A 115,343-nucleotide genomic window follows, 5' to 3' on the forward strand; every position below is an offset into this window, starting at 1 on the left:
CCACGAGATCGTCCTCGGTGGGTCCGATGTGATTGATCTGCGCGCGAGCCCGCTGCAGCAGGCTGTTTACCGCAGTGGTTGTGGTGTCCAGCGCCTCCGCAACTTCCGACGCCTTCCACTGGAGAACGTCACGTAGAACCAGAACCGCACGTTGGCGCGCGGACAAGTGCTGCAAAGCGGCAACAAGGGCGAGCCTGACCGAATCGCGATTGACGACCATGACGGCCGGATCATTGACGTCGCCCAACGCAGAATCGGCAATCGGTTCCAACCAGGCAATCTCGTTGCGCTCGATCAAATCGTCGGCCGGGTCCGAACTAGGTGCGCCGAGGCCGGTCGGGAGGGGACGCCTCGATCTCCCCTCCAGCGCGGTCAGGCAGGTATTCGTCGCGATGCGGTAGAGCCAGGTCCTGAGAGATGACTGGCCCTTGTAACCGTCGAACCCGCGCCAAGCCCGGATGAACGTCTCCTGGACCTGGTCTTCGGCGTCGTGAATCGACCCCATCATGCGATAGCAGTGCGCCAGCAACTCGCGGCGGTACGGATCGGCAAGAGTGAGGAAATCACTGTCCAACGCCTGATCGACTGTCATTTGTTCAGACTAGTGGCCGAGCGCCCGAAACACAGGCGTCGGCGAGAATTCGATCAGGCAGGCGCCTGCACCGCAGTCAACCTGGATCTCTTCCGGAGAACGAACCCCAGTGATTCGTAGAGTCTGATCGCATTCGTATTCGATTGCACTGCATGGAGAAATGGCAGCTCGCCGCGCTCGCGAATCCCGGTAGCGACGGCACGGATCAGCGTCGTACCCAGGCCTCGCCCCCGAAAGTCGCTGTCAGTGCACACCGCACTGATTTCCGTCCATCCCGGAGGGTGCAACCGCTCCCCCGCCATGGCAACAAGTCTTCCGTCGACGCGAATGCCGTAGTAACTGCCCATCTCGACGGTACGAGGAAGAAACGGTCCTGGCTTGGTGCGCTCGATCAATGCCAGAATTTCGGGAACGTCGCCCGTTCCGAGAAGTTCGACCGACGGATCAACGGAGACTTCGAGTGCGGATCCGTCCATCTGCACCGAGCCGAACTGATCCACAACGCGCCACCCTTCCGGCGGGCGATGATCAAATCCTCGTAAACCTACTGTGCCGCCAGGACCTACGAGTGTGAGTAGGTTCTCCCAGTCCTCGGCGTCCAACTCGGGCGGATGACCGACAAACGGCGCGACCGTCGGGTCGTATCGCGCAACTCTCCCTGCCCAGCGAGCGAATTGCGCATGATGTCCGCGAAGTCCTTGTCGCACAGGATCGTCCAGCGGATGGGTGTCGACATCCGTGTCAACTGTCTCGACAAACGACGCCAGGGTCGCCTCCGTGGTCATCGAACCTCTTCCTGCCCTATTTGCCTGTGTTGGAGGCGAACGAACCTCCCCGCCCACCTCGATGACAACGCTAGGAACACTTGCTGTCGTAGTCGCCGGATAGAATCAAGATGATTCTGACCTCGACCTGTATTTCCGGCGTCAATCAGGGCTCGATTGCAGATCTGCACCAGGACATTCGTCGCGACGCCTCACCAACCGGAAGGCTATTTGGCATGAGCAACTCCGACCCGATCAGGTCTGCATTCGACCAGTTGCCCCTGAAGGAGATGGACGCTGCAACGCTGGTCTTCGCCATCGAGAGCGCCGTCGATGAGCTGGCGATCTCGGGTGAAACCCTACGGCTCGCCATGGAGGTCGCTACCCTTGCGCACCTCGATCAGTTCAGAAAGAACGGGATCAAGTCCGACGAGGATCCCTACATCGTTCATCCCCTACGAAATGTATTGCGGCTGCTTCGGTACGGGTGCTCCGATGTCGAGATCCTGAGCGCAACCGCGCTTCACGACACGGTCGAAGACCGACCACACGCCGTCATCGCGCTCCTCGGTGGCCAGACTGCAGACGACATGTCCGCATCCGAAGCGCAGGAACGTGCGTCAACACTCATCGCCTCGCGCTTCGGCCACAGAATCTCCGAACTTGTTGAGGCAGTGACCAATCCAATCGACTACCCATGCGACAACACCACCGCCGGATATCAGGATCACGTCATCCGCGCGATAGCGGATCCCGCAGTGTTCCTCGTGAAGTTCAGTGACTTCGTCGACAACGCGGGAAGCGTGAAGTACCTGAGCGAGACCGACAGGCTGAGACTGGTCACGAAATACGAACCACTCGTGGAGCACTTCAAGCGGACTTCACTTGCTCTCGGCAACGGATTGCACCTCCCTCCCTCAGGACTCGACGCGATCGCAAAGCACATCGCAACCATCGAAGGCGATTTCTCGAATACGGTCCGACCGGACATAAAAAATACTCGCCAGTAGTACCGATCAGTAATAATCGAGCAACCCAGAGAATTCTCCCAATATGCGATTTTGTTACCAGTGAGTATTCACTTTCTTGCCGATTTCATTACCATCGTGATCCGTGTCACAAGTCCGAATTCGATTGCACCGCAATGATTTAACGCCATATGTGTAACCGTGGTTCACGTTGACTAATATTCTTCAATTCGCCCAGGTGACATGAGCGTCGACATACTGCATTCTTAGATAAACCAGGGATTCCCTGGAAGCAGACACAATATGTTGCTGATTCGTGATTGGAGCGGTTCTGAGTCCACGCCTGCAGGGTGGCGCACAAGGCACACAGTGCCTCAGCGCACACAGCGCTTCGGTGCACACAGTGCTTCAGCGCAGGGGACTCGACGAACCGGAAGGGCAATCACTTGCCGACGCGCAACCGGGGGAAACACAGCGCATCGCGGCGTAGTTCACGAACCGGGGAATCCGGGTACGTGGGACACGGTCGGCTCATATCGCAACGTACGTGACGAAGAATCTCATCAAGGACGGTGGCAGTGACAATGTTCAAACGAATCGCAGTGGTCAATCGAGGTGAGGCCGCGGTCCGGCTGATCAGGGCTGTACGCGAACTGAACGCCGAACACGACTACGGCATTCGCGTCATTGCGCTGCACACCGAGGCCGAGCGCCGCGCCATGTTCGTCCGCCAGGCCGATGAGGGCGTGACCCTGCGCAGCACCGGCACCGGTAGCCCGTACCTCGACTACGCCGAACTCGAGCGAGCACTCCTCGCAGCGAAGGCCGACGCAGTCTGGGTCGGCTGGGGCTTCGTGGCCGAGGATCCCGCCTTCGCGGAGATCGTCGCAAAACTGGGCATCACGTTCATCGGCCCGAGCGCCGACGCGATGCGCCTGCTCGGCGACAAGGTTGCCGCCAAGATCCTGGCCGAGAAGGTCGGCGTACCGGTCGCCCCGTGGAGCGGCGGACCGGTCGAAACGCGCGCCGACGCTCGTCGTCATGCTCAGTCCATCGGATATCCCCTGATCATCAAGGCCCGAAGCGGCGGCGGCGGACGCGGTATCCGCAAGGTCTGGGCCGAAGACGAACTCGAAGTTGCACTCGAGCGCACGCAGGGCGAAGCAGAGCGGTCCTTCGGCGACCCCGTCGTCTTCCTCGAACGCCTTGTCACCGATGCACGCCACGTCGAGGTACAGGTCATCGCCGACAACCACGGCAATGTCTGGGCTCCGGGCGTTCGCGACTGCTCGATTCAGCGTCGCAACCAGAAGGTCATCGAAGAATCCGCCTCCCCCGTCCTGACCGAAGAACAGTCGGACCACCTCAAGAAGGTGTCCGCCGAACTGGTCAAGGCAGCCGGATACCAGGGCGCAGGCACGGTCGAATACCTCTACCAGCCCGAGAACAAGCTCTTCACGTTCCTCGAGGTCAACACCCGCCTGCAGGTCGAGCACCCGATCACCGAGGTCACCACCGGAATCGACCTCGTCAAACTGCAGATCCTGGTCGCCAGTGGTGACGAATTGGTCGGTGACTGCCCGCCCGCATTCGGCCACGCCGTCGAAGCCCGCCTCAACGCCGAAGACGCCGACAACGATTTCGCGCCGGCACCCGGCACCGTTCAGCTCCTCAAGTTCCCGCTCGGCTCCGGCATCCGGGTCGACACCGGCATCGCTGCCGGGGACGTCATTCCGCCCGACTACGACTCGATGGTCGCGAAGGTCATCGCGTGGGGCCGCAACCGCTCCGAGGCACTTGCGCGTCTGCGCACTGCCCTTCGTGAAACCACTGTCGTACTCGACGGCGGCACTACCACCAAGTCGTTCCTCCTCGATCTACTCGATCGCGACGAGGTCATCTCGGCATCCGCGGATACCGGCTGGCTCGACCGCACGGGCGCCCTCACCGGCACCACTCGCCGCGCGGACGTCGCGCTGATCGCCACCGCCATCGATGCTTACGACGCCGAGGAGTCCCTCGAGCGTGCGGCCTTCCTCGCCTCGGCACGTGGCGGCCGCCCACGCGCCAATCACGCGATCGGCCGTACCGTCGAGCTCAACTACCAAGGTCAGGCATACAAACTGACTGTCGGGCGTATCGGCCCGCACCGCTACCGCGTCGACGGAGACGCCGGAGACATCGAGGTCGACGTCGATCGTCTCGGTGACTTCGAGTCACGGCTGGTGATCGGTGATCGCCGCTTCCACGTCGTTTCTGTCGTGAGCCCGGCTCGCTATCTCGTCGAGGTCGACGGCATCAGCCACCAGATCAGCCAGGACGACGCCGGCGTAGTCCGCGCGCCGGCTCCCGCCGTAGTGGTAGCAGTACCGGTCGCGGTCGGCGACGACGTCGAAGCCGGATCCACTCTGGTCGTGCTCGAATCCATGAAGATGGAGACCGCGGTTCGCGCTCCGTACGCGGGCAAAGTGCGTGAGGTTCTCGCTACCGTCAACTCCCAGGTCGATGCCGGCGCACCGCTCCTGCGCGTCGACCAGGTCAGTGAGGAAGCTGTCACGGAGAAGGCTCCGCGAGTCCAATTCGATCTTCCCGCAGCAACTTCCGGGTCCGATACCCGCGCAGATGCATTGGCACAGCTGGAAGCACTGACCGCGATGATCAGTGGCTACGACGTCAGCGGCAAGCACGCAAACGCTGTTCTGGCCGAATACGACGCACTTCGCAGCGCACTCGAATCCGAGGACCGCGAACTGGTCCAGGCAGAACTGGCTGTGCTGACCACCTTCGCCGACATCTGCGAACTCTCGCGCAACAAGCCCACCTCGGGCGAGTCCGCGAAGGACGAGTCCGTCCACAGCCCCCGCGAGCACTTCCACACCTTCCTGCACTCACTCGACTCCGAGCGCGAAGGTTTGCCGGCGTCGTTCCGCACGAGACTCGAACGGGCACTTCGCCACTACGACGTCACCGATCTGGAAGATCGCCAGGCCGTCGAGGAAGCGGTGTACCGACTCTTCCTGGCTCTGCAGCGCATGGAAGCCCAGATCCCGGTCATTGCAGCACTTCTCGAAGGCTGGCTCGTCGGCGACAAGGCTCCCGGTTGCTCGGCGCAGGAGCTCAACGAGGTTCTCGATCGACTCATCGTCGCGACGCAGGTCCGCTACCCCGTCATCGGCGACGTCGCCCGCAACCTTCGCTTCCGGTTCTTCGACGAGCCGCGCATCCGCAAGGTTCGCGAAGACGTCTACGACGGAGTACGCGGCAACCTCGCCTACCTCGAAGAGCAGCCGGACGCTGCAGATTTCGACGAGCGAATCGCCAATCTCGTCGCCACTCCCGAACCGCTCCTGGACCTGTTGGGTCGAAAGATCGGCCTTGGCAACCGCGATGGCGGCCCTCTGCTCGAGGTCATCACGCGTCGCTACTACAAGATTCACTCCTTCGAAGACGTCCGCGTTTTCGAGCACGTCGACCGCCGTTTCGTGACCGGTAACTTCGACCTCAAGGGCGACGGGCTACATCTGGTCTCGACTGTGGCCGAATTCGACGCTCTCGGAACGGCTCTCGACGATGTCGCAACAATCGCGCAGGATGCTCCATCCGGTCGCGGCCTGGTAGTCGACATCTACCTCGACTGGCCGAATCAGCCCGCCGACGGCGACACGCTCGTCGAGACGCTGCGCACCGAACTCTCGCGCAACGAGACGATCACCCGGTCCCGCCGCGCGACTGTGATCATCTGCAATCCGAATGGGGAGCCGGTCCGCTGGGTCACCTTCCGCCCGATCGACGGTGAACTGGTCGAGGACAACATCATCCGCGACATGCATCCGCTCACGGGTCAGCGTCTGGACATGTGGCGTCTGAAGAACTTCAACGGCAAGCGTCTGCCGGCTCCGGAGAACACCTACCTGTTCCACCTCTCCGCCAAGGAGAACCCGAAGGACGAGCGCCTGATCGCTCTCGCGGAAATCCGTGACGTGACACCGCAGCTCGACGACGAAGGCCAGATGGTTGCGCTTCCGGCCATCGAGCGCACACTTGCCGCGTGCCTCGACGGCATCCGCCGTGCGCAGTCCCAGCGCGGAGACAAGCGTCGACTGGCAGCCAACCGCGTCGTGCTGTACGTGTGGCCGGTCGCCGACGTTCCCAGCGAACGCTTCTCCGTGATCGCTCAGAACGCAGCCCGACTGACCGTCGGCGCCGGGCTAGAAGAGATCACACTCATCACCCGCCTGAAGGACCGAAAGGGCGGCGCGCCCAAGGAAGTTGCGCTGCGATTCTCCTACCGCGCAGGTGCCGGTGTGGTCATCAACAAGACCACGCCTCCCACTGAACCGCTGCTCCCCCTCGACGCGTACGCCCAGAAGGTCCAGAGTTCGCGGGCACGCGGCACGGTGTACCCGTACGAGCTGATTCCACTCCTGACCGGCACCAAGGGCACCTTCGTCGAGCACGACTTCGACGAAGCGGGCGTCCTCTCACCTGTCGAGCGTCCGTACGGGCTCAACAAGGCCGGCATCGTCGTCGGCCTCGTGAACACTCCGACGCCGCGCTATCCCGAGGGAATGACCCGTGTCGCGCTCTTCGGTGACCCCACCAAGGCGCTCGGTACCGTGGCCGAGGCCGAATGCTCACGCGTGGTCGCTGCCATCGACCTGGCCGAGAAGTTGAACGCCCCGGTCGAGTGGTTTGCACTGTCCTCGGGTGCCACCATCTCGATGGAGAGCGGCACCGAGAACATGGACTGGGTCTCCCGTGGCCTGCGCCGGATCATCACCTTCACCCAGAACGGCGGTGAAATCAATATCGTCGTCACGGGAATCAACGTCGGCGCTCAGCCCTACTGGAACGCCGAAGCCACCATGTTGATGCACACCAAGGGCATTCTGGTGATGACCCCGGACAGCGCGATGGTGCTGACCGGCAAGCAGTCTCTCGACTACTCCGGTGGTGTGTCGGCCGAGGACAACTTCGGTATCGGTGGTTACGACCGCGTCATGGGCCCCAACGGCCAGGCGCAGTACTGGGCCCCCGACCTCACTGCGGCGTGCGAGATCCTGTTCCGTCACTACGCACACTCGTACCTCGCTCCCGGCGAACGGTTCCCGCGCCGCGCAGCGACGACGGACCCCGTCGATCGCGACGTGCGTAGCTTCCCGCACACCCACCCGTCGAGCGACTTCGAGACGGTCGGCGACATCTTCTCCTCGGCGAAGAACCCGGATCGCAAGAAGCCCTTCGACATTCGCACCGTGATGCGTTCGGTGGTCGACCAGGACCACTCTGTTCTCGAGCGTTGGGCCGACATGGCCGGCGCCGACACGTCGGTCGTTCTGGACGCGCACCTCGCCGGACATCCGGTCACAGTGGTGGGCATCGAATCCCGCGCGATCCCACGTAAGGGGCACTTCCCCGCCGACGGTCCCGACACCTGGACGTCGGGAACGCTGTTCCCGAACTCGTCGAAGAAGACTGCTCGCGCGATCAATGCTGCGAGCGGCAACCGTCCGATCGTGGTGCTGGCCAACCTGTCCGGCTTCGACGGTTCCCCGGAGTCGCTGCGCAACATCCAGCTCGAGTACGGCGCCGAGATCGGCCGCGCCATCGTCAACTTCGACGGACCGATCGTGTTCTGCGTCGTCTCCCGCTACCACGGCGGCGCGTTCGTCGTGTTCTCCGGTGCGCTCAACGACAACATGGAAGTTCTTGCTGTCGAAGGCTCGTTCGCGTCGGTACTCGGCGGCGCCCCCGCCGCCGCAGTGGTCTTCACCCGTGAGGTGAACACCCGCACCAACAACGACCCGAAGGTGCAGCAACTGGAGGCAGACTTGGCAGCAGCCAAGGATGACACGGAGAAAGCACATCTGCGCGTAGAACTGAACGCTCAGCGCATCGCCGTCCGCTCCGACAAGCTCGGCGAAGTGGCATCCGAATTCGAAGCGATCCACAACATCCAGCGGGCCCGAGAGGTCGGCTCGGTGGATGAGATCGTCCCTGCCGCAGAACTGCGTCCGCAGATCATCGCAGCAGTCGAACGCGGCATGAAGCGCGCACTCGCGCAGTAAGTTTCTCCGCACGTCGAGCGGTCCCGCGAAATGCGGGGCCGCTCGATTTGTGTCCAGGCAGCGCCTGCGTCAGACGCCCTCGAGCGCCTCTCCGATCTCTTCGAGGACGTGATTGTGCTGCTCTGTTGCGAGCAGATGCCCCGCTGCAATGGTGACTGCCACGGGCCACTCGATGATCTCGAAGGCGACCATCAGTCCCATCACCGCAAAGTAGGCGATCTGCTCGGGTCTCGGAACAGGGATGGCACCGACGATCGGTAGCTCCAACTCGAAGCTCCGTGCCGAACGGACGGATTCGACTACCGCGCGGTGATCGACGGGGTTCGTGTGGTCGACGGTGTTCTGGGACATGTCACGATTCCTCAGGATTCATCTCGGGTCGCCCGGGAGTTCGGCGACGTGTCACTTCCAGCAGCGACGCTCACAAGCGTGTCCGATTCACCGGTTTCCGCTTCTTTGATTTCCACGTCGCTGATTTCCACGCTGTCGCGGGCGCTGACTCCCCCGGTTCGGGAGGTGTACGCAGTGCTCGTTCGCGTCGGGATCTTGCGAATCGTCGATTGACTGTTCGCGTTCTCCTCAGTTGCGGCAATCCGCTCCAACACCCGCGGAGCCAGCGCCGCGAGCAGCGTCGCCGCCGACGCGCAGCCCACCGCTTGGCCCCAGGCGATGGGACCAAGCGGCGTGCAACCGAGAAATTGGCTCACCACGGGTGTGCTGACGAGCGTCGCCAGCGCCGCAGCGGATCCGGCAACGGTTGCGACCACCAGCGGACTGCGTGATTCGAGCAGCGTCTGCCCCAGTTGGGTGCCCACCAGGGCAACCAACGCCACCGTCGACGCTCGCCGCCTCCTACCGCTCGCCCGGGCCAGAAGCCACGCTGCCAGCGCACCGATTGCCGTGGCACCGCCGCGGACAGCGATCGTCTGCCACAACGCATGAGCGTCCATCTGTTCGGACTTCTCGGATCCGTTCTCGGACGGGGTGCTCACCGCAAGCGCAGCAGCGGGCAAGGCGTCCGTCATCAGATTGACCAGTAGCAACTGCCTTGCGTTGAGCGGTGATTCGCCGGACAACGCAGAACCGATCAGCGCGAATGCGACTTCACCCGCGTTGCCTCCGAGCAAAACCCCTACCGCTGATCTGACCCGCCGCCACAATTGACTGCCCTCGTCCAATGCGTCGGTCAGTCCGCCGACACGGCCGTCGAGGAGCACGATGTCTGCGGCGCCGCGCGCCGGATCACTGTCGGTCGACGCCACCCCGATTCCCACGCTGGAAACTCGGATCGCCGCAGCATCGTTCGCGCCGTCACCGACCATGGCGCACACCCGCCCGTCGGTCTCCAACGCTTGCACGATTTCGACCTTCTGCTCGGGTGTCACGCGCGCAAAGACGCTGCTGCCGCGGACCGCATCCCGTCTTTCGGCGCGAGAGAAGTTCTCCCAGTCAGGACCGGTGACAACATCCTCGCGTGCGACGTCCAACCCCAGTTCGGTGGCGACCGCGGCCGCTGTTGTCGGATGATCCCCGGTCAGCACGCGCACTTGCCGTCCGTCGCCTCGAAGTTCTCGAACAAGTTGCGTTGCTTCGGGTCTGAGCGTGTCCGAGAGTCCGAGAAGGCCGACCGCTTCCAACCCCTCGGAGCAACACTGTTCGAGAAATTGCGAGTCTTCGCCTGCGCGTCGCGCGTCGTGTTCCGACAACTCGCGCTGGGCGACGGCAACCACCCGCAGTCCGCGTCCGGCCATGCTTTGAACGTGCTTCGCCGACACAGCATTCGGATCTCGTCCTGCTTCGGTCACGAATTCCGGCGAACCTTTGACTGCGATCCGCCTGCCGAGCAAAGCTGCCGAGTACGGCCGCCCCGACCTGAACGGAACGAGGTTGTTCGCCTCGACGTCACCGAAAACCGAAGCATCGTCCAGAGCTTGCTGGGCTGCATCGACGACGGCGGCATCCGTCGAATGAAACACGCGATCGTCGCGACTTCCCAGGGCACTGCGCGCCGCAACTTCCAGAATCTCGCTTTCGTCCCAGCCGTCGACGCGTTCGACCGCGGCCACCCGTAGCTTGTTCTCGCTGAGGGTTCCGGTCTTGTCGAAGCAGACCACGTCGACACGACCGAGCGCTTCTATCGATCGTGGCGCACGAACCAACACTCCTGCTGCAGTGAGCCTTCGCGCTGCGGCCTGCTGAGCTAGAGTGGCAACCAGAGGCAGCCCCTCCGGCACGGCAGCCACAGCTACGGCCACACCTCCGGTGACGGCGCGGCGCAGACCGGTACCACGAAGCAGACCCGCGACTGTCACCAACGCCCCACCGCCGATACTGGCCGGCAGGGTCGCCCTCGTGAGTTCGCGAAGTCTGTTGGTCAGGCCCACAGCAGGTCCGGATCGGGACACACCGACATCGGCACGCCTGGTCACCGTTCGGGCTCCGAGGGCCGTGACCACGCCACGACCGGATCCGGCAAGCACTGTTGTCCCTGCGTAGGCCATGCACCGTCGCTCGGCCAGTGGCATCCCAGGGGTCGGGTCGGTCTGCTTGTCGACGGGCAGGGACTCTCCCGTCAACGACGACTCGTCGACTTCCAGCGATTCGACGCTCAACAGGCGACAATCTGCGGGCACGATGTCCCCGGACTCGATTGCCACGACGTCACCGAGTTCGAGCGCGTCGGCCGCTGTCTCGACCGTGCCGTCGTTGGTTACTCGCCGAGCTACCGGTTCCTGAGTCCGCAAGAGCCGCTGCACCGCCCGCTCCGAATGAAGCCGTTGAACAGCGGACATCGCAGCATTGCCGACCAAGACCGAGCCGACCAGGACGGCGTCTACCGGTGAACCGAGGACTGCACTGGCAGCGGAGCCGGTCGCCAACACAGGCGTCAGTGGATCCGCCAATTCTGTTCGCAACGCCGACAATCCGTCACGGATCAACCTGAACCGTGCGGGCGCTCGCACACGAGCTTCCGCACGGTGCGGTGTATGTCGGATGGATTCGGATAGTTCGCGAACGACAGCATCACCGTCCATTTCATGCCAGGTATCGCTCGGAGTACCGACAGGGACGGGCGCTTGAATCACAGATCGGGACAAGGTGTATCCGGTCCACAGTCCCGCGGCCGAACCAGCTGTGATCGGCCCCGGCCCAGCCCCTCGAACTCCCGGAAGCATGATCAAGGCACCCAATGCCGAAGAACCTGAGGAGAGTTCGACACCGCGCCTCGTCGCTGTTCGAGCAGCCGGGAGCGCATGGACAACCCGCCACGCCCCGGCCAAGTCGGTGTGGATGTCGGCACTCACGTGCTCGCCACTCGGTGGTGAAATCCCGATGCGTAGCACTGCCTGTCCCGATATCGCCCTACTCGACACGATCGCAACTGTCCGACCCTCGGCCACCAACGCCGAGAGAGCCTCGCGCAGGCCGGCTTCGGCAGTCGATTGCGCCGGATAGAGCTCGTCGAATCCACTTCGCAGTGATCCGAGCCCGTCGTCGTCGATCGTGACGGCTGCGACCCCGCTCGCGCGTATTTCGCCTATCAGTGATTCCGCCAACCCTTTTCGCACCGGTCTTACGACAACTTCGGCGCCGTCGATGCGGTGTCTTCCGACCGGGAGCGAGCCGGCGTCAAGCGCTTCCCTGGCATGTGCCCACACCACGACGCGGTCCGACTCGGACACCTCTCGTATGTCGGAAACCCGGAGCGCGTCGTCGAAAAGGACACTCGGATCGACGAGGACGGTATCGACACGATCGAGCATGCGTAGAGCCGCGGGGTCCGAAACGGCGACGTGGTGCGTCCGCCACAGACCGTATGACAAACCAGCAGCGAATGATTCGCGCGACATCCGAAGCGGTCGCGGCGCCGAAACCTTGATACTCGTCGCGACGGTGTCACCGCCGGCAGAGACGGTAGCCAGTGCAGCTCCGGCCGCCAGCTGAACCCCAGCGATCCTGTCTGCGTAACGCTCACCTGAGCCACTCGGTTCAGGCCTCGTGGAAGCACCGCGACCGCCAGGTTCGAATGACCACACCCGCCGAGAGTGTCGCGCCGCCAGAGTTTCGCGTAGCAGCATCGTCCGCAGCCCGAAATCCACGCCCAATGACGCAGGCGCATAGGTCAGAACGTCCGCGAACGACGTCGCCGACTCCAATGCGAAGTCGGTGAGCGAACGGCCAAGGCGCTGTTCGATTCGCCGACGCACCCGGGGTTGATAATTGATCGCCGACGCGGCCGCCGAGACATAGGCGGAACCTGGGATTCGCGGGGCACCGAATATCGATCCCGCTGCTGCAGGAATCATCCCCACACCCGCCAACGCGAGGGTGCCGGTCCGCAACGCCACGTCACTGACAGCGGTTCGCGGAATCGTCGAACCGCCCACCAACGCGAGTCCCGACAACGCCAGGCGCGGCGGCAAAGTTGCCACCGACACCGCACGCCGGGCCATCGCTGAGAACATCAGTGAGTGGATCGAGTGTGCGAAGAACTGTGAGTTCGATCCTGTGACCGGCCGGCCGCCTTGTGGGAGTTTCCGCTCGATTCCTTCTTTACCTGTTCTGGCTTGCTCGTGCGGCCAACCGCCTTGACCTCGCGATCCGTCCGACCGCTCTTGCGATCCCATTCGTGGAGTACCAGGGCCGTGCCGCCGACTGCCAAGATCACCGGCCATTCCACCAATCCCGCCGCACCCACGGCCGCCATCGTGAGAACCGCCGTCGGCGTCGAGGAACTACCCGCACGAATTCCGTCTCGGACACCCTCCGCCGATCCGCGTATCCCGCCCGTCACTCCACCGATCACTCCACCACCGACGGCTCCGGCCACCGTCGTCGTTGCGTCTGCCACCCCACGAACGACGCGGGTGGCTTCGTCCACAATCATCATCGGACGCTCCTATCAGCAGTCCATCGAAGAATTCAGTATTTGAGGCCATACCCAACGCTGACGGCGGCAATCACGATCCGATACATTTTTCGGCGAACCTGGCGAGGGCGCGCCATCGCCAGCGCCGTGAGAGGGTACGGTGCGGGATGCAGCGACCACCTTCATCGACGGGAGTTCCACACAGTGGCGATCATCGGAAATTCGGACCTCGACATCTTCCGACTTAGCTTGGGCGGCAACCCTTTCGGATGGACAGCAGACGAGAAGACGTCCTTCGAGATCCTCGATTCGTTCGCCGAAGCCGGTGCAAACTTCATCGACACCTCCGACTCGTACACGGCGTCGGCTCCCGGCAATTCCGGCGGGGAATCCGAAACGATCATCGGGAAATGGATCACCGATCGGGGACTGCAGAACGACATCGTCGTCGCCACCAAGGTGGGTAGCCATCCCGATTTCAAGGGCCTGAAGGCCGACAACATCGCGGCCGCAGCTGAGGCGTCGCTGCAGCGCCTGCAGACGGACTGCATCGATCTGTACTACGCGCATTTCGACGACCCGCAGACTCCGCTCGAGGAAACTCTCGAAGCCTTCAATGCGTTGGTCGTCGCGGGCAAGGTTCGCTATCTCGGAATCTCCAACTACAGCCCCGACCGCGTCCGGGAGTGGCTGCGGATCACCGAGGAGAACGGTTACGCCGCGCCCATCGCGCTGCAACCGCACTACAACCTGGTTCACCGCAAGTCGTACGAACCCGAACTTGCCCAGATCGCCACCGACAACAACATCAGCGTCTTCCCGTACTTCGCTCTCGCTTCCGGCTTCCTGACCGGAAAATACAAGACCCGCGCGGACATCGAAGGCAGCTCCCGCGAACGACTGACCGCCGGATACTTCAGCGACGCCGGACTCGACGTCGTCGCGGAACTTGCGACAATCGCGCAGGCACACGACAGCGAGATCTCGACCGTCGCGCTGGCCTGGCTGCTGACTCGACCGGGCATCACCGCACCGATCGCGAGCGTCAGCCGGCCCGAGCAGCTCCCGGCGCTACTGGACGCCCCGAATCTGGTGCTCTCGTCGAACGAACTGGACACTCTCGAACGGGTGTCGGCGGCAGTCGGAGCCTGAGATCAGGCAGTTTTGAGATGAGCGCCGAGGGCCGTGTTGTTGATCGTCCAGAACGACCAACCGTCATGGCTCTCGGTGTCGCCTGAGATGTGACCGGTGACGGCATTTGCGGCCGCGGTCGGATCTGGGAATCGGCGGCCTTCCATCGGTCCGCGCATGATCTCGACGACCTCGGTGGTTTCGTCGAAGCGCCCGACCCAGCGATATCCGTGGCAATCGGCTGTCATCTCGAGGCGATTGTCGACGACTTCGATCTCCTCGACACCGCTGGCGCGACGCTTCTTCGCGGCGACCGGCGACGTCTTACGCTTGGTCGCAACCGGGGTCTCGACGTAAATGCTCGGATCCTTGACCGCGGCCAAGCCCAGCGCATCCCAACGATCGTGACCGTGCACGACGCGCCCACGCGGAATCGCGTGATGGCCGGTGCGATTACGTCCGGGGCTGTCCATGATCCACAGGTCGACCTCGGCGCGGATGTCGTCGGCGACCTCGTTGGAGGGCAACATGTAGAACTCGTGCGGATCTGCTGCCAGGTCGACGAACACCCAGAACTCGGAGCGGGTGTCGTCACTCTCGAGCGACTCGTCCTGACGCCTGGCCTGCCAGTCACCGTCGAGCTTGGACCGCACGCGGACGATTCGGCTGACACCGTCAGCGCCCGTCACCTCGACGGGGTTACGACGTGAGTGCGTGAGACGGACAGCCTTGCCCCCACGCTGCGTAGCTTCGGAAATGAACGCATTGATGCCGCGGCTTGCGGTGTCTTCCATGATCGACCTGTCTCGAGCGGGTACGCCCGCATCACCGGATCGGCATCGGGGTCGAGCATTGAGCGAAATCCCGGCCTTTACTTCGATCGTGTGGCCGGTCAGTACCCCCGACCTTACAGCTCCGGCGACGGCCTGACTACGGCGCCCGACGCTCGTTCCCAGAGGTCAACAGTGCAATGTCCCCGTAAAGCGCCGCCCGGTGAGCGAACATCAGCTCTTCCACACCGTCGAATTGATCCCCGACGTAGTGCGTGTTTGCAGCCGAAAGTTCACGTGAGCCCGAGCGCGCGAGTAGGTCGTCGATCCGGCTGTCGAGGCTCGCTGCATGCGCAACCGCGCGCTGCGAACTCAACTGATCCTCGGCCCGTGCGACCAGGTCACCGATCCGCGCGAGGGCCGCGACGCGCTCGACCAGCTGGTCCCAGACCGCGCCGAGCGCTTCCCTGCGCGAAGCGATTCCGGCTCGGGTTCCCTCGTCGCGTGCCAGTGCAGCCGCGTCGTCCAACTCCGCAAGAATCGAACGCAGCGCGACGGTGTCGACCGCGATCTGGGTGATCTCGTCGGCCAGGTCGAGTTGGTTGCGTTGAATGACGAAGTGGTCGGAATGCCACGCGCTGGAGCTTTCGATCCGGTCGAACAGATTCCCGGCGAGGTAAAGCAAGGCGTCGTACTCACCGGCGCGTCCCTCGGGTTCTGAATCGACCAGTCCGTCGAGGACTTCCGCGATGCGCCTTCCGGCATCGGCGATGACACCGGTTCCCTGGACCTTCCCGAACTGGGCGGCAAGTTTGTCGAGTGCTGCGTTTCCACTGCTGGCCACGACACCGAGCCCCACCGGCAGCTTGGCTGGAACCGGTGTACGGGTGAGCCCGGCAAAGAGAGCCTCGCGTTGCTCGACGTCGAGATGCAGGCCGTCGCGCCGGTCCTTGCGGATGGCACGGACACTGCTCGCGAAGTGACGATTGGAATGCACGATCGCCGATCGCATCGACTGAACGCGCTTCTCGAGCGCCTGCACCCGTCGTTCGAGGACAACCTGAACAGGGCCGATGCGAGTCGCGAGCAGTCGACGTCTGGTGCGGGCCAGCTCGTCGGTGAGATACCGCAACTCCGAGAAGCCGCCGATCTCCGGGAACGAACGTCCGACACTGCGCCGGTTCGCCAGGATCGATCGCGTCGACTCGTCCCCATACCCCCCGGCAATCAGCAGCGCGACATCATCGGACAACTCCGGCCGGTTCGACTCGACGGTTCCCGCCGCACACCACTCCCTCACTCGGGTGGAGATGAGCGTTCGCCGTTCGGTCACCGATGCCACGACAAAGACGTCGTCAGTTCCGTCTCTCATCTCACGGCCATCCGTCATCTCACGCCTCCTGCTGGGTGCCGGTTACCACTGTTCCAGAATCTGCCGACACGCGCCCGACCCCTGCGACCCAGCTCGACGCACCCCTGCCATACCGTAGGCGGGTGACCTCCCTGCGATCAGACGCGCACGCAGGTCACTCGCGCGCATCGAAGACTGATCCAGCAGTTCAACCGCTGCTTCCCGACCTCGCGATCGAACAACTTCAGTCCTTGTTGCAAGTACGTTCCTGGACTCTCGCGGAATGGTTCGCGATGGCCGACCAACGCGGATTCCTCGCGCCCGCGGCCAGTGTCCCGCTCTTCATGGAAGCCGCGCTGAAGTATCCCGAGCACCGCGAGGCGCTACTTCGCCTCGCCGGTCGACGCGGGCAGTACCTGGCGGAGCAGAACCCGGATTGGGCCCAGCTACGACGAATCGGATCACGCCGGGACGAGCTGTGGCTTTCGCCCGATCCGGACGACCGTACGGCCTGGTTCGATTACATACGTACGGTCGACCCGGAACTGGCGAGCGAAGAGCTCGAGATCGCTTGGGACGACGAGGCCACGGCAAGCCGGCTGCACTTCCTCGATCATCTCGACGTCGGGCTGGGTGAACACGACTACGCGCTCCTCGAGCGTGCACTCGACGATCCAGCCGTGCGGGTCCGTGAGCGTGCAATTCAACTACTACGGCAACTCCCCCGATCTCCGTTTGCCTCTCGCATGGTCACTCGGGCTTGGTCCTGGGTGCGGCTCGAGACGAAGCCCTTGCGGCCGCGCCTTGCCGTCCGATTGCCCGGCTCGCTCGACGACCTCGCATTTCGTGACGGCATCGAAGACGTCCACTACAAGAACAAGGGCATCCGGCGCTGGTGGTTACGGCAAGTCGTGACCGCCACTCCGCTGACGCTGTGGGAATCGATGGCCGGTTCGCCACGCGAGGCCCTCACCATCCCCATCGAGAAGCAATGGCGCGCGGTGATGATCGAATCATGGACTGCTGCAACCGTTCTCCAGAAGAACACCGCGTGGGCGTCGGCATTTCTGGAGCGGGACGGGCGCACGACGGACCGGAGAATCGTCGCCATCGCGGACCCACGCGAGCGTGTCGAGTACATCGTCGCCGGACACGCAGACGAATACCTTCTGGGCGTCGACGGCAGCGCACTGCTCGACGGCATCGACCGCCCATGGCCCCTGGCCGTCGCCGAAAAGTTGTTGAATGCCTTGGAGAACGAAGCTCTGGATCATGCTGCGACGGGTGAGGACTTGGGCATCCACTCGCGTCACAGTCACTTTTCCACCCTGCGAAGCGTGCAGGCGCGCTTCCCTTTCGACGCCGTACCGCTTCTGCAGGACGCGGCGGCACGAACGAGCGACCCCGGGTGGCAACAAGCGTTCACCGACAGCGCCGTCAACATCGAGCAGCGCCGACTCCGCTTGGACGTCCTGCGCAATCACCGCTGAACGACGAAGGGGCCGCATCCTTGGAACGGAATGCGGCCCCTTCGTCGTTCGTGAAAGATCAGACCACGCTGACCATCTCGTGATCAGCCACACCGGCGGCCAACACCCGAAGGTGATCTTCGGTGCTGCCGAGGGTGTGCTCGATGGCGACGAGACGGCTCACGTAGTGCCCCACCGGGTACTCGGCGGTCATACCGATACCACCATGCATCTGGATCGCCTCCTGGCCGATGAGCCGAGCCGAACGCCCGATTTGCAACTTCACCCGCGAAGCGATCACTGGATCGACGACGCCGTCGGCAAGGGACATCGTTGCGTACAGGCTCATGCTGCGTGCCAACTCGAGCGAGACGTACAGGTCGGCGGCGCGGTGTGTCAGTGTCTGGAACTTTGCGAGGGGAACCCCGAATTGCTTACGCGTCTTGAGGTATTCGGTGGTCAGGCGTAGCGCCTCTTCCATCGCTCCGACAGCCTCGGCGCACAGCGCGGCCTGCTCACGGATCTGCGCGGTCTGGATCAGAGCAGTAGCGTCACCGCCCTCACCGAGTGCTTCGGCCGGCGTATCGGTGAACTCGATCTGCGCCCCGCGCAACCCGTCGTGAGTGGCGTAGGACTTGCGTACCAAACCGGAGGCATCGCTCTTGACGAGGAACAGTCCGACGCCACCGCTGGGGAGCGCAGCGCTCACGACCAAGATGTCCGCCGTCGCGCCGTGGCCGACGGGATTCTTGATACCGGTGATGGTCCAGCCGCCGTCGACCTGGGCCGCCGCGGTGGCCCGTTCGGTTGCCGGCCAACGGATTCCGGGTTCCTGGTCGGCGAACGCGAGGAACGTGGTGCCCTCGGCCACTCCGGGAAGAATCGACGAGCGCTGCTCTGCGCTGCCCCCTTCGGAGATGAGCCCGCCCGGCGTCACGACCGCGTCGAGTAGCGGCTCGGGTGCCAAGCGTCGACCGATCTCGGTCATGACCGCGCCGATTTCCACTGGGCCGGCGTCCATGCCGCCGTCGTCCTCCGAGAATGTCAGGCCGAGCAAGCCGACCTCGGCCAACTGCTTCCAGACCTGCGGGCTCCACCCGGGATCGGAGTCGATGATCGCGTTGCGCTTCTCGGCGTCGTAGCTACGCGCGAGGAGATCCTTGGTGGTGTCGCGGAGAAGTTTTTGTTCGTCGTTGAGTTCGAAGTCCATGCCACGCCTCACAATCCGAGGATCGAGGAGGCGATGATGCTGCGCTGCACTTCGCTCGATCCGCTGTAGATGGATACCTTGCGGTAGTTCAGGTACGTCGGGGCAGTGTGCTGCGCCCAGCTCGCGGAGGCGATGTCGCTGCCCGCGTCGTACGGCAGTGAGTCAGGGCCGGCCACGTCCATCAGCAGTTCGACGCTCGCCTGCTGCAATTCGGAGCCACGAAGCTTGAGCAGCGACGACGCCGGGTTCGGCTGGCCGTCAGCGGAACTGGCTACCACCCGGAGCTGAGTGAGCTCGAGGGCAAGCAATTCGTTTTCGAGTTCGGCGAGGCGAGCAGCGAAGAGCGGATCTTCGAGCAGTGTTCCGTTGCCGACCTTGACCTCGGCAGCGCGGGCCTTGGCCTGGGCCAGACGAACCTTCGAGAAACCGACGCGGGTGACACCGGTTCGCTCGTTGCCGAGCAGGAACTTGGCGTAGCCCCAGCCCTGGTTCTCTTCACCGACCAGGTTCTCTCCCGGAACGCGGACGTCCTCGAAGAACACTTCGTTGACCTCGTAGCCGCCGTCGATCAGCTTGATCGGGCGGACCGTGACGCCGGGCGTCTTCAGATCGACAAGGATGAACGAGATGCCGGCCTGACGCTTGGGCGCATCGGGATTGGTGCGCACCAGGCAGAAGATCCAGTCGGCGTACTGTCCCAGCGTCGTCCAGGTCTTCTGACCATTGATGACCCAGTCGTCGCCGTCGCGGACCGCACGGGTCTTGAGCGAAGCGAGATCGGAACCGGCCTCGGGTTCGGAGAATCCCTGGCACCACCAGATGTCGAGGTTCGCAGTCGCCGGAAGGAACTTCTCCTTCTGCTCCTGCGAGCCGAAGGCCGCGATGACCGGACCGACCATGTTGGCGTTGAACGCCAAAGGTTCGGGAACCGACGCAAGCTGCAGTTCGTCGAGCCAGATGTTGTGCTGGACCGGGGTCCAGTCCTTGCCGCCCCACTCGACCGGCCAGTGCGGTACCGCCAGACCGTGAGCGTTGAGGATCTGCTGCGCCTCGACCATACGGTCGCGCCCCAACTCCTCGCCGTGGGCGTACGCCTCCCTGATGTCCGCGGGGATTTGCGTACGGAAGAACGTCCGCATCTCGTCGCGGAACGCTAGTTCCTCGTCGGTCAATGCCAGGTTCATCGGGATTCCTTCGCACTCGAAACCGGATTCATGTTCGGTTCGACCGTACCCCGACAGCTATGGAGGCGGAACAGGTACCGCAAAAGACGGCACTCAGGGCCGACCCCCTACACGGTTTTCAGGACCAACAGGTAACCCCCGCCCGCGGCGTCGATACTTGTTTCGACATTCAACGCGGGAGCCAGACGCGACAACCGATCGATCAACCAATCCGACGCTTCCTGGGCGTCGTCCTTGCCGGGGCAGCGAGCGACGGCGACGCGGCCACCCTTTCGCGCGAGCTGCTCCACGACCCCGATGATCGGGGCGGGATCCACGACGAACAGCCGATCCGGCCATTCCACAACAGGTTTGACCGCACCCTTCTTGGTGTTGCATGCGCGGTGCGCCAAGCGTTCGACGCCACCTTTGGTCTTGCCACCCTTTTTTGCGGTGTTGATGCTGTCGATACTCGGGCCGCGCGGATCATTGACGGACATATCGGGATCGACCGGTTCGTCACACAGCCAGCAGCGCCAGGATTCACGTTCGCCGACTTCTTGAAGGGTGCTCATGTGGCAACGGTACCGTGCGCACTTTCGGCTGTTACCGCTACCAAAAGTGCGCACGGGGGCCGAAGGCCCTACATGTCTGCAATCGCCTCCAGCGGCTTTGTCTTGGCCGCTCGGTTGGCCGGCCACAGCGCCGCCAAGACACCCACCACACCCGAGCCGATCAGCATTCCGACCACCTGACCCCACGGGATCGTGATCTTGTCGAGGCCCTGATCCGCGAGAGTGCTCACGAAGGCCCAACCGAACGCGATGCCGAGAACAACTCCGACCGCCGCGCCGTACACCGCGATGAGCACCGACTCGAGGTAGATCGTGCGTCGCATCTGTCCGCGCTGCATGCCGACAGCTCGCAGCATTCCGATTTCTCGTCGCCGCTCGACCACCGAGAGTGCCAGGGTGTTGATGATGCCCAGGATTGCGATCACGACCGCGAGTGCAAGCAGTCCGTAGAGGATCGCCAACAACGTGTTGATCTGCTGGCCCTGAGTTCCCTTGAACTCCTCACGATCCTGCACCTGGACGACGACGTACTTCTCCGTGGCCGTTTCGAGCTCGGATCGCAGCGTTGTCAGATCCGCGCCAGGCTTCGCCTTCACCAGAACCACGAAGTCCGGCAGACTCTCGGCCGGCATCAGCTTCCGATACGCCTCGTCCGAGACGATCCACGAGCCGATCAGCTGGTTGTCCTCGAACACTCCCGCGACAACCGTCTGGTACTCGACGCCGCCGGGACCGGTCAACGTCTGGGTCGAACCCACAGTCCAGCCCTTGTCGTCCGCAGTCGACTTCGAGACGAGCATGTTGTTGCCGGTCAGATCGACCGTGCCCTCGAGGATCTTGTATTCGAGCACGCCTTCGATCGGGCCGTCGAACGAAGCGCCCTGCTCGTCCTCACCGTCGACCTTCGCACGCACTCCGTGCAACGACGTCGCGCTCTGCACGTCGGGCACTTGTCGGACCGCGTCGGCCGCACCTCGCGGCACGCCGATCGCGTTGGGACCGGTCAGGATGTAGTCGGCCGAAACACCCACGTCGACAAGAGCATTGATGCTCGCCTTGGCCGAGGAACCGAACACTCCGATGACCGTCACCAGCATCAGACCGAGAGTCAACGCGAATGCCGTTGCGGCCGTGCGACGGGGATTGCGCACCGCATTGGTACGAGCCAATCGCCCGATGGCACCGAACGGCTTGGCGAACACGGCACCGAGCGCGCCGACGATCGGCCGCGACAGCGCGGGAGCCCCGAGAAGCACCGCGATGATCAACGAGAACGCACCGAGGCCTACGATCAGCGCCGCGCCGCCGCCAGTACCGCGAGAGCCGAACACGAGCAGTGCCACACCGATCACGCCGAGAATCGCACCGATCAACGTCCGCACTCGCAGTGAGTCGCCGGTGGAGGCGAACTCCTCACGCATGGCCGCCACCGGCGGGATCTTCGACGCACGACGAGCCGGGGCGTAAGCGCTGAGCGTCGTGACGACGACGCCGACCACCAACGCGACGATGATCGTGCGGGCACCCACCTGGAGCGGGCCTTCCGGCAGACCGACGTCGAATGTGTTGAGGAGACTGCGCAATCCGTAGGCGAGACCGATACCGCCGAGCAGACCGATGATGCTGCCGATGAGTCCGACCACGAGCGCCTCGGTGACCACCGAACGGCCGACCTGCGCTCGGCTCGCACCGATCGCACGCAGCAGCGCCAGCTCACGAAGACGCTGCGCCACGATCATCGAGAAGGTGTTGTAGATGATGAACGTTCCGACGAGCAGAGCAATCGCGCCGAACGCCAACAGGAAGTAGTTGATGAAGCTCAGCGCCGAGTCGACCTCGGCCTTGGTCTCCTCACGAACCTGGTCGCCGGTCTGCACCTTGAGATCGGGGAAAACCTGCTCGACGCGTTGCTGCAGTTCCGTCTGCGACACCCCGTCGCCCGCGACGTCGATGTACTCGACGTGTTGGCCGTCGGTGAAGAGTCCACGGGCCTGCTCGTCGGTGAAGAGCGCGCCGATGAACCCGCCGGTGTCACTGCCCGCCCCCTCGTAGATACCGGACAACGTCACGTCCACGATTCCGCGGGCCGGTGCCAGAACCTTGGCGGAGTCCCCCACCTTCAGTCCGGCTCGCTCGGCGGCGCTGGTGTTCAGCGCGACCTGACCGGTCTGCGTCGGAGGCGCGCCCTCGACGAAGGTGTCGGGTTCGGCAATCGCCTGGCCCGGCGGTAGGTAGGACTGACCGATACTCGGCGCGCCGCCGGTCTGAACAGCGCCGCCGTCTGCGTTGATCAGGACGATCTGTCCACTGACGGCCGGGGCTACCGCTCGAACGCCGTCGACTGCGGCAAGTTTGTCGACATCCTCGACCGGGACGCCACTGGTGTTGCGCTCTTCCATCGATACCCGGACGTCGACGCCCTGGGCGGTGTTCTCGAAGATCGAATCGAAAGTCTTCTGGAGGGTGTCGGTGAAAACGAACGACCCCGCGACAAAAGCCGTGCCAAGCACCACGGAGAGAACCGTCAGCGCAAGTCGCACCTTGTGTGCCGCCAAGTTGCGCAGGGAAACCTTGCGCATCGGCGAGTTGCTTACCGAAGCCATGTGCTCAAGCCCCGGCTTCCACGTTCACGACCGCCTGCGGAGCGTCCAGACGCTTCATCCGGTCGAGGACCGAATCCGCCGTAGGCTCGCGCAATTCGTCGACGATCTTGCCGTCCGCGAGGAACACCACCCGGTCGGCATACGCCGCTGCCCGCGGATCGTGCGTCACGATCACCACCGTCTGGTTGAACTCGTCGACGGCCGCCCGCAGGATCGAGAGCACCTCACCGGAGGACTTCGAATCGAGGTTTCCGGTCGGCTCGTCGCCGAAGATGATCTCCGGCTGACCCGCCAGCGCACGCGCACACGCCACACGCTGCTGCTGACCACCCGAGAGCTCTCCCGGCCGATGATCGAGGCGATCCCCGAGACCCAGCTTGGTCAGGACGCTGTTCAGCCAGGTCGGGTCCGCTTTGCGTCCCGCGATGTCGAGCGGCAACGTGATGTTCTCGAGCGCCGTCAGCGTCGGCACCAGGTTGAACGCCTGGAAAACGAAACCGATGCGATCGCGTCGTAATTGGGTCATCTGTTTGTCGGAAAGCGTCGTGAGTTCCGTCTCGCCGATGAGAACGGAACCCGAACTTGCGGAATCCAGACCGGCGAGGCAATGCATCAGCGTCGACTTACCGGAACCGGACGGCCCCATGATCGCCGTGAACTCACCGCGGGCGAAATCTGCGGACACAGAACTGAGTGCGTGCACCTGGGTATCTCCGGTGCCGTAGGTCTTGGACAGGCCGACTGCGCGGGCCGCGACATCCTGGGCGTGCGAACTCATGATCGCCTTTCCTGTTCACTTCGGTGCTACTTTGCGGGCGTGACGGGCGCCCGTGAAAACACGGACGCCCGCAATGGTTGGTTCCATCCTGTCGGGTGGCGGGCGCGCCCGCCATCGGGGACCACCCTGATATCTGCGGCCGAGCCGGTCAGGGTGGAGGGAATGCGACCCCTCCTGCTTGTGCGCATTGACTGGAAACAGCGATACGAAGACCGGGCGCACATTAACCTTGTGACACCAATCACACGAGAGAGGCGGCCGAATGTCCGACGCCACCGCTGGAATCATTTTCGATCGGCTAGAGCACTGGGCGACGGTCAAGCCTGATCAAGCAGCGATGACCTTCCAAGGGACCGAATTCACGTGGGCCCAGTGGCGGGACCGCATCTTGCGTATCGCCGCCGCCCTCGCCGAATCAGGCATCGGTGCCGGCGACACTGTCGCGTTCGTCGACAAGAATCATCTGTCCTGTCTCGAAGTCACCTACGCCGCCTCACTGCTCGGCGCCGCGAATGTCGTTCCCAACTGGCGACTTTCGAGCGAAGAGCTGGATTACGTTCTCGCGGACTGTGGCGCTCGCATTCTGTTCGTCGGCAGCGAACTACTCCCCCAGGTCGTCGCCATGCGAGACCGCTTGACGGCCGTCGAATCGATCTTCGCCGTCGGCGGTGAACACGACGAATTCGAGCCGTGGATCGACGAGGTCACACCGCTGCACTCCCGCCCCGAGGTGAGCCCCGATGCCACCGCTCTGGTTCTCTACAGTTCCGGGACGACCGGTCGCCCCAAAGGTGTCCAGCTCACGCATCGAAACCTGTTCGCGCACAGCAACAATGTCCTCGAAATCCTGCCGGCCCACGAGGATCACCGATTCTTGATCGCGATGCCGATGTTCCACGTCGGCGGAACGTGCTACGCCATCATGGCAATTCACACCGGTGGCCGCTGTTACTTCACGAGAGAAGCCGACGGACCGTCGATCTTCGCCGGTCTCGCCGCCGGAGCCAACATCGCCTTTCTCGTCCCACCGGTCATTGCCGGAGTCCTGGCCGCAGGCGAGCAGGCGGTCGCCGCCTTCAAAGCATTCAAACGCATCACCTACGGCGCCGCCCCCATGCCGCTCCCACTGTTGCGCGCGGCACTCGCAGCGTGGCCGGACACCGAATTCGTGCAGGTCTACGGCATGACCGAAATGGCAGGCGTCATTACCGCGTTGATGCCGGACGTTCACCGCGACGAGTCGCAGGTCGAGCGCATGGCATCAGCAGGTACGGCGATCCCCGGCGTCGAGATGCGCGTGGTGGACCCCGTCACGCTCGAGGACGTGCCCACCGGAACGACCGGTGAGCTGTGGTGGCGATCCGAACAGTGCACACCCGGATACCTGGGTAAGCCCGAGGCGACGGCCGAAACGATTACCGCAGACGGGTGGCTGCGTAGCGGCGACATGGGCCGCGCCGACTCCGGCGGGTTCGTCTTCATCGAGGACCGCCTCAAGGACATGATCATCACCGGCGGCGAGAACGTCTACTCCCCCGAGATCGAACGAGTACTGGTGGAGCATCCGGCAATCGCCGAGGTCGCGGTCATCGGCGTTCCCGACGACCGTTGGGGTGAAACCGTCAAGGCTGTCGTGGTTCTCACTCCCGAAGCGCAGATCGACGAAGCCGATCTGATCACGTACACCCAGGAACGTCTCGCAAAGTTCAAGTGCCCGACCAGTATCGACGTCGTCGAGATCCTTCCCCGCAATCCCACCGGAAAGATCCTCAAACGCGACCTCCGCAAACCGTACTGGGACAACCGCGAACACAAACTGGTCTGAGTTCGCGTGCTGTAATGGGGCGGTGACTTCGCGCCGCCCCACCACACCCAATCCGACCGATCCGTGCCCGTGCGGCAGCGGCAACGCGTTGGCCGAATGCTGCAGAAAGTACATCAGCGGTGAAGCGCACGCACCGACCGCCGAAACCCTGATGCGTTCGCGTTACACGGCTTTCACTGCGATGGACGACGAATATCTCACGCGGACTTGGCATCCCGACCATCGCCCAGCCCAACTCGATCTCGACCCCGACCAGAAATGGCTCCGGTTGGAGATCCTGGACACCGAACGGGGCGGGCTGTTCGATTCCGACGGCGTCGTGGAATTTCGCGCTTACTACACATTCGGACGCGAGCGGGGAATGCTCCACGAACGCAGTCGATTTGCGCGAACAGAGGGTAAGTGGCTCTATGTCGACGGCGATATCGGTTAGGTAACTCCGGGCACCGCCGCCGCGGATCCCGATAACGCGAGCCCTACGATCGAGTCATGACAACGAACCGGACGAGATCATTTGCCGCTGTCGCTGCCATCGCAGTGGGCGTGAGCCTGACTGCCTGTTCGCAGGACGCGGAGACCACTCCCACGGCAGCCACCTCGGCCGTCACCTCGACCTCGAGTGCAGCAGCGTCGACCACAGAACCAGTCCCGACGGACAGCTCCGACAAGACGTCGGCTGCGGGCACCGAATCCAAGCTCACCGTCGTCGACATCCGAGTGGGCGAGCACGACGGATTCGATCGTGTCGTCTACGAAATGGGCGGAACCGGCACACCCGGTTGGCGCGTCAAGTACGTCGACGCGGCGACGCAGGAAGGCAGCGGTAAGCCCGTGGACATCAAGGGTGCCGCAGTGATCCAGGTCCTGATCGACGGTTCCGCATATCCCTTCGACAGCGGAGTCGAGCAGTACTCCGGCCCCAACCCGGTCCCCGGCGTCGGCGGAGTCGTGACCGAGGTCAACGGGTCCAACGTCTTCGAGGGAGTCACGCAGTCGTTCATCGGCGTGACCGAGAAGCAGCCGTTCACGGTCACGACGCTCAGCGACCCTCCTCGCGTGGTGGTCGACGTGGCCCGCTGAGGCCGCACTTGACCTGAAGTTTGGTTGAGGTTCTACCTTCGTGTCGTACCGGCCACGTAATCTTCGTGGCCGGCGACCGGAGGGGCGAAGTCATGAGTATGGAAGTCACCGCGTGGAACGCGATGTACAACGCGATGCACGCGCAAGAAGATCGGCGCCCGTTCTCGAAGGCGACACTGAAGCGGATCGCGACGTTCGCAGTTCCACAGAAACGCAACCTCAGCTGGTACCTCGTACTGAGTGTCGTCACTGCTGCGCTTGCCGTGGCAACACCTGTCCTGGCCGGGCGCGTGGTCAACGCGATAGTCGGCGGCGACGCCGTCGACGTGGTCGTCAAACTTGCCGCCCTGATCGCACTGGTTGCACTTCTCGAAGCCGCTCTGGGCCTGTTGACCCGGTGGCTCTCGGCCAGCATCGGCGAAGACCTGATCCTGCATCTGCGCACCACCGTCTTCGATCACGTCCAGAAGATGCCCATCGCGTTCTTCACCAGAACTCGAACCGGAGCACTGGTCAGCCGTCTCAACAACGACGTCATCGGCGCTCAGCGCGCCTTCAGCGACACCTTGTCCGGAGTGGTCAGCAATCTGGTCACCCTGGTGATCACGCTGATCGTCATGCTCGGGATCTCCTGGCAGATCACCGTCCTCGCGCTGCTACTTCTCCCGATCTTCGTCATCCCCGCACGGCGCATGGGCGCAAAACTTGCAGCACTCAATCGTGAAGCAGCCAACCATAATTCACTCATGAGCACCCAGATGACGGAGCGGTTCTCCGCTCCCGGCGCGACTCTGGTCAAGCTGTTCGGCCGCCCGTCGCAAGAGTCGGCGGAGTTCGCGGTTCGCGCCCGGCGTGTGCGCAACATCGGAGTCCGGACCGCAATGCTGCAGTCCGTCTTCGTCACAGCGCTGACACTGGTCTCGGCCCTTGCTCTTGCCCTCGTCTACGGACTCGGCGGCTTCTACGCGCTGCGCGGACAATTGGACGCAGGCGCCGTCGTGGCGATGGCACTGTTGTTGACGCGGCTGTACTCACCGTTGACCGCACTGGCCAGCGCCCGGGTCGATGTCATGAGCGCCCTGGTCAGCTTCGAGCGGGTATTCGAGATTCTCGATCTGGCACCGCTCATCACCGAGAAGCCCGATGCACGCACGGTGCCGCAGGGACCGGTGTCCGTCGAGTTCAAGAACGTCACTTTTGCATACCCATCCGCGGACAAGGTGTCTCTCGCGTCCCTGGAGGAAGTCGCGATCCTCGACACCCGCGGCGGCGAGGACGTGTTGCACGACCTGTCGTTCCGCACCGAAGCAGGACAGATGGTCGCCCTGGTCGGCACGTCCGGTGCCGGAAAGTCGACCGTGGCGCAGATGATTCCGCGCCTCTACGACATCGACTCCGGATCGGTCGAACTGGGCGGTGTCGACGTCCGAGACCTCAGTACCGATTCCATCCGGGAGACCGTCGGCATGGTCACGCAGGACGGGCACCTGTTCCACGAGAGCCTTCGATCCAACCTGCTCCTTGCGCGACCGGATGCCACCGAAGAAGATCTGCGTGAGGTTCTGGAGCGAGCACGGCTCACCGACCTGGTTGCGTCGCTACCCGACGGATTGGAGACAGTGGTGGGTGAACGCGGATACCGCCTCTCGGGCGGCGAGCGTCAACGCCTGACCATCGCACGACTGCTCCTGGCCCAGCCTCGCGTCGTCATCTTGGACGAGGCCACCGCGCATCTCGACTCGACGTCGGAAGCTGCGGTTCAGGAAGCACTCGGCGAAGCACTCGCCGGGCGGACTGCGGTGGTGATCGCTCACCGATTGTCGACGATCCGTTCCGCGGACCTGATCCTTGTCGTCGAGGCAGGCCAGATCGTCGAGCGCGGCAACCATGAGGAACTGCTCGCGCGCGGTGGCCGCTACGCCGAGTTGTACCGCACGCAGTTCGACACCAACGCCCGGAAGAACGGCGCCCTCGCACCGACGCCGATCTGATACCGCGCAGCGCCTTGCCCCCCACACAGAAAACAGGCGCTGTCCTCCTCGCGGAGGGCAGCGCCTGTTTCAGTCTTCATGACAGTCGTTGAAGCTGTATGTCAGTCGTTGTAGCGATCGCGTCCGCCACCGCGGCGGTCGTCACGTCCACCACGATCGTCCCGGCCACCACGGTCGCCACGGCCACTCGGACGACCCTGCGGCGGCCCGAAATCAGGCTGCAGCTGGATCAGGACGCCGGAGATGCGTGTGCGACGCAAAGCTTCGAGAGTCTCGTTGGAGAGGTCGGCCGGCAGCTCGACGATGCTGTGATCCGGGCGAATGCTGATGTGCCCGAAGTCGCTTCGACGAAGCCCACCCTCGTTGGCGATGGCACCGACGATGGCACCCGGAACGACGCGGTGACGCTTGCCGACTGCAATGCGGTACGCGGCCAGCTCCTGGCCCTCGGGCCCACGCGAGCGCGGGGCCGGGCCATCGTCGAAACGACGGGGAGGACGTGGTTCACGAGGCTCGCGCTCACGACGCGGCGGTGCCGGCGGCTCGGGAGAAAGCAAGAATGCTTCGCCGTCGCGCGACTGCAACGCCAGAGCGGCAGCGATGTCGATGAGCGGAACGTCGTGTTCCTGGTCGTAGTCCTCGATCATCTTGCGGAACATCGCGAGATTCTCCGAGGCCAGGCTCTCGGTGATGGAGTCACCGAACTTGGCCACGCGCTGGGCGTTGACGTCGTCGACACTGGGAAGCTGCATCTCCGCAAGCGGCTGACGGGTCGCCTTCTCGATGGACTTGAGCAGATGACGCTCACGCGGGGCGACGAACAGCAACGCGTCACCCTGACGACCGGCGCGGCCGGTACGACCGATGCGGTGGACGTACGACTCCGTGTCATGAGGGATGTCGTAGTTGACGACGTGGGAGATTCGATCCACGTCGAGGCCTCGAGCAGCAACGTCGGTCGCGACGAGGATGTCGAGGGCGCCGTTCTTGAGCTGACCGATGGTCCGCTCACGCTGGGCCTGGACGATGTCACCGTTGATCGCGGCAGCCGAGTGCCCGCGGGCGCGCAGCTTCTCCGCCAGGTCTTCGGTGGCCTGCTTGGTACGGACGAAGATGATCATCGCCTCGAATGCCTCGACCTCGAGGACTCGGGTCAGTGCATCGAGCTTGCGCTGATGAGCAACCTGAATGTAGCGCTGCGTGATGTTCGAGGCGGTCGACGTCTTGGACTTGACGGTGATCTCGACCGGATTGTTCAGGTACTGCTTCGAGATCCGGCGAATCGAGCCGGGCATCGTTGCGGAGAACAGGGCGACCTGCTTGTCGCCGGGGGTGTCGCGGAGGATGCGCTCGACGTCCTCCTGGAACCCCATCTTGAGCATCTCGTCGGCCTCGTCGAGAACGAGGTACTTGAGATTGGTCAGATCCAGGGTGCCCTTTTCGAGATGGTCGATGACACGACCCGGGGTACCGACGACGACGTGTGCGCCGCGGCGCAGGCCCGACAGCTGGACGCCGTAGCTCTGGCCACCGTAGATCGGCAGGACGTTGAGTCCGGGGATGTGCGCGGAGTACTTGCCGAAGGCCTCGGCAACCTGAAGCGCCAGCTCACGCGTGGGAGCAAGCACCAGCGCCTGGGTCTGCTTGATCGACGTGTCGATCCGCGACAGAACGGGAACTGCGAAGGCTGCGGTCTTGCCGGTACCGGTCTGTGCGAGACCGACGACGTCCTTGCCTTCGAGCAGTGGCGGAATGGTGGCAGCCTGAATGGGCGAGGGCGACTCGTAGCCCACGTCTGACAGTGCCTTCAATACCCGATCATCGATGTCGAGGTCGGCAAATGTTGGGGGTTCGGGGTCACGCTCAATATCACTCATTTGACCAGCAGTTTAGCGGATAGAGTATAGACGCGACGACATACCGGGGGTGCTTTTACGACAGATCCACCCTCCCAGCGGGTTTCGCCTAGCGTAGGAAGCATGACCGAAGCCACCGCAGCCACCCCCTCCCAGACCGTTGTCGCGATTGCCCAATTCGCCCCGGGGACGGACAAGAAAGCCAACCTCGAATCACTGCGATCACTGGCTTCCGATGCAGCAGCACGCGGCGCGAAAGTTGTCGTGGCGCCGGAATACTCGATGTTCACCGCACCGAAGACGGATGAGCGTTTGATCGAGTCCGCGGAGGACCTGGACGGCGAATTCGGTTCGGCGCTGGCGTCGGCCGCCGCGGAGTTCGGAATCTTCCTCGTGGCAGGAATGAACGAGCGGATCGACGACGTGAGCAGAATCTCCAACACCCTCGTCGCGATGGACCCGAACGGCGAACTGGTGGCGACCTACCGGAAACTGCATCTTTACGACGCTTTCGGTTACCAGGAGTCGGCCGTGATCCGCGCGGGCGAGATCACCGAACCGCAGACTTTCGGGTGCGACGGCCTGACCTTCGGCCTCCAGACCTGCTACGACCTGCGCTTCCCGGAAGTCACCCGGCGCATCGTCGACGTCGGCGCAGACATCTTGCTCCTGCCCGCCCAGTGGGTGCCGGGGCCGCTCAAGGAAGACCACTGGACCACTCTCGTGCGCGCCCGGGCCATCGAGAACACGATGTATATCGCAGCGGCAGATCAGAGCGCGCGCGGCGGCGCGGGTACCAGCATGATCGTCGACCCGATGGGCGTCGTGATGTGTTCACTTGGCGAGCAGGTCGGGGTCGCCACCGCACTCGTTTCGGCTGCTCGCATCGCCGAGGTACGCGAGAAGAATCCCGCTCTCGCGCTGCGGAGGTTCACAGTCTCGTCGCGGTGACCTGCAGCGAGTAGCGTCGAACTGGTCGGGGTTCGAGCTTCTCGAGGACAACGCAGTGACCCAGTATCGGGATCGATCTTCCGCCGGCAAATTTCTGGCCGGGCGGCTCGAGACCTTGCGTATCGACAAGCCCGTCGTTCTCGGACTCCCGCGCGGCGGAGTTCCGGTCGCAGCCGAGGTGGCTGCGGCACTGAACGCTCCGCTCGACATCGTGGTGGTGCGCAAGCTCGGCAGTCCGTACAACCCGGAACTGGCGATGGGCGCCATCGGTGAGGGCGGCGTGCGGGTCCTCAACCACGACGTCATCGCAGCGGTTCGCGTCTCGAAAAGAGAACTCGTCGCCGTCGAACGCGACGAGCGAACCGAATTGGAACGGCGGGCGCATCTCCTGCGCGAGGGGCGGACCCCGGTTTCCCTCCACGGACGCACTGCGGTGATCGTCGACGACGGAATGGCTACGGGCGCGAGTGCCGCCGTTGCCTGCCGATGCGCGCGCACCGCGGGTGCCGCCTCCGTGATCGTCGCGGTCCCAGTAGCCTCCCCCGAAGCCATGAGAGTGATCGCGTGCTCCGCCGATCGGGTCGTCTGCCCCTTCGTTCCTGCCCTGTTAGGCGGCGTCGGTGCTGCATTCGAGGACTTTCATCAACTCAGCGACGACGAAGTGCTGTCCTTCCTCGCCTGAGTGCACACCTCTCCAGCCTGAGCACAGTCCAAGAGATCTCTGAGAATTTGTGATGTGTGCAACATTTCGCTCCTCGGTGCCGATAGCCCAAATGGAACAAAAAGAATTCGGCTTTCTGGAGGAACCGTGACCATCTCGACCGATACCGTCGACGCCGTCGCAGCTGCGTGCCGTGACCGCCTGGGCGACCCTTCCGCCTGGGTTGCGTCAGACGCTTATCGACAGAGCCTCGCCCTGTGCATCATCGAATCCGTTCAGTCCACGTCGGGTCACAGCGAAGTGACCGTCGTCGATCGCTACCTGGCGTACCGGAAAGCCCGCGAGGACAAACCCGTCACGGATGGCGCACGTGAACTACTCCGCACCTTCGAGGAAGCCGGCAGTTCGGACCAGTGGGCAGGCAAGATCGGCTCGTACAAGCGCCGCTACACGGCGACGGGTGTCCCGATCGAGGCACGGCACATCCAACAGGTCGCCGAGAAACTCCATCACTTGCGGATCAACAGCGTCGAGGACCTGCTGTCGGCCGCCGATTCCGACAACGCTCTCGAAGCCGTTCACCATGCCTGGGTGGACGCGTGCGGAGACGGTTCCGAAGTGACCTGGGCCCACCTGTTGATGTTGGCCGGAATTCCGCACACCGATCTGGGGACCGCTGCCGACACCTTCATCAGCGCGACACTCGGCACCACCGAGTTGCCGGGAGACACCTCGGAGATCCTTGCAGCTACTGCAGAGCAACTCGGAGTGGATCCGGACCGATTGGACTACGCAATTCGGCGGTGGCTGTCCGTGCACGGTCGCACGCTCCAACACGTCGCCTGAGTACCTGTAAACAGGCGGTCACACTAAACTGCAGGTCAGCGCCCGACCAGTTCTACCGAATAGTAACGACAGTGCAAAATGACGACTAATGTGATGCAATGCACATCAGAAATGTCAGTAGTCACTGGAGGGGTCAATAGTGCGCGAGTTCTCAGTTCCACAGTCGTTCTCAATTCCGGAGAACGTATCCATGGCCGACTCCGTGTTCCGTCACGCCGAAGAAGACCCCACATTCGTGCCGTTCAAGAGGCCGTCGAACGGTGGATGGGTCGACGTCACTGCAGCTGAATTCGCGAAGCAGGTCTCCTCAGTTGCCAAGGGCCTGATCGCTTCGGGCGTCGAGCTCGGCGACCGCGTCGCTATCCTGTCCGCGACTCGCTACGAGTGGGTCGTTCTCGACTACGCCATCTGGACTGCAGGCGGATGCACCGTCGCGATCTACGAGACCTCCTCCCCTGATCAGGCGCAGTGGATCCTCGAGGATTCAGCGACAACACTTCTGGTCGTCGAAACGGCCAAACACGCGGAGACTCACAAGGAAGTCACCGACGGCGCAGAAGCCCTCCGCGAGGTTCTTGTCATCGAGTCGGGTGCGATCGACGAGCTGTCCAGTCGCGGTTCGGCAATCACCGACGAAGAACTGCACACTCGTCGTCACCAGGTCACCGCTGCCTCGCCCGCGACCCTGATCTACACCTCCGGAACCACCGGACGCCCCAAGGGTGTCCAGCTGACGCACTCCAACTTCTACGCCGAGTCCAACGCCTGCCGCCTGGCGATGCCGGAGTCCATGGTCCCCGGCAAGAAGACTCTGATGTTCCTGCCGCTTGCCCACGTATTCGCGCGGGCGATCTCCTTCGGCGCTTTCGACGCCAAGGTCACCGTCGCCCACACGTCGGACCTGACGACGCTGCTCGAGCAGTTCGCCGGCTTCAAGCCCAACTTCATCCTCTCGGTGCCCCGCGTGTTCGAGAAGGTGTACAACTCGGCTCGCCAGAAGGCAGTCGACGGCGGTAAGGGCAGCATCTTCGACAAGGCTGCTGCCACCGCCATCGAATACAGCGAATCCCTCGAAAAGGGTGGCCCCGGACTGGCACTCAAGCTCAAGCACGCGGTATTCGACAAGCTCGTCTACTCGAAGTTGCGCGCAGCTCTGGGTGGCGAGTGCGAGCGTGCAGTCTCCGGTGGCGCAGCCCTCGGCGCGCGCCTCGGCCACTACTTCCGCGGCGTCGGCATCCCGATCTACGAGGGCTACGGACTCACGGAGACCAGCGCCGCAATCACCGTCAACACCTCGAGCGCGCAGCGCGTCGGCACCGTCGGCAAGCCGATCAACGGCCATGCAGCACGGATCGCCGAGGACGGCGAACTCCTCCTGCAGGGCCCGGTCGTGTTCGCCGGCTACTGGCACAACGAGAAGGCCACTGCCGAATCCATCGTCGACGGCTGGTTCCACACCGGCGACCTCGGCTCGATCGACAACGAGGGCTACGTCTCCATCACCGGACGCAAGAAGGAAATCATCGTCACCGCGGGCGGCAAGAACGTCGCACCGGCAGGCCTCGAAGATTCCCTGCGCGCGCACGCTCTGATCAGCCAGTGCCTCGTCGTCGGCGACGGTCAGCCGTTCATCGGTGCACTGATCACCCTCGATCCGGAGACTCTGCCCGGTTGGGTCGAGCGCAACGGCCTGCCCGCCGGCACCCCGATTGCCGATCTGGTGAAGAACGCCGACCTGATCGCCGAGATCGACTCGGCCGTTGCCGACGCGAACAAGAAGGTCTCCAACCCCGAGCAGATCAAGAAGTACACGATCCTCGAGGTCGACTTCACCCAGGAGACCGGTGAATTGACGCCGACGCTCAAGCTCAAGCGCAACATCATTCACGAAGCTCACAAGACCAAGATCAGCGACCTGTACGCCTGATCGATCGTCTTTCACGAGTCTGGCCCGGTTCGAATGCGAACCGGGCCAGACCCGTTTCACTGTCCGGCGGAGAGTAGTTCCTTTTCGATCTCGGATGGAAGGCCGTGCACCGCACGATCCTCCCGCTGAGTCGGCAGAGTTTCCCGCTGCATCCACTCCCAGGTATCGCGCACGGTGTCTTCGACGGGCCGGCACCGCAGCCCTGCTTGCCCCGCCTTGGCGGTGTCGGCTTCGAGGAAGCCCGCGAACTCACCCTCCTGCGGCACCCAACACGGAAGTTGTGTCCACGGCTGCGCTCCAGCGGCCGCCAGCCTGTCCTCGTCGATCCACACGAGTTCAGCGTCCGAACCGGTGGCAACCACGCACGCCTGGAGGAGTCCGGAGGTAGTGGTGTGGCCGGACGGGCTGATGACGTCGTATGCCCCGCTGATCCCGGCGGCCAGTCCGGACAGGACAAAGGTTGCGATGTCGCGGGCATCGACGTACTGCAACGGTCTGGTCGGCACTCCGGGAGCAACGACACGTCCGCCCGCCGCGATACGCTGCAGCCACCACGGCAACCGCCCGATGTCCTCGCGCGGGCCGAGGATCAACCCTGCCCTCGCGAGCAACGCGTCCGGGAAGGATTCCAGGACAGCGAGTTCGGCCCCACGTTTGGCGGATGAGTAGTCGCTGTAGTCATCGGAGGTCGCAGATGCGGCAACCACCGGCGAGCTCTCGTCTACGTGCAATCCCCATTGGTAGACGGATCCACTGGAGATGTATGCGTACCGGTCGACGTGACCGCGCAAAACGCGTGCATTCTCACCGACCACCCGGGGGCTACCCGACCAGGTGTCGACGACAAGATCCCATCGACGATCACCGAGCGCATCAACCATCGCACGCTGATCGGTGCGATCCGCGAACAGGACCTCCGCTGTAGGTGGTGGCGCTCCGGTGAGCCCACGATGGAGCACTGTCACCTCCCAGCCCCGGACCAAAGCGTCATCGACGAGAGCGTGGCCGAGGAACCGTGTTCCTCCGAGCATCAACAGCTTCATGAGGGCCATCGTCACTTGAAAAGCGTCGTGCGGCAACACGTTCGTCTGGTAGCGCAATTTCCGGCGACTGAGGCACGGACGAACCGCTCAGATACCTCGTCCGGGATTGAGAATGTTCTTCGGATCGAATGCGGCCTTGACTGCAAGCATCATTTCGCGTTCGGTCTGGCCGACCATGTCCGCCATGTACGGCGCTTTGAGAACCCCGATACCGTGTTCACCGCTGATCGTTCCGCCCAACGCCAGTGCGCCGGCAACGATGTCGTCGAAAGCTCCGCGCGCACGATCCTGCGCACCCGATTCGGCAGCGTCGAACACGATGGTCGGGTGGAGATTGCCGTCGGCGGCGTGACCGAAGGTTCCGATCGTGACGCCGTGGCGATCGGCCGCTTCACGAATGCATTCCAACATGGACGGCAATGCCGGCACCGGCACCGCGACGTCGTCGAGAAGTACCGTGCCCAACGCCTCGAGAGCCGGCAAGGCCATCCGGCGCGCGGCGGTGAACTCTTCACCTTCCACCGGATCGTCGGTGTGGAAAACCTCTCGGGCCCCAGCACTTTCGCACGCCGCGGCGCAGTCCGCTGCCTCGGCGGCCGCCGACCTACCGTCGCACTGGATGAGCAGCATCGCCCCGGCCGATTCGTCCAGCCCCATCTTGGTCAGCCGATTGACGGCGCCGATGGTGACGTCGTCCATCAACTCCATCTGACACGGTTCGGCCACTGCCGACACGGCGAGGACGGCATCGATCGCGGACTCCGCGGAATCGAAGAAGGCGACCACAGTGGTCGCGGCAGTGGGCGCCGTACGCAACCGCATCGTGGCTTCGACGATGACCGCGAGAGTGCCCTCCGACCCGACGAGCAGATGTGTCAGGTCCAGCCCCGCAACGTTTTTGCGCGTCCGTGCACCGGTACGGATCACACGCCCGTCGGCGAGTACCGCCGTCAGGGCCGCAACGTGATCACCGGTGACGCCGTACTTGGCGCAACAGATGCCGCCTGCATTTGTCGCCAGATTGCCGCCGATACTCGAGATGGACCGGCTTCCCGGATCCGGTACGTACCAAAGGCCCTGCTGTGCAGCAGCTTCCGCCAGGTCACCGTTGATCACTCCGGGCTCCACCGTGGCGGTGCGCGCGGCAGGATCGATCTCGAGAATGCGATCCATGCCCGCGACGCTCAAGACGATGCATCCGTCAAGTGCGTTGGCGGCGCCGGCCAACCCGGTACCTGCCCCTCGTGTCACCACGGGAACGGAGAGTTCGTGGGCCACCGTCATGACCGCAACGACGTCGTCAACCGTCTTCGCCTTGACCAGCGCGGCGGGCGTTCCGGCTGTGGTGAGCAGTGATTGATCCCGGACGTACGCGCCCATTCGGTCGGGATCGGTTGTCGCCCTGTCCCCCACCGCTTTCTGCAAGCGTTCACCCAACAGATCGATACTCGTGGTCATTGTGTTCGTCCTTCGTAGAATCCGCGCACATGGCGCTCGACCAAAACGGCAGCCTCGTCAACTGCACCGCGCTCGATCGCGTCGGCGATACCCTCGTGCTCGGCCAACAGTGCGCCGAGCGTGGCCGCCGAGTTCTCGCGCGAGTCGAGTTCGCTCAGCAGGTAGCCGGCGATGCTGTCGCGGAGAACCGTCATGACCAACCCGAACGCCTTGTTCCCGCCGGCTCCGGCCAGCGCAACGTGAAAGTCGACATCGGCGTCGTGGAATGCGACCGAGTCGTCGGCAAGGGTTGCGACGCGCATCCGCTCGATCGCATCCCGGGCGCCGTTCGGCACCGCGACGACAGTGCGCAGCGCAGCAGCTTCGAGCAGCACTCGCAATTCGACAAGATCGCCCAATGGAACTGCACCCACCTGCAACGCCGTGCTGAGAGCTGTGGCCGCGGAATCGGCCGTATGCTCGTGCGTCACCCGAGGCCTGGCAGTAGAAGTGGTGTCCGCGCCGGTCAACAATCCCTGCGCTTGCAGGACACGAAGCGCCTCACGGACCGTCGATCGCCCCACCGAGAACGTCTGCGCGAGTTCCTGTTCGGTCGGCAATGCCTCGCCGACGGGAAGCGAGCCGTCGAGTATGGCAGCACGGATTCTTCCCGACACGGCAAGGCTGAGCGGCATGCGCGACAACGGAGTCGTATCCATGCCGCGACGCTACCACCCCTTGCCTGCTTGTCTGACAAACTGTTTAATTGAGGAGATTCGTGACCCGGACCACAACAGAGAAGGTGCCGACCATGACCGACAAGCTCGAATTGGATCCCGCGACCACCGCCGTCGTGCTCATCGAGTACCAGAACGACTTCACCACCGAGGGCGGTGTTCTTCACGAGGCCGTCGCACCGGTCATGGAATCGAACGGACTCCTCGCGAACACCGCCGCGCTGGTCGATGCGGCCCGTGCGGCGGGTGTCACCGTGATGCACGCACCGATCACCTTCGCCGAGGGGTACAACGAAATCACCTCGCATCCGTACGGAATCCTCAAGGGCGTCGTCGACGGAAAGGCCTTCGTGAAGGGTTCGTGGGGCGCCGCTATCGTCGACGACCTCACTCCGAAAGACGGCGACATCGTCATCGAGGGCAAGCGTGGACTCGACACTTTTGCCAGCACCAACCTCGATTTCATTCTGCGCAGCAAAGGAATTCGCACGATCCTTCTCGGCGGTTTCCTGACCAACTGCTGCGTCGAATCGACCATGCGCACCGGATACGAGAACGGTTACCGGGTCATCACACTCACCGATTGCGTGGCAGGCACTTCGGTCGCCGAACACGAGAACGCGATCACCTACGACTACCCGATGTTCTCGCACCCCGTCACGTCGAAAGAGGTGCTCGGCGCGCTCTCCTGAGAGGACTACCTGGAATGCGCGAGAAGGAATTCACGGCTGACGTTGGTGACACTGGCGTGAACCTTCTCGTGCAGCAGGTCGTGACCGGCGTCCTCGAACTCACGCATCTCGACGTTGCGCAGCGTCCGCGCCCAGTCCCGGACGGGATCGACCGGGGCGATCCGGTCGTCGGTACCGTGAACGACCAGGACTGGGATGCCCGCGTCGGAGAGTTCCGCCCACCCGTGTTGCTCGACCGCACTGCGCGGGATGCCGCACAACACCGCGGACGCGAATTCGTGATCGCGATGAGCCAGCACCGTCAGCGCAGTCACAGCACCTAACGAATGACCCATCACCGCCTGCGGAACGTCAGGCAGTTCCGCCAAGGCGATGTCAGCCAGCGCGGCTGCATCGGCAGCAAGATCGGAGAGCGGAGCCCCGACTCCCGGATCACCCTCCGACAAACCGTGCCCGGTGTGATCGATCGCCCACACGTCAATCCCCGACGCCGTCATTGCGCTCGCGAAACGGTGATACTGCCCGCTGTGCTGACCGAGGCCGTGCAGAAAGACCAAAGACACAGTGGGCACTGCGCCCCCTGCCGCCGGCCAATGCCGAAAGTGCACCTGACCGGTTCGTCCGTCGAAGAAGGGCATGCTCGTCATTCTGCACTCTCCTACGGGTATCCGCGGCTCGTGAGCGATTACTGGTGGGTTGCCTTGTCGGTGAGCGATGGCACAATCTCCGTGTGTTCCTACTCGATGATCAGATCGTCTACAGCGCCAGCGACCTCTCGGCCGCGGCCTCGTGCGAGTTCGCACTGTTGCGGCAACTCGACGCCCGAACCGGTCTGATCTCAGCCGAGGCGGCCGAGGCGGATCCGATGCTCGAGCGGACGTCGAGCCTCGGCGACTCGCACGAGCGCGAACAGCTTCAGAAGTTCATCGATCAACACGGAGACGGCGTCGTCGTCATGCCGCGACCGGAACACTCACGCGCAGGCCTGACCGCTGCCACGTTGGCCACCGTCGAGGCAGCACGATCGGGCGCGCCAGTCATTTATCAGGGAACCTTTTTCGACGGCCGATTCCTCGGGTTCTGCGATTTCCTCGTCCGCGAAGGCGACACCTACGCGGTCTACGACAGCAAGCTCTCCCGGCACGCCAAGGTGTCGGCACTTCTACAACTCGCCGCATACGCGGATGCGTTGGAGCGCAATGCAATTGCCGCCTCCGATCAAGTTCATCTACTGCTCGGCGACGGCAGCATGTCGTCGCACGACATCGGAGACATCGCGCCGGTATTCGCGGCACGTAGAGCTGAACTCGAACGAGTCCTCGACGAGCACCGCGCCGAGGGGAAACCGACACAGTGGCTCGACGATCGGTACCTGCGTTGTGGTCGATGCGACACCTGCAGCGTCGAGGTCGAAAGCCATCGAGACCTGCTGCTGGTTGCGGGTGTCCGCGGCAATCAGCGTGAACAGCTGATCGTCTCGGGGATCACGACAATCGACGAACTCGCCGCGAGCACCGGCCCAGTCGAGGGAATCCGCCGGGAAACACTCGACAAGCTCCGTGCACAGGCAGCGGTTCAACTACGCCAGGAAGTGTCCGGCGACGCCGAATTCGAGGTCTACGAACCCTCGGCGCTCGGCGGACTCCCCATCCCCGACGACGGCGACATCTTCTTCGACTTCGAGGGCGATCCGCTCTGGGCCGAGGACGGGTCCACCGATTGGGGGTTGGAGTATCTGTTCGGTGTGGTCGAAGGGCCTGCGGACGACTACGTGTTCAAGCCGTTCTGGGCACACGATCGCGAGGGTGAGCGCCAGGCGCTCCTCGACTTCCTCGATTACGTCACCGCGCGTCGAGAAGCTCATCCAGGCATGCACATCTACCACTACGCCGCGTACGAGAAATCGGCGCTGTTGCGCTTGGCCGCACGTCACGGTGTCGGCGAGCAAACGGTGGACACCCTGCTCAGCGAGAACGTGCTCGTGGACCTGTACCCGATCGTCCGTGCCTGCCTGCGGATCGGACAACGCTCGTACAGCATCAAGAAACTCGAGCCGCTCTACATGGGTGAGCACGGCCGCGACGGCGACGTGACCAATGCCGCCGCTTCGGTTGTCGCTTATGCCGACTACTGCCAATTGCGCGACGGCGGACAAGCCGACCAGGCCAGGGAACTTCTTCAGGGCATCTCCGACTACAACGAATACGACTGCGAATCCACTCTGCGCCTGCGCGATTGGCTTGCCGAGCGCGCCGCAGAACACGGCGTCGAACTTCGTGAGCCGACCGGGCAGATCAAGATTCCACTCGAGGAGCTCACCGAATCGGAGATCGCGCTCCGCGAATTCGCAGGACACAAGGCAGGTTCGGCGCGTACCCCCGATCAGCAGGCAGCTGCTCTACTGGCTGCTGCGGTGGGGTACCACAATCGTGAGCGGAAGCCGTACTGGTGGGCCCACTTCGACCGATTGGTCACACCGATCGAAGACCTGGTGGACATCCGCGACGTCATGGTGGTCGAACAGTCCGAAATCGAGGCGGACTGGCACAAGAGCACTCCACGTCAGAAGAAGTTCCGTCGACACATTCAGCTGACCGGAAGTTTCGGCACCGGAACGTCTTTGAGCCCGGGCAGTGATCTGTTCGCTCTCTACGCAACCCCCTCCCCCGATGCCGTTGCAAGCGAGAACCCCACCCAGCGCGGCACCAGCAGCGTCAAGGTCACCGCCGTCGTCAAGTCCGAAGGGCTCGACGTGGTCACCGTGGAAGAACTGCTCAGCGGTGACGAATACATCGATTCCCCGGTCGCGTTGGCACCTGGTCGTCCGATTCCCACCGGACGCATGGAGAAGTCCATCGCCGCTGCCGCGTCCGACGCCAGCGAGAGCCTGCCCGAACTGCCACACATCGCGGCAGTCGACATTCTCAGGCGCAGCACCCCGAGAACCCGCTCGGGTTCACCGCTGCCACCTGTCGGCACCGACAACAACTACGCCGACGCCATCACCGCCGCACTTCTCGACCTCGACGATTCCTACGTGGCGGTGCAAGGTCCTCCCGGTACCGGCAAAACCTACACGGGCGCTCGTGTCGTCAAGACACTGATCGAACAACACCATTGGCGAATCGGCGTGGTGGCACAATCACATTCGGTGGTCGAGAACATGCTTGGCGGCATTCTGAAGGCCGGCGTGGACCCCGCACTGGTCGCAAAGAAGGGCAGCCGCAGCAAGACCGCGGAATGGCAGGACATCGCGTCCGAGGAATACGCCGGATTCATCGCCGAAGCGGAAGGCGTCGGCTGCGTCATCGGCGGCACTGCATGGGACTTCGCGAATACCGATCGTGTTCCCGCCGGCAGTTTGGACTTGCTCGTGGTCGACGAGGCAGGTCAATTCGCGCTGGCGAACACCATTGCCGTCGCGATTTCCGCGCGAAACCTGTTGCTGCTGGGCGACCCGCAGCAGTTGCCGCAGGTGAGCCAAGGTACTCACCCCGAACCTGTCGACGAATCGGCACTCGGTTGGCTCGCCGAGGGACACGGCGCACTGCCACCCGAACTCGGCTACTTCCTCGAGAAAACGTGGCGGATGCACCCGGATCTGTGTGCGCCCGTGTCCGCATTGTCGTACGAGGGCAAGCTGCGTTCCCAGGAAACCGTCAGTGCGGCAAGGAAGCTCGACGGACTCGCTGCCGGAGTACACACGGTGTTCGTCGATCACCGCGGCAATTCCACCTACTCCCCGGAAGAGTCCCAGGAAATCGTTCGCCAGATCCAGGGCCTTCTCGGCACGCCTTGGACCGACCCGAGCGAGTTCGAGGGAACCAGGCCGCTGGAGCAGTCGGACATTCTCGTGGTCGCGGCGTACAACGCCCAGGTGGGCACCGTCGAGCGCGATCTCACCGAGGCCGGTCTCACGGAGGTCGAGGTCGGGACCGTCGACAAGTTCCAGGGCCGCGAGGCTGCGGTGGCAATCGTGTCGATGGCCGCATCTGCCGTCGAGGACGTCCCGCGAGGGATGTCGTTCCTGCTGTCGCGAAACCGTCTCAATGTTGCTGTCTCACGCGGCAAGTGGTGCGCGATCATCGTTCGATCGCACGCGTTGACGCAGTACATGCCCAGTACGCCTGCGGGATTGGTCGAACTGGGCGCGTTCATGAGGCTGACGAGCTAGCCGAAGCCTGTCTTACCCGAAACACTGCCCTACCCGAAGCACTGCCCTTCGCCGCGATAGGTGGGAACCGAGGTTCGGGTGCCGTCGGCTTCGACCACGTACACGCGGTCGAAGCGCTCGCACAGCTCGCCGGCTTTGGCGTGACGGAACCACACACGGTCGCCGATCGCGATGTTGCCGGCTTCCTTCCCGGTGACCGGCGTCTGGACTTCGCCGGCACCTTCGTTACGGAGCAGTTTGAGACCGGCGGGCCAGACCGGCGACGGAACGCGGGTGGCTCCGGCAGGTCCCGACGCGATGTATCCGCCGCCGAACAGTGTCGTGACGGACGGCGTCGGCTTGCGCACGGCCGACAGTGCGAAGAACAGCGCCGGATCGGGACGGAAGGCACGGTAGCGGTCGAACAGGGTCGGTACGTACAGTCCGGAGCCTGCTGTTACCTCGGTCACCACAGGATCGGCCGAGCTGACCTCCAGCGACCCCGTACCGCCGCTGTTGACGATCTCGAGTGCACCCACGGCATCGGTGACGGCCGCGACCACAGCGCCCCTTCTGGACGCCAATTCGCGGGCAGAGGCTTTCTTGACCCAACCGATCGGAGCACTGGTGTCAGGAAGGCCGGCAATCTGGGCTTCGTAGAACATCACTCCGACGACGGAGAATCCGCGTTGGCGCGCACGCGCCGCGAGTGCGGCGACCGCGCCAGGTTCGCGCAGTGGCGAGCGTCGTACGCCCAGATGGATCGGGCCGATCCGCAGTGACGCGTCGACGTCGAGACACACGCGGACAGGCGCATCCCCCGTCGACGCCGAACGAATGAGGTCCAACTGCGCATCGTCGTCGACCATCAAGGTGATCGATGCGAGAGCGGTGTCGTCGGCAGCGAGATCCGCGATGGCGCCACGATCGGCGGTCGGGTACCCCATCAGGATGTCCCGTGCGCCGAGCCCGACCAGCCACAGAGCCTCGCGCAGTGAGTACGCCATGATTCCGCGGAATCCGCCGGACGCGGTCAGTGTGTCGCCGAGAGTTTCAGCCAGAACCGTCCGACAACGAACCGATTTGCTCGCCACTCGCACCGGGGTTCCACCGGCGCGGCGCACCAGGTCGGCTGCATTACTGCGCAGTGTGGTCAGATCCAGAGCAGCCAGAGGCGGGTCGAGTTCTCGCGTGGCAGCAGTGAGTCGATCAAGGGTCCTGGTCACAGATGATCCAATCGTCGCGGCGTGCGACCAGTCAATCACCAATCCTGGACGTATGTCCAGGATGGCGGTTCTACTGAGGCGCGACCACGGCTTTGTTGGCGATTACCTGAACCATTTCTCCGAACTCGGCAATAGTCGCGTCGGAGTCACGATCGACCAGCCATCGCAGAACAAGGCCGTCGATCATTGCAAGACTCAGTCGCGCAATCGAACTCAACGGCTCCGTCCACACCGTGCCCGATATCTTGGCGCACTCTTCGAGAAACGACACCGCGAGCTCATCCATGATTCGGTACTGCTCAAATGCAACCGCCCCAGCACGTTCGGCTCCGAGATTGCGACTACGCAGTGCCTGCGCAGTAATTTCGTAGGTCAACAACTGGCGATCCGGGGTTGCCTCGATGGTCGGCCACATTCCGGTCAGGCCGATGTGCAGCAATTCCCTGAGCCCCTGCACGCCACTGAGATCCGGCGCATGGCGGACCTGCGCGAACGCATACTGCATCGACGCACTGAGCTGCAGAATGAGCGTTTCACCCATTGCCGCGATCAGCGCTTCCTTGCTCTCGAAGCAGTAATGAACGACGCCGAGCGATACCCCGGCCTCCTCTGCCACCGCCCTTACCGTCACAGAACTGACACCGCGCTGTTCCGCAATAGACAAGGCGGACTCGACCAATTGTGTGCGGCGTTCGTCCGCCGGGAGCCTGTTCAGCATCCAATGATCGTAGAACGCAAATGACAAAATCTTCGCGCAATACTTGCCTGGACGACCGTCCAAGTACATTATTGCGTAATGGCTTCGGACACTTGGCAGAACTGGGCGGGCACTCAAAGCGCCGCGCCGCGTCGCTTTGCGACGCCGACAAATACCCGTGAACTTTCGTCGTTGGTCGCCGAGGCCGCTTCGCGTGGCCAACGTGTGAAGGCCGTCGGCGCCGGCCACTCGTTCACCGGTGTCGCGGTCACTGACGGTGTCCTCGTCAGCCTGGACAACTTGAGCGGAATCGACTCGATCACACCGACCGACGACGGTGCGCTGGTCACTGTTTTTGCAGGCACTCGCCTTCATGCTCTCAACGACGCCTTGTGGCAACGCGGATATGCGATGGCCAATCTCGGTGACATCGACGTCCAGTCACTGGCCGGCGCGACGTCCACCGGCACACACGGCACCGGCGCACGATTCGGCGGTATCGCCACGCAGATTCGCGGAATCGAGATCGTTCTCGCCGACGGATCCGTCGTTACCGCAAGCGCCGACGAAAACGTCGAATTGTTCGAAGCAGGCCGCCTCGGATTGGGCGCAATCGGCATCATTTCGAAGATCACTCTCGCCTGCGTCCCGCGATTCACACTTCGCGCAATCGAGGAACCCGACACGCTGTCTCACATACTGGACACCCTCGAGAGCGATCGTCTGGGCTTGGACCACTTCGAGTTCTACTGGTTTCCGCACACCGACCGTGTCCTGACGAAGAGCAATACGCGACTGCCCGGAGATACCGAACCCGATCCAGTGGGCAAGGTCCGCGCGTTCGTCGACGACGAACTCCTCTCGAACACACTCTTCGAAGGCGTCAACCGCGTTGCCACCCTGGCGCCGGCCGCGATCCCGAGAATCAACAACGTGTCGTCTCGATTGCTCGGCGCCCGGGAGTTCACCGATCGCAGCTACCGAGTATTCGCGTCTTCGCGCCGGGTGAAGTTCAAGGAGATGGAATACGCGATCCCCCGCGAACACGTCACCGAGACACTCCACGAAATCGATCGCTGGATGAAGAAGTCCGGAACCAACGTCGCTTTCCCCGTCGAAGTACGTTTTGCTGCCGCCGACGACCTCTGGCTCTCCACTGCTCACGGACGCGACACCGCATACATCGCCGTACACCAGTACCACCGACGACCCGAAACCGAATACTTCGCCGCAGTGGAGGCAATCGCGCGCGCCGTCGACGGCCGGCCGCATTGGGGAAAAATGCACAACCGGACCGTCGACGACCTGCGTCCTACGTACGACCGACTCGACGACTTTGTCGCCGTTCGAGACAAGTACGACGCGAATCGTGTGTTCGACAACGAATACTTGCGTCAGGTACTCGGCGACTGAGGGTCAGTGCCGCAGTAGTTCCGCTTTTCGCGCATCGCTCGCAAACGAGGCTTTGATCGAGTTCCGGGCGAGGGTGTCTCGCTCGGCCTCCGTCAGACCCAGGGCTCGGCCCAGTTCGGTGAAATTGTCGTCGACATATCCCCCGAAGTAGGCCGGGTCGTCGGAGTTGACCGTGACGATCAAACCCATCTCGAGCATCGATCGAAGCGGATGATCCGACAGCGAATCGAACACCCGCAGACGAACGTTCGACAACGGGCAGACCGTCAGTGGAATCTCCTCGTCGACCAGACGCTCGATCAGGGCAGGATCCTCGAGTGCCCGGACTCCGTGGTCGATCCGCTCGGCGCCGAGAATGTCGAGCGCCTGCCAGATGTACTCGGGCGGTCCCTCTTCACCGGCGTGAGCCACAACGTGCAAACCCTCGGCACGCGCGCGGGCGAACACGTCCTCGAACAGTGACGGCGGGTTGCCGACCTCCGCGGAGTCGAGTCCGAGCCCGACGATCGGAGCCTGCAGGCGAATTATCTCGGAGAAGATCTCCTCGGCGTCTTTGACGGGCTGATCTCGGAGGATGGCGGCGATTGCCGCGCTGCTGAGCCCGAACTCGCGCTCACTCGATGCCACCGCATCCATGATCCCGTCCAGGACCTCGGTCAGCGGAACACCACGGACCACGTGCGCCTGTGGATTGAAGAAGAACTCGGCGTGCGCGACGCCGGCGGCAGCCGCGCGGCGGAAGTACGCTCGCGTCAGGTCGGCAAAATCCTCCGCGGTGCGCAGGACGGCCATGTTGGCGAAGTAGAGATCGAGGAACGACTGCAGATCGGTGAACTCGTACCTCGACTTCAGATCGTCGATGTCCTTGTACGGCAAGTCCATTCGATTGCGCTCGGCAAGTCGGTAAATCTGTTCGGGTTCCAGAGAACCCTCGATGTGCATGTGCAGCTCTGCGACAGGTGTAGCCATGTCGGTGTTACCGCCCCTTCCAGACCGGGGCGCGCTTCTCGGCGAACGCCGTCGCGCCCTCGCGTGCATCTTCGGACGCGAACACCGGCGCCATGACCTGCAACTGCTTCGCGAAAGCTTCGTCGTCGGACCAACCGCCGGCCTTGACGATGATCTCCTTGGTGACCGCAACCGCGAGCGGTCCGTTGCGGGTGATGCGATCAGCCAGCTCCAGCGCGCCTTCGAGCGCCTTACCTGGCTCGGTCAACGTGTTCACGAAGCCGTAGCGGTAGGCCTCCTCGGCTGTGAAACTGTCACCGGTCAGGGCCAGTTCCAATGCCTTCTGGTACGGAATCCGCTTGGGCAGGCGCAACAATCCGCCTCCACCTGCGACCAGCCCTCGCTTGACCTCCGGGATACCGAACTTCGCTTCGGACGACGCGACCACCAGGTCGGTGGCAAGCACGAGTTCCGTGCCGCCTGCCAACGCGAAGCCCTCGACCGCCGAAATGATCGGCTTACGCGGCGGCCCTTCCGTGAATCCGAGACCGCGTCCCGGCACGAGTACGTTCTCGCCGGCCACGAATGCCTTCAGATCCATACCGGCACAGAAGTTTCCGCCGGCTCCTGTCAGCACCGCCAAGGACAGATCGTCGTCCGCATCGAGCTCTTCGACCGCAGCGGCCAATGCGTGACTGACCGCCGAGTTGATGGCGTTACGCGCCTCGGGCCGGTTGATGGTGATGATCAGTGTCCGCCCGCGCCGCTCGGTGAGAACCTCGTCCGCCATGATGTCCCTCTCGTTTGTCGACCACGCTCGCGTGACTACGCGACGTTGCGTTCGACAATACGGACGAAGCCATCGGGGTCGATCTGCGCGGTGTCGTGAGTGCAGAACCACCCCTGGGTGAACCTCGTCGAGGTCGCTTGCGGCGAGTTCCAATACCGACGCGTGACACTCGGTCCACGGCACAACAACTCGCCGAAACCACCTGGCGCATCCGGGCCGTACAACGCCACTTCCATTCCACCGAAAGCGATTCCGACGCTTCCGAGGTGGGTGGGTGCCGACTCGGTTGGCAGAATGAGACCAGCCCCACAGGTCTCGGTTTTGCCCCACCCGATCACATGCCGAGCGGCCGGGAACAGGGTCAGCAGCTTGGATTCCTGTTCGGCCGTGATCGGCGACCCGCTGCAATCGATCCACTGCACCGACCTCGAACCGGCACGCGCCGCCGGTCCAAGGGTGAGCAACCGCGGCTCGAGCAGGTCCTCGGGCCGCCCGGTCACGATGTCGACGGTATGCACACTCTCACGCCAGAAGTCGCCGGCGAGGACCACCGTTCCACCGACCACCAACGTCGCGAGCACGTGCACGAATTGCCGTACCGACTTGAAGTCATTGTCCACCAACAGATTGCGCACACCTTCGACGCCGTAATCGCGCGAGTGCAGAATGCCGACGATGGCGGAGAGCACGTTCTCGTTGCTCAACTCGACGCCCAGCATTTCACCCGAAGAATCGGCGGTGTACGCGAGGATCGCCATCTCCTCCGGGGCGGCACCGTCGTCGATGAACGGAACACCGTGTGGGAGTTCCCCGTCGAGCACCAACACCGAGCCACTGTCCGCGATGACGAAGTCCGCCGCGTCGTCGCTCAGATGAACACCCACGGAGACCGGAACACCGCCGGCGAGAATGACGCCGAGGCACGCCTCCATCCACCTCACCCCGGCGGCGACGCGAATGGCCACACGGTCACCGATCTCGACGCCTCGCGACTTCAGCCCGCCTGCGACCCGCGACGCCTCGGCCCACAACTCCGCGAAGGTGACCTGCTCGCCGTCGACCTCCTCCACCGCGATGCGTGAGGAGAATCGATGAACGGCGATATCGAGGAGTTCGGACAGCGACGGGTCGAGTTGGCTGTACCGAAGCACCCCGTCACCCGCACGGGTGACACGGGCGTCGGCGAGGAGCTGAGTCGAACACGGGTATTCCACAAGCGTCGACCGCATCGATACCTCCACGTCACTGACAACCCACCGGCCATTCGACTATATGACGTGGATCACAGTTCGTGGAGGTCTCTGGCGATAATCGTCGCAAACTTACTTTCCGGAGTAGACCGCTTTGCCCGGTCCGACCTCGAGGAAACTGCGGACAGCGCCGCGTAGGTCATCGGTGGCGAACAGCGCACCGGACACCCCGGGAGTCACCGAATCCGCGTGGGCGATCCCGCCGGAACGCCAGGCCGCCACGATCTGCTTGGTGGCGTCGTGGGCTCGCGTGGGCCCGTCCGCCAACCGGGCCGCCAGGGCACGCGCCGCAGCATCGACATCGTCGTGAACGGCATTGACGACGCCCCACGAGTGCAGAGTTGCGGCGTCGTAGAGATCGCCGGTCATGACCAACTCCCGAGCCCGTCCAGAACCGGCGCGCTCGGCCAAACGCTGCGGTCCACCCATGGACGGCGTCAGACCGACCACTGTCTCGACCAGTCCGAACTTCGCCTTCGGCGCCGCGAGGATGATGTCGCAGGCCAAGGAGATCTCGAAGGCAGCAGTCAGCGTCAGCCCGTGCGCCGCGTAGATGACCGGGCACGGCAACGCCTCGAGCGGATGGCAGATCTGGGCGAACAGTTCGCGCCACAATTCCGCTCCCTGCTCCGGGTTCAGTCCGTCGAACACATGGACGTCGACGCCGGCCGAGTTGACCTTGCCCTCGGCGCGCAGAAGCACAGCGCGCGGTGGGTTTTCGGTCAGCGCTGCAACATCGGCGATGACGGCGTCGAACATGGCCTGATCGAACAGATTGAGTGGTCCGTGCGCGAACGTCAGGACAGCCACCTCGGCACCACCATCGGTGGTGAAGCGCTCGAGGCGGGTGGGATGCGATTCGGGAGCAGTCATGCCGCCACACTGCCACATCGAACCGGCCTACGATCGTCGGGTGGAGGGTCTGAGAAATGCGCTCGCGGACGTTGTGGGACACCGGTTCGTCGTCGACGACGCCGACGTGTTGGCGACCCGTTCCACCGACCAGACAGGGCGCTACAGCGGGCACGCCAGCGCTCTGGTCCGACCCGGAAATACCGCCGAAGTCTCGGCAGTGCTGAACGTGTGCCGCTCGCGCGGCGTACCGGTCACCGTTCAGGGCGGGCGAACCGGTCTGGTCGCCGGGACGGTGCCCGAGCACGACGACGTCCTGCTCTCCACCGAACGCCTCCAGGCCATCGGCGAAGTCGATGTTGCCGCCGGTCGGATCACCGTCGGTGCGGGAGTGGCACTCGCGCAGGTACATTCCGCGGCGGCCGCCGCCGGTTTGAAGTTCGGTGTCGACATAGCCTCGCGGGACACTGCGACGATCGGCGGCATGGTGTCCACCAATGCCGGTGGCCTGCACACGGTTCGATACGGGAACATGGCCGAACAGGTGCTCGGCCTCGAGGTGGTGCTCCCCGACGGGACCACGGTGCGTCGGTCACCGAAAGTGTTGTCCGACAATTCCGGATACAACCTGCCCGCACTGTGGGTGGGCAGCGAGGGAACTCTTGGTGTGGTCACGGCAGTCGATCTGAAACTACGACGGGTACCGAGTCACCGGGTCACGACGCTGACCGGTTTCGACCGACTGCAAGACGTCGTCGACGCGGGGCGCACGTTGCGCACTCTCGACGGCGTCGACGCACTGGAGTTGGTGGACGGCCGTGGACTCGAATTGGCCGCACGCCATTTGAACGCCGCGGTGCCGACGGGGCGACCGTGGTACCTGCTCGCCGAGGTGTCCGCGGCCCACGATCCGCTGGAAGACCTGGCCGAGCTGCTCGAACGCATCGGCCCACCGCAGACCCCGGCAGTGGCGGTCGACGATCCCGGCTCGACGCGTTTGTGGGCGGCGCGGGAGTGTTTCGCCGAGGTGGTCGGATTGTTCGGTCCCCCACTGAAATTCGACGCGGCGCTGCCGCTGGACTCGCTTGCCACCTTCGCCGAGGACGCCGCGGCGGTGATCGCGAGTCGTGCCCCCGAGGCAATTCCGATCCTCTTCGGACATGTCGCCGAGGGAAACATCCACCTCAACGTCCTGAACTGCCCGAACGCCGACACCGTGTACCGCAGCGTCCTCGAACTGGTTCGCGATCACGGCGGAAACGTCAGTTCCGAGCACGGGGTGGGCTCGCTCAAACGCAACTATCTGGACCTGGCCCTCTCTGCGGAGGACATAGCCACGATGTGGGCGATCAAGCGAGCCCTGGACCCGAGCGACTATCTCAATCGTGCAGTGATGTTTCCCGACGCGCTTCGGCACTGACGGCCATCGCGTCGTCGTGTGCGTCGCCGCGCAGAGGCCGAGCGAAGCACACCGAAGCGACGAAGCCGATGAGCAGCACGCCTGCGGGCAGCCAGATCGACTCCGACATCGCCGTGCTGAACGGTTCACGGACGAACTCGGGTAGGTGACCCACTCCGGCTTCGGAACTGCCGCCGGTCAGACCCTGAGCCGCCAATCGTGCGGTGATCAGTGCTCCGATCGCGGCACTGCCGAGAACCGCACCCACCTGCCGGGTGGTGTTGTAGACGCCGGCGCCGGCGCCGGCCTGCATCGGAGGCAGGTTGTGTGTGGCGGTGGCCGCGAGCGGTGACCAGATGCATGCGTTGGCGAAGCCGATCAGGCCGATCGGCAGGAGCAGTTCCCAGATCGCGACGTCGGGGGACATCACCAGTGCGAGCCAGCCCAGGGCGATCGCGAACAGCAGGAAGCCGGTGCCCGCGATGTAGCGCGGATGCGTCTTGTCGACGAGCTTGCCGATGATCGGCGCAAAAATGCCGGTCAGCACGGCCATCGGAACGAGGAGGAGCGCCGACTGCGTCGGGGAGAGTCCGCGAACTGCCTGGGTGTAGAACATCAGCGGAAGGACCATCGACGTGATCGCGAAGCCCATCGCGGTGATGGCGACGTTGGCGAGCGAGAAGTTGCGGTCCTTGAAGAGTTCGAGTGGGAGCAAGGGCTCGTTCTTGTTGCGCGACTGGTAGAACACGAACACCGCGAGCAACACCACACCGGCACCGATCAGGCTCCAGACGAATCCGTTCCAGTCGTACGAACTGCCTTCCTGGATTCCGAACACGAGCAGGAACATGCCTGCGGCGCTGAGAATCACGCCGGGGATGTCGAACTTGTGCTCGCTGGTCGGCAACGACGGAACAAGCTTCCACGCGAGGAGGAAGGCGATGACACCGACCGGGACGTTGACGATGAAGATCCATTCCCAGCCGAGATTGTCGACCAACACACCACCGGCAAGCGGACCGACCAGCGTCGCAACACCGGCAACCGCGCCCCACAGGCCCATTGCGGCGCCACGCTTGTTCGGCGCGAACGTGCGTGTGATGACGGCCATCGTCTGAGGCGTCATCATTGCGGCGCCCAGACCCTGGAAAGCCCTTGCCACGATGAGCATCTCGACGCTGCCGGACAGACCACACCACAGTGAAGCGCCGGTGAACAGTACGAGGCCGATCATGTACAGGTTCTTCGGTCCGAACCTGTCACCGAGCCGGCCGGTGACGAGCAGCGGCACCGCGTACGCCAGCAGGTACGCGCTGGTGACCCAGACGACCTTGTTGATGTCGGTGCCGAGGTCCTCCATGATCGCAGGGTTGGCGACAGCGACGATGGTGCTGTCCACCAGAATCATGAAGAACCCGATACACAGCGCCCACAGCGCGTGCCAGGGATTGACCTGCTTTTCCATCTTCAGTCCTTAGGTAGTGCGGACGAGCCTGCGGAGCCGGCCAGCCGGTCGAGAAGTTCTTGTGAGAGCCAGGGCATTTCGCCGCTCTCGATGTCTGTCACCAACGCGCCGATCCACTCTCTTTCGGCGACGGTCAGTGCGTGGGCGTAGTCCGCGCCCACCGTGAAGATTCGTGGTTTTTCCGCCGCCTTCAGCGCTTCGTAGTCGGCCTCGAATTTCGCGATCGTCTTGTCGAGGTGCGCGAGACGAATTCGAAGCATCTGACACGCGGTGGACGCGGAGAGGTTGTGCATTTCGGCGAGCGCGAGCGGCAACCGCGGATACTCCCGCACCGGAACCGCCAACATCTCACGTAGTTGATGCTCGAGGGCCTCGCGGCCCCGGGCGGTGATCTCGTACGTCGTCCGTTCGGGCCGGTTGCCCTCACGATCGGTCCCGATCGAAGCCAGAAGTTCCTGCTTCTCCAACCGGGAAACCGTGTGATAGAGCGATCCCGGCTTGATCTTCACCAACTGATCGCCCCTGCGAACCGAGGCCAGTTGATACATCTCGTACGGATGCATCGAACGCTCGGACAGCAGGCCCAGAACGGTGATTCCCAGAGGCGTCAGAGACACGTCACCCATGAGTCCCCCTCCCTGACAAGCCGCAATTGACTATTTCTTGACTATTCCACCTGAAATAGTCCACATGGAATATACGACCTCTGTCCATCTCGATCAACCCGTTCGAATCGGACTAGCCTGTAGCGAGTGGACGAACATCACCTCGACATCATCCGACTCGCTTGGGCACGTGAACTGGGCCTCGGCGACTCGGCACTTCGACCGGCACACACGGCCCGCGTCGTCGGCGACGACATCCACGTTCTCGATCTGGCAGGCTCAGGTGCAATCGTCGGGCCGCAGTGGTTCATCGAGCGCACCGAGGACATCTCCGTCGACGCCCTGCTGCAACCGGCGCGTCTGCTCGAGATCGCCGGCGATCACGGCGGCAGAATCACCGGCCCCGTCGATCTCGCTTTCCTCGGCGACTACACGGACGCGCCGCCCGACGAGCAACTACTGATTTCCCACGACATCGACGACGCCCTCGCCGTCGCTGCGCTGTGCCCACCCGACGACAGCACCACAGCCGACCTCGGGAACCGGACGCGGTGGTTCACCGCCCTCACCGATTCCGCCGAGGTGCTCGGATGCGCGGCATACTCCGAATTTCAGGGATTCGTGGCAGATCTCACGACCCTGACTGCTCCAGCGCATCGCCGTCACGGAATCGGCTGCGCAGTAACGCTTCTCGCTGCGGAGGACGCTCTCGATTCCGGATTGATCCCGCAGCTACGCACAAGTCGCGGCAGTGCGATCGGAGCGACGCTTCCACGTAAAGCCAAATTCGACGTTCTGGGGGCATACGCTCGGGTACACGTGCACCTGCCCAGTTGACACTCGAACGAGAGGGACCGCAGATGAGTACGAAAGACGGCGCGAGCGAACCGACATTCGTCGAAGAGGGTCGTGAATTCAAACGCGACACCAACTACATCCCGACCCGGATCACCGAGGACGGCCGCGACGGGTACCCCGTCGAACCCGGGCGATACCGGTTGATCGTGGCACGTGCCTGCCCGTGGGCAAACCGCGCCATCATCGTCCGCCGCCTGCTCGGCCTCGAAGACGTACTGTCGATGGGCATCTGCGGTCCGGTTCACGACAAGCGAAGCTGGACTTTCGATCTCGACCCGGGCGGCGTCGATCCCGTACTGAAGATCCCGCGACTGCAGGACGCATACTTCGCCCGAGATCCCCACTACCCCAGGGGAATCACGGTGCCCGCCATGGTGGAGATCGCCACGGGCAAGGTGATCACGAACGACTACCCACAGATCACCCTCGACTTCTCGACGCAATGGAAGAAGTACCACCGCGAAGGCGCACCGGATCTGTACCCGGAGCCTCTGCGAAACGAAATCGACGAAGTGGCCGAGTACGTTTTTCGCCACGTCAACAACGGCGTCTACCGCTGCGGTTTCGCCGGTTCACAGCAGGCGTACGACGAGGCATACGACACGCTGTTCGCTCGCCTCGACTGGCTCACCGAACGTCTTGCCCGGCAACGTTTCCTGGTGGGCGACACCATCACCGAAGCCGATGTGCGCCTGTTCACCACGCTGGCGCGGTTCGATCCCGTCTATCACGGCCACTTCAAGTGCAACAGAAGCAAACTCAGCGAGATGCCGGTGCTGTGGGACTACGCGCGCGATCTGTTCCAAACCCCCGGATTCGGTGACACCATCGACTTCACACAGATCAAAGCGCACTACTACATCGTGCATTCCGAGATCAATCCCTCCGGAATCGTGCCCAAGGGACCGGAATTGACACACTGGCTCGAACCGCACGGACGCGAACAGTTGGGTGGCCGACCGTTCGGGGACGGCACACCACCTCATCCGCCCATCCCGTCGGAAGTGGTTCCGGCAGAGCACTGGGCCACCAGGTAGGTCGCGGGGGGCTACTCCCCTGCGTACGTGCCGAAACTCCAGTACACACCTTCGGGATCACGGCAGGTGAACCCCCGCGAACCGTAGTCCTCGTCGCGCAATCCCTGCGTGATCGTGGCGCCCGCCGCGACAGCGCGTTCGTGGAGTGCATCGGCGGCGTCCGCGTCGTCCACGACGATGTACACCGAACCGATTCCAGGCGGCAGGCCGGCGATCGCAGAATCGGTGCGCGGCGAACCCAACATGATGCCGCCACCGCCCGGCCAGTCGAGTTGGGCGTGGTCCACCACGTCTCCCTCTCCGTAGACGGCCTTCTCCACGAAACCGAAGGTGCTCACCAGAAAGTGGATTGCCGCACGGGCGTCGAGGTAGCGCAGCGTCGGCCAGATGGTCGTCGAACGAGATTCCGAAGTGGCGGTCATAACACTCGAACTCCTGCCTGGGAAAACTCACGAAGAAAACCGAGTCTCGTACGAGCCTATGGCCCCGGTGATCACCGCCGCCAGCGAAAACTTCACCTATTCTCGAGATACGGTCCACCTCGCTTCAGAGGAGGACAACTGTGGAGGGGCAGCAATGAGCAAGTCGACGAACAACGACAGCGGGCGTATCGAGAAGGTCCTCGTTTCCGTTCTCGACAACGGAAGCCGCCTGCAAGCGCCCGCAGTGGCCAAATACGTCAACCATGTCCGTAAGGCGCACCCCGACGAGTCACCTGCTCAGATCGTCGAGCGGATGGAGAAGATGTTCATTCTCGCCGTGACCGGAAGCGGCAGTGCCGTCGGCGCCACCGCCGCGGTGCCGGGCGTCGGAACGGTCGCGTCGATCGCTGCAGTCGGTGCGGAATCGGCTTTCTTCCTCGAAGCGTCGGCGCTGCTCACATTGGCAATCGCGTCTGTGCACGGAATCTCCGTGCAGGATCATCAGCAACGACGCGCCCTGGTCCTGGCAGTCGCACTCGGCGAATCCGGCATGGAGATCGTCCAGAAGGCCACCGGGATCACGGCCAAGAACTGGGGAACGGCAATCACGAGCAAGATTCCCGGACCCACGATGAGGGGAATGAACAGCACCCTCGTGCGGAAATTCGTGACCAAGTACGCCGCGAAGCGCAGCGCACTGATCCTCGGCAAGCTCGTTCCGGCCGGAATCGGTGCGGTCATCGGCGGTGCGGGTAACCGTGCAATCGGCAAGGGCGTCGTCAAGAATGCGCGCGAAGCCTTCGGACCGGCACCGGCCAGGTGGACCGATCACCTGATCGTGATGCCTGCCGACGATGCCGCAGTGCTTCCTCAGACGGAGACACGCCGGGCCATCCGCAGATAGCCGTCCGGGCCGTAGGCTCGCATCACGTATTCGCCGCCGACCCGGGAGCAGCATTGACGAACACCGCAATGGGATCCTTCTCTGCCCCCATCGAGATTCGTGGGTTGACGAAGACGTTCAAGGCGGCGCGCGCGGTCAACGACCTGAGCTTCGACGTTCAGGCGGGCTCGATCACCGGGTTTCTCGGCCCGAACGGTTCGGGCAAGACGACCACGTTGCGGATGCTCCTCGGACTGGTGTCACCGACGTCGGGATCGGCCACGATCAACGGCACCCCGATGCGTTTGCTGCCCAACCCGGCTCGGACCGTCGGCGCAGTACTCGACGTCGGCAGTCTCCATCCGAAACGAACGGCGCTCGGACACCTCGAGATCTACGCGGCCGCTATCGGCATGCCGACTCAGCGCGCGGCGCAGGTGCTGGACATGGTCGGTCTGAGATCGGTCGGAGTCCACAAGACCGGCACCTTCTCGCTCGGAATGCGCCAACGCCTGATCCTTGCCACCGCGATGCTCGGTGATCCCGAGATCCTCGTGCTCGACGAACCCGCGAACGGACTCGACCCCGAGGGCATGGCGTGGCTTCGTCAGTTCCTGCAGACCTTCGCCGGTTCCGGCCGAACGGTTCTGATCTCGAGTCACGCGCTTCGTGAAGTGGAAGCGACCGTCGACAGCGTGGTCATCGTCAGCGCCGGCTCACTCGTCTACCAAGGGACCATGGACGAACTTCGCCGCTCGCAGCGCAGTCGACTGCTCGTCTCGTGTTCCAACCCAGCGCTCCTCGCCACGGCATTGGCCGCTCGCGGAATCATCGACGCCCAGATCACGCAGGACGGACGGCTCGCCGTGGGCGGCACCGACACGTCGGTGCTCCCACCGGTGGCATCCGCCGCCGGTGTCACGATCTTCGGCGTCGCAACCGAAGGCGCAGATCTCGAGCAACTGTTCCTCGCGATGACAACACCGCAGTACGCGGTTCCCCAGGTCGGATACCACCGCCCACCCGGTCCCGGTTCCGGACCGGGCTATTACGGCCCTGCCGCATACGGACCTACCGGAGGACACCGATGACCACGCTCGTGCGCGCGGAGACACTCAAAGTTCTCACCCTGCGCTACTGGTGGGCACTGGCCATCGCACCGGTCGTCGTGGCCGTGCTGATTGCTGCCTCCACCAGGACGTTCGTCGAAGCCGTGGCCGATTCGGCAGACACCACCTTCGACGTCGATGTCGTGTCCACCGGCGTCAGCCTCGGTGTCTCCAACACGCTTGTCCTGGTGTTCGCGGCTGTCTTCGGAGCACTCACCGCCGGATCCGAATTCGGCTACAAAACTCTCACCACGACGTTCCTCACAGCTCGCGGCCGCGACGGAGTCCTTGGCGCAAAACTTGCCGTCGTCGCGGTATTCGCCGTCGGCTACGCGTTGGCGGTCGAAGTAGTCAGCATCGGCGCGATGTTGCTCTTCGGCCGGGACTTCAGCTTCACCACCGATCTCTTCGCGATCTGCGCCGCAGGCATTCTGGCGTGCGCTCTGTGGGCACTGCTCGGCGCCGGGGTGGCACTGCTCACCGGTTCGTCGATGGCCGGTGCCCTCTCGGTCATCCTGTGGTTCGTCTTCGGTGAATGGATCGTCCGCGCAGTACTGCTCGCGATGGATCTCGGCGGGGTCGGGGCCGCGCTTCCGGTGTCGGCCACGATCGGCACGATCGTCAATGCGGCCCCGTCGATCGACGTCGACGCGTTCGCGTCCTGGCCGAGCGGCCCGATGATGCTGGCCGCTTGGGTAGTTCTGTTCTGCGGGCTCGGTTGGCTACGGACCAGGACCCGCGACATCACCTGAAAAAGCTGTCTGGGGCCGGGTCTACCGTGGATCTCGATGAACACGATCAACACGGACAGTCCGGTAGCTGGAGAGGTCGATCGAGCTCCGGGCTGGATCCGCCGCTTGGCCCACGCATGCTGGTTGCACCGAAGAGTTGCGATCGGCGCGCTTCTGGTGACCGTCATCGCTTCGGCGATCGACATCTCGTTTCCTCTTCTGACCCGCTATGCGCTCGACGCCGCAAGCCAGGAGAACCCAGGCAAGGTGATCGGGTTCGTCGCGCTGGCGATCGCGCTGCTCGCGGTCGTCCGCTTCGCGTGCCAGTACGGCCGACGGATGCTTGCCGGCCGACTCTCGCTCGATGTTCAACACGACTTGCGGCTCGCCCTGCTCGGCTCGCTGCAACGCCTCGACGGACGCGGGCAGGATCAGATCCGCACAGGCCAGGTGGTATCCCGGTCCATCACCGATTTACAACTCGTCCAGGGTTTGCTCGCGATGGTGCCGATGTCCGCGGGTGCGCTCCTGCAATTCGTGCTCGCGATCGGCATCATGGCGTGGCTCTCGCCGCTGTTGACTCTCGTCGCTGTCGCCGTCATCCCCGCAGTAGGGCTGGTGGTGTTCCTGATGCGACCGATGCTCTTCGCCGCAACATGGTCCGCGCAGCAGCGGGCCGCCGACCTCGCCCAACATGTCGAGGAAACCGTCACGGGCGTGCGCGTCGTCAAGGGATTCGGGCAGGAACAACGAGCCGTCGACCAACTCGAAAAGCACAGCCGCACGTTGTATTCGGAGCGTCTTCGCGCCGCGTGGTTGAACGCGAAATTCGCGCCGACCATGGCCGCTTTGCCCCAGCTCGGGCAGGTGGGAGTGATCGCTCTCGGCGGGTATCTCGCACTGCACGACAAGATCACCGTGGGAACGTTTCTCGCGTTCGCCACCTACATCGTGACGATGACCGGAGTCACCCGAACTCTGTCGTCGGTCATCGTCATGGCGCAGCTGGCGCGCGCCGCTGTCGAGCGTGTCTACGACGTCATCAACGCTCAGCCGGACATCGCCGATCCAGACCATCCGGTGGACCTGCCCGACGGTCCTCTCGGCGTCACCTTCGACGACGTGGCATTCGGATTCGACACCGAACGCGACGTCCTGACCGGGCTGAACCTCCGCATAGAACCGGGCGAGACCGTCGCCGTCGTGGGGCCGGCCGCGTCGGGCAAGACCGCGTTGTCCTTGCTTCTCCCCCGGTTCTACGCACCGACTTCGGGTGCGGTGACAGTCGATACCGCCGGCGAGACGTTCCCCATCGGCGAACTGCGCACAGAACAGCTTCGTGCCGCCGTCAGCCTGGTCTTCGACGAACCTTTCCTGTTCTCGGACACCATTGCCGCCAACATCGCACTGGGTCGCGAGGACGCCTCCGACGAGGACATCCGCGACGCAGCAGCACTGGCACAGGCAGATTCGTTCATCGAGGCACTCCCGGACGGATACGACACCGTTGTCGGTGAACGAGGTCTGACGCTGTCGGGCGGCCAGCGTCAGCGCATCGCACTTGCCAGGGCACTGCTCGTCGACCCACGGATCCTGGTCCTCGACGACGCGACCTCCGCAGTCGATGCGGCTACCGAAGCCGCGATCTTCGACGCGTTCCGGGCCAGACGGCGCCAGACCACGCTCATCCTCGCTCACCGGCGGTCCACCCTGACGCTCGCAGACCGGGTCGCGGTTCTCGACGGCGGACGGATCATCGACTCCGGAACCGTGGACGAACTGGAAGCGCGATGTCCGCTCTTTCGTGCCCTGTTCTCCTCGCCGCCGGAACTACCGGCCGAACTCGACGACGTCGACTCCGATGCTTTCGGACGTGACCGCAGCGAGCCGACAACCGAGCAGTTGTGGCCGCAGGCGCCGGAATCCGAAGCCGCCAGCACAGCCGCTACGACGCAGGGTGCGGGCGGACCGATGGCCGGAGCGCTCAGCGGAATCGCGGTGACGCCGTCCCTGCGGGCAGCAGTCGACGCTCTCCCACCCGCACGCGAAGACCCCGGAATTGCTCCTGAGAGCCTGCGCGAATCGAATCCACAGTTCTCACTCCGACAGATCTTGAGGCCGGTCCGCTGGGTTCTACTGGCGGTTGTCGTGTGCCTTGCCCTGGACTCCGCAGCGGCGATCGCATTTCCCTCCCTCGTCAGATACGCGATCGACCACGGAGTCGTGACCGCGGACAGCAGCACGCTCTGGATAGCGACGGCATTCGGCGCGCTCCTGGTCGCAGCGGACTGGGTCGTCGTCGCGGTCATGACGGTGCTCACCGCCCGGGCCGGCGAACGCGTGTTGTTCGGGCTCCGCGTACGCAGCTATGCACACCTGCAGCGCCTGGGTCTGGACTACTACGAACGGGAATTGTCCGGCCGCATCATGACGCGTATGACCACCGACGTCGACGCGCTCTCGTCGTTCATCCAAACCGGTATGTCGACGGCGATCGTGAGCGTCCTGACCGTCGGCGGAATTTCGATCGCCCTCCTGGCGACCGACGTGACGCTCGGCCTGGTGGCGCTGGCCGTCATCCCACCGCTCGTGGTTGCGACCGTGATCTTCCGCAAGATCTCCTCGGTTGCCTACAGCCAGTCCCGCGAACGGATCTCGCTCGTCAATGCCGACTTCCAGGAGAACATCGCCGGTCTGCGAGCAGCTCAGGCCTACCGCCGCGAAGAAGGTGCGGCGCGTAGGTTCGCAGAACGCTCCGAGAGCTACCGCCGATCGCGGATGCGGTCGCAGCGAGCCATTTCGATCTACTTCCCTTTCATTTCGTTCCTGTCCGACCTCGCGTTGGCCGCGGTCGTGTTCGTCGGTGCGCACCAGATCGCCAACGGATCGACTTCGCCCGGCGTACTGATCGCTTTCGTGCTCTACCTCGGTCTGCTGTTCGGACCGATTCAGCAACTCTCACAAGTGTTCGATGGTTACCAACAGGCAAACGTCGGATTGCAACGAATCGGCGACCTGCTGCGCACTCGCAGTTCGATCGAGACTGCCGACAGCGAGGATTTGATCGCGATCTCCGGACGACTCGACGGCGCCGTCCATCTCGACGGGGTCGGGTTCCGGTACTCGGGTGCGGACGTCGACGCCCTCTCCGATTTCGATCTGCAAATCCCGCCGGGCACGACCGTCGCTCTGGTCGGCCGAACCGGTGCCGGGAAGTCGACGGTCGTGAAGTTGCTCGCCCGCTTCTACGACCCGACGTCCGGATCGGTCGACGTGGACGGAACCGACATCCGGAACTTCCACCTCTCGCAGTACCGACGTCGCCTCGGCGTGGTCCCACAAGAAGCCCATCTGTTCACCGGCACGGTCGCCGACAACATCGCGTACGGCAGGCCGTCGGCGTCGCACGCGGAGATCGAGGAAGCGGCACGTTCCGTCGGCGCACTGAATTCGATAGCCGACATGCGTGGAGGCATGAATCATCCCGTCGGCGAGCGCGGCCAGGGGCTCTCGGCGGGCCAACGCCAACTGATCGCATTGGCCCGTGCCGAACTCGTCGACCCGGACCTTCTGCTCCTCGACGAGGCGACCGCGACGCTCGATCCCGCGACCGAACGAATGGTGCTCGAAGCAAGTCGGTCGGTCACCCGGAAACGGACTTCCGTCGTCGTAGCTCACCGCCTCGCGACAGCTGCCCGAGCGGACCTCGTTGTCGTAGTTGACCGGGGACGTATCGTTGAATACGGCCCGCACGATGTTCTGCGGTATGCCGGTGGTCACTACTCGGGACTCTGGGATGCATCGCAGGCGCGTGAGGGGAATAATCTGACGTCGAGAACTGTCATCGAAGGCAACCCCGTCGCGTGACAGTCGGCACGGATTTGTACCGCCGAGAGGTAGTGCACGATCGCAAGATCACGGACTTCCGTGAGACAGCTCACAAATTGTGTGCCGCACAATTGCTCGTCACACGCTCGGGCTAATCTCATGTATATAGGCGCTCTGATCGGGTACCGAAATAGAAACGAGGCGAACACCTGCCGTGAGCAGCAGTTCTACATCCCAATTCGGACAGAACCAGTGGCTGGTTGACGAGATGTACCAACGCTTCCAGGACGATCCGTCGTCCGTGGATCCCAGTTGGCACGAATTCTTGACCGATTACTCGCCGGACTCGGCGAACACGGGAGGTGGAAACGGGACTGCCTCGAACGGCAACGCGGCTGCACCCGCCGCTGTTGTAGCTCCGCCTGCTGCTCCCAAGGCCACGCCTCCCGCCCCCAAGACCGCACCTCCTGCGCCGGCTGCCAAGGCTGCCGCTCCGGCCCCCGCGAAGACGGCAGCGCCCGCCGCCAAGGCCGCCCCGGCCCAGCCCGCAGCAGCCAAGCCCGCGGCCGCTACTGCGAAGCCCGCCCCTGCCGGCGGAGCCGAGGAAACCAAGGTTCTCCGCGGCGCCGCAGCCGCAGTCGTCAAGAACATGTCGCTCTCGCTCGAGATCCCGACTGCAACCAGCGTGCGTGCCATCCCCGCGAAGCTGATGTTCGACAACCGCATCGTCATCAACAACCACCTCGCGCGTACCCGCGGCGGCAAGATCTCGTTCACCCACCTCTTGGGTTACGCGATCGTCCAGGCAGTCAACGCGTTCCCCAACATGAACCGGCACTTCGCCGAAATCGACGGCAAGCCGAACGCGGTCACGCCCGAGCACACCAATCTCGGACTCGCGATCGACCTTCCCGGAAAGGACGGCAACCGCTCACTGGTAGTTGCCGCCATCCGGAACACCGAGTCGATGAACTTCGTCCAGTTCCACGCGGCATACGAGGACATCGTCCGACGCGCCCGTGAAGGCAAGCTCACCGGCGAAGACTTCACCGGCGTCACCATTTCGCTGACCAACCCGGGCGGTATCGGCACGGTTCACTCCGTTCCTCGCCTGATGAAGGGCCAGGGCGCCATCATCGGCGCCGGCGCGATGGAATACCCCGCCGAGTTCCAGGGCGCCAGCGACGAGAAGCTGGCCGAGATGGGCGTCGGCAAGTTGATGACTCTCACCTCGACCTACGATCACCGCATCATCCAGGGTGCCGAGTCGGGCGATTTCCTGCGCACGATCCACAACCTGCTGATCAGCGACGAGTTCTACGACGAGATCTTCCACGCGCTCGGCAACCCGTACGAGCCGGTGCGGTGGCGCAAGGACGTGCCGGAAGGCGCTGTCGACAAGAACACCCGCGTTCTCGAACTGATCGCTGCATACCGTGACCGCGGCCACCTCATGGCCGACACGGACCCGTTGCAGTTCGTCAAGGACAAGTTCCACAGCCACCCCGACCTCGACGTCATCAGCCACGGCCTGACGCTGTGGGATCTGGACCGTGAGTTCAAGGTCGGCGGCTTCCACGGCCAAGAGAAGATGAAGCTGCGCGACGTGTTGAGCGTGCTGCGCGACGCGTACTGCCGCCACGTCGGCGTCGAGTACACGCACATCCTCGAGACAGATCAGCGTCAGTGGATCCAGGACCGCGTCGAGGGCCATCACGCCAAGCCTTCGGTCGCTCAGCAGAAGTACATCCTGAGCAAGCTCAACGCCGCCGAGGCCTTCGAGACGTTCCTGCAGACCAAGTACGTCGGCCAGAAGCGCTTCTCGCTCGAAGGCGCCGAAGCCGTCATCCCGATGATGGACGCCGTGATCGACCAGGCCGCCGAGCACCAGCTCGACGAGGTCGTCATCGGCATGCCGCACCGTGGCCGTCTCAACGTGCTTGCCAACATCGTCGGCAAGCCGTACTCCAAGATCTTCACGGAGTTCGAGGGCAACATGAACCCGGCAGCCGCTCACGGCTCCGGCGACGTGAAGTACCACTTGGGTGCCAGCGGAACGTACATCCAGATGTTCGGTGACAACGACATCGCTGTCTCCTTGACCGCAAACCCGTCGCACCTCGAGGCCGTCGACCCGGTTCTCGAAGGCCTGGTCCGCGCCAAGCAGGACATCCTCGACAAGGGCGAAGAAGGCTTCACCGTCCTGCCGCTCATGCTGCACGGTGACGCTGCATTCGCCGGTCAGGGCGTTGTCGCCGAGACGCTCAACCTCTCGCTGCTTCGCGGTTACCGCACCGGTGGCACCGTGCACATCGTCGTGAACAACCAGGTCGGCTTCACCACCGCTCCGGAACATTCACGCTCGTCCGAGTACTGCACCGACGTCGCGAAGATGATCGCCGCACCGGTCTTCCACGTCAACGGCGACGACCCCGAGGCTTGCGTCTGGGTTGCTCAGCTGGCCGTCGACTTCCGTGAGAAGTTCGGCAAGGACGTTGTCATCGACCTCATCTGCTACCGCCGTCGCGGTCACAACGAGGGCGACGACCCGTCGATGACCCAGCCGGCCATGTACGACGTCATCGACACCAAGCGCAGCGTTCGTAAGAGCTACACCGAGTCCCTCATCGGCCGCGGTGACATCTCGCTCAAGGAAGCCGAAGACGCACTTCGCGACTACCAGGGCCAGCTCGAACGGGTCTTCAACGAGGTCCGTGAACTCGAGAAGTTCCAGCCCGAACCGTCCGAGTCCGTCGAACTCGACCAGACTCCCCCGGCTCGCCTGACCACGGCTGTCGCTCCCGAGGTCCTCGAGCGCATCGGTGATGCGTTCGTCAACGTCCCCGACGGCTTCACCGTTCACCCGCGCGTCAAGCCGGTTGCCGAGAAGCGCCGCGAGATGGCCCGTGAGGGACATGTCGACTGGGCGTTCGCAGAATTGCTCGCGTTCGGCTCGTTGGCCGAGCAGGGTGCCTTGATCCGCCTCGCGGGTCAGGACTCCAAGCGAGGAACGTTCACGCAGCGTCACTCGGTCCTCATCGACCGCAAGACCGGCAACGAGTACAGCCCGATCGCCAAGATCGCTGCCGACGCCGAAAACGGCGGCAAGTTCATGGTCTACGACTCCGCACTCACCGAGTACGCAGGTCTGGGCTTCGAGTACGGCTACTCGGTCGGTAACCCCGACGCTCTGGTCCTGTGGGAAGCGCAGTTCGGTGACTTCGTCAACGGCGCGCAGACCATCATCGACGAGTTCATCTCTTCGGGTGAGGCCAAGTGGGGTCAGCTCTCCGACGTCGTGCTGCTCCTGCCGCACGGTCACGAGGGTCAGGGTCCGGACCACACCTCCGGTCGCATCGAGCGTTTCCTTCAGCTGTGTGCAGAAGGCTCGATGACCGTTGCGGTTCCGTCGACTCCGGCCAGCTACTTCCACCTGCTGCGTCGCCATCACCTCGACGGCATCCGCCGTCCGCTGGTGGTTTTCACGCCCAAGTCGATGCTGCGTAACAAGGCTGCCGTCAGCAACGTCGAGGACTTCACGACGGGCAAGTTCCGTTCGGTCTTCGAGGAGCCGGCATACGAGAGCGGCGAAAGCGCACGCGAATCGGTCAAGCGGGTTCTGCTGGTCAGCGGCAAGCTGTACTGGGAACTCCTGGCGAAGAAGCACAAGGACGAGCGTGACGACATCGCCATCGTGCGCATGGAGCAGCTCTACCCCGTGCCGAAGCGTCGCCTCAAGGAGACCCTGGACCGTTACCCGAATGCGGATCAGTTCCGTTGGGTCCAGGAAGAGCCCGCAAACCAGGGTGCGTGGCCGTTCCTCGGGCTGGCTCTGCCGGACCTTCTGCCGGAGACCTTGACCGGTATCAAGCGCATCTCGCGTCGTCCGATGTCCGCTCCCTCTTCGGGATCGAGCAAGGTCCACGCGGTGGAGCAGCAGGAGATCTTGGACGAGGCGTTCCTGCCGACCAACTGATCTCTGTAATTTGACAAGGGCCGGGCCCCACATTCCGCAAGGAGTGTGGGGCCCGGCCTTTCTGCGTTCACGTCAATTCGATTGCAGCAGACCCAGATCCGGCCCGGCATCGAAGCCGACGGCGGCCAGTGCCAACGCAGGTAACGACTGAACCGTCAGGTCGATCAGTTCCTCGCGGGTGATGGCGGGCGCTCGGAGCCAACTGATGGTGGCTTCCTCGACAAACGCGATCCAACCGCGAACGGCCAACTCCACCTGAGGTGTTCGAGTCAGGCCGATCTTCGGGAGCTGATCGAGGGTTCTCTTGGCCATGATGTCGCGAGTCTGCTCGAACACCTCACGCATCTGCGGATCCCCGCTGGCGGTCCCCCGGAGCAGCGAGACGTAGGTATTGCGGTTCTCGGTCACGTAGTCGACGTACGACGCCAGCACCGAGCGGAGGGTGAGCATCGGATCGTCCGACTCGCTCGGCTCGGTGCGCTGGAGCATCTGTTCACTGCTGTGTCGGACGATCGCCAGATGGAACTCGCTTTTCGACGCGAAGTAGTGGAACAGAAGCCCCCGCGAGACACCAGCCTGATCGGCGATGTCCTCGACGGAAATCTGTTCGAGCGGCCGTTCGGCCAGCATCCGCGCCCCGAGGTCGATGAGTTGCGCTCGGCGTTGCGCAGGGTCGAGCCGCGTTCGCTTTACTGCGTCCATGCCCAATAGACTACTGAATATTCGTCAATAAGCTATTGACCGTGACTCAATAAAGGCATATCGTTCCCTACATGAGTCTTCCAGTTACAGATACCTCAGCACCTGCCGCGGATACTCGCCACGTCGGCACACTGATCATCGGCAGTGGTTTCGCCGGTCTCGGTGCGGCGATCAAACTGGCACAGGCCGGCATCACGGACTACGTCGTTCTCGAGCGCGGCAACGACGTCGGCGGAACCTGGCGTGACAACAGCTACCCGGGCGCCGCGTGTGACGTGCCGTCGCATTTGTACTCGTACTCTTTTGCACTCAATCCGGAGTGGACGCGCTCCTTCTCCACTCAGCCCGAGATCTACAAGTACATCCAGTCGGTGGCCAACCGCCACAAGGTGCTCGACAAGCACATCTTCGACTGCGATGTTCTCTCCGCACGCTGGGACGAGGCGTCTGCTCGGTGGCACGTCAGCACCAACAAGGGCGAATTCGTCGCAAAGATCGTCGTCTCGGCCGTCGGCGCATTGTGTGAGCCTTCACTTCCGGACATCAAGGGCATCGACGGCTTCAAGGGCGAGATCTTCCACTCCTCGCGTTGGAACCACGACGCCGATCTGACCGGCAAGCGTGTGGCCGTCATCGGAACCGGCGCCTCGGCCATCCAGATCGTGCCGGCCATCGGCAAGAAGGTCTCGCATCTCGACGTGTACCAGCGCACGGCGCCGTGGATCCTGCCCCGCGCAGACCGCGAGTACACCAAGATCGAGCACCTCGCGTTCAAGTACCTCCCCGGCTTCCAGAAGTTGTGCCGCACCGGTATCTACTGGATGCGAGAGACGCAGGTCGTCGGCCTGGCCAAGGCGCCGGTCTTCATGAAGCCGTTGCAGTTCGCCGCCGAGCGTCACCTGAAGGCCCAGATCAAGGACGAGGATCTTCGCAAGAAGGTCATGCCCAACTTCCAGATCGGCTGCAAGCGCATGCTGATCTCGAACAACTACTTCCCCACCCTCGCCCAGGACAATGTCGACCTGGTGACCGAAGGCATCGAGGAGGTCACCGCCAACGGGATCGTTTCGAAGACCGGCACCACGCGTGAGATCGATGCCATCGTCGTGGCGACCGGATTCCACGTCACCGACTCCCCCACCTTCGCGGGAATCTTCGGCAAGGACGGACGCTCGCTCGCCGAGGTCTTCGAAGAGACCGGCATGCAGGGATACAAGGGCGCGGCAGTTGCCAACTTCCCCAACATGTTCTTCCTCGTCGGACCCAACACCGGCCTCGGACATTCATCGATGGTCTTCATGATCGAGTCGCAGATCAACTACCTGGTCGACGCGATCGCCACCATCGACAAGTACGACATCGGCACCATCGAGGTGCGCAAGGACAAGCAGGACAAGTACAACAAGGACCTGCAGGCAGCTATGTCCAAGAGCGTGTGGAACAACGGCGGTTGCGCCAGCTGGTACATGGACAAGCACGGAAACAACACCACCCTGTGGCCTGGCTTCACCTTCCAGTTCCGCAATGCCACCAAGCATTTCGACCTCGCGGCATACCGCAGCGTCGCCACCTCGGATCTTGGCGCCGTCGGTACCGCGACCACTTCACAGATCGACCTCGACGACGAGAAGGCAGTAGCACAATGAGTGATTTTGCAGGCAAGGTCGTAGTCATCACCGGAGCGGGATCGGGCATCGGTCGCGCACTAGCACTGAACCTGGCCGGCCAGGGCGCCAAGTTGGCAATCTCCGACGTGGACACCATCGGGCTCGCCGAGACAACGCGTCTGGTGGAAGCCATCGGCGCCGAGGTGAAGTCGGACCATCTCGACGTCACCCAGCGCGAAGCGGTTCTCGAGTACGCCGACGCGGTTGTCGCCCATTTCGGCAAGGTCAACCAGATCTACAACAACGCCGGAATCGCCTACCACGGCACCTTCGAGAAGTCCGAGTTCAAGGACTTCGAACGTGTCATGGACGTAGACTTCTGGGGAGTTGTCAACGGCACCAAGGCATTCCTTCCCCACGTCATCGCCTCCGGTGACGGGCACATCGTGAACGTGTCGAGCCTCTTCGGTCTGCTGTCGATGCCGGGTCAGAGCGCATACAACTCGGCCAAGTTCGCCGTTCGCGGTTTCACCGAGTCGCTTCGCCAGGAAATGCTGATCGCCAAGCACCCGGTGAAGGTGACCTGTGTGCACCCGGGCGGAATCAAGACGGCCATCGCACGCAACGCCACCGCAGGCCCGGGTGAAGATCTTGCGGTCTTCTCCGAGTTCTTCGACCGCAAGCTCGCACGCACCACACCGGAGGACGCCGCCAAGACGATCGTCAACGGTGTTCGCAAGAGCAAGCCGCGAGTTCTCATCGGGATGGACGCAATCGCACTCGACGCCTGGGTTCGCCTCGTAGGATCGGGCTACCAGCGCATCGTCGCGATCGTCGCCGGCCGAATGATGCCCAAGTCCAGCTGAGTTCGTTTCACAGCGCAGTTCGTTTCACAGCGCAGTTCGCATAAAGAGTCAGGAGCCCTGCCGGTGAGCACGTTCACCCTTCCGCTGCCCGTGGTCGCATTCTTGTTGAAGCCGTACTTCCGTCTGGCTTTCAACTCGCGGCTGCCGTATCGGATTCAACGTCTGTTGCTCGAGGCCGGGGCACCGCTACAGCAGGTTCCAGCGGGCGCCGTCGTGCGCCCGTTGGAGCTGGCTTGCCGACCGGCAGAGAAGATCACCGTCGGCGCAACCGAGCGCCCCACCGCAGTTCTCTACCTGCATGGCGGGGCGTACACGCTGGGTTCGCTGTCCACACACCGTTCTCTCGCAGCTCATCTCGCCCGTGAGTCGTCCAGTGCGGTCTTCACCTTGGACTACCGTCTCGCGCCGGAGAATCCGTATCCCGCCGCTCTCGACGACGCGGTCTCAGCCTTCATGCAGTTGGTCACCGAGTTCGACTATTCGGAAGACCGCGTTGCCATCGCCGGCGATTCGGCCGGTGGCGGCCTGGCCGCGGCGACCGCTATCCGTCTGATCGAGCGTCACGGCGTGACCCCCGGCGCGCTTGCACTGATCTCACCGTGGGTCGATCCCGGCGATCGGGGTGCCACCAAAAAGGCCGACCTGGTGGTCAACACAGCGTGGTCCTTCGACGCCGCTGACGCCTACCTTGCCGGAGGCGACCGTACTGATCCTGGCTACGCGCCGATGCACGGCAAGCTCGACGGGTTGCCGCCCACCAGGATTCACGTCGGTTCCGAGGAAGTCCTCTACCCGCAGATCATGACGTTCACCGACAAGCTCTCCGCTGCCGGCGTCGACGTGTCCCTGGTGGAGTACGCGCGACTGTGGCACGTGGCTCACGCACAGGCGTCACTGGTGAAGGAAGCCGCAGACGCCGTTTCCGACCTCGGCCAGTTCATCGCATCGAAACTGATTCGTGCCAAGGATGATTCGAGTTCAGCAGTGGGCTCGAACAGTCACTGACGGGTGGCCCACTCCGTCCATGTCACTGACGGGTGGGACACCCGTCCATGTCACTGACGGGTGTCCCACCAGGTGCGGGCGACTTCCGAGGCTGACGCCTTGCCGGTCCGCACCTGCTCGATCATTGCGGCGAGATCGGTGGTGGACAGTTCACCGGCAACGACGCTGAGCGCCTTGACAGCCGAATCTCCCAGTGCGCCCGCTCGAAAGAGCGGAACGACATTCTGCGCAGCCAGAACGTGATTCGAATCAGCGAGCACTGTGACGGCATCGGATTGTGCCAACGCCGACAGCGTCGTGGTTCCGAATACTTGTGCACCGGGTACGTCTGCCGGCGTTGCCTGATCGACACCGGCGAAGACACACTCGGCGCCCTCGGCCAACTGTTCCACTGCCCCGTCCTCGACGAATCTCGCGGAGACGAGCGGCCTCGCCGCGGCACACGAAGGAGCAAAGGCTTCTATCGTCTTCGCTCCCAACGACTGTGCGTATCCGGTGTCGAGTGCGAGGACCGCACGATCTTCGGCCATCGCATAGTCGGAGACCGAAAGACCCTCCGGCAGAGAGCGACTCAAGGCTTCGAAGACGTCGTCGGCCTTGCGGGCCGGGGATGACGGGTCGTAGTGATCGAGCAGCGCGCCGGTGAACTCGGGCACCAAAGTGACTCGCGCTGCGTCCAGAGCCTCGAGTGATTGGTTTCGGCCACCACCCACCGATTCGACGCGAGCCGACAGGCCGGAGGAGGAGAGCACCGTCGAATACACCTCGGCCAACACCGAACTCTCCACCGATGCGTCAGCAGCCACCACGATCTGGTCACGAGACTCCGCTTCGGCACCCTCTACCACCGAATCACCGTTTGCGCATCCGCTGAGAATCGGCAGGACCATCAGTGCTGCAACAACAGTCGAATACTTCGTGCGTGTGCTCTTCACCGAAATCCTCACATCCAATCCCATGGATCGAAAACCGTGCCATGTCGGTACCTATCGTTACACTTGTCGGGCGATGCGCGGTAACCAGTCCTGACGCAGCCACTCGGTGGCGGCGCCGTCGAAGTCACTCGGGTGGCTTCGCCACAAGGGAATGGTTTCCGACGCCCGAAACACGGGACGCCCGAAAAACCGGAAGGACGCTCATGCGCACCTCACGATTTCGTTCCAACCGTTGGCTCGTAGCCGCGGCAACCGTTGTCTCTCTGACTGCACTGACAGCGTGCGGTAGCAGCGACGGTGACTCCAACAGCGATCCCAACGCGATCGTCGTCGGCTCCGCCAACTTCACCGAATCCGAGACGATCGCCAACATCTACGCCGAAGCACTGCGTGTCAACGGGTTCGATGTGTCCACGTCGTTCAACGTCGGCAGCCGCGAGGCGTACATTCCGGCACTCAAGGACGGGTCCATCAGTGTCATTCCGGATTACACGGGAAATCTCCTGCAGTACTTGGATCCCGACAGCACGGCCACCAGCTCCGCTGACGTCCTCGCTGCTCTTCCCGCAGCTCTCGGGTCGGAATTGGCAATTGCGACGCCTGCATCCGCCGAGGACAAGGACGCCGTCGTCGTCACGAAGGAAACCGCTGACAAGTGGAACCTGAAGACGATCGCCGATCTGGCTCCGCATTCCGCCGAGGTCAAGTTCGGTGCTCCGGCCGAGTTCCAGGAACGTCCAGCCGGATTGCCCGGTTTGAAGTCCAATTACGGCCTCGACATCTCGGCAGCCAACTTCGTTCCGATCGCCGACGGCGGCGGACCGGCAACCGTGAAGGCTCTCTCCTCCGGCGACATCACCGCGGCAAACATCTTCACGACGTCGGCCTCCATCCCGGAGAACAACTTCGTGGTTCTCGAAGACCCGAAGAACAATTTCCCGGCTCAGAACGTGGTGCCGGTGCTGCGCGCGTCGAAGTCTTCCGACAAGTTGAAGACAGTCCTCGATGCGGTGTCCGCCAAGCTCACCACCGAAGAGTTGTTGGCACTCAACGTCCAGGTGTCCGGCGACACCAAGACGGAGCCGGCAGCGGCGGCCAAGGCGTGGGTGACGGCGCAGGGCCTCGACAAGCCGGTCTCGTAGTCACGTGATCACCTTCGAGGGCGTCACCAAGCAGTATCCGGACGGCACAACCGCCGTCGACCGTCTCGATCTCACCATCGAGGCCGAGTCGTTCACGGTGTTCGTGGGGCCGTCCGGGTGCGGCAAGACGACGTCGATGCGCATGATCAACCGGATGATCACACCGACGTCGGGCAAGATCTTCGTCGACGGTCGTGACATCGCCCAGACCGACGCGGTGAAGCTGCGTCTCGGCATCGGGTACGTCATCCAGAACGCCGGCTTGCTTCCGCATCGCACCGTGATCGACAACGTCGCAACAGTTCCGGTACTGCGCGGTGAGTCCCGCCGCGCAGCGCGCAAAGCCGCGTTGGGGGTACTCGAACGAGTCGGTCTGGACATCTCCCTTGCCACCCGCTATCCCGGGCAACTCTCGGGTGGGCAGCAACAACGTGTGGGAGTTGCGCGAGCATTGGCTGCCGATCCGCCGATCCTGTTGATGGACGAGCCCTTCAGCGCCGTCGACCCGGTGGTGCGTGAGGATCTGCAGACCGAAATGCTCCGTCTTCAAAGCGAACTGAAGAAGACGATCGTCTTTGTCACCCACGACATCGACGAGGCAGTCAAACTCGGTGATCACATTGCCGTCTTCGGTCCCGGCGGGCGGCTTCAGCAGGTTGCGGCACCTCGCGACGTGTTGGCCGCACCGGCAACGGATTTTGTCGCCGGATTCGTCGGACGCGATCGCGGCTATCGGGGATTGTCGTTCCGCGCTGCCGACGAGGTTCCGTTGCACCCTGTACGCACGGCCGTCGAGAACGAATTGAAGGCTCTGCGTCTCGAATTGGGCGAATGGGTTCTCGTGGTCACGGACAACGGAACTCCGCAGGGATGGATCGACGTGACCGGCGTCGAAGGCCTGCGCTCGGGACGAACCCTTGCTCAGTCGACGTCTGCCGGTGGTTCGCTGTTCTCCCCCGGCGGCGATCTCCGCCAAGCACTCGATGCGGCAATCTCGTCGCCTTCCGGTATCGGCGTTGCCGTCGACGGCGAGGGCGCGGTCATCGGCGGGATCCTCGGTTCCGAAGTCGTGGCGAAATTGGCAGATCAGCGTCGACGCGAGGACGAGGAACGCAACCGCGTCGCCTTTACCGAGGGATTCGGGGCGTAGCGGCATGCGCTGGCTCATCGACAATTTCTCGACGGTCGTGGATTACTCGAAGACCCATCTGTATCTGGCACTGCTTCCTTTGCTGATCGGTCTCCTGATTGCCGTTCCGGTCGGAACAGCGATCCGCAACGTCAGATGGCTGCGCCGAATCACGTTGACCCTGGCGAGCATTGCGTTCACGATTCCGTCGCTCGCGCTGTTCGTCACCATCCCCCAGTTGTTCGGACTCAAGACCCTTGATCCTCTCAACGTCGTGATCGCACTCAGCGTGTATGCGACGGCACTGCTCATCCGGGCAGTACCCGAAGCACTCGACTCGGTGCCGGACAACGTCATCGACGCCTCCACCGCCGTCGGTTTCACACCACTACGACGCGCTCTGACGGTCGAGTTGCCATTGGCGCTGCCGGTGATGATCGCGAACATCAGAGTTATTGCCGTTACCAATATTTCGCTGGTGTCAGTCGGATCTCTGATAGGAATCGGCGGGCTTGGAGTCCTGTTCAAACAAGGCTACGACCGCGACTATCCCGACCAGATCGTTGCGGGCATCATCGCGATCGTCGTGCTGGCACTGGCGCTCGATCTGATCCTGTATCTGATCGGCCGATTCCTGACCCCGTGGACCAGAACGTCGACCTCGTCGAAGGTTCCCGCCGTCCTGTCAGCCGAGGGGGAACCCGTATGAGCATCTTCACCGGGGCCTGGGACTTCATCGTCGATCCCGGAAATTGGAGCGGCGACACCGGAATCGGCACCCGCATCCTCCAGCACCTCTGGTACAGCGTTCTGGCCGTGGCACTTTCGGCTGTGATCGCGGTGCCCATCGGATTACTCATCGGCCATCTGCGTCGCGGTGAGATCGTGGTCGTCAGTCTGGTCAACGCACTGCGGTCACTGCCCACTCTCGGCCTGCTGACCTTCCTCGTTCTTCTCATGGGTCTGGGAGTGATGCCGCCGATTCTCGCCCTCGTCATTCTTGGTATTCCCCCACTACTCGCCGGCACGTACGCCGGAATCGCCAGCGTCGACCGCGGCGTCGTCGAGGCCGCACGGGCAATGGGTATGACCGAACTCCAAGTGCTCTTCCGCGTCGAGATACCCAATGCGCTGCCATTGATTCTCGGCGGACTGCGTAACGCGACACTGCAGGTGATTGCCACGGCAACGGTCGCCGCCTACGTCAACCTCGGCGGCCTCGGCCGGTACATCTTCGACGGTCTCGCGCTCTACAAGTACGACCGAGTGGTCGTCGGCGCAATCCTGGTCGCGGTTGTGGCTCTCGTCGTGGACGGCTTACTGGCGCTGGTGGTCTGGGCATCGGTTCCCGGGACCGGCAGGCTACGCCGAACACCCGACCTCACTCGTCTGTAGCTCTCGGTACACACGAAAAAGCCCCGATCGGAACCTTGTGTGCGGGTTCCGATCGGGGCTTTCGTAGTCCCTCTTAGCTGGTCACGCCCTCAGCATGCGCTGCGGCCGCGACGGCTTCCGCTACTGCGGGTGCCACGCGAGGGTCGAGTGGGCTGGGGACGATTTTGTCCGCCGCCAACTCGTCGCCGACCACCGACAGGATTGCCTCGGCGGCAGCGAGCTTCATACCTTCGGTGATGCGACGGGCGCCGGCGTCGAGCGCGCCCTTGAAGACACCGGGGAAGGCAAGAACGTTGTTGATCTGGTTCGGGAAATCACTACGGCCCGTCGCCACGATCGCCGCGTACTTCGACGCGGTTTCGGGGTGAATCTCCGGGTCCGGGTTGGAAAGTGCGAACACGATCGACTCGGGAGCCATCGAAGCGATGAGCTCCTCGGGGATCTTGCCCGCCGAGACACCGAGGAACACGTCAGCACCTTCGAGAGCCTCGATGGCACCACCATGCAGGTCACGGGGATTTGTGCGGGCCGCGAGTTCTGCCTTCACGTCGTTGAGGTCGCTGCGCTCACCCGAGATGATGCCCTTCGAGTCCAGCACGATGACGTCGCTGATTCCGGCGGCGAGCAGGATGTTCGCGCAGGCAACACCCGCAGCGCCGGCGCCGGAGATGACGACCTTGAGTGTGGTGATGTCGCGGCTCTGGACCTTCACGGCGCCCTTGAGTGCCGCGAGGACCACGATGGCGGTTCCGTGCTGATCGTCGTGCATGACGGGGCAGTCGAGAGCTTCGATGACGCGCTTCTCGATCTCGAAGCAACGCGGCGCCGAGATGTCCTCGAGGTTGACCGCGCCGAAGCTCGGACGCAGTCGGATGAGTGTCTCGACGATCTCGTCGGGATCCTTGGTGTCGAGAACCAGCGGAATGGAGTTCAGTCCGGCAAAGTTCTTGAACAGCGCCGACTTGCCCTCCATGACGGGCAGCGACGCGCGGGGGCCGATGTCGCCGAGTCCGAGAACCGCGGTGCCGTCGCTGACCACGACGACGAGTCGGTTGGTCCACGTGTATCGATCGGCGAGGGTTTCGTCTGCAGCGATGGCGCGGCTCACCTGAGCAACACCCGGCGTGTAGGCGATCGAGAGGGCCCGCTGCGTATCGAGCGGTGCTGTGGTCTCGACCGAGAGCTTGCCACCGACGTGAGCGGCAAAGATTTCTTCGTCGGTCAACTCGACCTTGGGTACGTTGATGGCTTCAGTCACGAGGGACACGATGACACTCCTGATTAGTCCAGCCTCAAGCGGGGCTGGGTTACTGGGAAGTAATCCTTCGGACCGCTGCGAAACTACGTTCACAACGGTCAGAGATCATTTCTTCCGCGAACGACTACTGAGAAGAAGAGCATTCGGCGTGCGCGAGAAAGTGGGCCGCAATACATCCGAAGCGTCATGGTGTGGGGCGGGTGAGCCCTGGCGTATCCATGCAATCTAGGTTTCGGGAGAAATTCTGACGAAACCTGCACTTCGGGGCCGGGCTGTGGCGCCGCCTCGAAGTAACTCCAGTTTGCCACCAGAGTCGGATCACAATCAAATCCTCCAAGCGGTCGGATTCCTCACCACACTCGAACCCGAGCCGTCATCCCCACCGTGTCATCCCCACCCAGTCATCCCCACCGTGTCATCCCCACCCAGTCATCCCCACCACTGCGTCACCAACAACAGCCCTGCCACCACGAGCACGACCACCGATCCGGCAACCGCCGCGATACCCCGCCTGCGGTCGCACCAGATCTGCGCGGCGAGAGCAACCACCGAGGCCGCAATGTGCGCGGTGATCGACGTTGTTCCCGGACCCGGGAATCCGCGGTTGCCGCCCAGATATGCCGAACCGATGATCACGAGTGTCAAGACCACGATTCCGGCCGCCACGGTGCCACTCAGGGCGCGTAGAGCGCGGACCAGCAGCCATTGTCGTTTGTCGGCGGGATAGTCGTAATCGTCTTCGTACTGATAGTCCTGATATTCCTGGTACTGGTAGTCGTCCTCGTACCTGTCGTTCCGGTCGTACCTGTCGTCGTATGTCATCTCTTACGCTCCCGCGACGAATCCGCGGACTGATTCCGCAATGAGTTGAACCGCGATGGCGGCGAGCAGAAGACCGGCGATGCGTGCCAGCAGACTGATGCCACCCTCGCCCAGTATCCGGATCAGTGCGGTCGAGAAGCGCAGGACCACGAACAGCACGAGGTGGATGGACAGAATCGCCAACGCGATCGCCAGATACGACGCCGCTTCACCGTCGGCCTGGGCGACAAAGACGATGACGGCCGCTATCGCACCGGGACCGGCCATCATCGGCGTTCCCAGAGGAACGAGTGCGACGTTGACGTCGTCGGCTCCCTGCGGACGGTTGGAGGCCTTTCCGGTCAGCAGTTCGAGTGCGATGAGAAGCAGCAGCAATCCGCCGGCGCCCTGCAACGCCGGAATGCCGATGTGGAGGTAGTTGAGGATCGCCTGACCGCCGATGGCAAAGACCGAGATGACCGCCAGGGAGACGGCGGGGGCCTGCCATGCCGCTCGGTTGCGATCTTCACGGCTTTTGCGGCCGACCAGTGACAAGAACACCGGGATGACTCCGGGCGGGTCCATGATCACGAACAGCGTGATGAACACGGTGAGGTAGAGCGTGGTGTCGAGCATCAGCGCCCCAGTACCTCCACGCCGGTGGCAGCCGAGACGAGTTTGTCGAACTCGGCCTCGTCCGTGAGCTCGTCGCCGAGTCCGATCGTCTTGTTCTCGCCGTGGTAGTCAGAGGATCCGGTGACTGCCAAACCGAGGTCGACAGCCAGGCGGCGCAGGACGTCACGATCGTCGCTGCGATGGTCCGGGTGATCGACTTCGAGACCCCCGAGACCCAGCTCGGCCAGATCACGGATGTGGTCGAGCGCAAGCAATCCGCCGCGCGAACGCGCCCGTCCATGCGCAAGGACAGTTACTCCCCCGGCCGCTGCCACCAGTTCGACGGCGTACTCGAGCGGAGTGTCGTACTTGGGAACGTCGTATCGCCCTCGACTGGACAACAGGTCGGAGAAAGCCTCACTGATGCTCGACACCACTCCCGCTCGCATCAGGGCCGCTGCGACGTGCGGGCGTCCGACTGACGGACCGGCGTCGGCGAGGATCTGATCGGGATCGACGGGCAGACCGTCACGCGCCATCATGGTCGTCATCACCCGGATACGTTCGACGCGTTCGGCGCGCAGTCGCTCACGTTCTTTTGCGAATTCGGGGTGCGTCGGATCGAACAGGTACGCAAGCAGATGTACAGCGACCGGCCAACCACGCTCACCTCGACCTTCGCACGACATCTCCATCCCACGAACCAGGCTGACGCCGGCCGGCAAGGCCTGCGCCGCCTCGGCCCAGCCCGAAGTCGTGTCGTGATCGGTGATGGCGACGACGTCGAGTCCGGCGTCGGCTGCGGCGCGCATGAGGGCAGCCGGGGTATCGGTGCCGTCCGATGCGTTGGAGTGGGTGTGAAGGTCTATTCGCACTGTTCCAGTGTGTCAGCAATCGGCAACTTCATCGCGCTCCGGTGGGCGAGCCGGAAGCTGACGTACGATTACGCCGCAGCGGCAGCGCAATTCGATCAGGTGTCGCTGTAGTGCCGTTCCCCTGCCGTTCCACTGCATTACAGACCGAGAAGGAGCGAGCGTGCCAACCATGCCGTCACTGCCGAATTGGTCGAACGGCAAATCGACGCAAGCCGATGCGCCCAAGATCCCCGTTCCGGCAGCCCGCGCGATCGTCGACTGCGCGGTCTACGTGGACGGCGTGCGGTTGCCGGGCAAGTACACGCACCGCGCTGCGTTGGCCGAGGTTCGTAGTCGCGACAACGCGTTCGTCTGGGTGGGCATGCACGCTCCCGACGAAGGTCAGATGCAAGATGTAGCAGCAACTTTCGGACTCCACGAGCTGATGGTCGAGGATGCCGTCCATGCACACGAGCGCCCGAAACTCGAACGCTACGACGACGTCATGTTCCTGGTGCTGCGCACGGTCGTCTACGTGCCGCACGAGTCCGTCGCGACGGCGAGCGAGATCGTCGAAACCGGCGAGATCATGGTGTTCGTCGGCCCCGACTTCGTGGTGACCGTCCGGCACGGGGATCACTCCGAACTGGCAAGCGTGCGCAAGTCACTCGAGCAGAACCCCGAGCGCCTCACCATGGGCCCGTTCGCGGTGTTGCACGCGATCACCGACCACGTCGTAGACAGCTATCTCTCCGTCATCCAACTCGTCGAACAGGACGTCGACAGCATGGAAGAGTTGGTGTTCAACCCGCGGAACACCGTTGCCGTCGAGCACATCTACCTGCTCAAACGTGAAATCGTCGAACTACGACGCTCGGTCACTCCACTCGGATTGCCACTGCTCCAGCTGACCCAGCCCGCGGGCGGCCTCGTCCCGAAGGAGATCCGGCGATACTTCCGTGACGTACGAGATCACCACACGATCGTGGCCGAACGTATCTCGGAATACGACGAGGTGTTGAGTTCGCTGGTCGACGCCGCACTCGCGAAGATCGCGGTGCAGCAAAACACCGACATGCGCAAGATCTCCGCGTGGGTCGCTATCGCCGCCGTGCCGACCGGCGTTGCCGGTATCTACGGGATGAACTTCGAGAACATGCCGGAACTCGGTTACAAGTACGGCTATCAGTCCATCCTGTTCCTCATCGCGTCGGTGTGTGTCGGCTTGTTCTTTCTCTTCCGTCGCAACAACTGGCTGTGAACCTTGCACGCTGACTCCCTGTACTTGCCACCGTCGCAGGCGGACAATGGATATGGGTACGCATTTTCATTCCGTTCCCGAAATCCATTTTGCGACAAGCAAATTCAGATCCAAGGAGAAGTGGAGGAGCAACCATGCCTACAGTCGAGCAATCCGTGGAGATCGCGTTGCCACCCAAGGACGTCTGGGAGTACATCGCCGTCGCCGAGAACTGGCCCAACTGGGAGAATTCGATGGTCGAGTGCAAACAGATCACCGACGGCCCGATGGGCGTGGGAAGCCGCTGGCACGGTGTCTCGCGAATCCTGGGCAAGCGTCTCGAGTGGACATCCGAATTCACCGAGTACGACCCACCGAGATCGTCGAAATCGACGTCCGTCGAAAGTCCGGTCAGCTTCTCGCAGACCACGACCTGCGAAGAAGTCGGTGACGGCACTCGGGTCACCTACCGACTCGACAGCGAAAGCGGCCTGGGAGGAGTATTCGGCAAGATGGCCGACCCGATCGTCACGAAAGCATTTTCACGGACGGTTCGGGTAAGTCTCGAGAACTTGGCGGACATCCTCGTGCACGCCGAATGATCTGACGGACAAAGCGCCAGCGCAGCTAGAGCGAGGCAGCGGAACGGTGCGGATCGCGGATGTCGATCCCCGCCTCGGTCCACGCTTCCCTCAGTGCCTCCGCGCCGCGCAGACGCACCCAGGCGGCTTCGGTACCGGTCAGGGGGACCACACCAAGGAAGCGCACCGGGTCGAACGGCTCCGGCAGCGTCAGGTCTTCGATCCCGCTGTCACCGAGAAGCACCGCCGTGAACGCAGTGTCCTTCCACAGCGGCTCGCCCAGGTCCAACAGTGCGTCCTCGAGCAGCACGACGCCTTCGACGGACGGCGCCGCGGCCAGCACCGCGAGCGTCCTGGCCACACCTGACGCCACACCGGTGCCACCGCGCAGCGTGAGTACCAACTCGGCGCGGGGTCCGCGTGTGGGGTCTGCGACCAGTTCGTTGGGGTCGCCCATCGGATGACGCGAGCACCCCAGTGTGACGTAGCGGACCAGGCCGTCGGGTGATTCGAAACGCAGCACGTCCAGCGGTTCGACACCGAGGAACGTCACCGAGGCCGCGGTGGGGTCCGGCCCCTCGATGCTGCTGACGAGATGGGCCCGGACGGAAGATACGACGCTGTCTGACACTCGTCCATCTAAACACCGTGCCCGCGAGGTTCGCAGCGCAGATACCTCGCGGTGGCGGTAGCGTCATCGAAATGGTCTCCGTTCTCGCTGTCAGCGACGAGACTGTCGAATTCCTGTGGAGCAGTCAGGTTCGTTCACTCCGAGTCGACGTGATCCTCGGCGCAGGCGATCTGCCGTTTGCGTATCTGGAGTACCTGTCCGATCAGCTGAATGCGCCGTGCGTGTTCGTTCCCGGCAACCACGACGCCGATCTGTCCGGATATTCGAACAAGAGATCCGGTTGGATGCGGGCAGGGATGCCGGCGCAGTGGCCAGGGCCGACCGGCGCAGTCAACGCCGACGGACGCATCGTGACCGTCGCCGGTCTGCGGATCGCCGGCCTCGGCGGTTCCATCCGATACAACACGGGTCCCAATCAGTGGTCCGAGCGCCAGCAGAGCCGACGCGCTCGCTCGCTCACCTGGCGAAACGCCTGGCAATCGCGGCTTCCCGGCGGCCGGGCGGGCGTGGATGTGCTGCTCACCCACAGTCCCGCCCGCGGTGTCGGCGACGCCGAGGATCGGCCACATCGAGGGTTCGAATGTTTCACGCCTTTGATTCGCAACCTCGATCCGACGGTGATGGTCCACGGACACATCCACCCGCACGGGCGAACCCCTCTCGATCTGGAGGTAGGCCGGACTATCGTGCTCAATACCGTCGGCTTCACGCTGATGGAGATTTCCCCAGGTACTCCGCCGACGATCGTGAGGCGCCGACATGGCTCGTGACACCGGATTTCCCACAGCCGACGCGGAGAACGACTTCGCTCGTCAGCGTCGACGTGCCGACGTGGCACGTCTGGTCAGTTGGCTACGACGCGAACCCGACGACGTCAACGCGATCCTGCCGTTCGACGAGGTTGTCGCAGCTCTGGGCAAGGTCGGCGAGAAGTCTCTGGGGCTGCAGGTCGTCACCATCGAATCGATCGTCGGAAGTGTCGACCGCACAGGTGATTTCGACAGGTACTTCCGTCCGACGTCCACTCACTCGCGCGCTCGTTGGGAGCGACTTGCGGTGGCGCAACGACGCGGCGAATCGGTACCACCTGTTCAGTTGTATCGCGTCGGCTCCATGCATTTCGTGATCGACGGGCACCACCGAGTGTCCATTGCGTGTGCGATGCACCAGAAGACAATCGACGCGTACGTCACCGAGATCATCACGCGTATCTCGCCGGAAGGCATCACTCAGCGCGCTGATCTGCTCATCAAGGATCATCGTCGACTCTTCCTCACCCGCGTTCCGCTGCAGGGTTCACAACGCGAAGCCGTCCAGGTCACCGACCCGTGGGAGTACGCCGAACTCAGTGAGTGTGTGGAGGCGTGGGGTTTTCGGCTCATGCAGGAGAAGGGTGAGTTCCTCGGCCGAGACACCGTCGCCCGCCGCTGGTTCGGCGAGGAGTTTCTGCCCGTCGTGCGAATGCTGCGGGGTGCTGACATGTTGCCCGAGCACACCGACGCCGAGGCCTACTTGTGGATCGCCCGGGAGCGGTACCGACTGGTGCGGCGTCACATGTGGAACGACGAGATCGTGGCCGAACTACGCGATCGAGCACCGCGAAAGCACAAGCCCGCTACGTAGCGACAGCGAACCGCACCTCTCGGTTCGGGATCTTCGGGTGCATGAATTTCAGCAACGCACGCGCTTCCTTCTCGATGGATGCGAGCGCCGTCTTCGGTTGCTGCGCAAACAGAGTCGCGCCCAATTCGACCGTCTCCTTGTCCGGCGTCACCGTCGCGAATCCCACCACCTTTCCGCGCACCAGGATGGCGGGCTTGACGATGCCGTTGACGGTGAAGACGCGAGTTCGGTACTGCTCGTCCATGATTCGCGAGCGGTCGGCGTGCGAGAGCAGGATGTTGTCGAACGGAGCAAGGATTCTGACCGGCGGTGTTCCGGAGGTCGGTCGTGGCGCGTCCGGCAGGTCGAACACCTCGGCCCCTTTCGCGTTGACAAAGGTGATCAAGCCGGGACGTAGCCTCTCGAAGACTTCGGCGAGTCTCGTGAGCCCTGACCACGCTTGCGCATCTTTCACACTGGCGGGCCCGAAGGCCGCCAGATAACGAAGCACCATCGCATCCGGATCCGGCGATGAACTCACTTCCGTGCCAAGCCAATTCTCCAAGGTCGTCAGTGCCGGTACTCCGGATCGTCCCCACAGGCCTCGCGGTGGGACCTGCACCATCGGCAGAAGTCCTCGAACTCCGTGCGCCAGTCCCTCGGCCGCGTGACCGGGAAAGCGCTCTGCCAGTATCGGTCTCATCTGCATCTGGGTGAGCGGCCCGTCCGCTACGAGGTCCCGTCCCGCCCGCGCCAGAGCGTCGAGATCCAACCCGGTGAGCGCCGCACGCTGTGTGCTGTTGGTGTGGAGATCGCGTTCCATGATCGTCTGAACCGTGGCCCGGAAGGGGCCCGCATCCGCGGCCGAGAGAGCAAAAACCGTGCCCCGCATGGCAACCAGCCGCACCACCTGGCGCTTCTCCACAAGGGTGGAGAGGTCTTCTGCTGCAAAGTTCTTCAGCCGCGCCCACAGTGCCAGATAGGGAGGCGTCGGCGCCTGGGCTTGCAGACCCGCCAGGTGCTCGATCGCATCCAACGCGCTGACCTCGGCCCTCCGCAGCAGGAACTGCCTCGCCAGTGTCGCCAGGTTGAGCTCGCGATCGGTGATCAGTGTCATCGACAACTCCTCAGCGCTCGTGGTCGGATTCGGTGACGATCTGGAACGGTATCTCGACTCGCGCGAGGGTTCCGGACTCTTCACCCGGCCCGACCGAGAACGAGCCACCCGCAGCAACCACCCGCAACTCGTGCGAGAGCAGCCCTATGTGGCCGGCGGCCCGTCGTTCGGCAATCCGATCGGCGCTGATCCCCCGGCCGTCGTCCGAGACCACCAGCACCGCACGGTGGTCCAGTCGTGCGAGCTCGATCCGAACATTGTGCGCACCGGCATGTTTGACGACGTTGGCCAGCAGCTCTCGTGCGGCGCCGAACAGGACGTCGTCCGCGGACGTGCGCAGATCGTCGTTCCAGCCCGAAGTGTCGACGTCGACCACCACTCCGCCGCGTCCCTGCGCCGATCGCGCGAGGTCCCCGATTGCGCGGGCAAGACCCACGTGAACAAGGACAGTGGGATGCAACTCCGAGACGGAGGATCTCAACAGCGTTGTCGCTTCACCGAGCGCTTTCCCAGCTCGCGCCAGGGCGACAGGCTCCGCGCTGTCTGCCAATTCGTCGAGATCCATCCGCGCCGCGAGGACGTACTGCAGCGCCCCGTCGTGTAATTGCTCCGACAGTTCCGTGCGCTCACGCTGCTCGAGCCCCATGAGCTCGGCAAGAAGGCTCGTGCGATGCCCGACGAGGTGCCCGATGGTCAGCACGCGTGATCTTTGAATCCGAGTCAGTCCGATTGCGCCCGCGCCCACTCCGGCCAAGGCCATGGTGCTCAGCAGGATCGACGGCCACGGCTCGGAGTTCGAAGTCATCGTTGCCCAACTGGAAACGAAGAATACCCCGATCGTGCAGGCAACGACGCCGACACACACGTCCGTCCGCAGTTGCGTACACGCCAGAACCGGAATGACGAAGAGCCCGTTGCTCAAGATGTCGGCGGTCCAACTCTGCTCGGCCGCGAGACCGGTCAGCAATGTCAGAGTTGCGAGCACGGCAAGGTCGACGAACAAGCCGAGCCAGATCATCGTCACCGGGCCGGTGCCGCCCTTGCGGATCCACAGCGCCACGGCTGCCGACCAGAGGGCATAGGCGCCCAGAATCGCGAAACACCATCCCGCGTCGTTCATCGGCGGGACGAAGATCAGTGTCAGGGCGATGAACAGCACCAGAGCGCCGCGCACCGTCAGTTGGAGGTACGCACCGCGGTAGGCGTGTTCGCGCAAGATCCGCTCGAGGTCCGGGCCGCCGGGCAGGTGCTCGGTTCGTACCGAGGATTCGTTCATCTGTCCTCCTGTGCCGCCCATCCCAGTTCCCTGTGAATGAGCTTCGCACACGAGATTTCACAATCAACCCGCAATACCGTGAATGGCACAGCATTCACCGAACCTCGAAACCACGCAGGAGTGCTCATGATCTCGACCCGAGCAAGCAAGCGCCGCATCGCCACTCGATTTGCCGTCGCCGGCGCCCTGGCAGCGGCGCCGATCGCCGTGGTCGCCGGGACAGCGCAAGCCGCCCCGGCCTCCACCCACCACGAACAATTCGGCCGCCTGGTCCCCCTACCCGAGCCGGCCGACGCAGCGCCCGGCCCCGAACAGGTACCGCTCCCCCTGGACGCGACGTATTCGGTCACCTTGCCCGGGTAAAGGTCACAGCAGCAGATTGGCTCCCGTACCGCCGTCGAACACTGCGATCTTGGCGGGATCGAACCACAGATCGACAGACCTGCCCTGGGCCACCGTGGACTCGGACGAGAGCCTGGCAACCAGTTGACCGCCACCAGCGACGGCCGTTCCCGAATCGGCGGCGAGTTCCTCGAGTTCACGAGAATTGACGGCGGGGCCACCAGCGAGGAAATACGCGTACTTGTCCGAACCCATCGATTCCAGCACGTCGACGTCGACGGTGAACGTCCCACCGTGCGGCTTCTGCGCTGCATCGACCAGCGCCACGTCCTCGAAATGTTCCGGCCTGATACCGACCACGACGTCCTTGCCCGAGCCGCTGCCCGAGATCTTCGACTGCGCCGCCGCGGGCAGGCGAACATCGCCGATCGGCGTGCTCACACCGTCGGCCGTCAACTGTCCGGGGAAGAAGTTCATGGACGGGGACCCGATGAACCCCGCCACGAACAGATTGTTCGGACGATCGTAGAGTTCCTGCGGCGCACCGATCTGTTGCACGATTCCGCCGCGCAGCACGACTACCCGATCGCCGAGCGTCATCGCCTCGGTCTGGTCGTGGGTCACGTAAATCGTTGTCGTACCGAGCCGCTGCTGCAGACGGGCGATCTCCGTCCTCATCTGCACGCGCAGTTTGGCGTCCAGGTTGGAAAGCGGCTCGTCCATGAGAAACGCCTTCGGGCTGCGCACGATTGCGCGTCCCATCGCCACACGCTGACGCTGACCGCCCGACAGGTTCGCCGGTTTGCGATCGAGATGCTGGGTGAGGTCGAGGACCCGCGCCGCGTCGTCGACCTTGGTGTTGATCTCGTCCTTGGACATCTTCGCCAAGGTCAACGGGAACGCGATGTTCTGGCGCACCGTCATGTGCGGATACAGCGCATACGACTGGAAGACCATCGCGATGTCGCGGTCCTTGGGGGCGCGTTCGTTGACGCGTTCACCCGCGATCCGCAACTCACCGGTCGAAATGTCTTCCAGCCCGGCAATCATGTTGAGAGTCGTGGATTTTCCACAACCGGACGGGCCCACGAGAATGATGAATTCTCCGTCGGCGATGGTGATGTCGACATCACTGACCGCCTTGGCTCCGTCCGGGTACAGCTTGGTCACCTTGTCCAGCACGATCTCGGCCACAGGCTTATCCCTTCACTGCGCCGGAAGTAAGCCCGGCCACGATACGACGTTGGAAGAACAGAACAAAGATGATGATCGGAATGGTGATGACCATGGCGGCCGCGGCGATCGACCCGGTGGGCTCCTCGAATTGTGAAGCGCCGGTGAAGTTTGCGATGGCCGCAGGGGCGGTGATGGAGCGTTCGGTCGACGTCAGCGAGATCGCGAACAACAGATCGTTCCAGCAGAAGATGAACACCAGAATGCCCGCCGTGACGATGCCGGGCGCGGCGAGCGGAGCTACCACCTTCCGGAACGCCTGCCCCGGCGTCGCGCCGTCCATCTGCGCCGCCTTCTCGAGTTCCCAAGGAATCTCTTTGAAGAATGCCGAGAGCGTGTAGATCGCCAACGGCAACGCAAAGGTGATGTACGGCAGGATGAGTCCGGCCCAGGTGTCGAAGAGTCCGAGCCGTCGTTCGATGTCGAACAGCGGGCTCACCAATGAAATCTGCGGGAACATCGCGATCAGCAGGGCAACAGCCACCAGCAGCTTCTTGCCCGGAAAATCCAGGCGCGCAATCGCGTAAGCAGCCATGGTTCCGATCACCACGGCGATGACCGTCGAGATGAGTCCGATGCCGATGGAGTTGATCAGAGCACTGGTGAAGGCGCTGGTGTCGAAGATTCCTCGGTAGTTGTCCAGGGTCCACTTCTCCGGAATGAACTTGCCGTCCTTGATGGTTCCGGCGGGCTTGAAGGACAGGCTCGCAATCCACAGGACGGGAACCAACGCGTACAGCAAGACCAGAAGGTTGACGACGGACCAGCTGATCTTGAGTCTGGGAGTCACGGTCATGTCAGCGTCCTTCCGTATCGGATCCGGGAGCCGAAGCACCGAAAAGTTTGATGAAGATGAACGCGATCACGGCCACACACACGAAGATCAACACGCTGATCGCGGATCCGATGCCCAAGTTGAATGCCTTGAACAGATTGTCGTAACCCAGAATCGACACCGACCCGGTGTCGTTCGCTCCCTTCGTGAGCACGTAGATGTTGTCGAAGATGCGGAATGCGTCGAGTGTGCGGAACAGCAGAGCGACGAGGATGGCGGGCTTCATCAGCGGAAGGATGATGCGTACCAACCGGGTCCACGCGCCGGCGCCGTCCACCTGAGCCGCCTTGAGAAGGTCGTCGGGCACGAGCGCCAAGCCGGCGAGCAGGAGCAGCGCCATGAACGGCGTCGTCTTCCAGACCTCGGCAAGGACGATGATCGCGAGCGACGGGATCTGGTCGGTGAGCGGCGCACTGCCGTCGGGCAGGAGATTGGCGAGGTAGCCGGTCCCCGGCGTCCACGCGTAGTACCAGCTGTATGCCGCCGCGACGGTGACGATGCCGTACGGGATGAGCACAACGGTGCGGACGAGCCCCTTACCCACGATCGTTCGGTGCATCACCAGTGCGATGGTCAGTCCGAGAACGAACTCGATGACGACCGAGACAACCGTGATCGACGTCGTCACCGCGAACGCTTGCCACCAGTAACCGTCGGTCAGCACCGACACGTAGTTGTCGAACCACACGAACTTTCGTTGATCCGGGAAGCGCAGGTCGTAGCGCTGCAAACTCAGCCAGACGGCGTAGACCACCGGATACGCGGTCACCGCGATCATGAGAATCGCGGCCGGGGCCACCAGCCAGAGACCGAGGCGACGCTCGGCCGCCTTTCCGTCGGATATCTTCGTTTTCGCGGAGTGCTTCGGCTCCGGCGATGGCGTCGCGACTGTTGGTGCAGCTCCCGAATTTTCGCTGTCGATCGTCACGGAATCAGTCCCTCGGAATTGACTGCCTTGCGTACCTGCTCGGCAAGATCGTTCACGGTCGATTCCGGATCGATGTTTCCCACAGGGTTCAGCGTGGCAGTGATGAGCGTCGAAATACTCTGATAGGCAGGAGAAACCGGCCGAACCGAAGCGGTGTCCAGGCTGTCGCGAACCTCACGCCACGCCGGGTACGCCTCCTGGAACGCCGGGTCGTCGTACAGGCTCTCGAGAGTCGGCGGAACGCCACCGGCTACCGCGTTGTTGCGCTGATTCTCCTCGTTACGCAGACAGGTGAGCGCCTCGAAAGCGAGGTCCGGATGCTGACTGGTCTTGGCCACCGCCACGTTGAAGCCGCCGATCGTGACCTCGGCCGGCTTACCCTCGATCACCGAGGGATACGGAGCGGCAAGGAAATTCCGTTCTCCGTTCACCGTGAGCACCGTGTTTCCGGTGTTCTCACTGGTGACGTTGCCCTTGTCGTCGATGTACGGCAGATCGCCCTTCTCGGCGTTCTCCATGATGCCGGGCAGCACGAACGGCCAGTTGACCTGGAAGGCAGATTTGCCGCTCTCCATACCCAGTCGCGACGACGCTTCATCCCCCTGCGAGATCGAGGGATCCGCACCCTTGGCGGTAGCGACGCGCTTCATGACGGTCAGCGCCTGCTGGGCAGCATCACCGTCGGCCACCGTCACGGTTGTTCCGTCCGGCCCCACCACCGATCCGCCGGCACTGGCGAGAAGGGTGTTGAACCAGACCAGCAATCCTTCGTACTGCTTGCCCTGCACACCGATCCAGCTGGGGCGCCCCTCCGCGGCCAGGCCTTCGGAGATGTCGATCATCTGATCCCAGGTCTGGGGTGGTTGCCCGTCCGGCATCAAATCCTTTCGATACCAGAGCAATTGGGTGTTGGTGTTCAATGGCGCCGCATAGAGTTGGTCCTGCCACTTCGCCGACTCCAGCGGACCCTCGAGCGTCCCGTTGCTGACCTCGGCCGCCACGTCGTCAGGAAGCGGCAATGCCCATCCCGCTTCGGCGAATTCGGCAGTCCACACCACGTCGAGCGTCATCAGATCGAGTGACTTGTCGTTGCCGGTCAGACGCCGGGCCAACTGAAGTCGCTGGTCGTCGGCACCCTTGGGCAGAGTTTTCTGCTCGACCCGGTACGCGCCGTTCGACGCCGCCGAACAATTGGCGGCGGCCTCCGCATACTGCTCGGCGCCGTCGGCAGCGGTGTAGAAGGACAGCACCACGCCGTCGTCATTGTCCGATCCGCACGCACTGAGCAAGGGCGCCAACAACAATGTTGCCGCGCCGAGCAGCCCCGCCCGCAATTTCTTCTTCTGTCCCGCCCGCGATCTCTCGTTCTGCCCCGCCCGCGATCTCTTGTTCTGCACAGCCGTCCTCCTCGGGCGGCGAGACGGCGCAGTCGTTACGGCTGGCCGACGCACCACACATCGGCACTTTTGCCGGAGAAGGGACCTATTTCCTTGTCCGGCAAACGGTCACGGGAAGCGAGTACTACCTCGCCCGCGTGTACATAAAGTAACCGAGATCACACAAGTTGGCAGCCCGAGCGAGAATGTCAGATGGCGAGCTTGGCGAGCAGGTCGCGCGCCGACTCCGCCGTCTTGGGCTCACACAGTACGTCGTAACGTCCGGCGACCAACTGCATCGTCGAGGCGAAGTCCCGCTGCCCACGCGTCGCGGCGTACGGAATCGTCGTGGAGATGACACCGAAGATGATGCCGCCCACGATGCCCGCGATCAGCGGAGCGAGGAAACCACCGGTGACGATTCCGAGCACCAGGCCGAAGAAGACACCGAGCCAAGCACCGGAGACGATGCCGCCACCGATCACCTTGGCCCACGTCAAACGACCGAGAACTCGCTCGACCTGCATCAGGTTCACGCCGACGATCGTGACGTCCTGAACCGGGAATTCTTGATCGGAGAGGTAATCGACTGCGCGCTGCGCCTCGGCGTAGGTGGGGTACGACCCGATGGGCCATCCCGAAGGCGGTGTCGGCAACGCTCCACGGCGCGACCCATTCGACGATTGACCGAGCGGATTGGACATGGCTGGCTGCGCTCCTCTTTTCGGGCACGTCATCCACGCGGATGACGCAAGTACATCTACCCCCTATTGTGCCCTTTACAGACCTGATTCGTTCGGCTATGCGAGCGTCAGGCGTGTTCGGGCGGCGTGAATTCCGAGGTGCGCGTCATCCCCGCGGCGCGACCCTTGGCCGAAATCACCAGTGCCATCTTGCGACTCGCCTCGTCGATCATCTCGTCGCCGAGCATGACGGCGCCCCGCCCTCCCCCGGCAGCCGAGGTGTGGAACGCGTACGCGTCCAAGATGAGTTCCGCACGGTCGTAGTCGGATTGGCGCGGACTGAACACCTCGTTGGCCGCCTCGATCTGCGTGGGGTGCAGAACCCACTTGCCGTCGAAACCGAGCGCTGCCGTTCGCGCAGCCGACCGAGTGAAAGCCTCGACGTCGCGGATCTGCAGGTACGGCCCGTCGATGGCCTGGACGCCGTGCGCCCGCGCGGCCATCAAGATGGTCATCAGGATGTGGTGATACGCGTCACCGCGGTCGTAGCCGTCCGGTTGCTCACCGACGACCAGAGTTCTCATGTTCAAGCTCGCCATGAAGTCGGCCGGGCCGAACACGAGCGCCTCGACGCGGGGACTCGCGGTGGCGATCGCGTCGATGTTGGTCAAGCCGATCGCGTTCTCGATCTGCGGTTCGATCCCGATCCTGCCGACCTCGAGACCGTTGGCCTTCTCGACCTGCGTCAACAACAAATCGAGCGCCTGGACGTGACTCGCATCGGGAACCTTGGGCAGCAAAATGGCGTCCAGATGCGCTCCGGCGCGGCCCACCACCTCCACGACGTCGGCATACGTCCATTCGGTGGTCCAGTCGTTGACCCGGACGACCTTGACCTGTTTGCCCCACCCGTCCTCGGCCAACGCGTCGCCGATCGACTCCCTGGCCGCCTGCTTCGCCAGCGGCGCCACCGCATCTTCGAGGTCGAGAAAGATCTCGTCGGCGGGCAATCCCTTCGCCTTGTCGATCATCTTCCGACTGCTGCCGGGAACTGCCAATACCGATCGACGGGAACGGTTGCGTGAAGTCATTGCGGACTGCCCTTCTCGATTTTCGGTGGCGCCGTTGCAGATTTTGGCGCTGGACGAATTAGCCTTGCAATCATGGCAGCAGCAGGCAAGGTATTTGCAGCCAGGCTTGCCGGCCTGGTTGTACTCGGCCCGGACGGCGAATCGATCGGTCGTGTGCGCGACGTCGTCATCACGGTCCGCATCGGACGCCAGCAACCCCGCGTTCTCGGTCTGGTGATCGAAATGTTCACGCGCAAACGCATTTTCGTTCCGATGTTGCGTGTGACAGCAATCGAACCGAGTGCAGTCACCCTCACCACCGGCAACGTCAGTCTGCGGCGCTTCAACCAGCGCCCGGGCGAAGTGCTCGCTCTGGCGCAGGTACTCGATTCGCATGTGCGCGTGGACGACCCGGAACTCGAGGAGCTTCACGGCGTCGACACGATAGTCGTCGATCTCGGAATCGAATCGACGCGGACGCGAGACTGGGTGGTCTCCAAGGTCGCGGTTCGCGGCCATCGCGGACGCCTCGGTCGACGCGCGGCGATACACATCGTCGACTGGCAGCACGTCGCCGGCCTCACCCAGAGCGATCTCTCACTCCCCGGCCAGGGCGTAGCTCACCTGCTTCTCCAGTACGAAGGCATGCGACCCGCCGATGTGGCCAACGCCATGCGCGAACTGCCGGAGAAGCGCCGCCACGAACTGGCCGTGGCGCTCGACGACGAACGCCTCGCCGACGTCGTGCAGGAACTGCCGGCGGACGACCAGACCGATCTGCTGATGCACCTGGAAGTCGAACGCGCCGCCGATCTACTCGAAGCGATGGATCCCGACGACGCCGCCGACCTGTTGGGCGAGCTGCCCGAAACCGAGGCCGAGTCACTGCTTCAGTTGATGGACCCGCAGGATTCCGAACCTGTTCGACGCCTGCTCGAGCATTCCCCGGACACTGCCGGTGGTCTGATGACGCCCGAACCGGTGGTACTGACGGCCTCGACGACGGTCGCGGAGGCCCTTGCCCGCGCCCGCAACTACGACGTGACCCCGGCGCTGTCGAGCATGGTCTTCGTCGTACGTCCGCCGACGGCGACTCCGACCGGGCGGTATCTCGGCTGCGTCCACTTGCAGAAGCTTCTCCGCGAGCCTCCCGCCAGCCTGGTAGGCGGACTACTCGACACCGACATGCCCCGGTTGGCCCCGGACGACTCGTTGGCGTCGGTCACCCGATATTTCGCGACGTACAACTTGGTATGCGGGCCGGTCGTGGACGACGAGAACCACCTGATCGGGGCCGTGACGGTCGACGACGTGCTCGATCACCTCCTGCCGGAAGACTGGCGTGAGGATTACTCCGACGACGAGGAACTACTCCGATGAGCGAACGGGCGTCGAGCACGACCGCACGGCAACGACTGGAAACGCCCCGCGGAAGCCGCCGGTTCAATCTCGATTTCGACGTCGAAGCTGTCGGGCGCGTCAGTGAACGCATCGCCCGCTTCCTCGGCACCGGGCGTTATCTCGCAATCCAGACGATCATCGTGATCGTCTGGATCCTGATCAACGTGTTCGCGGTGGCCCTGCAGTGGGACCCGTACCCGTTCATCCTGCTCAACCTGGCCTTCTCCACCCAGGCCGCCTACGCGGCGCCGCTGATCCTCCTGGCCCAGAACCGTCAGGAGAACCGCGACCGGGTCTCGCTCGAGGAGGACCGCTCACGCGCCGAGCAAACCAAGGCGGATACCGAATTCCTCGCCCGAGAACTCGCAGCTCTGCGTATCGCCGTCGGCGAGGTTGCCACCCGCGACTACCTGCGACGGGAGCTCGAGGAGATCAAGTCGATCCTTGCTGCCGACGGCGAACCGACCCCGAAGAAGAAGCACCGTGACTCGAATACTGCGAAACAAAGTCACAACTAGCTGAGCGTTCGCTGAGTTTTGCTGCACGCACCGTGACCGATATGTAACGTAAGTCACAGCAATATGGATATCACGGTGGGTACTCCGGAGCGGGAGCGCCAGCAAAGGGGAATCGTGCGAGTACGCGGAATGATTGCAGCATCCACACTGGTGGGGGGACTGCTCGTCGTCACAGGTCCAGCGGCCCTCACTGCCGGAAGCGCACCGACCGGAGGGTCACAGGTTCCGATCGCACTGGCGGGCTCCGCCTCGATTGCGCAGCCGGACTCTGTCGACTTCCTCCCGACGCCCCGCACGGTCCGAACGCAAAGATCGGCCCCGCCCAGCGATACGGTCGCCGGCGCCCCGGCAGCGCCCAACGCTGCGGCCGTCGTCCTCACCTCTCTGGGCATCCCCGAGATCGTCCTGAACGCGTACCGCTCCGCGGAGCTGGTGATGATGACCGAGGCACCGGGATGCGGAATCCCCTGGCATCTTCTGGCCGGCATCGGACGCATCGAATCCGGTCACGCCAACGGCGGCAAGACGACCTCGGTGGGTACGACGGTCACCCCGATCCTCGGCCCCGTCCTCGACGGACGGCTGGCAGGCAACGAAGTCATTCGGGACACCGACAAGGGCGCAATCGACGGCGACCCCACTCACGACCGCGCCGTCGGGCCGATGCAGTTCATTCCGGCCACCTGGGCCGGATATGCCAGCGACGGCAACGGGGACGGAATCAAGGACCCCAACAACGTCTTCGATGCGGCGCTCTCGGCAGCGAAGTACCTCTGCAGCGGCGGACTCAACCTGCGCGATGTCGCCCAGGAGACCAAAGCTGTTCTGCGATACAACAACTCGGCCGCTTACGCAGCAAACGTGATCATGTGGTCGACGGCATACAAGAACGGTGTCATTCCTTCCGGTCAGCTGCCGTACACCTCGGGCATCAACACCGGCAGCTCCGCGATCAACGCCGCCGCCTCGGCAGACTCCGCCGCTTCGGCCGTACTCGCCGCGGCTGCGGCTACCGATCCGGCGGCCGGCGACAAGGAATCAGCATCGACGACGCCGACCCCGACCACCGCTCCCCTCTTCCCGGGTCTGCCGGACATGCCTGCACTCTCACCCGAGATCCAGGCACTGATCCCGCCGGGCGTCATGCCAACCAGCCCCGCTCCGGGACCCAACGCCGCCCGGAACGCAGCTCCCGGTCCGATCATCCCGCTCCCCGTCCTCACCTCACGGGGTCTCGTGTGGCCGATTCTGACGGCCGAGGGATGGCGCTGGCCCGACGACATGTGTGTGATCCTTCCGGACCCCGCAGCCCTCGACGCCTTGCAGGACGGCATCCTTCTGCCGTGCACGATCCCGGGCATGGCAGTGGCCGCCACGGCACCCGCCACCACCGACGCGGCTCCCGCGGAATCCTCTCCACCCGCCGCCCCCTCTCCGGAGCCCGCACCGGCACCGGCACCCGCACCGGAGCCCGCTCCGGCCCCGGCTCCGGCATTCGTGCCGTTCTTCCCGGGCCTGCCCGGCATGCCCGCTCTGTAACCGAAAAATCACGAAAGAACAGTGCATATGCCCCAAACTGCCCTTCTAGATCACGGTTGAATAACGGAAACGCAACAAATCAGGTAGCCTCGACTCCGTCAGTTGAACGGAAAACCTCCTCGCGGAGGTTCAGGAGGCATACACAGTGGGTCGGCACAGCAAGAAGACAGATTCGCACATCCGTCGAAATTCGGTCATCGCGCTCACCGGACTCATCCCTATCGGACTCGTCACCGCAGCCAACACGGCCGGCGCCGCTCCCAAGGTCCCGTTCTTCAACACCAGCTCCGCCGAAACGGTGGACACCGCCGCACAAGCCACGCAGGAGCCGCAGGCGCAGATTCTGCCCGCCGTCGAAGCAATCGCCGAGCCGGCTCCCGCCCCCGCGCCGGAACCCGCGCCGCTGGCTCCCGTGCAGGCCACTCCCCCGCTCCCCGCGTCCATGGCCGAGGGAGCACTCGGAATCCCGAGCGTGAGCGTCGCCGCCTACCAGAACGCCGAGCGGATCCTCGCCGTCGAGAAGCCCAACTGCAACATGCACTGGACGCTCCTCGCCGGTATCGGCCGCGTCGAATCCGGCCACGCCAACGACGGCAAGGACGCCGACGCGAACGGCAACCTCTACAAGCCCGTGATCGGCCTGCCACTCAACGGCAGCCTCCCCGGCCAGGCCGTCATCATGGACACCGACGGCGGCGCCCTCGACGGCGACACCGTCTACGACCGCGCAGTCGGCCCGATGCAGTTCATCCCTTCCACGTGGAACCAATACGCCGGTGACGGCAACGGTGACGGAATCGCCGACCCGCAGAACCTTTTCGACTCCGCACTGACCACCGGCAAGTACCTGTGCGACGGCGGACTCAACATGCAGGACGTCACGCAGGTTGCCTCCGCGATCCACCGCTACAACAACTCGGCCGCCTACGTCGCCAACGTTCTGGCCTGGTCGCTCGGGTACTCCACCGGCATCGTGCCCGCCGCATCGGACCTGCCGCGCATCCACTGACCTACCTGGACTTACCATGGAGTCATGTCTGTACTGACCGAGTCCGACGTTCGCTCCGCGCTCGCGCGAGTTCTGGACCCAGAGATCCGCAAACCCATCACCGAACTGGGGATGGTCAAGGGGATCTCCCTCTCCAGTGACAACAGCGTCGACATCGGCATCTATCTCACGACCGCCGGCTGCCCGATGCGCACCGAGATCACCGAACGCGTCACCAAGGCCGTCGCCGACGTCGCCGGGGTCGGCGCGATTCGCGTCGAACTCGACGTCATGGACGACGCCCAGCGGACCGAGCTCCGCAAGTCGCTTCGCGGCGATTCCGCCGAACCCGTCATCCCGTTCGCCCAGCCGGGTTCACTCACCCGCGTCTACGCCGTAGCCTCCGGCAAGGGTGGCGTCGGAAAGTCCAGTGTGACAGTCAATCTCGCGGCAGCAATGGCCGCGCGCGGACTGTCCGTCGGCGTGCTCGACGCGGATATCTACGGCCACTCGATCCCCCGCATGCTCGGCACCGACGCCAAGCCCACTCAGGTCGAGCGCATGATCATGCCGCCCGTCGCCCACGACGTGAAGATGATCTCCATCGCGCAGTTCACCCAGGGCAACACACCTGTCGTCTGGCGCGGACCGATGCTGCACCGCGCGCTCCAGCAGTTCCTCGCCGACGTGTTCTGGGGCGATCTGGACGTGCTGCTGCTCGATCTGCCGCCCGGCACCGGTGACATCGCCATCTCTGTGGCTCAGCTCATCCCGAGCGCCGAGATCCTGGTCGTCACCACACCGCAGCAGGCTGCTGCCGAGGTCGCAGAGCGCGCGGGCGCGATCGCCCTGCAGACCCGCCAGCGCGTCGCCGGCGTCGTCGAGAACATGTCCTGGCTCGAACTTCCCGACGGCACCCGCATGGACGTCTTCGGCGAAGGCGGCGGGCAGACCGTCTCCGATCGCCTCACGAAGGCCGTCGGCGCCAAGGTTCCGCTTCTCGGACAGATCCCGCTGGATCCGTCCGTCCGCGAGGCAGGCGACGCCGGGACGCCGATCGTCCTCAGCGCTCCCGATTCACCCGCAGCCATCGCACTCAAGGACATCGCCGACAAGTTGGCCGTCCGTCAGCGCGGGCTGGCCGGAATGTCGCTCGGTATCAACACGGTTCGCAACCTGTAGAACCCCCTCATACGGAAGGGCACCTGTCACCGATCGGTGACAGGCGCCCTTGCGTATGTCGAATCTAGGTGGCGTCGAAGTCCACAGGAGGACGTTCGCCGGCGGTGAGTGGCTTGTCCTTCGACAGCGTCTTCGGCTCCTGTACTCCGCTCTGCGGCTTCTTGTCGAAGTTGCCCGTGAAGATGGAGTCGTCGCCGTCGAGGAGGTGCTGGGTGATCACAGCGCGCGGCGTCATTCCGCGCAGCTTGTTCAGATCTGCGAGCGGTTTACGCAGATCCTCGAAATCGGTGCCCAATTCTTCCTTGAGCTGATTGGAAGCGCCCGAAGCATATTCGCGCACCTGCCTCAGGGATTTCGTGACCCAGGAGACCGCACCAGGAAGCCGCTCAGGTCCCAAGATGACCAGAGCCGCTACGAGGAGGATCATGAACTCGCCCCAACCGATGTTGCCAAACACAGGGTCAGCCTACTGTGTGCTCGCTCGGTGCGCGCATGTCCGGATCAACCTCACAGGAAGATCGCAGGGGCCGATCAGTCCGACACCGGCGTGACCGAAATGTCGACCTGCCGTCCGTCGCGGATCAACTGAACGTTGACGGGTTGGTCGACGGTCGTCGCGTTGACCGCAACCACCAATTCGTCGGCGCTTGTCACCGGTCGGTCACCGACCTTGACGATGACGTCCCCCTCGACGATCCCCGCACGTTGAGCGGGGCTGCCGTCGCGGACATTGGCCACTGCCGCACCACTGGTCGCGTCGTTGACCGCGGTGCGGGCATTCACGCCGATGTCGGGGTGATGAACCTTGCCGTCGCGGATGATGGTCTGCGCCACCTCGGTCACCGTGTCGATCGGAATCGCGAAGCCGAGCCCGACCGAACCGCCGGACTCACTGAGCATTGCGGTGTTGATGCCGATGACGCGGGCTTCGTCGTCGACGAGCGCACCACCGGAGTTGCCGTGGTTGATCGCCGCGTCGGTCTGGACGGCGTCGATGACGGCGTTGGTGTCGGTGCCTTCACCCGACAACCGCAGAGGCCGGTTCAGTGCACTGACGATTCCGCGGGTGACGGTCTTGCTCAATCCGAGCGGTGAGCCGACGGCGACGACGTCGTCGCCCACCTGAACATCCTCGGATTTTCCGAGCTGAGCGACCGTCAGATTGTTCGCCGACACCTTGAGCACTGCGAGGTCTGTCTTGACGTCACGTCCGACGATCTGGGCGTCGGTCTTGGTTCCGTCGGAGAAGATCACCTGGATCTTCGCGTCCTGAGCGGGCGGAACGGCCGAGGAGATCACGTGGTTGTTGGTGACGATGTATCCGGCGCCGTCGATGACCACACCGGAACCCGTGCTGCCCTGGTCGCCGACGGCGACCTGAATCGACACCACTGATGGCAGTACCGCGTCGGCGACCTTCGCCACCTGAGACTCCGGCTGTTCCCCACCGCCGGATTGAACGAGCGTGACACGTGAGCTGGTGAGTGAACTGCGATCGGCAGTGATGACAGTGGCAAGCAACCCACCGACGAGAGCGATGACAAGCGCCATGCCCGCAAGCGCGGCCAGTGCCGAGGGGGCGACCTTGCGACCGAACAACAGCTCACGCACGTCGAGTTTCTGGGCGGGAGGCAACTGCACCGGCGCCTCGGACTCTGCGGGCTTGCCCAGCGAGACGGCGGATTCAGGATCACGCCACGGATCACGCGGCGGTTCTTCGTCGGGCGTGTTGTTCGCCGTCGCATCGGGATCGCGACCGATCGACTCGGTGGCGTCTGCGGGTCGACCGAACGCTTCGGCCAGAACCGGGTCCGGAGTCCCGATCACGACATCGGAGGACGGAGTCGATCGCGCGGCCACCGGAGTGAACGAGCCCTCGACTCCACTCGGCCGACCGAACACCTGGCGCGAGGCCGGATCGATCTGGGGTCGATAGACCGGACGGGGGTCGAGAACCGGCGCATCTGCCGGTCTGTCCACCGAACCGTTTGCCGAAGAATCCGAACTCACTCCGGAGTGCCCCCTTTTTCCGTCAGTCACATGGTCCAGTATCACTGATCCGCGCCGGGAAGCTGGCGCGCGGCGTCATTTGCGCCAGCGACGGGACAACCTCTTGCTGATGGTGGAGAAGCCGGCGGGTTGATTACCGACGGAACTGTCGGCGTTTTCCGAATTCGGCCCGGCAGTCGGACTGTTGCACGAAGGAATCTGGCTGAGAAGTCCCACCAGGGACAACGGCATCGTCATCTCGCCGCTTCGACGCAGCGCACCACGTGCCTGCTGCTGAGCATCGACGGCCGCAGCGCACTCGGCGCAGATCGAGATGTGATGCGAGGCCCGCAAGTAGGCCTGCATTCGGAGTTCTCCGTCGACGTAGGCAGCGATTGCCTCGCTGGCCAGATGTTCGGTCGAACCGAACTGGCGATGTGCCCGCGCCTCCGTCATTCGTCCCTCCAGGTGATTGACCACGTCCCGCTCTGTAGCTCGAACCCGACCGTCAGAAACCGACGAGTTCGGATTCGGCTGCGCGCTGCGCTGCCAGATGATCACGAATCGCCTGTCGCCCACGATGGATACGGCTACGAACCGTTCCGAGCTTCACTCCCAGTGTGGCACCGATTTCCTCGTACGACAGACCTTCGATGTCACAGAGCACGACAGCGGCACGAAATTCAGGTGCGAGTGAGTCCAGTGCGGCCTGCAGACCTGCGTCGAGGCGCGCGTCGTGGTAGATCTGCTCGGGGTCCGGACCGGGCGAGGGAACGCGGTCGTAGTCCTCGGGCAGCGCTTCCATACGGATGCGATTGCGTCGGCGAACCATGTCGAGGAACAGGTTTGTGGTGATGCGGTGCAACCAGCCCTCGAAAGTTCCGGGCTGATAATCGGAGAGCGAGCGGAACACCCGGATGAAGGTGTCCTGCGTCAAGTCCTCGGCGTCCTGGGCATCGCCTGACAACCGGTAGGCCAGGCGGTACACCCGGTCACCGTGCTGACGCACGAGTTCGTCCCAAGACGGCATGGAGGACTTCTCACCAGTTGCATCGAACACAGCAGTGCCGATCAATTCGGAATCCACAGCCGATTCCGTCGTCAAAACTTCCGACTCTCGAGGGCGAGGCTCGTCGTTGACCTGGTAAATAAGTTGATCCTCCTGCTCGGGATCGCGTAGTTCGATCACCGCGTTGTCCGAATCACGTGATGCGCGATATTCGGGAGAACCAGCCGTTGCTGTGATTTGTTCCCGATCACCGAGCTGCGAAAGACCAACTTGGTAGAAATCGATACCGCCGTGCGATCTTCGATCCGGCGATGTATACACCTTTTCTCATCGCGGTGTGCACGCCATATGAGGAGCCTGAGGGATTCCTGAGAATCCTGGTGACTGCGCGCCTTGCAGCGACAATCCGAACCGCCCGATAACCTCATGAGCGTGACCCACGCCGAACAGATACTCCGCCACGTCGAGGACGTAGTTTCCGAGGACGAGATTTTGACCGCGGCGCGAGATCGAGCGCTGGATCTCGGAGCCCATCCGGTGACGCCCGCCGTCGGTGCGACGCTCGCGATGTTCGCGAGGATGCTCGACGCGAAGACGGCCGTCGAGGTGGGTACCGGAGCCGGCGTGAGCAGCCTGTGGCTTCTGCACGGAATGCGCGACGACGGCGTCCTGACCACGATCGACAGCGAACCCGAACATCAGCGGGCCGCCAAGCTGACCTTCCGCGAAAGCGGAATCGCTCCGGCACGCACTCGCCTGATCAACGGACGGGCTCTCGACGTGCTTCCCCGGCTCGCCGACGGCGGCTACGACCTGGTATTCGTCGACTGCGCCGCGATCGACCACCCGCACTACGTCCGCGAAGGTGTCCGCCTGCTGCGCTCCGGCGGTGTCATCGTTCTGCACAACGCCCTGGCCAACGGCCGCGTTGCCGACAGCTCCGCACGCGACGCGACAACGGTTGCGGTCCGAGAAGCGGCAAAGGCCGTGACCGAGGACGAGCGACTCATTCGAGTCCTCCTCCCCCTCGGTGACGGCCTCCTCTGCGCGAGCAAGCTCTAGATCCAGACGCCCTTACCGATGGCGACGACGCCACCCTGACTGACGGCAAATCGTTCGCGGTCACGTTCGAGATCGACGCCGATGATTTCGCCGTCACCGACGACGACGTTCTTGTCGAGGATCGCTCGCCGTACGACGGCACCCTTGCCGATGCGCACACCCGGCATCAGCACGCTGCCCTCGACGGTCGCACCGTCCTCGATCATCACGTTGGAACTGAGTACCGAATTGCGCACGGTCGCCGCGGACAGGATCGACCCCGCACCGACGACCGATTCCTGCGCGAGTCCGCCCTTCACGAACTTTGCGGGCGCGAGATTCTCGGTGGCGCCGCGGATGGGCCAGCGACGGTTGTAGAGATTGAAGATCGGGTGCACCGACACCAGGTCCATGTGAGCGTCGTAGAAGGCGTCGAGGGTACCGACGTCACGCCAGTAGCCGCGGTCTCGATCGGTGGCACCGGGAACGACGTTGTCCTTGAAGTCGTAGACCGACGCCTCACCCGCGGCGACCAAGGCGGGAATGATGTCGCCGCCCATGTCGTGATCGGAATCGGAATTCTCTGAATCAGCGCGGATGGCGTCCACGAGTACCTTGGTGGTGAACACATAGTTACCCATGGACGCGAACGTCGAATTGGGGTCGTCCGGTGTCCCGGGAGGATGGGCGGGCTTTTCCAGGAACTGGGTGATGCGTCCGGACTCGTCACTGTCGATGCAGCCGAAAGCAAAAGCCTCACTTCGCGGTACACGAATACCCGCGACCGTCACGCCTGCCCCGGATTCGATGTGGTGCTGAACCATCTGTTCCGGATCCATCCGGTACACGTGGTCGGCACCGAAAACCACGATGTACTCGGGGTCCTCGTCGTAAACGAGATTGAGCGACTGCAGGATTGCGTCGGCACTGCCGGTGTACCAGCGCGGCCCGAGCCGCTGCTGGGCCGGGACCGGGGTGATGTACTCACCCGCGAACCCGGACAATCGCCACGTCTGCGAAATGTGGCGGTCGAGTGAATGTGACTTGTATTGCGTCAACACACAAATACGCAGATATCCCGCGTTGACAAGGTTGCTCAACACGAAGTCGATAAGTCGATATGCACCTCCGAAGGGCACTGCGGGCTTCGCTCTGTCCGCGGTCAGCGGATACAAGCGTTTGCCCTCGCCCCCGGCGAGCACGATTCCAAGCACATGCGGCTGGCTTCTCACACCGCTAACCTATCCGCACTGGTGAACTCCCGCTAGCGAAGCAGTCCGAGAGGTCCGATCGTGTCCCCCTCCGAACGGCCGGGGATAACGTGATCGGTAGCCGGATCGACCACGGCCGGTTAGGTTTAGCGCGTGCGAGTCGCGATGATGACCAAGGAATACCCGCCGGAGATCTACGGCGGCGCAGGAGTACACGTAACCGAGCTCGTCGCTCAGATGAAACGGCTGTGCGAGGTCGACGTGCACTGCATGGGCGCCCCGCGCGAAGGCGCGATCGTCCACTCTCCCGACCCCGCTCTCGCCGGATCCAACCCGGCCCTGACGACGCTCTCCACCGAACTGCGCATGGCGGACGCCGCGGCCGGTGTCGACATCGTCCACTCCCACACCTGGTACACCGGACTGGCCGGGCATCTCGCGTCGGCTCTCTACAACGTGCCGCACATCCTCACCGCGCACTCACTCGAGCCCAGACGCCCGTGGAAGGCCGAACAGCTAGGCGGCGGCTATCGGATCTCGTCGTGGTCCGAACGCAACGCCGTCGAGCACGCAGACGCGATCATCGCCGTCAGTTCCGGTATGCGACTCGACGTCCTCGACGCGTATCCCGCTGTCGATCCGAGTCGCGTTCACGTAGTGCGCAACGGAATCGACACCGAGGTATGGCATCCCGGGGGATCTGCGCCGGGAGCACAGTCCGCACTCGCGTCGATCGGCGTCGACCCGGCAAAACCCATCGTGGCCTTTGTCGGACGCATCACGAGGCAGAAGGGCGTCGGGCACCTCGTCGCGGCAGCCCACCACTTCGACCCGGAGATTCAGCTCGTGCTGTGCGCCGGCGCTCCCGATACGCCGGAGATCGCCGCCGAGACGGAGAAGGCGGTGGCCGAACTCGCCCGGCACCGGGGCAATGTCTACTGGGTGCGCGAGATGCTCCCGACCGAGCAGATCAGGGAAATACTTTCGGCAGCAACGGTATTCGTCTGCCCTTCGGTGTACGAACCCCTCGGGATCGTCAATCTCGAAGCCATGGCGTGTGAGACCGCCGTGGTCGCTTCCGACGTCGGCGGCATCCCCGAGGTGGTCGCCGACGGCGTCACCGGTCGACTCGTGCACTACAACGCCTACGAGCCGAACGCGTTCGAGGAATCGCTCGCGGCCACCGTCAATGCCGTTGTCGCCGACCGAGAAGGCGCCGACGCGATGGGTCGTGCGGGCAGGATCCGTGCGATCGACGAGTTCTCCTGGGCCGAAATCGCCAAGCAGACGCTCGAGGTCTACGCGGACGCCGTCACGAGACGCTGATCCGCGTCAGATCTTGCGATAGGTCGAGACCGTCGCCGACGCGGTGACGGTACTCGGCTGCGGCAGCTTCTCCACGGCGGCAGCCAGATCGGCGGGCGTCAGGTGTCTCGCCGACGGTCCCATCCCCACCAAGTCGAGGACGTCCTGGTGTGAGAGTGACATCGTGAACTCGACCTCGTCGCTACTCACACGCTCGAAGTATCCGGCCATCGACGATTCGAGACGTTCCACTTTGCGGTCGTCGACCCGGACCATCGCGAGAATGTCGATCAGCTCGCGCAGATGCCTGTCGGTGGGCGTCAGGACCACCAGAACGCCGTCTTCGGCGAGAACTCGATGGGACTGCGGACCGTTACGAGGAGCGAACACACAGAGCACGTGAGAGAGCGCTCCGTCGCGAATGGGTAGTGGTTGCCAGACGTCTGCGACGATCGAACCGATTCTTTCGTGGACCTTCGCGGCACGCCGGGCCGCGAACTTGGACACGTCCAACGCTATCGCCCGAGAATCAGGCAGCGAATCCACGACGTGTGCGAGGTATTGTCCTGTGCCTGCGCCGATTTCGACGATCCGCGCGGGATCCGACCTCGCCGTCGTCGCGCAGGCCCGGGTGACGGCATCCATCAGCGGGCCGAAGTGGCCGGCGCCGAGCAATCGTGCACGCGCGGCAATCATCTCGGCACTGTCGCCGGTGAACTTCGTGGCACCGCCACTGATCAGGCTCACGTAACCCTGGCGAGCGACGTCGAATCGATGTCCGCGGTCGCACTCGGCGGCGCCGTCCACCAATTCCAGATCAGCAGCACACTGCGGGCAGGACAGAAGATCGATCACGGCGGCAAGCATTGATCCGTCCTTTCGGCTACCGGCGGTGCGCACACACTTCAGGCCCCGTACCGAAACGGATACGGAGCCTGCGTGCAATCACGTGCTGTTGTTCGTACTGCTACAACCTGGACCCGACTAGCTGGTGACGTTCGTGAGTTCCACACCGAGCGCTGCAGCTTCATCCGGGGTCAGCTCGACGACGAGGCGTCCGCCACCCTCGAGTGGAACCCGCATGACGATTCCTCGTCCCTCTTTGGTTGCTTCGAGGGGACCGTCCCCGGTCCGGGGCTTCATGGCCGCCATCCTCTGCTCCCTCCAGATCTGCGCTGCATTGCTCTGCGCCTCGACTAACGGTGCGCCCCGCCAACAATCAGCGAGGCTCGTACCCTCCATTGTTCCCTATGGATGCGGGAACCGGGAATCTGAGTCACATTTAGGGGTGTTCAGTCGACCGTCACACCTGCACCGGAACCCAGCAATCAGCCACGTGATCATCGACCATTCCGGTAGCCTGCATGAGCGCATAAGCCGTGGTAGGACCCACAAACTTGAACCCGCGCCGCTTGAGTTCCTTAGCCATGGCAGTCGACTCGGGAGTGACCGCGGGAACCTCTGCAATTGATGTCAGTCTTCTGGTGCGTCGAGGCGGCGAGAACGACCAGAGTAACGAATCGAGGTCCAGATCGGGCGAATTCACGAGCACTCGGGCGTTGGAAATCGTCGCCTCGATCTTCGCGCGATTGCGGACGATCGCGGCATCGGAGAGCAATCTCTCGACATCCGCAACTCCGTACGCTGCGACCTTGTCCGGATCGAACCCGTCGAAGGCTTCGCGGAACGCCTCGCGTTTGCGCAGAATCGTGATCCACGAAAGTCCCGATTGGAATGCTTCGAGGGCGAGTCGTTCGAACAGTTCGTCGCGCCCGTGCAGCGGACGCCCCCACTCCTCGTCGTGATAGTCGCGGTAGAGCGTGTCGCCGGGCGTCTCGACCACCCAGCCGCACCGAACGAGTCCGTCGGCCATCAGCCCTGGGAATCCTTCGATTCGGATACGGTCTCAGGCTCCTCCTGCGATGCTTCGGCCTTGGCCGGAGCATCCGCTTTCACCAGGACCTCAGACCGCTCGTCACGGCCCAGTTGTGCACGCAGAGAATCGATTTCCAACCCGAGGCGATGCAGGGCCCAATCCACTTCACTCGCCTTGTAGCCACGCAGCACCTGCTGAAAACGCAGCGCGTCGACATCCGCCCCGGTGACGTCCTCTGCCGGGAGTACGGTCGCCGTCGTGCCAGGAGGCAGCGGCGGCAGCTCTTCCGAGCGCCCGAACACAGCGCTGGCGGCGAGGAAGATCATCGCGCCGACCAGTGCCATGACAATCAGGTACAGGAGGATCGTCATCATGGACCGATACTCCCATACCCGAGTGTGAGCGGTCAGACCCCCGCGGTGCGCACTATCGAATTCATCGGGGGTCGATCGAGTAGCGAAACCTCGGTGGTCTCGGGCACGAAAGAATCGCCGTCGACCAGGAATTGGGTCAACCCGGCACCCGAATCCTCGATCCCGCACCGCCGGAGCATCGTTCCGATGATCTGCCGGCTCATCACACCGAGGTCGGCGAGCGGCCGGTTGCGATGCTTGCGCACACCGAGATTGACCTGACCGATCGCCGCCAGCCCCAACGTGTCGTACGTGTCGAGCAGAAGGCCGATCTCGACGCCGTAGCCGGGCGCGAACGGGACAGCGGACAGCAGCTCACGGGTGCCCGCGTATTCACCGCCAAGCGGTTGCAGTACCGACGTGAGTTCCGGCCGCAGCGCGGCCAACATGGGCCGCGCAACCAATTCCGTGACTCGCCCGCCGCCGTTGGCATCCTCCGTGCCGCTCACGCGCAGCGGACGGCGGTAGTAGCCCTTCACCAGATGGATGCCGTCAACCGTGAGCAGCGGCCCCAGCAGTTTGGGCACGAACGCCGGATCGGGATTGATGAGATCGGAGTCGACGAATGCGATCAGATCGCCGGTCGTTGCGGCGACCGAACGCCACAGCACCTCACCCTTGCCCGCGGTCGGCGGGATGGACGGGACTGCGCTCTCACGACTGATCACCGTCGCCCCCGCCGCGCGAGCACGCTCGGCGGTACGGTCGGTCGAACCGGAATCGAGAACGATCAACTCGTCGACCAAACCACCGAGCAACGGATGAATGGTGTCGACCACCGCAGCAACGGTGTCCTCTTCGTTGAGCGCGGGCAACACCACCGAGACGGTTCGGCCGCCCTTCGCCCGTTCGAGCTCGGCGACCGTCCAACTCGGATGGTCCCAACTGTTGGCGTCTGCCCATACGCGGGTCGGGCCCGCACCGGTGATGCTCATGCCAGACCTCGAACCGTACGTACCGGGGCACGGCGTCCCTGGATCGCGGCCACCATGTCGACGACTCGACGGGTGGACGCCACCTCGTGAACACGGAACACCCGGGCGCCGCCCGCCGCGGCCATTGCTGTCGCTGCCAATGTTCCCTCCAACCTCTCGGAAAGCTCCACACCAAGAGTCTCCCCGATGAAGTCCTTATTACTCAGCGCCATCAGCACTGGCCACCCGGTGTTTACAAGAACGTCCACTTTCCGCAACAACTCGAGCCCGTGAAAGGTGTTCTTACCGAAATCGTGGGTGGGATCGATCAGGATCGCGTCACGCGGAACCCCGAGTGCCAGGGCGCGCTCTGCCGCCGACACGACCTCGGTGACCACATCTGCGACGACGTCGTCGTAGCGGACACGATGCGGGCGGGTGCGCGGAACCGCGCCACCCGTGTGCGAGCAGACGATCCCGGCACCAGTCTCGGCAGCAACCAGGACGAGGTCGGGATCCGCACCCGCCCACGTGTCGTTGATCAGGTCGGCGCCTTCGACGCGTGCCAACCGCGCGACGCCGCTCCGCCAGGTGTCGACGCTGATGATCAGCTCGGGGTACTTGGCTCTGATCGCGGCGACGAACGGAACGACTCGCCTGACCTCTTCGTCGGCGTCGACGAGGTCACCGGGCCCAGCTTTCACTCCCCCGATGTCCACCAGATCGGCGCCCTCGTCGACGGCCCTGTCGACGGCAGCCATCGCTGCCGAATCCGAGAACGTCGCGCCTTGGTCGTAGAAGGAATCGGGAGTGCGGTTGACGATGGCCATCACCAGTGCACGGTCGACCGCGACCGGACGCCCACACAGGGTGGGCGCCGGACCTGGCTGCGCGGTGGAACCGGGGAGTGAAGACATGCCACTCATACTGGCATGACGGAACTCGGTCTAGCCCTTGGGTACCGAGCCCGCCGCGACCTTTCCGACGTATTCGTCGTACGAGTCCACGTAACCACCCTCGCGGCCTTCGAGAACGTGCAGAGTGTCGGCGCCGACGTCGTAGCCCTCGTTGCGCAATTCCACCTTGCGCGACTTGAAAGTGCTGGTGTGTTCGAGTGAGTCGACGATGCGGATGAACAGCGGGACCGCGTAGTTGGGGAGCTTGCCGTATAGGTGTGCCGCGACTTCACTTCCCTCCAAGCTTTGACCGTCCCGCAGCTTGACCGCCGCCATGCCCGCGCGACCGTCGGTGCCCGGAATCTCGACGCCGTAGACAACTGCTTCCTCGACGGCCGGGTGCGAACTCAGTGCGCCCTCGACCTCCGTGGTGGCAACGTTCTCGCCCTTCCAACGGAAGGTGTCGCCGAGGCGGTCGACGAAGGCGACGTGGCCCCATCCCTGCTTGCGCACCAGGTCTCCGGTGTCGAACCAGGTGTCGTCGTCCTTGAATCCGCCGCGTACCAGTTTGCTGTTGCTCGCCGCTTCGTCGGTGTAACCGTCGAAAGGCGCCCGGTCGGTGACCTTCGACAGCAGGAGTCCGACCTGACCCGTGGAAACCTTGCGGAGTCGACCGTCGGCTCCACGCAACGCTTTTCCGGTGTCCTCGTCGAACTCCACGACGGCGTGCGGCAACGGGCAGATGCCTGCTGTCTTGTCGACGTTGAGTGCGTTGACGAACGCGATGTTGCATTCGCTCGCACCGTAGAACTCGGCGACGCGGGGTATGCCGAACCGCTGGGTGAATTCGGCCCAGATCTCAGGGCGCAGACCGTTACCCACCATCAGCCGAACAGCATTGTCGCTGTCGGTCGGCTTGACCGGCTGGTTGAGCAGATAGCGGCACAGTTCGCCGATGTAGGTGAACGCGGTCGCCTTGTTGAGTGCGATGTCGTCCCAGAACCGCGAGGCCGAGAACTGACGTCCGATCGCGATTGTCGCACCGGACGCGAGCACCGAGGACAGCGAGACCGTCAACGCGTTGTTGTGGTAGAGCGGCAGGCAGCAGTACAGGGTGTCCGAGCCGCGCAAGCGCACGCCCATCAACCCGAGCCCCGACATCGACTTCAACCAACGGAAGTGAGTCATCAAGCTGGCCTTGGGCATTCCGGTGGTGCCCGAGGTGAAGATGTAGAACGCCTTCTCCTTTGCCAGCACCTCGGCGGTGACCGCGGGGTTGGACGGATCAGCCGTCTTCGCCAGATCCGCGAGTTCGCTGACGAGAAGTTGGTTCGGTCCGCTAAATCCGGCGGGCAACGATTCGAGGGCTTCTTCGCACTCGTCGGCGACCACCAGGACCCGCGCGTCGAGGAGCGTAAGGCTGTGTGCCAGAACGTCGTCGCGCTGGTTGTAGTTCAGCATGCCCGCTGCCGCGCCGAGTTTTACCGCGGCCAAGGCGATCAACAGCGCTTCGGGAGTGTTCTTTGCCAGCACTCCGACGACGTCTCCGCGGTCGACTCCTCGACCACGGAGAACGTCCGCGTAGCGGTTCACCAGTTCGTTGGCTTCCGCGTAACTGGTCGCGTGGCCCTCGAACCGGATGAACGGGCGCGACGGGTGCGCGTGCGCGGCCTTCTGGAAGATCAACCCGATCGATTCCTTGGCCGAAGGCTTACGGGTGAGCCCGGCGGCCCCCCGCGCCAGGATCGGCACCTCGGTGATCATCGACGGCAGTTTTGCCGCCAGATCGAGCAGGCCGACGGTCGAACGGGCTTCCGAACTCATGGCTCCCCTAACACGTATCCGGCGCCCATTCGGCCGCCCAGTCTGCGGCCACCTTACTGCACGGTAATAAAGCCCGCCATGCCCCAGGTCAGGGTTTCACGCACGCGTCTGATCAGGATTTGACGCACGCGTCGAGCGCGGCCTCGACGTCCGTCCTCACCAGCAGAGTGTCCAGCGCCTGACGCCCGACGAAGCCCGTCCCGTCGAGCTTGTTCAACCACTCGAGCAGGCCAGTGAAGTGGCCGACGGGATCGAGCATCACGACAGGTTTCTCGTGCATTCCCAGGTAGCCGGCGGTCCACGTCTCGAACAACTCTTCCAGCGTCCCGATTCCGCCGGGCAGCGTGATGAACGCGTCGGCGTGGTCTTCCATCAGCTTCTTGCGTTCGCGCATGGTGTCCGTGACGATCAGTTCGTCGGCATCGACGTCGGCAACTTCCTTGTGCACCAAGGCTTTCGGGATGACGCCGACGGTCCAGGCACCCGCCGCGCGAGCGGACTCGGCGACAGCGCCCATCATCGACACGTTGCCGCCACCCGAGACCAACTGCCATCCGCGTCGACCGATCGCGGTTCCCACCTCGGCAGCCAATGCCAGGAACGATTCGTCCACCGGACCCGACGCGCAGTAGACGCAGATCGAGTACTTCTTGTCGGAATCGGTCACCATTCTTCTTCTTTCCCCAGATCTGCGGCCTCGTCGACGCCCTTGTCGGCGTTGAGGACGATTCGTACTGCTTCTTCCACACTGTCGGTGACGTGCAGCAAGTTCACGTCACCTTCGGAAATCTTGCCGTCACGCTCGAGGGTGCCGCGGATCCAATCGACGAGTCCGGACCAGTACTCGGTACCGAACAGGACGATCGGGAAGCGCGTGACCTTGTGGGTCTGCACCAGGGTGAGTGCCTCGAACAGCTCGTCGAGTGTTCCGAAGCCACCCGGCAGGCAGATGAATGCCTGGGAGTACTTCACGAACATCGTCTTGCGTGCGAAGAAGTACCGGAAGTTGATTCCGAGATCCACCCACTCGTTGAGTCCCTGCTCGAACGGCAACTCGATGCCGAGGCCGATCGAGTACCCGCCGGCCTCACTGCAACCGCGGTTGGCAGCTTCCATCACTCCTGGCCCACCACCGGTGATGACGGCGTACCCGGCCTCGGCCAACGCCGTTCCCAGCTCGCGCCCGGATTGGTACTCGGGATGATCGACCGTGGTGCGGGCCGAACCGAACACCGTCACCGCACGCGGGACCTCGGCGAGTGCGCCGAAACCTTCGATGAATTCGCTCTGGATACGCAGCACACGCCACGGATCGGTGTGTACCCAATCCGTGGGTCCGCGCTTGTCGAGCAAGCGCTGATCCGTCGTGGTCTTCTCGTCCTTGCGCTTGCGTCGAAGCTGAACCGGCCCGCGGTGCTTGATCGACGAGCTCTGCTTCTTCGAAGCCGAATTCTTCTCTGGTGCCATGCGGCAAGGCTAACGGTCAGGCCGACAGATACTTCCTCAGCACGGCCGCGACGTCGGTGATCTGCTGCACCGGAACGTGCTCGTCGCGCTTGTGCGCGAGGTTCGGATCACCCGGTCCGTAGTTCACGGCAGGAATGCCGAGCGCCGAGAACCTGGACACGTCGGTCCACCCGTACTTCGCACGGAACTGACCACCGGCCGCCTCGATCAGGGCGGCAGCGGACGGGTTCGCCAAGCCGGGCAGCGCGCCGGGCGAGGAGTCGGTGACCTCGAATCCGAGGCCCAGACCGTCGAACACTTCGCGCACGTGCGCCTCGGCTTGTACCTCGCTGCGATCGGGCGCGAATCGGAAATTGACGTCCATCTCGGCTTCGTCCGGGACGACGTTTCCGGCGACACCGCCGGAGATCTGCACCGCCGACAAGCCCTCGCGGTAGCCGCAACCGTCGATGTCGACCGAGCGCGGCTGGTACGCCGACAACCGCTCCAACGCTCCGCCGAACTTGTGAATGGCATTGTCCCCCAGCCAAGACCTGGCCGAATGGGCGCGAGTTCCCGAAGCCGTCAACCGCACCCGCATCGTGCCCTGACACCCGGCCTCGATGAAACCGGCCGTCGGCTCACCGAGAATTGCGACGTCCGCCGCGAGCCATTGCGGGATCTCGCGTTCGATCCGTCCCAGGCCGTTGTACGTTGCGGCGATCTCTTCGCAGTCGTAGAAGACGAGGGTCAGATCGTGGGCCAGGTTCTCGATGGTGGCCGCAAGGTGCAGGAAGACCGCGTCGCCCGACTTCATGTCCACGGTCCCGCAGCCGTGCAGGATGTCGCCGTCACGCCGCGAAGGAACGTTGTCCGCGATCGGCACCGTATCCAGATGTCCGGCGAGCATGACCCGACTGGGCAAACCACGCGACGTACGCGCCAACACGGCATTGCCGTTGCGGATGATCTCGAAGCCCGAAGTCTGCTCACGCAGCGCATCCTCGACAGCCTGCGCGATGACGGATTCGTCGTGCGAGACGCTGGGGATGTCGACCAGGGCGGCCGTCAAGTCGATGGGGTCCGAAGCAAGATCGAGGATGCTCACACGCACCAGCCTAGGCCGGTGCACCCACCACCCAGTAATCTCTAGTCCCGTGAGCGCACAGGGAGCAACAGCAGTAGGTATCGCCAACGTGACCGCGGACGGAACCGTCCTCGACACCTGGTTCCCGGCACCGGAGCTGGGAACATTCGACAAGACCGGTACCGAGAACGTCGAGGGAACAGATATTCCTTCCGATCTTGCACTGCTGGCAGGCACTGACGACGCTCGCGAGGTATCGCAGGTCGTCGTGCGCACCACCATCGCCGATCTCTCCAAGGCGCCGGTCGACGCACATGACGTCTACCTGCGCCTCCATCTCCTCTCGCACCGTCTAGTCGCACCCCACGGTGTCAACCTCGACGGCCAGTTCGGCCTGCTCAGCAACGTCGTGTGGACCAACTTCGGCCCGTGCGCCGTCGAAGGTTTCGAGCAGGTTCGCTCGCGTCTGCGCATCCGCGGTGTCGTGACCGTGTTCAGCGTCGACAAGTTCCCCCGCATGGTCGACTACGTCGTGCCGTCCGGAGTTCGCATCGGTGACGCGGACCGTGTCCGACTCGGTGCACACCTCGCCAGCGGAACGACCGTCATGCACGAGGGCTTCGTCAACTTCAACGCCGGCACCCTCGGCAACTCGATGGTCGAAGGCCGCATCTCCGCGGGCGTCGTCGTCGACGACGGATCCGATGTGGGCGGCGGCGCCTCGATCATGGGCACCCTCTCCGGTGGAGGCAAGGAAACGATCTCCCTCGGCAAGCGCTGCCTCCTCGGCGCAAACGCCGGCCTCGGCATTTCGCTCGGCGACGACTGCGTCCTCGAAGCGGGCCTCTACGTCACCGCCGGCACCAAGGTCACCGGCCCGGACGGAACCGTCGTCAAGGCCAAGGAACTGAGCGGCAAGTCGAACCTTCTCTTCCGTCGTAACTCGGTCTCGGGTGCCGTCGAGGTCGTGCCGTGGAAGGGCACCGGCGTCGAACTGAACGCTGCTTTGCACGCCAACGACTGATGAGTAGCACCGACGTCTCCGACGGAACAACCACTGCTCTCGGCCACGGTCTCAAGGTCCGCCATCTGACGATGATGGGCCTGGGCTCGGCCATCGGCGCCGGCCTGTTCCTCGGAACCGGCGTCGGTATCGCCAAGGCCGGGCCGGCCGTCCTGATCTCCTACATCCTTGCGGGCGCCGTCGTGGTGTTCGTGATGCGCATGCTCGGCGAGATGGGCGCCGCGATCCCGGCCAGCGGTTCCTTCTCTCACTACGCGCGCCTGGGGATCGGCGAGTGGGCCGGCTTCGTGATGGGCTGGCTCTACTGGTTCATGCTGATCATGGTGCTGGGCGCCGAGATCACCGGAGCCTCGGCGATCGTGAACGACTGGGTGCCGTCGATCCCGCAATGGGTTGTCGCCCTGGTTTTCGTGGTGTTCTTCGCCGTGGTGAACCTGGCGAAAGTCAGCAACTTCGGTGAGTTCGAGTTCTGGTTCGCCGCAATCAAAGTCACCGTCATCATCGGCTTCCTGATCATCGGTGTCCTGCTGGTGTTCGGCCTCCTGCCCGATACCGACCCGGTCGGTACGAGCAATCTGTTCGGCCAGGGCGGCTTCATGCCCAACGGGCTGTCCGGCATTGCCGCAGGACTTCTCGTCGTGGCATTCGCCTTCGGTGGGATCGAGATCGTCACCATCGCCGCAGCCGAATCCGAGAATCCGGAACGCTCCATCGCCGTCGCTGTCCGGAGCGTCGTGTGGCGCATCAGCGTCTTCTACATCGGCGCCATCTCGATCATGGTTCTGGTGCTGCCCTGGAACGACCCCGAACTCGAGAGCGGCCCGTTTGTGGCCGTCCTGAACAAGGCGAACATTCCAGGCGTTGCCGGGTTCATGGAACTCGTCGTAGTGGTGGCGTTGCTTTCCGCCTTCAACGCCAACATCTACGGCACCTCTCGCATGGCGTTCTCACTTTCGCGCCGCGGCGACGGACCCGCCTTCATGGCGAAACTGTCGAGCACCGGAGTTCCGACCAATGCCGTTCTGCTGTCGGTGTTCTTCGGCTTCGTCAGCGTCCTGCTCAACTGGCTGCTCCCCGACGACCTGCTCGGCATCCTGCTCAACGCAGTCGGCGCTGCGCTGCTGGTCATCTGGATCTTCATCGTCGTCTCGCATCTGCGACTGCGAAAACAACTCGAAGCGTCGGGCAAGCTGACGGTTCGGATGTGGCTGTTCCCGTATCTGAGCTACGCGACACTCGCGATGCTTGGCGTCTTCGTCGTCCTCATGCTCTTCGACGCCGATGCCCGTGCACAGTTGATCTCGACCACCGTGTTGTTCCTCGTGATCGCGGCATTGGGTTTCCTGAACGCCCGTTGGCGTAAGCAGAATCAGCCCGTCTGATCCGTGTGCCTATGCATCCCGCCTGTTCACGACGACGATGCTGAGACCGAATACGACGAGCACGAAGAGGGCGAA

101 protein-coding genes (2 of these 101 cut by a window edge) are annotated in these 115,343 nt (G+C 63.6%); 44 read left to right on the forward strand and 57 right to left on the reverse strand.

Going from position 1 to position 115,343, the window contains the following annotated elements; all coding sequences use genetic code 11:
- Together A0W34_RS19600 and A0W34_RS19605 are read right to left on the reverse strand one after the other, a co-directional pair.
- Positions 1–592 carry the 5' portion of a sigma-70 family RNA polymerase sigma factor gene (locus A0W34_RS19600; RefSeq protein ID WP_003945115.1) on the reverse strand. The gene continues 383 nt to the left of window position 1, outside the view, so the window shows 592 of its 975 coding nt (coding positions 1–592); it begins with the start codon at positions 590–592; its stop codon lies off the left edge, out of view.
- 53 nt (positions 593–645) lie between these two features.
- Positions 646–1,377, reverse strand: a complete 732-nt coding sequence (locus tag A0W34_RS19605; RefSeq protein WP_081558141.1) for a GNAT family N-acetyltransferase — start codon at positions 1,375–1,377, stop codon at positions 646–648.
- 215 nt (positions 1,378–1,592) lie between these two features.
- Between A0W34_RS19605 and A0W34_RS19610 the strand changes: the two genes are divergently transcribed.
- Positions 1,593–2,366, forward strand: coding sequence for a hypothetical protein (locus tag A0W34_RS19610; RefSeq protein WP_225320093.1), 774 nt, complete (start codon positions 1,593–1,595; stop codon positions 2,364–2,366).
- A 542-nt stretch (positions 2,367–2,908) separates the two neighbouring features.
- A complete protein-coding gene (locus tag A0W34_RS19615; protein ID WP_081558839.1) occupies positions 2,909–8,392 on the forward strand; it encodes an ATP-binding protein in 5,484 nt (1,827 codons plus the stop codon).
- 69 nt (positions 8,393–8,461) lie between these two features.
- Here A0W34_RS19615 and A0W34_RS19620 read toward each other — a convergent pair whose 3' ends face one another.
- From A0W34_RS19620 to A0W34_RS19630, 3 genes are read right to left on the reverse strand one after another with little or no spacing between them, the layout of a single operon-like run.
- Complete coding sequence (locus tag A0W34_RS19620; protein WP_030536904.1) at positions 8,462–8,743, reverse strand: hypothetical protein; 282 nt, start codon at positions 8,741–8,743, stop codon at positions 8,462–8,464.
- 11 nt (positions 8,744–8,754) lie between these two features.
- Positions 8,755–12,858 carry a cation-translocating P-type ATPase gene (locus A0W34_RS19625; protein ID WP_081558142.1) on the reverse strand — a complete coding sequence of 1,368 codons (4,104 nt, stop codon included), beginning with the start codon at positions 12,856–12,858 and terminating at the stop codon, positions 8,755–8,757.
- Positions 12,858–13,283, reverse strand: coding sequence for a hypothetical protein (locus tag A0W34_RS19630; RefSeq protein WP_050656660.1), 426 nt, complete (start codon positions 13,281–13,283; stop codon positions 12,858–12,860). Before A0W34_RS19630 ends, A0W34_RS19625 begins: the two co-directional genes overlap by 1 nt.
- Before the next feature lie 183 nt (positions 13,284–13,466).
- Here A0W34_RS19630 and A0W34_RS19635 point away from each other — a divergent pair, with 183 nt between their 5' ends.
- On the forward strand, positions 13,467–14,414 hold the full coding sequence (locus A0W34_RS19635; RefSeq protein ID WP_007732210.1) for an aldo/keto reductase: 948 nt from the start codon (positions 13,467–13,469) through the stop codon (positions 14,412–14,414).
- Between the two features lie 2 nt (positions 14,415–14,416).
- Here the strand turns inward: A0W34_RS19635 and A0W34_RS19640 are convergent, their stop codons facing one another.
- Both A0W34_RS19640 and A0W34_RS19645 read right to left on the reverse strand, forming a co-directional pair.
- Positions 14,417–15,187, reverse strand: a complete 771-nt coding sequence (locus A0W34_RS19640; RefSeq protein WP_003945109.1) for a hypothetical protein — start codon at positions 15,185–15,187, stop codon at positions 14,417–14,419.
- 136 nt (positions 15,188–15,323) lie between these two features.
- Positions 15,324–16,553, reverse strand: a complete 1,230-nt coding sequence (locus tag A0W34_RS19645) for a hypothetical protein (protein ID WP_050656661.1) — start codon at positions 16,551–16,553, stop codon at positions 15,324–15,326.
- 104 nt (positions 16,554–16,657) lie between these two features.
- On the opposite strand from A0W34_RS19645, the gene A0W34_RS19650 reads away from it, so the two are divergent.
- Positions 16,658–18,004: a DUF5691 domain-containing protein gene (locus A0W34_RS19650; protein WP_081558143.1), complete on the forward strand. Its 1,347-nt coding sequence runs from the start codon at positions 16,658–16,660 to the stop codon at positions 18,002–18,004.
- A gap of 58 nt (positions 18,005–18,062) precedes the next feature.
- Here the strand turns inward: A0W34_RS19650 and A0W34_RS19655 are convergent, their stop codons facing one another.
- The 5 genes from A0W34_RS19655 to A0W34_RS19675 form a co-directional block, all read right to left on the reverse strand.
- A complete protein-coding gene (locus A0W34_RS19655; protein ID WP_081558144.1) occupies positions 18,063–19,193 on the reverse strand; it encodes an acyl-CoA dehydrogenase family protein in 1,131 nt (376 codons plus the stop codon).
- Positions 19,194–19,201: 8 nt separating this feature from the next.
- The gene (locus tag A0W34_RS19660) at positions 19,202–20,377 is read right to left on the reverse strand and encodes an acyl-CoA dehydrogenase family protein (protein WP_007736177.1); all 1,176 of its coding nucleotides are present in this window, start codon (positions 20,375–20,377) and stop codon (positions 19,202–19,204) included.
- Positions 20,378–20,484: 107 nt separating this feature from the next.
- Positions 20,485–20,931 (reverse strand): hypothetical protein, encoded by a 447-nt coding sequence (locus tag A0W34_RS19665; protein ID WP_081558145.1) that lies wholly within the window; start codon positions 20,929–20,931, stop codon positions 20,485–20,487.
- Between the two features lie 68 nt (positions 20,932–20,999).
- On the reverse strand, positions 21,000–23,534 hold the full coding sequence (locus A0W34_RS19670; protein ID WP_019749299.1) for an ABC transporter permease: 2,535 nt from the start codon (positions 23,532–23,534) through the stop codon (positions 21,000–21,002).
- Positions 23,535–23,538: 4 nt separating this feature from the next.
- On the reverse strand, positions 23,539–24,312 hold the full coding sequence (locus tag A0W34_RS19675; RefSeq protein ID WP_030536911.1) for an ABC transporter ATP-binding protein: 774 nt from the start codon (positions 24,310–24,312) through the stop codon (positions 23,539–23,541).
- A 262-nt stretch (positions 24,313–24,574) separates the two neighbouring features.
- Here A0W34_RS19675 and A0W34_RS19680 point away from each other — a divergent pair, with 262 nt between their 5' ends.
- The 4 genes from A0W34_RS19680 (at position 24,575) to A0W34_RS19695 (ending at position 29,208) form a co-directional block, all read left to right on the forward strand.
- Entirely contained in the window at positions 24,575–26,137 is a 1,563-nt protein-coding gene (locus A0W34_RS19680) for a long-chain-fatty-acid--CoA ligase (RefSeq protein ID WP_047268989.1), read from the forward strand.
- 22 nt (positions 26,138–26,159) lie between these two features.
- Complete coding sequence (locus A0W34_RS19685; RefSeq protein WP_081558146.1) at positions 26,160–26,570, forward strand: YchJ family protein; 411 nt, start codon at positions 26,160–26,162, stop codon at positions 26,568–26,570.
- Positions 26,571–26,626: 56 nt separating this feature from the next.
- Entirely contained in the window at positions 26,627–27,217 is a 591-nt protein-coding gene (locus A0W34_RS19690) for an AMIN-like domain-containing (lipo)protein (protein WP_019749302.1), read from the forward strand.
- Between the two features lie 92 nt (positions 27,218–27,309).
- Positions 27,310–29,208, forward strand: coding sequence for an ABC transporter ATP-binding protein (locus tag A0W34_RS19695; RefSeq protein WP_064444252.1), 1,899 nt, complete (start codon positions 27,310–27,312; stop codon positions 29,206–29,208).
- Between the two features lie 101 nt (positions 29,209–29,309).
- Here the strand turns inward: A0W34_RS19695 and A0W34_RS19700 are convergent, their stop codons facing one another.
- The gene (locus A0W34_RS19700; protein WP_003945121.1) at positions 29,310–31,085 is read right to left on the reverse strand and encodes a DEAD/DEAH box helicase; all 1,776 of its coding nucleotides are present in this window, start codon (positions 31,083–31,085) and stop codon (positions 29,310–29,312) included.
- Positions 31,086–31,187: 102 nt separating this feature from the next.
- Here A0W34_RS19700 and A0W34_RS19705 point away from each other — a divergent pair, with 102 nt between their 5' ends.
- The 4 genes from A0W34_RS19705 to A0W34_RS19720 all read left to right on the forward strand — a co-directional run bounded on the left by A0W34_RS19705 (position 31,188) and on the right by A0W34_RS19720 (position 35,449).
- Positions 31,188–32,015 carry a carbon-nitrogen hydrolase family protein gene (locus tag A0W34_RS19705; RefSeq protein ID WP_081558147.1) on the forward strand — a complete coding sequence of 276 codons (828 nt, stop codon included), beginning with the start codon at positions 31,188–31,190 and terminating at the stop codon, positions 32,013–32,015.
- A gap of 55 nt (positions 32,016–32,070) precedes the next feature.
- Positions 32,071–32,697: a phosphoribosyltransferase gene (locus A0W34_RS19710; protein ID WP_064075775.1), complete on the forward strand. Its 627-nt coding sequence runs from the start codon at positions 32,071–32,073 to the stop codon at positions 32,695–32,697.
- A 126-nt stretch (positions 32,698–32,823) separates the two neighbouring features.
- Positions 32,824–33,522: a hypothetical protein gene (locus tag A0W34_RS19715; RefSeq protein ID WP_003945151.1), complete on the forward strand. Its 699-nt coding sequence runs from the start codon at positions 32,824–32,826 to the stop codon at positions 33,520–33,522.
- 139 nt (positions 33,523–33,661) lie between these two features.
- A complete protein-coding gene (locus tag A0W34_RS19720; RefSeq protein ID WP_003945133.1) occupies positions 33,662–35,449 on the forward strand; it encodes an AMP-dependent synthetase/ligase in 1,788 nt (595 codons plus the stop codon).
- Between the two features lie 56 nt (positions 35,450–35,505).
- Here A0W34_RS19720 and A0W34_RS19725 read toward each other — a convergent pair whose 3' ends face one another.
- From A0W34_RS19725 to A0W34_RS19735, 3 genes are all read right to left on the reverse strand, one after another.
- The gene (locus A0W34_RS19725) at positions 35,506–36,492 is read right to left on the reverse strand and encodes an NAD-dependent epimerase/dehydratase family protein (RefSeq protein WP_232329888.1); all 987 of its coding nucleotides are present in this window, start codon (positions 36,490–36,492) and stop codon (positions 35,506–35,508) included.
- Positions 36,493–36,579: 87 nt separating this feature from the next.
- Positions 36,580–37,950: an FAD-binding oxidoreductase gene (locus tag A0W34_RS19730; RefSeq protein ID WP_064689332.1), complete on the reverse strand. Its 1,371-nt coding sequence runs from the start codon at positions 37,948–37,950 to the stop codon at positions 36,580–36,582.
- A complete protein-coding gene (locus A0W34_RS19735) occupies positions 37,947–38,648 on the reverse strand; it encodes a FadR/GntR family transcriptional regulator (RefSeq protein WP_030536920.1) in 702 nt (233 codons plus the stop codon). Before A0W34_RS19735 ends, A0W34_RS19730 begins: the two co-directional genes overlap by 4 nt.
- Before the next feature lie 92 nt (positions 38,649–38,740).
- On the opposite strand from A0W34_RS19735, the gene A0W34_RS19740 reads away from it, so the two are divergent.
- Positions 38,741–39,358, forward strand: a complete 618-nt coding sequence (locus A0W34_RS19740) for a cysteine hydrolase family protein (RefSeq protein WP_030536921.1) — start codon at positions 38,741–38,743, stop codon at positions 39,356–39,358.
- 5 nt (positions 39,359–39,363) lie between these two features.
- On the opposite strand, the gene A0W34_RS19745 is transcribed toward A0W34_RS19740, so the two are convergent.
- Positions 39,364–40,005 (reverse strand): alpha/beta hydrolase, encoded by a 642-nt coding sequence (locus A0W34_RS19745; protein ID WP_029255791.1) that lies wholly within the window; start codon positions 40,003–40,005, stop codon positions 39,364–39,366.
- A gap of 83 nt (positions 40,006–40,088) precedes the next feature.
- Here A0W34_RS19745 and A0W34_RS19750 point away from each other — a divergent pair, with 83 nt between their 5' ends.
- Positions 40,089–43,532 carry a TM0106 family RecB-like putative nuclease gene (locus tag A0W34_RS19750; RefSeq protein WP_081558841.1) on the forward strand — a complete coding sequence of 1,148 codons (3,444 nt, stop codon included), beginning with the start codon at positions 40,089–40,091 and terminating at the stop codon, positions 43,530–43,532.
- Positions 43,533–43,561: 29 nt separating this feature from the next.
- On the opposite strand, the gene A0W34_RS19755 is transcribed toward A0W34_RS19750, so the two are convergent.
- Both A0W34_RS19755 and A0W34_RS19760 read right to left on the reverse strand, forming a co-directional pair.
- Positions 43,562–44,737, reverse strand: a complete 1,176-nt coding sequence (locus A0W34_RS19755) for an amino acid deaminase/aldolase (protein WP_007736155.1) — start codon at positions 44,735–44,737, stop codon at positions 43,562–43,564.
- Between the two features lie 70 nt (positions 44,738–44,807).
- The gene (locus A0W34_RS19760) at positions 44,808–45,455 is read right to left on the reverse strand and encodes a TetR/AcrR family transcriptional regulator (protein WP_020908434.1); all 648 of its coding nucleotides are present in this window, start codon (positions 45,453–45,455) and stop codon (positions 44,808–44,810) included.
- A 78-nt stretch (positions 45,456–45,533) separates the two neighbouring features.
- Here A0W34_RS19760 and A0W34_RS19765 point away from each other — a divergent pair, with 78 nt between their 5' ends.
- Positions 45,534–46,847, forward strand: a complete 1,314-nt coding sequence (locus tag A0W34_RS19765) for a D-arabinono-1,4-lactone oxidase (RefSeq protein ID WP_054781623.1) — start codon at positions 45,534–45,536, stop codon at positions 46,845–46,847.
- A gap of 3 nt (positions 46,848–46,850) precedes the next feature.
- Here the strand turns inward: A0W34_RS19765 and A0W34_RS19770 are convergent, their stop codons facing one another.
- The 4 genes from A0W34_RS19770 to A0W34_RS19785 form a co-directional block, all read right to left on the reverse strand.
- Complete coding sequence (locus A0W34_RS19770) at positions 46,851–47,816, reverse strand: adenosine deaminase (RefSeq protein WP_003945144.1); 966 nt, start codon at positions 47,814–47,816, stop codon at positions 46,851–46,853.
- A 7-nt stretch (positions 47,817–47,823) separates the two neighbouring features.
- Entirely contained in the window at positions 47,824–48,585 is a 762-nt protein-coding gene (locus A0W34_RS19775) for a crotonase/enoyl-CoA hydratase family protein (RefSeq protein ID WP_003945127.1), read from the reverse strand.
- Positions 48,586–48,620: 35 nt separating this feature from the next.
- Complete coding sequence (locus A0W34_RS19780; protein WP_030536925.1) at positions 48,621–49,814, reverse strand: class I adenylate-forming enzyme family protein; 1,194 nt, start codon at positions 49,812–49,814, stop codon at positions 48,621–48,623.
- 93 nt (positions 49,815–49,907) lie between these two features.
- Entirely contained in the window at positions 49,908–50,708 is an 801-nt protein-coding gene (locus A0W34_RS19785; protein ID WP_007736151.1) for an enoyl-CoA hydratase/isomerase family protein, read from the reverse strand.
- Here A0W34_RS19785 and A0W34_RS19790 point away from each other — a divergent pair.
- Complete coding sequence (locus A0W34_RS19790; RefSeq protein WP_081558148.1) at positions 50,707–52,107, forward strand: FAD-binding oxidoreductase; 1,401 nt, start codon at positions 50,707–50,709, stop codon at positions 52,105–52,107. The genes A0W34_RS19785 and A0W34_RS19790 overlap by 2 nt on opposite strands.
- Here the strand turns inward: A0W34_RS19790 and A0W34_RS19795 are convergent.
- Together A0W34_RS19795 and A0W34_RS19800 are read right to left on the reverse strand one after the other, a co-directional pair.
- Positions 52,067–53,551 (reverse strand): DHA2 family efflux MFS transporter permease subunit, encoded by a 1,485-nt coding sequence (locus tag A0W34_RS19795; RefSeq protein WP_003945132.1) that lies wholly within the window; start codon positions 53,549–53,551, stop codon positions 52,067–52,069. The genes A0W34_RS19790 and A0W34_RS19795 overlap by 41 nt on opposite strands.
- 2 nt (positions 53,552–53,553) lie before the next feature.
- A complete protein-coding gene (locus A0W34_RS19800) occupies positions 53,554–54,177 on the reverse strand; it encodes a PadR family transcriptional regulator (protein WP_007736146.1) in 624 nt (207 codons plus the stop codon).
- Between the two features lie 126 nt (positions 54,178–54,303).
- On the opposite strand from A0W34_RS19800, the gene A0W34_RS19805 reads away from it, so the two are divergent.
- Both A0W34_RS19805 and A0W34_RS19810 read left to right on the forward strand, forming a co-directional pair.
- The gene (locus A0W34_RS19805; protein WP_007736143.1) at positions 54,304–54,993 is read left to right on the forward strand and encodes a hypothetical protein; all 690 of its coding nucleotides are present in this window, start codon (positions 54,304–54,306) and stop codon (positions 54,991–54,993) included.
- Between the two features lie 23 nt (positions 54,994–55,016).
- Complete coding sequence (locus A0W34_RS19810) at positions 55,017–56,051, forward strand: glutathione S-transferase family protein (protein ID WP_081558149.1); 1,035 nt, start codon at positions 55,017–55,019, stop codon at positions 56,049–56,051.
- 11 nt (positions 56,052–56,062) lie between these two features.
- On the opposite strand, the gene A0W34_RS19815 is transcribed toward A0W34_RS19810, so the two are convergent.
- Positions 56,063–56,473, reverse strand: coding sequence for a VOC family protein (locus tag A0W34_RS19815; protein ID WP_003945129.1), 411 nt, complete (start codon positions 56,471–56,473; stop codon positions 56,063–56,065).
- 154 nt (positions 56,474–56,627) lie between these two features.
- Here A0W34_RS19815 and A0W34_RS19820 point away from each other — a divergent pair, with 154 nt between their 5' ends.
- The 5 genes from A0W34_RS19820 to A0W34_RS19840 all read left to right on the forward strand — a co-directional run bounded on the left by A0W34_RS19820 (position 56,628) and on the right by A0W34_RS19840 (position 67,000).
- Positions 56,628–57,377 (forward strand): hypothetical protein, encoded by a 750-nt coding sequence (locus A0W34_RS19820; protein ID WP_003945111.1) that lies wholly within the window; start codon positions 56,628–56,630, stop codon positions 57,375–57,377.
- Positions 57,378–57,445: 68 nt separating this feature from the next.
- Positions 57,446–58,447 carry an ABC transporter ATP-binding protein gene (locus A0W34_RS19825; protein ID WP_081558150.1) on the forward strand — a complete coding sequence of 334 codons (1,002 nt, stop codon included), beginning with the start codon at positions 57,446–57,448 and terminating at the stop codon, positions 58,445–58,447.
- The gene (locus A0W34_RS19830) at positions 58,444–59,217 is read left to right on the forward strand and encodes an ABC transporter permease (RefSeq protein WP_081558151.1); all 774 of its coding nucleotides are present in this window, start codon (positions 58,444–58,446) and stop codon (positions 59,215–59,217) included. The genes A0W34_RS19825 and A0W34_RS19830 overlap by 4 nt, the downstream gene beginning before the upstream one ends.
- Before the next feature lie 36 nt (positions 59,218–59,253).
- A complete protein-coding gene (locus A0W34_RS19835; protein ID WP_081558152.1) occupies positions 59,254–63,063 on the forward strand; it encodes an ABC transporter ATP-binding protein in 3,810 nt (1,269 codons plus the stop codon).
- 175 nt (positions 63,064–63,238) lie between these two features.
- Positions 63,239–67,000, forward strand: a complete 3,762-nt coding sequence (locus A0W34_RS19840; protein ID WP_047268983.1) for a multifunctional oxoglutarate decarboxylase/oxoglutarate dehydrogenase thiamine pyrophosphate-binding subunit/dihydrolipoyllysine-residue succinyltransferase subunit — start codon at positions 63,239–63,241, stop codon at positions 66,998–67,000.
- 72 nt (positions 67,001–67,072) lie between these two features.
- Here the strand turns inward: A0W34_RS19840 and A0W34_RS19845 are convergent, their stop codons facing one another.
- The gene (locus A0W34_RS19845) at positions 67,073–67,702 is read right to left on the reverse strand and encodes a TetR/AcrR family transcriptional regulator (protein WP_007736130.1); all 630 of its coding nucleotides are present in this window, start codon (positions 67,700–67,702) and stop codon (positions 67,073–67,075) included.
- A gap of 71 nt (positions 67,703–67,773) precedes the next feature.
- On the opposite strand from A0W34_RS19845, the gene A0W34_RS19850 reads away from it, so the two are divergent.
- From A0W34_RS19850 to A0W34_RS19860, 3 genes are all read left to right on the forward strand, one after another.
- The gene (locus A0W34_RS19850; RefSeq protein WP_081558153.1) at positions 67,774–69,348 is read left to right on the forward strand and encodes a flavin-containing monooxygenase; all 1,575 of its coding nucleotides are present in this window, start codon (positions 67,774–67,776) and stop codon (positions 69,346–69,348) included.
- Positions 69,345–70,175: an SDR family NAD(P)-dependent oxidoreductase gene (locus A0W34_RS19855; protein WP_007736128.1), complete on the forward strand. Its 831-nt coding sequence runs from the start codon at positions 69,345–69,347 to the stop codon at positions 70,173–70,175. Before A0W34_RS19850 ends, A0W34_RS19855 begins: the two co-directional genes overlap by 4 nt.
- Positions 70,176–70,238: 63 nt before the next feature.
- Positions 70,239–71,180, forward strand: a complete 942-nt coding sequence (locus tag A0W34_RS19860) for an alpha/beta hydrolase fold domain-containing protein (RefSeq protein ID WP_007736126.1) — start codon at positions 70,239–70,241, stop codon at positions 71,178–71,180.
- A gap of 50 nt (positions 71,181–71,230) precedes the next feature.
- On the opposite strand, the gene A0W34_RS19865 is transcribed toward A0W34_RS19860, so the two are convergent.
- The gene (locus A0W34_RS19865; protein ID WP_030536932.1) at positions 71,231–72,115 is read right to left on the reverse strand and encodes an ABC transporter substrate-binding protein; all 885 of its coding nucleotides are present in this window, start codon (positions 72,113–72,115) and stop codon (positions 71,231–71,233) included.
- A gap of 203 nt (positions 72,116–72,318) precedes the next feature.
- Between A0W34_RS19865 and A0W34_RS19870 the strand changes: the two genes are divergently transcribed.
- Genes A0W34_RS19870 through A0W34_RS19885 form a run of 4 tightly spaced genes read left to right on the forward strand, consistent with a single transcriptional unit; the run spans position 72,319 to position 75,781 of the window.
- A complete protein-coding gene (locus A0W34_RS19870) occupies positions 72,319–73,257 on the forward strand; it encodes an ABC transporter substrate-binding protein (protein WP_003945094.1) in 939 nt (312 codons plus the stop codon).
- Positions 73,258–73,261: 4 nt separating this feature from the next.
- Positions 73,262–74,407, forward strand: coding sequence for an ABC transporter ATP-binding protein (locus tag A0W34_RS19875; protein ID WP_081558154.1), 1,146 nt, complete (start codon positions 73,262–73,264; stop codon positions 74,405–74,407).
- Positions 74,408–74,411: 4 nt separating this feature from the next.
- Positions 74,412–75,095 carry an ABC transporter permease gene (locus A0W34_RS19880; protein WP_007736121.1) on the forward strand — a complete coding sequence of 228 codons (684 nt, stop codon included), beginning with the start codon at positions 74,412–74,414 and terminating at the stop codon, positions 75,093–75,095.
- Complete coding sequence (locus A0W34_RS19885; RefSeq protein ID WP_003945081.1) at positions 75,092–75,781, forward strand: ABC transporter permease; 690 nt, start codon at positions 75,092–75,094, stop codon at positions 75,779–75,781. The genes A0W34_RS19880 and A0W34_RS19885 overlap by 4 nt, the downstream gene beginning before the upstream one ends.
- 73 nt (positions 75,782–75,854) lie before the next feature.
- Here the strand turns inward: A0W34_RS19885 and A0W34_RS19890 are convergent, their stop codons facing one another.
- The 4 genes from A0W34_RS19890 to A0W34_RS19905 form a co-directional block, all read right to left on the reverse strand.
- Positions 75,855–77,048: an NAD(P)-dependent malic enzyme gene (locus tag A0W34_RS19890; RefSeq protein WP_003945072.1), complete on the reverse strand. Its 1,194-nt coding sequence runs from the start codon at positions 77,046–77,048 to the stop codon at positions 75,855–75,857.
- A 420-nt stretch (positions 77,049–77,468) separates the two neighbouring features.
- Entirely contained in the window at positions 77,469–77,861 is a 393-nt protein-coding gene (locus tag A0W34_RS19895; protein ID WP_007736120.1) for a hypothetical protein, read from the reverse strand.
- 3 nt (positions 77,862–77,864) lie between these two features.
- Positions 77,865–78,479 carry a MarC family protein gene (locus A0W34_RS19900; protein WP_164490628.1) on the reverse strand — a complete coding sequence of 205 codons (615 nt, stop codon included), beginning with the start codon at positions 78,477–78,479 and terminating at the stop codon, positions 77,865–77,867.
- Complete coding sequence (locus tag A0W34_RS19905) at positions 78,476–79,330, reverse strand: PHP domain-containing protein (protein WP_007736119.1); 855 nt, start codon at positions 79,328–79,330, stop codon at positions 78,476–78,478. Before A0W34_RS19905 ends, A0W34_RS19900 begins: the two co-directional genes overlap by 4 nt.
- A gap of 169 nt (positions 79,331–79,499) precedes the next feature.
- Between A0W34_RS19905 and A0W34_RS19910 the strand changes: the two genes are divergently transcribed.
- Positions 79,500–80,570: a magnesium and cobalt transport protein CorA gene (locus tag A0W34_RS19910; RefSeq protein ID WP_007736118.1), complete on the forward strand. Its 1,071-nt coding sequence runs from the start codon at positions 79,500–79,502 to the stop codon at positions 80,568–80,570.
- A 134-nt stretch (positions 80,571–80,704) separates the two neighbouring features.
- The gene (locus A0W34_RS19915) at positions 80,705–81,151 is read left to right on the forward strand and encodes an SRPBCC family protein (RefSeq protein ID WP_007736117.1); all 447 of its coding nucleotides are present in this window, start codon (positions 80,705–80,707) and stop codon (positions 81,149–81,151) included.
- Between the two features lie 25 nt (positions 81,152–81,176).
- On the opposite strand, the gene A0W34_RS19920 is transcribed toward A0W34_RS19915, so the two are convergent.
- A complete protein-coding gene (locus A0W34_RS19920; protein ID WP_007736116.1) occupies positions 81,177–81,761 on the reverse strand; it encodes a suppressor of fused domain protein in 585 nt (194 codons plus the stop codon).
- 71 nt (positions 81,762–81,832) lie between these two features.
- Here A0W34_RS19920 and A0W34_RS19925 point away from each other — a divergent pair, with 71 nt between their 5' ends.
- Both A0W34_RS19925 and A0W34_RS19930 read left to right on the forward strand, forming a co-directional pair.
- Positions 81,833–82,531, forward strand: coding sequence for a metallophosphoesterase family protein (locus tag A0W34_RS19925; protein WP_081558155.1), 699 nt, complete (start codon positions 81,833–81,835; stop codon positions 82,529–82,531).
- Positions 82,521–83,384: a hypothetical protein gene (locus tag A0W34_RS19930; protein WP_003945080.1), complete on the forward strand. Its 864-nt coding sequence runs from the start codon at positions 82,521–82,523 to the stop codon at positions 83,382–83,384. The genes A0W34_RS19925 and A0W34_RS19930 overlap by 11 nt, the downstream gene beginning before the upstream one ends.
- Here A0W34_RS19930 and A0W34_RS19935 read toward each other — a convergent pair.
- Both A0W34_RS19935 and A0W34_RS19940 read right to left on the reverse strand, forming a co-directional pair.
- On the reverse strand, positions 83,377–84,480 hold the full coding sequence (locus A0W34_RS19935; RefSeq protein WP_030536935.1) for a winged helix DNA-binding domain-containing protein: 1,104 nt from the start codon (positions 84,478–84,480) through the stop codon (positions 83,377–83,379). The two genes, A0W34_RS19930 and A0W34_RS19935, sit on opposite strands and share 8 nt — an antisense overlap.
- 10 nt (positions 84,481–84,490) lie before the next feature.
- On the reverse strand, positions 84,491–85,756 hold the full coding sequence (locus A0W34_RS19940; protein WP_030536936.1) for a sensor histidine kinase: 1,266 nt from the start codon (positions 85,754–85,756) through the stop codon (positions 84,491–84,493).
- Between the two features lie 126 nt (positions 85,757–85,882).
- Here A0W34_RS19940 and A0W34_RS19945 point away from each other — a divergent pair, with 126 nt between their 5' ends.
- Positions 85,883–86,119: a hypothetical protein gene (locus tag A0W34_RS19945; RefSeq protein WP_202425898.1), complete on the forward strand. Its 237-nt coding sequence runs from the start codon at positions 85,883–85,885 to the stop codon at positions 86,117–86,119.
- A gap of 3 nt (positions 86,120–86,122) precedes the next feature.
- Here the strand turns inward: A0W34_RS19945 and A0W34_RS19950 are convergent, their stop codons facing one another.
- The 6 genes from A0W34_RS19950 to A0W34_RS19975 all read right to left on the reverse strand — a co-directional run bounded on the left by A0W34_RS19950 (position 86,123) and on the right by A0W34_RS19975 (position 92,244).
- Positions 86,123–87,292 carry an ABC transporter ATP-binding protein gene (locus A0W34_RS19950; protein ID WP_081558156.1) on the reverse strand — a complete coding sequence of 390 codons (1,170 nt, stop codon included), beginning with the start codon at positions 87,290–87,292 and terminating at the stop codon, positions 86,123–86,125.
- Positions 87,293–87,296: 4 nt separating this feature from the next.
- Positions 87,297–88,127: a carbohydrate ABC transporter permease gene (locus A0W34_RS19955; protein WP_003945075.1), complete on the reverse strand. Its 831-nt coding sequence runs from the start codon at positions 88,125–88,127 to the stop codon at positions 87,297–87,299.
- A gap of 1 nt (position 88,128) precedes the next feature.
- Complete coding sequence (locus tag A0W34_RS19960) at positions 88,129–89,094, reverse strand: carbohydrate ABC transporter permease (protein ID WP_081558157.1); 966 nt, start codon at positions 89,092–89,094, stop codon at positions 88,129–88,131.
- Complete coding sequence (locus tag A0W34_RS19965; RefSeq protein ID WP_081558842.1) at positions 89,091–90,428, reverse strand: ABC transporter substrate-binding protein; 1,338 nt, start codon at positions 90,426–90,428, stop codon at positions 89,091–89,093. Before A0W34_RS19965 ends, A0W34_RS19960 begins: the two co-directional genes overlap by 4 nt.
- 251 nt (positions 90,429–90,679) lie before the next feature.
- A complete protein-coding gene (locus tag A0W34_RS19970) occupies positions 90,680–91,174 on the reverse strand; it encodes a general stress protein (RefSeq protein ID WP_003945065.1) in 495 nt (164 codons plus the stop codon).
- Positions 91,175–91,281: 107 nt separating this feature from the next.
- The gene (locus A0W34_RS19975) at positions 91,282–92,244 is read right to left on the reverse strand and encodes an HpcH/HpaI aldolase/citrate lyase family protein (protein ID WP_003945087.1); all 963 of its coding nucleotides are present in this window, start codon (positions 92,242–92,244) and stop codon (positions 91,282–91,284) included.
- A gap of 72 nt (positions 92,245–92,316) precedes the next feature.
- On the opposite strand from A0W34_RS19975, the gene A0W34_RS19980 reads away from it, so the two are divergent.
- The 5 genes from A0W34_RS19980 to A0W34_RS20000 all read left to right on the forward strand — a co-directional run bounded on the left by A0W34_RS19980 (position 92,317) and on the right by A0W34_RS20000 (position 97,851).
- Positions 92,317–93,603, forward strand: a complete 1,287-nt coding sequence (locus tag A0W34_RS19980; RefSeq protein WP_003945077.1) for a magnesium transporter MgtE N-terminal domain-containing protein — start codon at positions 92,317–92,319, stop codon at positions 93,601–93,603.
- On the forward strand, positions 93,600–94,142 hold the full coding sequence (locus tag A0W34_RS19985; RefSeq protein ID WP_003945067.1) for a DUF1003 domain-containing protein: 543 nt from the start codon (positions 93,600–93,602) through the stop codon (positions 94,140–94,142). Before A0W34_RS19980 ends, A0W34_RS19985 begins: the two co-directional genes overlap by 4 nt.
- Before the next feature lie 63 nt (positions 94,143–94,205).
- Positions 94,206–95,681, forward strand: a complete 1,476-nt coding sequence (locus tag A0W34_RS19990) for a lytic transglycosylase domain-containing protein (protein WP_232329889.1) — start codon at positions 94,206–94,208, stop codon at positions 95,679–95,681.
- A 145-nt stretch (positions 95,682–95,826) separates the two neighbouring features.
- Complete coding sequence (locus A0W34_RS19995) at positions 95,827–96,690, forward strand: lytic transglycosylase domain-containing protein (RefSeq protein ID WP_003945171.1); 864 nt, start codon at positions 95,827–95,829, stop codon at positions 96,688–96,690.
- Positions 96,691–96,714: 24 nt separating this feature from the next.
- Positions 96,715–97,851 (forward strand): Mrp/NBP35 family ATP-binding protein, encoded by a 1,137-nt coding sequence (locus A0W34_RS20000; protein ID WP_003945178.1) that lies wholly within the window; start codon positions 96,715–96,717, stop codon positions 97,849–97,851.
- A gap of 64 nt (positions 97,852–97,915) precedes the next feature.
- On the opposite strand, the gene tatB is transcribed toward A0W34_RS20000, so the two are convergent.
- The 4 genes from tatB to sigE form a co-directional block, all read right to left on the reverse strand.
- Positions 97,916–98,308, reverse strand: coding sequence for a Sec-independent protein translocase protein TatB (tatB, locus tag A0W34_RS20005; RefSeq protein WP_003945177.1), 393 nt, complete (start codon positions 98,306–98,308; stop codon positions 97,916–97,918).
- A gap of 74 nt (positions 98,309–98,382) precedes the next feature.
- Positions 98,383–99,906 (reverse strand): trypsin-like peptidase domain-containing protein, encoded by a 1,524-nt coding sequence (locus tag A0W34_RS20010; protein WP_370852746.1) that lies wholly within the window; start codon positions 99,904–99,906, stop codon positions 98,383–98,385.
- Positions 99,907–99,936: 30 nt separating this feature from the next.
- A complete protein-coding gene (locus A0W34_RS20015; protein ID WP_050656820.1) occupies positions 99,937–100,296 on the reverse strand; it encodes a hypothetical protein in 360 nt (119 codons plus the stop codon).
- A 52-nt stretch (positions 100,297–100,348) separates the two neighbouring features.
- A complete protein-coding gene (gene sigE / locus A0W34_RS20020; RefSeq protein WP_029255812.1) occupies positions 100,349–100,945 on the reverse strand; it encodes an RNA polymerase sigma factor SigE in 597 nt (198 codons plus the stop codon).
- A gap of 330 nt (positions 100,946–101,275) precedes the next feature.
- Here sigE and A0W34_RS20025 point away from each other — a divergent pair, with 330 nt between their 5' ends.
- Entirely contained in the window at positions 101,276–101,911 is a 636-nt protein-coding gene (locus A0W34_RS20025; protein ID WP_081558159.1) for an O-methyltransferase, read from the forward strand.
- Here A0W34_RS20025 and glgC read toward each other — a convergent pair.
- Positions 101,908–103,122 carry a glucose-1-phosphate adenylyltransferase gene (gene glgC / locus A0W34_RS20030; protein ID WP_003945185.1) on the reverse strand — a complete coding sequence of 405 codons (1,215 nt, stop codon included), beginning with the start codon at positions 103,120–103,122 and terminating at the stop codon, positions 101,908–101,910. The genes A0W34_RS20025 and glgC overlap by 4 nt on opposite strands.
- A 132-nt stretch (positions 103,123–103,254) precedes the next feature.
- On the opposite strand from glgC, the gene glgA reads away from it, so the two are divergent.
- The gene (gene glgA / locus A0W34_RS20035; RefSeq protein WP_064444029.1) at positions 103,255–104,427 is read left to right on the forward strand and encodes a glycogen synthase; all 1,173 of its coding nucleotides are present in this window, start codon (positions 103,255–103,257) and stop codon (positions 104,425–104,427) included.
- A 6-nt stretch (positions 104,428–104,433) separates the two neighbouring features.
- Here the strand turns inward: glgA and A0W34_RS20040 are convergent, their stop codons facing one another.
- The 10 genes from A0W34_RS20040 to dapE form a co-directional block, all read right to left on the reverse strand.
- Positions 104,434–105,273: a putative RNA methyltransferase gene (locus tag A0W34_RS20040; RefSeq protein WP_081558843.1), complete on the reverse strand. Its 840-nt coding sequence runs from the start codon at positions 105,271–105,273 to the stop codon at positions 104,434–104,436.
- Between the two features lie 117 nt (positions 105,274–105,390).
- The gene (locus A0W34_RS20045) at positions 105,391–105,558 is read right to left on the reverse strand and encodes a DUF3117 domain-containing protein (RefSeq protein ID WP_003945169.1); all 168 of its coding nucleotides are present in this window, start codon (positions 105,556–105,558) and stop codon (positions 105,391–105,393) included.
- A gap of 151 nt (positions 105,559–105,709) precedes the next feature.
- Positions 105,710–106,279, reverse strand: a complete 570-nt coding sequence (locus tag A0W34_RS20050) for a DNA-3-methyladenine glycosylase I (protein WP_030536943.1) — start codon at positions 106,277–106,279, stop codon at positions 105,710–105,712.
- A complete protein-coding gene (locus A0W34_RS20055; protein WP_003945181.1) occupies positions 106,279–106,656 on the reverse strand; it encodes a DivIVA domain-containing protein in 378 nt (125 codons plus the stop codon). Before A0W34_RS20055 ends, A0W34_RS20050 begins: the two co-directional genes overlap by 1 nt.
- Before the next feature lie 32 nt (positions 106,657–106,688).
- On the reverse strand, positions 106,689–107,630 hold the full coding sequence (locus A0W34_RS20060) for a glucosyl-3-phosphoglycerate synthase (protein ID WP_003945188.1): 942 nt from the start codon (positions 107,628–107,630) through the stop codon (positions 106,689–106,691).
- Positions 107,627–108,526: a dihydropteroate synthase gene (gene folP, locus A0W34_RS20065; protein WP_050656816.1), complete on the reverse strand. Its 900-nt coding sequence runs from the start codon at positions 108,524–108,526 to the stop codon at positions 107,627–107,629. Before folP ends, A0W34_RS20060 begins: the two co-directional genes overlap by 4 nt.
- 30 nt (positions 108,527–108,556) lie before the next feature.
- Positions 108,557–110,329, reverse strand: coding sequence for a long-chain-acyl-CoA synthetase (locus A0W34_RS20070; protein ID WP_003945170.1), 1,773 nt, complete (start codon positions 110,327–110,329; stop codon positions 108,557–108,559).
- Between the two features lie 112 nt (positions 110,330–110,441).
- Positions 110,442–110,999, reverse strand: coding sequence for a TIGR00730 family Rossman fold protein (locus tag A0W34_RS20075; protein ID WP_003945191.1), 558 nt, complete (start codon positions 110,997–110,999; stop codon positions 110,442–110,444).
- The gene (locus tag A0W34_RS20080) at positions 110,993–111,796 is read right to left on the reverse strand and encodes a TIGR00730 family Rossman fold protein (protein WP_003945176.1); all 804 of its coding nucleotides are present in this window, start codon (positions 111,794–111,796) and stop codon (positions 110,993–110,995) included. The genes A0W34_RS20075 and A0W34_RS20080 overlap by 7 nt, the downstream gene beginning before the upstream one ends.
- A gap of 16 nt (positions 111,797–111,812) precedes the next feature.
- On the reverse strand, positions 111,813–112,883 hold the full coding sequence (gene dapE / locus A0W34_RS20085; protein ID WP_172827020.1) for a succinyl-diaminopimelate desuccinylase: 1,071 nt from the start codon (positions 112,881–112,883) through the stop codon (positions 111,813–111,815).
- A gap of 49 nt (positions 112,884–112,932) precedes the next feature.
- On the opposite strand from dapE, the gene dapD reads away from it, so the two are divergent.
- Both dapD and A0W34_RS20095 read left to right on the forward strand, forming a co-directional pair.
- Positions 112,933–113,886, forward strand: coding sequence for a 2,3,4,5-tetrahydropyridine-2,6-dicarboxylate N-succinyltransferase (gene dapD / locus A0W34_RS20090; RefSeq protein ID WP_019749368.1), 954 nt, complete (start codon positions 112,933–112,935; stop codon positions 113,884–113,886).
- Positions 113,886–115,268: an amino acid permease gene (locus A0W34_RS20095; protein WP_063316838.1), complete on the forward strand. Its 1,383-nt coding sequence runs from the start codon at positions 113,886–113,888 to the stop codon at positions 115,266–115,268. The genes dapD and A0W34_RS20095 overlap by 1 nt, the downstream gene beginning before the upstream one ends.
- 9 nt (positions 115,269–115,277) lie before the next feature.
- Here the strand turns inward: A0W34_RS20095 and A0W34_RS20100 are convergent, their stop codons facing one another.
- A protein-coding gene (locus A0W34_RS20100; RefSeq protein ID WP_047268975.1) for an ABC transporter permease crosses the window boundary here: on the reverse strand, positions 115,278–115,343 show its 3' end. 693 nt of this gene lie beyond the right edge of the window; 66 of the gene's 759 nt are visible here — the last part of the coding sequence; its start codon lies off the right edge, out of view; it ends in the stop codon at positions 115,278–115,280.

The organism is Rhodococcus sp. BH4, assembly GCF_002079265.1.
In the GTDB taxonomy this organism is placed as follows: domain Bacteria; phylum Actinomycetota; class Actinomycetes; order Mycobacteriales; family Mycobacteriaceae; genus Rhodococcus_F; species Rhodococcus_F qingshengii.

Coding starts and splice junctions, on each gene's coding strand:
- A0W34_RS19725 (WP_232329888.1), bottom strand. CDS start 36,492: ATGAAGCTGTTGATGCTCGGAGGAACACGGTTCCTCGGCCACGCTCTC.
- A0W34_RS19705 (WP_081558147.1), top strand. CDS start 31,188: ATGACCGAAGCCACCGCAGCCACCCCCTCCCAGACCGTTGTCGCGATT.
- A0W34_RS19935 (WP_030536935.1), bottom strand. CDS start 84,480: ATGACACTGATCACCGATCGCGAGCTCAACCTGGCGACACTGGCGAGG.
- A0W34_RS20055 (WP_003945181.1), bottom strand. CDS start 106,656: ATGATGACGATCCTCCTGTACCTGATTGTCATGGCACTGGTCGGCGCG.
- A0W34_RS19615 (WP_081558839.1), top strand. CDS start 2,909: ATGTTCAAACGAATCGCAGTGGTCAATCGAGGTGAGGCCGCGGTCCGG.
- A0W34_RS19640 (WP_003945109.1), bottom strand. CDS start 15,187: ATGGAAGACACCGCAAGCCGCGGCATCAATGCGTTCATTTCCGAAGCT.
- A0W34_RS19845 (WP_007736130.1), bottom strand. CDS start 67,702: ATGGACGCAGTAAAGCGAACGCGGCTCGACCCTGCGCAACGCCGAGCG.
- A0W34_RS19855 (WP_007736128.1), top strand. CDS start 69,345: ATGAGTGATTTTGCAGGCAAGGTCGTAGTCATCACCGGAGCGGGATCG.
- A0W34_RS19800 (WP_007736146.1), bottom strand. CDS start 54,177: ATGGGTGACGTGTCTCTGACGCCTCTGGGAATCACCGTTCTGGGCCTG.
- A0W34_RS20025 (WP_081558159.1), top strand. CDS start 101,276: ATGAGCGTGACCCACGCCGAACAGATACTCCGCCACGTCGAGGACGTA.
- A0W34_RS20095 (WP_063316838.1), top strand. CDS start 113,886: ATGAGTAGCACCGACGTCTCCGACGGAACAACCACTGCTCTCGGCCAC.
- A0W34_RS19625 (WP_081558142.1), bottom strand. CDS start 12,858: ATGTTCTCAGCGATGGCCCGGCGTGCGGTGTCGGTGGCAACTTTGCCG.
- A0W34_RS19795 (WP_003945132.1), bottom strand. CDS start 53,551: ATGGAAAAGCAGGTCAATCCCTGGCACGCGCTGTGGGCGCTGTGTATC.
- A0W34_RS19775 (WP_003945127.1), bottom strand. CDS start 48,585: ATGGCGGACGAGGTTCTCACCGAGCGGCGCGGGCGGACACTGATCATC.
- A0W34_RS19605 (WP_081558141.1), bottom strand. CDS start 1,377: ATGACCACGGAGGCGACCCTGGCGTCGTTTGTCGAGACAGTTGACACG.
- A0W34_RS19820 (WP_003945111.1), top strand. CDS start 56,628: ATGAGCAAGTCGACGAACAACGACAGCGGGCGTATCGAGAAGGTCCTC.
- A0W34_RS19915 (WP_007736117.1), top strand. CDS start 80,705: ATGCCTACAGTCGAGCAATCCGTGGAGATCGCGTTGCCACCCAAGGAC.
- A0W34_RS19665 (WP_081558145.1), bottom strand. CDS start 20,931: ATGAGCACCCTTCAAGAAGTCGGCGAACGTGAATCCTGGCGCTGCTGG.
- A0W34_RS19825 (WP_081558150.1), top strand. CDS start 57,446: ATGGGATCCTTCTCTGCCCCCATCGAGATTCGTGGGTTGACGAAGACG.
- A0W34_RS20050 (WP_030536943.1), bottom strand. CDS start 106,279: ATGGCCGACGGACTCGTTCGGTGCGGCTGGGTGGTCGAGACGCCCGGC.
- A0W34_RS19675 (WP_030536911.1), bottom strand. CDS start 24,312: ATGAGTTCGCACGCCCAGGATGTCGCGGCCCGCGCAGTCGGCCTGTCC.
- A0W34_RS19835 (WP_081558152.1), top strand. CDS start 59,254: ATGAACACGATCAACACGGACAGTCCGGTAGCTGGAGAGGTCGATCGA.
- A0W34_RS20040 (WP_081558843.1), bottom strand. CDS start 105,273: ATGCTTGCCGCCGTGATCGATCTTCTGTCCTGCCCGCAGTGTGCTGCT.
- A0W34_RS19680 (WP_047268989.1), top strand. CDS start 24,575: ATGTCCGACGCCACCGCTGGAATCATTTTCGATCGGCTAGAGCACTGG.
- A0W34_RS19945 (WP_202425898.1), top strand. CDS start 85,883: ATGATCTCGACCCGAGCAAGCAAGCGCCGCATCGCCACTCGATTTGCC.
- A0W34_RS19630 (WP_050656660.1), bottom strand. CDS start 13,283: ATGATGATTGTGGACGAAGCCACCCGCGTCGTTCGTGGGGTGGCAGAC.
- A0W34_RS19785 (WP_007736151.1), bottom strand. CDS start 50,708: ATGACTGCTCCCGAATCGCATCCCACCCGCCTCGAGCGCTTCACCACC.
- A0W34_RS20060 (WP_003945188.1), bottom strand. CDS start 107,630: ATGAGCATCACCGGTGCGGGCCCGACCCGCGTATGGGCAGACGCCAAC.
- A0W34_RS19655 (WP_081558144.1), bottom strand. CDS start 19,193: ATGGACTTCGAACTCAACGACGAACAAAAACTTCTCCGCGACACCACC.
- A0W34_RS19790 (WP_081558148.1), top strand. CDS start 50,707: ATGCCGCCACACTGCCACATCGAACCGGCCTACGATCGTCGGGTGGAG.
- A0W34_RS19880 (WP_007736121.1), top strand. CDS start 74,412: ATGCGCTGGCTCATCGACAATTTCTCGACGGTCGTGGATTACTCGAAG.
- A0W34_RS19645 (WP_050656661.1), bottom strand. CDS start 16,553: ATGACGGATGGCCGTGAGATGAGAGACGGAACTGACGACGTCTTTGTC.
- A0W34_RS19760 (WP_020908434.1), bottom strand. CDS start 45,455: ATGCTGAACAGGCTCCCGGCGGACGAACGCCGCACACAATTGGTCGAG.
- A0W34_RS19895 (WP_007736120.1), bottom strand. CDS start 77,861: ATGACATACGACGACAGGTACGACCGGAACGACAGGTACGAGGACGAC.
- A0W34_RS20075 (WP_003945191.1), bottom strand. CDS start 110,999: ATGGTGACCGATTCCGACAAGAAGTACTCGATCTGCGTCTACTGCGCG.
- A0W34_RS19740 (WP_030536921.1), top strand. CDS start 38,741: ATGACCGACAAGCTCGAATTGGATCCCGCGACCACCGCCGTCGTGCTC.
- A0W34_RS19660 (WP_007736177.1), bottom strand. CDS start 20,377: ATGAACCTGGCATTGACCGACGAGGAACTAGCGTTCCGCGACGAGATG.
- A0W34_RS20080 (WP_003945176.1), bottom strand. CDS start 111,796: ATGGCACCAGAGAAGAATTCGGCTTCGAAGAAGCAGAGCTCGTCGATC.
- A0W34_RS19690 (WP_019749302.1), top strand. CDS start 26,627: ATGACAACGAACCGGACGAGATCATTTGCCGCTGTCGCTGCCATCGCA.
- A0W34_RS20000 (WP_003945178.1), top strand. CDS start 96,715: ATGTCTGTACTGACCGAGTCCGACGTTCGCTCCGCGCTCGCGCGAGTT.
- A0W34_RS19975 (WP_003945087.1), bottom strand. CDS start 92,244: ATGACTTCACGCAACCGTTCCCGTCGATCGGTATTGGCAGTTCCCGGC.
- A0W34_RS19730 (WP_064689332.1), bottom strand. CDS start 37,950: ATGACCACGAGTATCGATCTGTTGGGTGAACGCTTGCAGAAAGCGGTG.
- folP (WP_050656816.1), bottom strand. CDS start 108,526: ATGTCTTCACTCCCCGGTTCCACCGCGCAGCCAGGTCCGGCGCCCACC.
- A0W34_RS20045 (WP_003945169.1), bottom strand. CDS start 105,558: ATGGCGGCCATGAAGCCCCGGACCGGGGACGGTCCCCTCGAAGCAACC.
- A0W34_RS19955 (WP_003945075.1), bottom strand. CDS start 88,127: ATGACCGTGACTCCCAGACTCAAGATCAGCTGGTCCGTCGTCAACCTT.
- A0W34_RS19810 (WP_081558149.1), top strand. CDS start 55,017: ATGAGTACGAAAGACGGCGCGAGCGAACCGACATTCGTCGAAGAGGGT.
- A0W34_RS19735 (WP_030536920.1), bottom strand. CDS start 38,648: ATGGATACGACTCCGTTGTCGCGCATGCCGCTCAGCCTTGCCGTGTCG.
- A0W34_RS19830 (WP_081558151.1), top strand. CDS start 58,444: ATGACCACGCTCGTGCGCGCGGAGACACTCAAAGTTCTCACCCTGCGC.
- A0W34_RS19885 (WP_003945081.1), top strand. CDS start 75,092: ATGAGCATCTTCACCGGGGCCTGGGACTTCATCGTCGATCCCGGAAAT.
- A0W34_RS19765 (WP_054781623.1), top strand. CDS start 45,534: ATGGCTTCGGACACTTGGCAGAACTGGGCGGGCACTCAAAGCGCCGCG.
- A0W34_RS19745 (WP_029255791.1), bottom strand. CDS start 40,005: ATGACGAGCATGCCCTTCTTCGACGGACGAACCGGTCAGGTGCACTTT.
- A0W34_RS19870 (WP_003945094.1), top strand. CDS start 72,319: ATGCGCACCTCACGATTTCGTTCCAACCGTTGGCTCGTAGCCGCGGCA.
- A0W34_RS19850 (WP_081558153.1), top strand. CDS start 67,774: ATGAGTCTTCCAGTTACAGATACCTCAGCACCTGCCGCGGATACTCGC.
- A0W34_RS19940 (WP_030536936.1), bottom strand. CDS start 85,756: ATGAACGAATCCTCGGTACGAACCGAGCACCTGCCCGGCGGCCCGGAC.
- A0W34_RS19695 (WP_064444252.1), top strand. CDS start 27,310: ATGAGTATGGAAGTCACCGCGTGGAACGCGATGTACAACGCGATGCAC.
- A0W34_RS19670 (WP_019749299.1), bottom strand. CDS start 23,534: ATGGCTTCGGTAAGCAACTCGCCGATGCGCAAGGTTTCCCTGCGCAAC.
- A0W34_RS20070 (WP_003945170.1), bottom strand. CDS start 110,329: ATGAGTTCGGAAGCCCGTTCGACCGTCGGCCTGCTCGATCTGGCGGCA.
- A0W34_RS19700 (WP_003945121.1), bottom strand. CDS start 31,085: ATGAGTGATATTGAGCGTGACCCCGAACCCCCAACATTTGCCGACCTC.
- A0W34_RS19990 (WP_232329889.1), top strand. CDS start 94,206: ATGGATATCACGGTGGGTACTCCGGAGCGGGAGCGCCAGCAAAGGGGA.
- A0W34_RS19925 (WP_081558155.1), top strand. CDS start 81,833: ATGGTCTCCGTTCTCGCTGTCAGCGACGAGACTGTCGAATTCCTGTGG.
- A0W34_RS19780 (WP_030536925.1), bottom strand. CDS start 49,814: ATGCGGTCGACGCTTGTGGAATACCCGTGTTCGACTCAGCTCCTCGCC.
- A0W34_RS19815 (WP_003945129.1), bottom strand. CDS start 56,473: ATGACCGCCACTTCGGAATCTCGTTCGACGACCATCTGGCCGACGCTG.
- A0W34_RS19930 (WP_003945080.1), top strand. CDS start 82,521: ATGGCTCGTGACACCGGATTTCCCACAGCCGACGCGGAGAACGACTTC.
- A0W34_RS19985 (WP_003945067.1), top strand. CDS start 93,600: ATGAGCGAACGGGCGTCGAGCACGACCGCACGGCAACGACTGGAAACG.
- A0W34_RS19970 (WP_003945065.1), bottom strand. CDS start 91,174: ATGTCCAATCCGCTCGGTCAATCGTCGAATGGGTCGCGCCGTGGAGCG.
- A0W34_RS19910 (WP_007736118.1), top strand. CDS start 79,500: ATGCCGTCACTGCCGAATTGGTCGAACGGCAAATCGACGCAAGCCGAT.
- A0W34_RS19770 (WP_003945144.1), bottom strand. CDS start 47,816: ATGGCTACACCTGTCGCAGAGCTGCACATGCACATCGAGGGTTCTCTG.
- A0W34_RS19620 (WP_030536904.1), bottom strand. CDS start 8,743: ATGTCCCAGAACACCGTCGACCACACGAACCCCGTCGATCACCGCGCG.
- A0W34_RS19980 (WP_003945077.1), top strand. CDS start 92,317: ATGGCAGCAGCAGGCAAGGTATTTGCAGCCAGGCTTGCCGGCCTGGTT.
- A0W34_RS20015 (WP_050656820.1), bottom strand. CDS start 100,296: ATGACGGAGGCGCGGGCACATCGCCAGTTCGGTTCGACCGAACATCTG.
- A0W34_RS19610 (WP_225320093.1), top strand. CDS start 1,593: ATGAGCAACTCCGACCCGATCAGGTCTGCATTCGACCAGTTGCCCCTG.